We start from the raw sequence: 115343 nt of genomic DNA, 5'->3' as shown, positions 1-115343 counted from the left end.
CTTTATGAATGCCATCGACAAGGCAATCGGAGCAGAGGCCCACTGGTTGATGGGTCGCGTCATGCCCCGCAGGTTTCTGGGCGAAGTCCGCAAACACCTCCACCATGTGGCACCCGATCGCGAGAAGGAGCTGATCGATGCGATCCGCGCGCGGGCGGAGGAGATCGCCGACGCGGACGAGGACATGGCCACCGACGGACCGTCGAAGGGTGCGCTGGCGATCGGTGCGGTGGTACTGGCCGCGTTCGAGAAGCTGGCCCCCCTGTTCGACGGGGACGACAGGCGTACGATCCTCTATCTCCAGCACGCGATGAGCCCGGTGCTGAGGCGCCCGTACGACATGGCCTTCTCGACCCTCAACGAGCGGGACCACGCCCTCGACAAGATCGAGAAGACGTGTCGCGTGATGGTGAAGCTCTACCCCACGCATTTCGAGTTCGACTTTCAACGACCGGAGCCGGGGCTTTTCGAGATGAACGTCAGGCGCTGCTTCTGGCGCGACTTCTTCGCGCGCCACGACGCCACGCCCGTCACGACGGTGATGTGCGCGTTCGACGTGAACTTCATGAAGGCGATCGACCCCGCGGTCAGCGGACTGCGCGCCGAACGTACCTCCCTGCTGTCACTCGGTGACAGCAGGTGCCGCTTCGCCGTCCTTGAGACCGACGACCCTCTCGACGGCTACAGCGACGCTCTCGAGACGCGGTTCGTCGACGACACGGAGGGCAACGGCTGACGAGCTCGTGCATGGTGAACCCGCCCGGTGCCGTCCGCGGCGCCCGACGTCGGGAGCAGGGGCGGGTGCGCGCGGCGCCTCCCGGTCGGAGTCACCCGCCGACGGTACGCCGATGGCGATCCGCCCGCGTGAACGGCTCGAACACATCCGCTGCGAAGTCCTCCAGGCAGCACCGGACCTCGTCCGACTCCACTCCCCAGGAGTCACAAGCTCGTCGGACACAGCCTCGCCTTCGACCGGACCCTCGACGAGAACGAACCCGGCCAAGCTCTGCTGATGTTCAAGTTTGCCGAGTCCGCCCAGGTCCGCTGGCGGGCCGTGAACGGGCCCCACCTCGTTTGGCTCGTCCGCACCGGAGCCCGCTTCGAACGCGGCCGGTTCGTTGAGCGCCCCGAGGGGCCCTCGCCGCTTGACCTACCCCAACTCATCCCATACGGACTTCTCGAGGAGCGTGAACGACTTGGGCGTGCCGCCCGGCTGCGGCTTACCCTCCTTGCATCCCACAATCCGATAGCCGGCGTTGAGGTAGTACGCACTCAGGCGTGCGTTGGTGGCCAGGCAGTCCAGACGAACCAACGGTCGGCCCGCCTCGGCCACGCGTCGCTCCGCGATTCGCAGCAGCTGCCGACCTGTCCCGGGCGGGACGCTTCTGCGGTCCACCATCAGCCGGTGCACGTAGCCTGCGGTCGGCGGCTGCAGGCCCCAGGCGTCCTCGTCCTCCCACCAGAGCTCCCAGGCCCCGACCACACGATCGGCAGCCTCCGCGAGCCATACCTCCCTGCTCTCCATGATCCGACGGAAGTGGTCCCCGTCCAGCTCACCAGGCTGCCACTGGCCAGTGACGCCTTGGGCAAGCATCCAGCGGGCCGCATCGTCGCGCAGACGCACGACGGCGGCAAGATCGGCGTCGTCAGCGAGACGGAAGCGTAGATCGTTCACGCCGCGATCTTCGCACGGGCTTCCGCCCCCGCATCGGCCGGCCGCAAGGGGGCTTCCCTGGAAGAAGGACAGCACTTACGGGCCGCCCCACGATTGATCGCGGGGCGGCCGTGACATGACGAAGACCGCGACTTCCGGTCCATCGCAGTGTGTAGTGCGCATCTCATACGGGGGGTTGAGGTTGCGCCCTGCGTACCCACCTAGGGTTTTGGGCGAGTAACAGCCCTGCCAGGGACGCGACCTCAAGGAGAAAAGCCACCGTGGCTCACGCCTCGAAGAACATCGTCGAGGGCGCAGTCTGCGCTGTCATCGGAGTTGCTCTGGCACTTTTCACCGAGGATGTCGACATTCCCGTTTTTACGCTCACGAAGGTGGGTGTCGTGCTGATCGCGATCGGTGGCACACAGCTGCTTTACGGCGTGTACCAGGCGTGCAGTGCGCGGAGTGTGTCGTAGCGGACAGCCAATCGCGCAGGTCAGGCCTCGAACTGTCCGCAGTGATCGCAATTTCCCAAGCTGATGTTCAGGATCCCGCACCCGTTGGGCGCCCGTCGTTCGTACGCGCCTGTCGTTTCTGGGGCCTGGGGGAGCTGACCGGCTCCCAGAGCGAAGGAGCGAGCACCGGTGCGCAGCGCGGCGGCTGCAACTTGAGGACGGGATGTTCTGGTGCGGGCCGCCGAGGGAGGCGCCGCTTGGGCCCGGGCGCCCTATCAATTGCCAAGAGTGCAGCGGCGCGCTCCACGTGGACGCCATGAACAGTACCCACTCCACGGAATGTGGGACGACGGCGTACGGGATGGGAGCTGGCGCGTGTGCGGCTTGGGGAAGAACCTCAGGTGCAGCGGGCTGGTGCTCCGAAAGACGCACTCGACCAGAGGCGCGGGGGACCTAGCGATTCAAAGGTCGTTGACGTTCCTGGCTGACCCGCCTGAAGATTCCGCAGTGAGTAGAGACTGTGAAGTAATAGTCATCGCTTTCGGCGCCGGGGAGGTGATGGAACCTCTCACCCAGCCTGACGATCACCGCGAGTGGCACCAGCAGTTGAGCCCATCCCGGGGATGGACGCATGGGCCATCGACTTCTGGAGGCCCAACTGGACCGGCCTTCTAGGCTACTTGGAACAGATGAGCTGGCCGTTCCCCGACTCCGTCCAGGTCCTGCTTCGGGATCAGGACGATGTGTGCTTTGGACTCTGGATGCTGCATGGAGGCCGCTTGAAGGAGGTGCCGCTCCCCGGCACAGTCAGGGTGAGGGATGACGTGGCACCGCTGGGCTCAAGACTTACCCGCACCGACGAGGAAGGATGCCCGGTCACCTGAAGGGGTGTCACGGGCTGGCTGGCGTGAAGTCCGCCCGGCGTACGGGCGCTGGGCTTGGCGGTGGTCAGTTCCATTGGTTTCCATTCGACGCGCGGACAGTGGTGGTCCCGGCGAGGGAGTGCGCACACGGCACAGCGCCTGCAGCCACACCCGGCACCCTTGGTCGGGACAACCAGCAGGGCCGACCACGCTGCGCAGAACAACGTAGGGAGCCCTTCAGTTGGTGAGTGAGCGCTTGAAGTTGGTGGGGCCGGCGCTCACCTTCTTGTGCCCGAGCGCCGCGAGGGAACGCATGCAGGTGTGGGCCTCGCCGCCCAGGCCGGTGAGCACTACGGTGCGGGGGTGACTGATCTTGAAGTGGTGGCACGTGGGCTGGTTGGCGGCGAACGCTCTGTTGAACAGTTGAGATGCCATCCGCGGCTTCCGCTGGTGGCCTGCTCGGACTCCGAGCGTCCGGCAGTCCACATCTGGGACTGCGGCGGGGGGCAGCTACGCGAACTCGGCTCCGTGGGCCTCATGTCGAACGCCTATGGAGACGCCTTGGGTTGGGAGCGGGCAGGTCGGACGCCTGCTGTGGCCTGGCATCCGGACCAGGCACTGCTGGTCGTGGCGGGGGAGGACGGCTTGCGGCAATGGACTCCTGCTGAGGTCAGCGAAGTGGACGGTGCCTTGGCCACGGCCTCCTACCGAAGTCTGGCTTTCAGCCCGGACGGGCAGACTCTGTGGGGTTCACCGTCGTTTCGTGACGAAGGCGGTGGGTGGGAGAGCTCGGACGTGATTGACCTCGTCACCGGAACCACCGGTGCCGGACCCTGCTGGGACACAGGAGTCGCGGAGCATCCCGGCGGCGGACTTGTTGCCACGCTCACCAGCGACCAGGGGGCCACACACTGCCTTTTCGCACGCGTCGATCAGGGGACCGCGCCTGCCGTGATGCGGCCGCTCCGCCGGGCACTGATCCTGGACTGTGACGGCTACGAGACTCCGCTCTTCAGCGCAAACGGACGTCACCTTGCGGTCCGTGGCAACGCGTACGACAACTCGGTGGAGGTTTTCGAGTTTCCTTCGTTGCAGCGGGTTTTTGCCACCACCCTCGGCGACCCCAGCCCTGGCTATCCGTACCCGCAGGAGTGGCTTGACCAGATGGAAGCCTGGTCACGTCACAACATCGCCTTCGGATCGCGACCGGGTGTGCTGTGGATCGCAACGCCCCCGGGGGCGCTGGTCGAGGTGGACCTCGAAACCCGGCACGCGGTCGAGCACGATGTGCTGCCCGGGTCCCGCTTGACCGCGCTGGCCGCCACGGCGACCGGCGAACTCCTCGTCGCCGGCAGTGAGGGAGACCTGGTGCTCTTGTCCGCGGCCTCCGACGCCACGCACACCGGCACCACAAGCCGGGACATCTCCAGGGCCGCAGCCAAGGCGTTCTTGGAGGCCACCGAAGATGTTCCGGACGACGGCGACGACCTGGAGACGCACCTTGTCCTGACCGACGGAACCCGCACATGGGAAGCAGGAGATCTGGCAACGATCACCGAGGCCAGCGCAACAGATCCAACGTGGCTCCAACTGCAAGCCGCCATCAACAATGCACAAGTCCACAGCGAGTAAGCGAAACTTCTACGCCGCCATGTCCGTGCACATGAAGGCAAATGTCTGCGGCCTGGCGCTCTGGGATCGGCTCACACCTGAAGTGAGCCAGGACGCGCGGCCTCCACCATCACGTCCCGAGCGCCGCGCTGACCTTCTACGAGGACCAGCCGATTGCGGCTCCGGCCTCGTCGGCGTCGACCTCCAGCAGCTACTCACCACTCCTGGGAGCGCCGCCCGGTGAGTGACCGGCGCGCCGATGCACCCATCCTGTGTCGCCGTCCCATCCAGCCGGTCGACGGTGTCACCGTGACGGAGCCGTCTTGCGTAAGCCCGTTGTGACGAGGGCATATCGGCTGGTGGGAGGGCTTTGGTGGCGACACTGCTGGTACCTGAGATCTAGACGCCTGATCAGAAGAGTGATACCGCGGTACTGGTGCGATGGCGCGATCTGGCGCCGCACACGCGGATGAGGGCCCAGAGGCTCCGGTGGTCAGGGCGTGTCCGACAGGTCGTTGTCGAACACGCCCTTCAGGAGTCAGCTGGTGACGTACTGCTCGGAGTATTCCGCGGTGGGGGCGATGGGCGTGATGACGTCGATCAGGACGCCGTTGGGGTCAGCCACGATGAAGTGCCTTTGCCCGAAGTCCTCGCTGCGCAGTTCAAGGACGGGGTGCAGTCCCTCGTTGGTGACGAGCCGCTCCCATTCCGCGTCCACGTCCTCCACTTCGAAGTTGAGCAGCAGGCCCTGTGCGGGAACCCGGTGGCCCTCTGGAATCGTCGGGTGGGTGTGGTCGAGGAGGGCGAGCTCGTACCCGGGGTCTCCCGGCCGACGAAGGCTGACGTACCAATCGGCCTCGAACGTCGTCTCGAATTCCAGCAGCCGGGTGTAGAAGTCGCGCGACTCTCGCAGCTTCGCTGTGCCGATCACGGGATAGAAGCCGGTCAGTTTCATACCTGATCCCCTTTCGCATACCATCGGTATGCGAGTGAAGCTATTCGCATACCGTCGGTATGTCAATGAGGAGTGGGATGCAACAGCACGGCACCCGGGCGCAGCAGCGGGAACAGACCAGGCAGGCGCTGCTGCGGGAAGGCAGGCGCCTGTTCTCAGGCAGCGGCTACGGCGCTGTGAGTCTGGGGGAGATCGTCCAGGCAGCCGGGGTGACCAAGGGCGCGCTCTACCACCACTTCACAGGCAAGGCGGACCTCTTCCGCGCCGTCCTGGAGGAGTTGCAGCAGGAAGTGGGCCGACGCGTGGCAGCGGCCGCCGATGCCCACGACGATCCCTGGGCCCAACTGATCGCCGGCTGCCAGGAGTTCCTCACCGCGACCACTGATCCGGACATCCAGCGGGTCATGCTGGTCGACGGGCCCGCCGTGTTGGGATGGAGTCAGTGGCGAGCGATGGACGAGGCAGCCTCGGCCCGCCATCTCGCCGACGCGTTGTCCTTCGTCATCGACGCAAGGATCATCGCCCCGCAGCCGGTCGCACCGCTGGTCCACCTGCTGTCGGGGGCCATGAACGAGGCGGCCCTCTGGCTGGCGTCCTCCTCCGACCCCGAAGACCTAAACCACACCAAAGCCGCGCTGGGACAACTGCTTCAGGCCCTGCGCACCGACTGACTCGGTGGCCACATCACTGGTCGTACCCCTGAGCTCCGGCATCAGGCGGCTGCGCCTTCCCATCCTCGGGAGAGACCGAGGGACAGCACGTCGTATGTCGACCTCCACCTCGCCGACAAACCTGAATAGACGTCAGTCACATTCACCGCCACTGACCAGGACCAGCACCAGCTAGTGAGGCCGCGAACTACTCCGCGTGGCCTGTCAGCGTGAATTCGTCGCCCCTGTCACCAACCATGTCACGCCAGTGCTTTTCAGCGGAGCGGATGAGGTCGTCGCCGAGGCGTTCGAAGAATCGGCCTGCCAGGACGAGCCGGGATCCGGCAGCGCTCTCGGCTCCGAAGAGTTCGGCACCGCGCAGCGCGGTGGCGGCGAACCGCTGGTTGGCGGCAACGCTGGCCGCGACGGTCCGCAAGCCCGCCTTGTCGTCGAGGAAATACCGGTGGCGGCGGCCACGGTCATCGCGACCGCGGCGGATCAGATCCTGCCGTTCCAGCAGGCGGACCGCCTGCGAAATGGTCGCCGCGCTGACCTGCAGGTGCTGCGCCATCTCGACGGCGGTGCGACTGCCGGTCTCGGAGGCGAACAGGCAGGCCATCACGCGGGCGGCGGTGCGCGGGAGGCCGGTTTCGACAAGTGCTGAGGTGAGGTCGGTGACGAACGCGGCCGTTGCGTCGGGGTCGGGGCCGGGATGCTCGATGGCCGGCTGCACCGGGGCGGGAGGCTGCGGCCGGCGCTGGGCTCGGTGGGTGGTCGCGAGCTGTGCCCGTTCCGCGCGGTACCGGGCAGGTCCTCCGTTGCGCGCAACCTCGCGGCTCACCGTCGAGGCAGGACGGTTCAGACCTCTGGCGATGTCGGCGTAACTCAGGTGCTGCGCCAACCCCGCGGCGATCTGTAGCCGGTCGGCTCTGGTCAGCCTGCGTCCTGGCATCGGGTCGGTTCCCCTGATTCAGTCGTCTCGGCACACAGTGTGTTCTCCGTTCGCCGATCGTTGCAACACCCCCTCCTACGCCGTGCATTGACCGTCACAGTCATTGCAATCGTCAGTTGCGTAGCTGACCAGCGCAAACAGCTCGGCCTCAAGGAGAACGCCGTTGACTGGGATTTCGACTCGTGCCTAAGGTTCGGCTCCGATCGCCGAACATGGGTGCCGGGTGGTCGCCCAGGGAGAAGCGACATGGCAGCGCGGGCAAGTTGGCCGTCGAGCTGATCTCCTGACGCACTCCGAATCGTCCATGCGATCCGTCCGCCGAGCCGACTCCCAGCGACGCCCGGTGAGACGCAGCAACAGATGTCGATTGATTGTCAGGAGCATTGCATGCGAGCCAAAGGCATCACCTATGACACCGGCTTCACTCCGGGCGGCAAGAGTTCGCGGCCCGTCTTCGACGCCGAAGCGGTGCGACGCGAGATCCGCATCATCGCAGACGACCTGCACTGCGATGCCGTGCGGATCACCGGAGGCGACCCTGAGCGACTGGCCGTTGCGGCCCGGTACGCCGCCGATGCCGGGCTTGAGGTCTGGTTCTCCCCATTCCCCTGCGAACTGTCCGCCGAAGAGCTGCTGCCCTACTTCGTCACCTGTGCCGACCGCGCCCAGGACGTGGGAGCGGACGTCTTCGTCACCGGTTGCGAGCTGAGCCTGTTCGCCGCCGACATTCTCCCCGGAGATGACAGTTTCGCCAGAATCGAAGCCCTGACCAGCGGCGCCCCCGAGGCATTGGCCGGGCTCGCCGAGGTTCCTGCCCGGCTGAACTCCCTGCTCGCCAACATCGCAGCGCTGGTGCGTTCACGGTTCCGCGGCAAGATCACCTACGCTTCCGGAACATGGGAACAGGTCGATTGGGCGCCCTTCGACATCGTAAGTGCGGACGCCTACGGCGATCCGGGGGACGCCTTCCGCCAGGGCCTGCGCGAGTATTTCCGGCACGGTAAGCCGCTTGCGGCGACCGAGTTCGGCTGCTGCACCTACCGGGGTGCAGCAGAGCGCGGCGGCATGGGCTGGGTAGATGTCGTCGACTACGACGCCAATCCGCCCCGCATCAACGGCGAATACGTCCGAGATGAGGAAGAACAGGCCCACTACCTGCGCGCGATGCTCGCCGTCTTCGATGAGGAAGGCGTGGATACCGCCTTCTGGTTCACCTTCGCCGGCTACGAGTACCCGCACCACGCCGACCCGCGCTTCGACCTCGACATGGCCTCCTACGGGGTGTGCAAGCTGATGCCCGACGGCAGCCTCGCCCCCAAGCGCTCCTTCCACGCCATGGCCAAGGCATACCAAAGTGACTAGGCGTGCCCACCTCTCCGGCATCCGGTCGTCTTGGGCAAGAGCCGTGGTGAGGCCGGCGAGTGCTCCGCCCAGAACCAGCGCCGCGTAGGCTGTCAGACTCTGCCGGCCCCGCCCGAACAGGTAGGACAGCCAGTCCGGGCCCAGTAGGTCAGGACGAGTTCCAACCGTGGCGGCGGTTCGCCGCTCCGCCCCTGCCCCAGTTCCAGCATCTCGCGATCCGCCACTACGTGCCTGCCCGGCCCAAGGCGCCGGTGAGCCAGCGCGCCCCACTGCGCAATTGAGTAACTGTGCGCCGCGAACTCGCCCTCGGAACCAATGGCCTCGACCTCGTGGAGGGGCCTGTCCGTGCATCCAGTGTCCAGCTGTCCCGGGCGACGGTGACGCCGAGGTCCATGACCAGTTCCGGCTCAGTCGTGGCTGTGGGTGCCTCCGAGCATCTCGACGATCCGGTCGCGGTCCCTGGACACTAGGGGCGTGGCGTCCCCGTTCCGACTGTCAGATGCTGCCCTGCGCCGAACAGGCGTTGCCCTGGCCGTCGTTGCCTTGGCAGCGGCCGCTTGGACGGTCTACCTGGGGCGCGGTCTGAGTTTCCCCGCTGAAGCGGGGGAGCAGCCGGTGCCGTACGCACAACTGCTCGGTGTCGTCCTGGCGCTTCCGGCCAGTGTCGTACTGATCAATGCACGGCCCCGCAACCCCATCGGCTGGCTTCTCGTTGCCGTCCCTGTGTTCGGTACGGCACAGGACGCGGCGTCTGTCTATGCGGTGCGTGCGCAGGCGAGGCCGTCGGAACGACTGCCTGGTGAAGGGCTGGCTTATTCACTGGGCAACTCGTTGTGGATACCGGCGTTGTGTTCCCTGCTCATTCTGGTCGTCTACTATCCGCGGGGCCGACTGGCCGCGGACCACTGGCAATGGGTGAACTGGATCCTGTGCTCCGGCGCCCTGGCGGCCACAGTGGGCATGGCCACGGCAGCTCGGCCTGCCGCCGAGTACTACCGGGGCGAGGGGCCTCTCGTTGAGCTCGCGCCGATGCGGACGACGGTGCTGACGCTCGGCGGGGCGGCCCTGGCATCCGGTGCGGCTCTGCTGATCCTGCTGGGTGCGTGTCTGCGTGTACGGCGCGCCGCGGTACCGGAGCGTCAACAACTGCTGTGGCTTCTCAGCGCTCTGGGGCTCCTTCTCGCGGTGTCGTTCGTGCCGGTCTTCGGACGTCTCCTGCCTCTGGCTCTGGCCCTGGTCTCTGTCGCTGTGACCGTGGGTGTGCTGTGGTACCGACTGCTCGGCATCGAAGTCATCCTTCGGCGAACGTTGCTGTACGCCGGACTCACCGCCATGGTCCTATGCACATACGGTGGGGTGACTGCAGGGCTCTCCGTAGCCGTGGCGTCCGGTCCCACTTCGGCGATTGTGGCGGCCGCCACAGTTGCCGCGCTGCTCACGCCGGTACGCGACCGCTTGCAGAAGGCGGTGGACCGTCTGGTCTACGGAGCACGCAACGATCCGCTGCGGCCCTTCCAACGCCTCGGTCATCATTTGTCCACTTCGCCGCACGCCCTGCCCGCTGTCGTCCGGGCGGTCGCCTCCGCGGTCCGGGCCCCGTATGCCGCACTCGCGGCAGCGGACGGGACGCTTCTGGCGGAGACCGGGACACGGTCCGCCTGCGTATCGGTGCGTCCGCTCACCGTCGATGGCACCCATGTCGCCGACCTCACGATCTGCTCTGATCACCCGGAGGGGTTCCCGCCTGCCGATGCCGGGATCCTCGATGCCCTGGCGGCTCCCGTGGCGCTGATCGTGCATACCGAACAACTCAACCGGGAGTTACGGGCGGCCCGACTGCGTGCAGCGGAAGCATCGGCAGCGGAGCGGACACGCATCCGCAACGATCTGCATGACGGCCTGGGCCCCTCGCTGTCCGGGGTGGCGCTCGGCCTCGAAGCCATGGAAATCTCCGTAGCGGGCCGGTCGGCGGCCCTGGAGGAGCGCGTCCGCCGTCTGCGGTCCGAGGTGAGGCACGCGGTCGAAGACGTACGACGCATCATTGACGCTCTGCGCCCAGCGGCACTCGATTTGCACAGTCTGGTACCCGCACTGCGTGAACGGGCGTTGAGCGTCACGCTGGCGACCGACCAGCGCCTGCAGATCACCGTGGAGTCACCCGACGATGTTCCCGCCCTGCCGGAACGGGTCGAGACCGCGGCGTTCCGGATCGTGGACGAGGCCCTCACCAATGTGGTCAAGCACGCCAGGGCCTCGCACTGTCGGATCCATGTGTCGGTCGGCCAGGTGCTCGAACTCAAGGTCCTCGACGACGGGACCGCCCTGACCAGGGCGCAGGCGCGTAAGGATGGCGTAGGGCTGGTGTCCATGCGCCGCCGGGCCGAGGAACTCGGCGGCACCTTCCGGGTCATCCGCAGTGGGCAGGGGCACACCGTCGTTGTCGAACTTCCCCTGGACCCATGAGTGGGATGTCGTGCGCTGCGGGTCAGTCGTCCGTTCGTGCGCTGTCGTTCGTGTCGTCGCTCGTGCTCGTGCCCGCCAGGCCGGCGTCGCGGGCGCGGGCGACGGTGGCTGCGCGGCTTGTGGTGCCGAGTTTGTTCATGATCGTCGATACGTGGTTGCGGACGGTTTTCTCAGCGAGGAAGAGACTTCGGGCGATGGCGTGGTTGTTGTGGCCTTCGGCGACGTACCCGAGGATCTCGCGTTCACGATCGGTCAGGTCGGGGAAGACGCGCGCCGCATACCGGCTCTCGGACTGGCCGAAGAAAGCGCTGATGCGGCGGGCCACGGCTTCGCCGTAGACGGCGCTGCCGGAGGCGACGGCCATCACCGCACGCACGATCTCGGTGCGGTCGGCGCCCTTGAGGAGATAGCCCCGGGCGCCGGCTTGCAGCGCTCCGACCAAAGCCACGTCGTCCTCATGCATCGTCAGCACGAGGATTGCCGTCCGGCCATTGCCGGCCTGTAACTGCCGGATGGCCGCAGTGCCGTCGAGGTTCGGCATGGCGAGGTCGGTGAGAACCACGTCGGGCTCGGACCGTTCCACCGCGGCGAGCAGTTCGTTGCCGTCGTTCGCCTCGCCGACGATCTCGATGCCGTCGGCGCTCTCCAGGGCGGCACGCAGGCCGAAGCGGAACATGGGATGGTCGTCGGCGATGACCACGCGCACGGGCTCGTCCATACTCATCGGTGCGGCTCCAGGGGGAGGGTGGCGGAGATTAGGGTGCCGGGTGCCGCGGGGGCGATGACGAGGGTGCCGCCCAGGGCCAGGGCGCGGCGCTGCATGGAGGCCAGCCCCACGCCTGGGGGCGCGTCCGGTGGGATGCCTTGTCCGTCGTCGGAGACGGTGATGTGGAGGGCGTGAGCGTCCGCGGTCAGGGCGATGCGGGCCTTGCATGCGCCGGCATGCCGGGCGACGTTCGTCAGCGCCTCGCCGATGATGCGGTAGGCCGCGGCCTCCACCTCGGGTGGCAGCAGGGGCAGTTCGCCGGCACGTACGTCGACGGCGACCGCCGGCGCCAGGGAACTGGCATGTCGCACAACGGCCTCCGCCAGCCCGAAGCGGTCCAGGGCCGTCGGCCGCAGGCCGTCGATGATGCGCCGGATCTCCGCGACAGCGCCGGCCACCTCTTCACGGGTCCGATCCACCAACTGGGCTGCGGTGCCTGTCTCGCCTTTCGACATGCCGTCGGCCGCGGCCTGCAGACCGAGCCCGATGCCGGCCAGCGACGGGCCCAGTCCGTCGTGCAGATCCCTGCGCAGCCGATCGCGTTCGGCACGGGTGGCGTTGACGACCCGGTCGCGCTCCAGAGCGACATCGTCGGTCAACTGCCGCGCCCTGACGACCACGGCGACCTGATGGGCCAGTGCCGTCAGTAGCTGTCTGTCATCGCTGCTGAAGCTTTCGCCCGGTGTCCGTTCCGCGACCATCATGCTGCCCAACGCCCGCCCGGCGACCCGTAGAAGTACCGCATGGCCGGACGTCGATCCGGCGCCTGCGGACGCGAGGACGCTCCCTTCGGCACCGATCACCGTGACGCCGGGGGAACGGACAGCCTGCCGGACCGCCTCGAGAGCGACGAGGAGGAGATCGTGGTCGTCCGCGTCGGCCACTCGGTCTCCGAGCCCGGCCAGCGCTCGGAGCGGATCGCGCCGCGCACCGTATATCCACCAGTCGACGGCACGCTGCACGCTCTCCCGTGCGGGCGTGAGCCCGATCGCCACCACCCCGGCCGCGAGGACTCCGGGCAGCGGGCCGCGACTCCACACGGTCCCCAGGCCGATGGTGGCAAGCAGGTAGACGGCGATGACGACCACCGTGAGCGCTGCGTAGAGGAGCCCGCGGCGCATGACGGCTTCGATGCCGAGCATCCGGTAGCGCAGGATGCCGACGGCCACCGCGACCGGCACCAAGCCGATCAGGCACGCCCTCGCCAAGGGACCGGCGAAGAACTGGCAGATCAGGAGAAGTCCCAGCACGCACATCATCCACGCGAGCTGCTGCCGTTCGGGCGGCTGAGAACGGACGAGCCGGGCGATCGTGTGTCCGACGAGGATCACGGAACACAACCCGATCACCATCAGACAGGTCCCGTTCACCACGCCGGTCACCAGCGGTGGCAAGGCGACCGGTGGCGTGCCCTCGGGCACGATGTCGTCATACGCCTCGGAGTCGAAGGGAGCGGCCAGGGTCAGTAGGACGATGGCGGTCGCCGCAGCGGTGACGGGGACGCGCAGCCATCTGCGTGCCAGTCGGCCCTGGGGGTAGAGGGCCATGACGATCGTGGGCAGGGAGAACACCACGAGATAGTGCGCGCCGCTGGCCACTGCGACGGCGACCGCGGCGCCGGGCCAGTCCGCGTCGGCGACGAACACTCCGTAGCCGCCGTACGCGGCCAAGCCGGTCTGCCAGCTGCCCGTCGCGCCGAGGGCGAGGAACAACCACCCGAGCGCGTTGCGCGGGCGCAACGACGCCACGACGGCACCCGTGACGGACCAGGACAATATGGCGGCGCCCAGCCCGATTTCGCCGGCACTGCCCCCCTCCGGCTCAGGCAGGCCGTCGGGCAACGACAGCACCCAGATGGCGAACGCGACCGCCACCGTGCCGGACAGCACCACCGACCACACGATCACGCGCACGGCCACGCCCTCATTCTCCTGCTGTCCGCGCCCGACGGCCAGCGTTTCCGGTGGGGTTGTGCCCTTCCTTGCGGTGCTCGCGCCGATACGTGCGCCGCGCACCGCGATACGAGCGCTGGGCGCCCCGCGATACATGCGCCGCGCGCCCTCCGATATGCGCCGCGCGCCCGCCTAACGTGCGCCGCGGTCCCGCCGACACCTGCGCCGCGCGCCCGCCTCGAAAGGTCACTCTCCGAACAGCCACTCCGCGACGCTGTCGAACCATCCGCCGTCACCGTCGTCCGTGTCGGTGCCGGCCGTATCAGCGGCGACCGTGCCCGAGGCCACCTGTTGAGCCATCTCGTGCCGCTCCACCGCCGCGGCGTGACGGTTCGCCAGATCGAACCGTTCGACCACATCGCCGGCCGCCGGTCCCCAGACGCGGCGCGCGACGCCTGCCCCGCCGCGGATGGCCGCCCTGATCAGAAACGACATGTCGTCCCCCTGGTCTCTCGCTGTCGTTGCAGCACAGACACTGCGCCGCCCGGGCACGGCAGCGCATGGGACACGAGTCCCGCACGGGCCGGGCTCCGTGCCCGGACGTGCGCCCAGGTGTCGGGGGCTGGAGCGCCCGTCAGGCCGGGACACGGGCCTCATGCCGCCGGGCCTCCGGGCGGCCGACAGTGGACCCCGCCTCGGCCGTGGGCCGGGGCACGGAACGGACGGAGAACCATCTCATCACCGCCGCACGTTCGCGGCGCAGCACTGACAGCCGGATTTCGGCTGCGACACGAGGAGGACGATGTGTTGAACAACCGAGGTACACGGAGGATCGCGACGGCCGCCGTGGCCACGGCCGCCGCGGCCGCGATCTGGGCGCCGACGCCGGCTTCGGCCGCGGTGGGCGACCCGGTGCTGCACGCGAGCACGGAGAGCGAGTACACCGCTGCCTGCTCCTACAGTGCGAACGTCCGGTGGGACAGGGCGAGTTCACGTCTGGTCGGCAGCGTCACCGTGCAGAACCACCTGTGGTTCGAGGTGTGCCGCAAGAAGCTGGTCGTGACGTTCGTGGACGACGAGGGGCACACGGCAGCCAACACCGACCTCGTGCTGGAAACGGCCTGCGGCACCTGGGACCCCACCTGCCCGAGCAGGATCGACAAGCCGGTCAATCAGGTCGTGCCCGTCAGCCGGTACGCGCGGCCGTACATCGACCACATCGACGCGGCGGTCGTCGACCGTCCGAAGTAACGGGCGGACGCGGCGACACACACCAGCGGCGGCGCGGAGCACACCGGCTTCGCGCCGCCGCTTCCGCCACGAGTGCGGAGGGCGCTGATCGGCGTTCCGCGCCCCACTTTCGTGTCGCGGGTGGGGCCAGGGCCCGCGGGTGATGAACCCTTCCTCGAAACTCAGGTGGGCCCAACACCCGTTCTCGAACGGGCCGCTGCTCATCCGTGAAGCCGCAGTGGCTTTCGTGGAGCCAGGAATTGTGGGGGAGGGGGGTGTCAGTGTGCTGTTCGGCGTGCCGTGTTCGCTCGCCATTCCCGGCCGATGGATCGCATCAGGGCCGGGTACACCCCCAGGTAGCGGAAGGGTTTGATGCCGATCATGTAGAGGGAGCCGAGGCGGCCGTTGGGTTTGACCAGGACGGCCATCTGGCCGCGGTAGCCGCCGTTGCCGTCGGGGACCCAGCCGATGTGCATGACCCCGTGCATGGTCTTGTTGGCGTACTCGGCGGCCCACTCGTCGTGTGTCTGGAAGACGGAGGTGAAGGGCGCCGCGGCGAGGTCGGGCCCGCGCGGGCCTTCGCGCAGGTCGTCCGGCAGCCGGTCGCGGAGTGTCGCCACCCGGCCGCCGACGCCCGAGTCCGGCTTGTCCCAGCCGAGCAGTGCGCCGAGCTTCCAGCGCACCGCGAACAGGAAGCGGCCCACGGGGTTGCCGCCGTCCGGTCCGTCCGTGCCGTCCGCCATCTGCTGGACCAGGTGGTGCAGGTCGTCAGGGCCGCCCGGGGTCGGCAGCGCCCACAGGTCCTCGAGCCGGAAGTCGCCGGCGATCTCGTGGATCCGCCAGGGGCGGGAGGTGTGGTCGGTTGAGGGAAGGCGCAGACCGTTCATGGCAGACCCCTGTCTATACGGTGGCGTATAGATCGAGCATAGACCCATCTATACGGCTCCGTATACTTGGGTCGGTCAGGTGAAAGGGGAGACACGGCATGGGCGCGATCCGTACGCCGCGGGACAAGTGGATCGAGGAGGGGCTGCGGGCGCTCGCCGCCGGCGGCCCCGAAGCTGTCCGGGTCGAGGTCCTCGCCCAGGCGCTCGGTGTCAGCAAGGGCGGTTTCTACGGCTACTTCCGTAACCGCGCCGCCCTGCTGGAGGAGATACTCGACACCTGGGAGCGCGGGGTCACCGAGGACGTCATCGAGCGGATCGAGCACGACGGCGGCGACGCCCGCGAGCGGCTCGGACGTCTCTTCGACTTCGTGGGGTCCGGCGAGACGCCCGTGACCAGCGCCGGGGTCGAGCTCGCGATCCGCGACTGGGCCCGGCGCGACGAAGGCGTCGCGCAGTGCCTGCGCCGGGCCGACAACCGGCGCATGGACTATCTGCGCGAGCTCTACGGGGCTTTCTGTCCCGACGAGGGCGATGTCGAGGCCCGCTGCCTGATCACCTTTTCACTGCGCATCGGCGACCACCTCATTGCAGCCGACAACGGCCCGCGCAGCCGCTCGGAAGTCCTCGCCGCGGTCAGGAACCGGTTGTTGGGCTGAGTGGCTCTGATGAATTGTGCTGCTGGTCTTGATGTGTGGGTGGTGGCGGTCGGTGCCCGGCCGGCGGCGGGGCCGATGGCTTCGCTCGTGGTGCGGGGGTGTTCGGGATGCTCTCGTGCTTCGCCGACCGCGCGGTGCAGGGCCGGCGATGGTGTCTCGCCCGGTACCGGCACCGCGCCGCCCGCTGCGCATCTGGCGCTGCAGTAGCTTTCGTGCAGGCCCGTCTCAAGCCGTTGTCCTGACTCGATGTGCGGCCGTCCTGACTCCTTTGCAGCGCACGTGCAGGCCAGGGTCCTTTGGCTGGCGGGTCCAGCGCTGATGGGCAGGGCCTGTGTCCAGGTGAATGTGACAACTCCCGGGGAAATCAGCACTGTTTTGGTGGCCCTTGTGCGCGAGGGGTGAAGCCGACGGTGGCCGGACGCATCCCCACACTCGAGGCGCCGGCCGAACCTTCCGCCGGACTCGACCACCTGGTCGTCGACGCCTCCAGCCCCCACAGCATGCGCAAGCAACTGCGACGAGGCGATGTCCTGCATCACCACCGTCGGACCCGGCGCAGCCCTGACGCAGGAGGGCCCTGCCGCTCGGTACTGCCGTGCTCAGGTCGACCGTGTGATGGTGACCTTGACGTGCTTCATGAGTGGCTGGTCGCTCTGGGTGCTGTAGTCGCCGATCGCGCACAGGACGTTCATCTCGGGCATGTAGCCCGCCGCGCAACCGCGGGGGATGTCGTACGGAATGGCGAGGTAGCCGTCGAGGTGGCGGTGGCTGCCGTCCTTGGCCGTGCTGGTGATGTCCACCGGTTCGAGTTCGAGGATCCCGCGCTCGCGCATGTCGTCCTCGTTCATGAAGACGAGGGTGCGCAGGTTGCTGATGCCGCGGTAGCGGTCGTTGTCGGAGTAGATGGTGGTGTTCCACTGGTCGTGGGAGCGCATGGTGCCCAGGGCCAGGGTGCCGGGGGCGGGGACGACGTCGGGCAGTGGGGCGGTGGAGAACTCGGCTCGTCCTGACGGGGTCAGGAAGACCAGTTCGCGCGCGGGCTGCTTGATGCGGAAGCCCAGCGGCAGCCGTACGCGGCGGTTGAAGTCCTCGAAGCCGTCGAGGACTTGGGCCATGGTGTCGCGGATGCGGTCGTAGTCCTCGATGTACCACCCCCAGGGAGAGGGGCTGTCCGGGAGTGCGGCGCGGGCCATTCCGGCGATGATGGCCGGCTCGGAGAGCAGGTGCTTGGACGCGGGGCGCTTCATGCCGAGGGACAGATGGACCATGCTCATCGAGTCCTCGACGGAGGTGCTCTGGACGCCGTGGCGCTGGTGGTCCTTCTCGGTGCGTCCGAGGCAGGGGAGGATGAGCGCGCGCCGGCCGTGGACGAGGTGGCTTCGGTTGAGCTTGGTGCTCACCTGGACGGTGAGGTCGCAGTGGCGCAGAGCCTCGTAGGTGTACGGGGTGTCGGGGGCGGCCAGTGCGAAGTTGCCGCCCATGCCGACGAACACCTTCACCTCGCCCCGGTGCATGGCGTGGATCGTGCCGACGGTGTCCAGTCCGTGCTGCCGTGGCGGGTCGATCCGGCAGTACTGCGCGAGCCGGTCCAGGAAGTCCTCGGTGGGCCGGTGGTCGATGCCGCAGGTCCGGTTGCCCTGGACGTTGCTGTGTCCGCGCACGGGCGACGGGCCCGCTCCCTCGCGTCCCAGATTGCCGCGCAGCAGCAGGAGGTTGACGATCTCCCGTACGGTGTCGACGCCGTGCTCGTGCTGGCTGACGCCCAGGCACCAGCTGACGATGCTGCGGTCGGCCTCGCGGTAGACGCGGGCCGCCTTGAGGATGTCGTCGCGGTCCAGGCCGCACTGGCGCTCGATCTCCGCCCAGGGGGTGTCCTCGCACAGGGCGCGGTAGGCGTCGAAGTGGATCGTGTGCCGGTCGATGAACTCCTGGTCCAGCGCCTTGGCGTCGGCCTTGGCCTGTTCCATGACGGCCTTGGCGATGCCGCGCAGCAGCGCCATGTCGCCGCCGATGCGCGGTTGCAGGTTCAGGGTGCTGGTGCGCGTGGACTTGAACAGGGCCATGTCGGTGAAGTCGTGCGGCACGATCGTGCGGGTGGCCGCCGCCTCGACCAGCGGGTTGATGTGCACGACCTGGGCGCCCCGGTGATACGCCTCGGCCAGGGCGGTGAGCATGCGCGGTGCGTTGGAGGCGGCGTTGACGCCCATGATGAACAGGGCGTCGGTGGTCTCCCAGTCCTGGAGGTCGACGGTCCCCTTGCCGGTGCCCAGTGACGCCTGGAGCGCGCGGCCGCTCGCCTCGTGGCACATGTTGGAGCAGTCGGGCAGGTTGTTCGTGCCCAGTTCGCGGGCCATCAGCTGGTAGAGGAACGTGGCCTCGTTGCCGAGGCGGCCGGAGGTGTAGAACGAGGCCTGGTTCGGGTCGTCGAGTGCGCGCAGGGTGTCGCCGACCATCTTGAACGCGTCGTGCCAGCTGATCGGGACGTAGTGGTCGGATTCCGGGTCGTAGGCCATCGGTTCGGTCAGCCGGCCCTGGTCCTCCAGGTCGTAGTCGCTCCACGCGGACAGGTCGGTGACCGAGTGTGCGGCGAAGAAGGCACGGTCGACGCGCTTGGGGGTCATCTCCCAGGTGACGTGCTTGATGCCGTTCTCGCAGATGTCCAGGTGCAGGCCCTTGGTGTCGTCGGGCCACGCACATCCGGGGCAGTCGAAGCCGGTGTTCTCGTGGTTCATCCGCATGATCGCCCGGGGCCCGTCCACGAGCGCGCGCTCACGCATCAGCACCCGGCTCACGCTCTTCGCCGCGCCCCAGCCTGCCGCGGGGTGGTGGTAGGGACGGAAGTGCGGATCGCCCTCGGGCTCGGGCCCGACCCGGGGTTCGGGGGCTTGCTGGTCGTCGTGGGAGGCGTTCAAGAGACTCACCCTTCACCGTCCGGGCGCGCGACGCCGACGACTTTGCAGCGATTGGGCATCGGCAGCACGGTCACCGTGGCCTCGGGGCGGTCACCCGACCGCCCCGAGTTTCCGCCAGTTCTCTAGCCCTTGCGTCCCTCCCAGCCGTAGGGGGTCTCCGCGCCCTGCGCGGGTTCGCCGGTCAGGCCTGCTTCCCTTCGTTCGTGCACGGTGAGCAGCGCGAGTTCGTCCTCGTCGGGGCGGCGGGGCATGCCCCTGTTGTGGCCATGCTCCCAGTCGCCCTCGACGGCCTTGTTGGACTTGTGATGATGGTGCGTCATGCGCGGCCTCCTCGATCGAGGGTCCGGGAGTGCTGGGACGTCAGCTCTCCTCGGCGCCGTCCTTCTCCTCCTCCGCCGCGTCCTGTTTCGGGGCGTCCCTGCGGACGGTGCAGTGGAGGGAATCGTCCGTCACATCGGCGACGATGGTGTCCCCGGGTTCCGCTTCTCCCCCGAGGAGGATGTCGGCGACGCGGTTGTCCAGCTCGGCCTGGATCGTGCGGCGCAACGGGCGGGCGCCGAACTCCGGTTGGTGCCCGTGGGCGGTCAACAGCTTCTTTGCCGCCTCGGTCACCTCGAGGGTCATACCCTGGGCCTCGACCCGCCGTTCGCTGCGGTCCAGCAGATGGTCCACGATCTGCCCCAGGTCCTCCTCGGTGAGGCCGTGGAAGATGATGATGTCGTCGATGCGGTTGAGGAACTCCGGCAGGAAGCGCGCCCGCAGTTCCTCCATCAACTCGTCCTTGAGCTCGGAAACATCGCCCTTGTGGGCGAGGATCCGGTGGGCACCGATGTTGGACGTCATGATCACGACGCAGTGCCGGAAGTCGACGGTGCGTCCCTGCCCGTCGGTGAGGCGCCCGTCGTCGAGGATCTGGAGCAGCGTGTTGAAGACGTCGGGGTGCGCCTTCTCGACCTCGTCGAACAGGACCACGCTGTACGGTCGGCGCCGCACCTTCTCGGTGAGCTGGCCCGCCTCGTCGTAGCCGACGTACCCGGGAGGAGCCCCGACGAGCCGGGCGACGGTGTGCTTCTCCTGGAACTCGCTCATGTCGAAGCGGATCATGCGGTCCTCCTCGCCGAAGAGCTCTTCGGCGAGGGTCTTGGCCAGCTCGGTCTTGCCGACCCCGGTGGGGCCGAGGAAGAGGAAGGAACCCACGGGACGGTTCGGGTCGCCCATGCCGGCCCGGTTGCGGCGCACGGCCCGGGAGACGGCGGTGACCGCCTCGTCCTGGCCGACGATGCGGGAGTGCATCCGCTCCTCCAGACCGAGGAGCTTCTCCTTCTCGGTGGCGGTCAGCTGAGAGACGGGGATGCCCGTACGACGGGAGACGACGTCGGCGATGTCCGTGTCTGTCACGGACACGACGCCCTCCCGTCGTTCCTCGATCCCGGCAAGTTCGCCCTCCGCCTGGGCTATCTCACCCTTCATCCGGGCCGCCTTCTCGAAGTCCTCCGCGGCGACGGCCTGGTCCTGCTCGCGACGCAGCTTGGCGATACGGTCCTCGCGGCTGACGACCTCGGTGGACCGGCCGGCGCTGCGCAGCCGCACCCGGGCGCCCGCCTGGTCCATCACGTCGATGGCCTTGTCGGGCAGGAACCGGTCGCTGATGTAGCGGTCCGACAGCTCGGCCGCGGCGGCGAGGGCGCCGTCGGCGAAACGTACCTGGTGGTGGGCCTCGTACGCGTCGCGCAGTCCCTCGAGGATCTGCACGGTCTCCTCGACGCTCGGTTCGGGAATCATCACCGGCTGGAAGCGTCGTTCCAGTGCGGCGTCCTTCTCGACGTATTTCCGGTACTCGTCGATGGTCGTCGCGCCCACCACGTGGAGTTCGCCGCGGGCCAGCGCGGGCTTGAGCATGTTCCCGGCATCCATCGAGCCCTCACCGGTGGCGCCCGCGCCCACGACCGTGTGCATTTCGTCGATGAACAGGATGATGTCGCCGCTCGCCGCCTGGACGTCCTCGATGACCTTCTTCAGCCGCTCCTCGAACTGCCCCCGGTACTGCGCGCCCGCGACCATGCCCGACAGATCGAGGGCGACCACCCTCTTGTCCTTCAGCGTGTCGGGCACCTCACCTGCGACGATGCGCTGGGCCAGCCCTTCGACGATCGCGGTCTTGCCCACGCCGGGCTCGCCGATCAGCACGGGGTTGTTCTTGGAGCGCCGGGAGAGGATCTCGACGGTCTCCTCGATCTCCTCGGCCCTGCCGACCACCGGGTCGAGCTTGCCGGCTTTCGCCTCCTCCGTGAGGTCCCGGCCGAACTCGTCCAGCGTCGTCGCCGGCTCCTGCTTGCGGTCCGCGGGCTGCCCCTCGGTACGGGCCGCCTGCTCCGCGACGCCCGCCAGCCGCCCGACGTCCTGGCCCTCGGCCTGGAGCAGCCGGGCGGCACCGGAATCCGCGTCCGCGACCAGCGCGCCGAGAATGTGCTCGGGGCCGATGTAGGAGACCCCGGCCGCCTGGGACCGGGCGTAGGCGGCGGCGAGAGTGCGTTTGGTCGCAGGGGTCAGTCCCGGCTCGGAGGACGGTTCGACCGACTCCTTGGGAAGGATCTTGGCGATCTCGGCGCCCAGCACATCGGGGTTCACCTCGGCGCGGGCAAGCAGGGAGCGTGCCGGTTCGACCTGGGTGGCGGCCCACAGGAGGTGCTCGGTGTCGAGGTCGGAGGTGCCGTCCTCCATGGCGCGCCGAGCGGCGAGATTGAGGAGTTCCTGGGAGGACTCGGTCAACAGCCGTCCGATCGGCACCCGTTGGACCGCCGGTGGCGATGATGCCGGTGACATGCCGAAGAAGCGGTTCAACATATCGCTGAACGGGTCCGGCGAGCCGAAACCGAATGACGACATCGACATGGCAGCTCCTGGGACATCGACGGGTCCCTTCCACCAAAACGCGGCAGTCCGAGCCCTGCAAACGGAGCGGAGGAAAGACCGGGGCGGGCAGGTGAGCCCGTGGCAGCCCGTGTTCCCGGGCGCTACGCGCTGTGATGCGGGGAGGCGTGCGGTCTGCTTCGTCCCAGCGCGTGGTCTCCTCCGTCCCTTCACGGCGGACCGGTCGCCGCGTCCTTCCCGCCGGGTGCGGGCGGCAGGTCGTCGAGGAAGGTGACGGTCGGCACGTGGAAGAGGCAGCCGGTGACGGCGGTCGAATAGTCGAGGATCCGGTCGTGGGTGGCCGGGCCGTTGCCGAGGAACATATGCCTGAGCATCTGCTCGGTCACATCGGGGGTCCGGGCGTAGCCGATGAAGTACGTGCCGAACTCCTGCTCCCCGACGGTGCCGAACGGCATGTTCTCGCGGACGATCTTGCGCTCGTCGCCGTTGTCGTCGGTGACGGTGTTGAGGGCGACATGGGAGTCGGCGGGCTTGGTGTCGTCGGGCATCTCGACGTTGGCCAGCTTGGTGCGGCCGATGACCCGGTCCTGCTCCTCGGTGGGCAGGGCTTGCCAGGCCGTAAGGTCGTGCAGGTACTTCTGCACGATCACATAGCTGCCGCCCCTGAAGCCGCGGTCCTCGTCGCCGATGAACACCGCGTCGGCCGCAGCCGCGCCCTCCGGGTTCTCGCTGCCGTCCACATAGCCGAGCAGGTCCCGCTCGTCGAAGTACTTGAAGGCGTACACCTCGTCCACGACCGTGCCGGCGCCGAGCAACCGCTCCGCGATCAGCCGCGCCAGCTCGAAGCAGAGGTCCATGTGGTGTGCCCGCACATGGAACAGCAGGTCGCCAGGCGTGGACGGAGCGTGGTGGCGTGCGCCGGCCAGTTCCACGAAGGGGTGCAGGTCGCGCGGTCGGGGGCCGTCGAAGAGCCGGTCCCAGGCCGCCGAGCCGATACCGACGACACAGGTGAGCTCATCGGCGGGGGCTCGGAAGGCCACCGAGCGGCGCAGACCCGAGACGTCCTCCAGCAGGTCCCTGACCGTGTCCTCGGCGCCCGCATCGATGGCGACCACGAGGAACACCGCGGCTCGGGCCGGCGGCACGACCACGGGCTGCGACTCAAGCACGATCCGGCCTCCTCAGCGGGCGCGGCTGATCCGTCCCGAAGGGCGTGATGCCCCTCCATGGTGGAGGGTCGCCCGGGAAACCGCACGAGCACGCTCCGCAGGCCTGCCGTTCGACCGCGTGGGCTGAGCGGTCGGAAGTCGTCGTCGACCAAGCCCAGGGCAACCCTCTCTGGGTGTGTGGGCGGGGCACCTGCTTCTCACTGGCTGCGACGAGACCCCAAAGTCCCTGATGGTCGGATCGCCAGGAGTGCCGAGGTGTGCGCTCCGCCGGCGTGGGCAGCGGCGATGTCTGGATCGGGTCCGGGGCTGTGGGCGGTCAGGGCACCCGCGGCGGACACGCCAGAGGCGCTGGCGCCCGCGGCGTTTCACGCGCCAGGTGTACGTCTCGTGCGGTGGACTGTTTCTGGCTCATGGCTGGGCCCGGGGTTTCGGCGGCGCGGATAGTCGGGCCTGGGGTGATGGCGCTCCGGTCCGGTGCTGTCCGCGGGTTTTTGACTTGTCGTCGGCTAGCTGGGGTGTCATGGTCCTGGTCTCTGGCAGCTTCCCTTGCGTGGCTGCGGCGATTGCGACTGGACCATGCGCGATCCGACCTTCGTGCGTCGACGTCGGCAAGTCTGTCCATGGCGGCTGTGTGCGCCCGCTACAGTTCCTGCTGTGAGGCGCTGATCAGGGCAGATGCAGGAGTCCGAGGGTGGCGTCGTAGTCGTCGTGCGGAGCGTTGTCAATGCCCGACACGCGCGCAGAAGTGTGACGGGGTGTCAGTGAGTCCCCCGTACGGCCCAGCGCTATGGCCAAGTCGCTTCTGCTGTGACTTTTTGATGGTTCGTCACATGTGTCGATCCGGGTTCTTGAACGCCCGTTCGGCCCCGTTCTGGTGTCTGTCGCGGATTTCTGAAGTGGCGACAGATTTCGGTGTGAGTCAGGTTCTTTCGTAGGCGGCCGGGTCGGCTGGCATCCCTGAGAGATGGAGAAAGCATTATGCCTGCGAGAGGGAGAAGCGGAATGCGTACGCGTACCGTGGTCGGGATCGCATTGTCGGTGGGTATCACCGTAGTCGCTGCAACCACCGTGAACTATGCGTCGGCTTCGAATTCCGTTCCGGAGTCCGCCGCGTCGGTGCAGGAGGCCGCTGCCTCCTTGCCTCAGGGAGGGGACATGGGTGGAGACGGCCAGACGGGCGGGGACGGGCGTACGGGCGGGGACGGGCGTACGGGCGGGGACGGGCGGTCGAATCACGGCGGCTGGAGGGATGACGATGACGACCGCGAACGGGTCTACGTCAACGAGCGGACGTACTCGGTCAAGGGGGGTGAGTGCATCGCTGTAATCAGTAGTCCGGCGACCAGCTTCAACGTCCGGAACGAAACTGACAAGAGGATCGAATTCTTCACGGGAATTACCTGCGACAACGGTGCCGCAATTGCGACCATCGGGCGCGGAGACTCCAGCAGCGCAATCCCCGGAACGGTTGTTTTCGACGGCAGCGTGGTGCCGTTCGCGCTTGTCGGCAGCTTCCGGGCCGTCGACAGGAAGCACTACTGACCCCCACACCGGCCCAGGGGCAGTGGCAGCTCGTCCCGTGTGTCAGGTGGACCCCGGCCCGCTGCCACCGGGCCGGGCCCTGCTGCCCGCCGCGCCGTGGGACGGCAGTAGACGCGATCCCTGCCCCTCACCCGGCCGTCTCCTCACGGGTCGACAAGGGGTTGCCGGCCTCCCGTCCCGGGGCGATACGAACCGGTGACTGAGGCGGCAGTATCGGGAACCAGGCCAGGATCACGGTCGGCCAAGATGCCGGCGGCGACTGCGTAGCCGTGTCCACGCGCAGGGCACCTCCACGCCAGGTTGCACGCGATGCGCTGATCCGTTCCCCGGGATGCGATCGACTCGATCCAGCACAGTAGATGTCACTCACGATGGGGCCCGGACCGCTCGGTCTGGTCCCCATCGTGCATGGTCAGGTCCCGACGTGCCGGGCCCTGTGTCCTTGGCCAAGGCAAACGCAGGTGAGAGTGCGGTTGCCCCCTGTCGGCCCGTGCGAGCATCGCTCAAATGAAGTCTGAGGCGTGATCGTGTGCCCATTGGCGGAAAGTGCGAGCTGGAGTTCCCGTTATCTGGTCGAGTGTCAGGTAGGCATCGTCGTGCCGCGCGCTCGAGTCATGGGGTTCATCTGAGATGCCGTCGACGCCGTCGTAGCTCTCGAAGCCGAACAGGAAGTCTGCGTTCGCGGCCGCGAAGCCGCCTTGGGCTCGGTAGAAGCCGTGGGCCTGTTCGGCGGAGACCTCATCGAGCGTGACGTGTTCTCCGATCGCTTCTGCGATCGCTGCAACTTGTTCACGTTTGGTGAGACTGTCCGGTCCAATGATTGTGTCGATCCGTCCGCGACGGCGTGGATCGAGCAGGTCGGCCAGGACGACGTCGGCAATGTCGGCCTCATGGACGGGATGCCCGAGCTGATCAGGAAAGGGCTCCACAGCGCGGCGGTCTGACTTGATCGCCGGCCCCCATATGAGGAGTGAGTTTGTCGCGAACTCACCGGGCCGCACGATGCTCCAATCCAGCCCCGAGCACATGACGGCCTGCTCGACGACAGCGTTGTACGAGGTGTCGTAGCCAGCCGTCACGGCGGCGGAAGAGACTACGACCACGTGCTCGATGCCCGCCTGCTTTGCGCGAGAGACGACCGCAGCAACGGTCTCAGGGACCGCGATCAGGACGAGTTGCGCGGCACCGTCGAATGCGCGCCCGAGTGTGGACGGGTCGTCCAGGTCGCCGAAGACCACGTCCGCACTATCCGGGAATGAGGCGCGTTGCGGGTGCCGCGATATTGCGCTCACCGTGTGACCCGCGTCAAGGAGTCCTGCGACAACCAGGCGGCCGATCGCCCCAGTAGCCCCTGTGACAACGATGGGAGGGATCTTCTCTAAATGAGACATTGATTCTCACAATAAGACGTCGATGTATCATCACGCAATGGGCCTCTCCCCTCAACGCGCACGGACCCGGCAGGCGATCCTCGACGCCGCAGCGGCGCAGTGGTCTCGTGATCCCACCGTCGGCCTTGGAGACATTGCCGCTGTCGCCGGCGTGGGGCGAGCGACCATTCACCGGTACTTCTCCGACCGTCAGGTCCTTCACACAGCACTCATCACCGACTCGTGGAAAACGCTACGAGCAGCCATCGAGCATGCAGGCCCCGCCAGAGAGCCGGCGTTCGCGGTGATCCAACGGATCATCACTGCGATGGTGCACGCCGGTGATCGGATGAGCTTCTTGTTCACCACCACCGAAGGAACGCCTTCTGACGTTGACGCCGGTATCGCAAGAGAGGTCGACGAGCTGATCCTCGCCGAGATCGAACGAGGCCAGCGTGAAGGGGCACTCGATTCGGCAGTTCCCGCGAAGTGGATACAGTTGATGATCTGGAGCACCGTCTACACGGGCCTGCAAGCCGCCGACGACGGACTTGTGCCGCGGCACGGGGTGGACGAACTGATCCGCCGAACTCTTCGCCGAGCGGTATGCGAGCAGCCCAAGTAGCGGCCCGAACTAACCCGGCGTGACTTGGTCGCATCACCCAACTCGGGGGGTGGCAACTGCGGGTGCCAGCAGGAGCGATCAGATAGCGGCTGTGCGGCCGCAGTGGCCACTGGCCCTGCCCGACCTGATGCCACCCGCGCACCACCGCCCGACTGGGGCACACCCGCGAGACGTTGAAGGCCCGCACCCACCCCACCTCACCAGAGCCCCGAGAGCACGCGCCGTGACCGGCCATCTGCGGCCCACCTCCACCGACCTGCTCAGATCCAGGCCCAGGACACCCTCTGGGTCTCGGCGCGCCTCGTCGACCGGGAGCAGCTGATGGCCCATCACGCCGACCAGCGCCCGACTCCGCCACTGCACCGCTGAAAGTGATCCCGAACCACCGTCCGCTGGCGTTGGGGGTCTTGCTACCACCATCCGTGGAGAGCGTTGATCAGGTTCGACACTGCAGTGAGGAAGGCTACCCAGGCAAGGATGTCGCTGCGGCGGGGAGGTGGAGTGTCTGAGCTGGTCGGATCGAGCATGGTGGGCCTCCAGGGCTGCTGGGTTTGCGTAGTACCGCTCGTGCAGTGCTTTTATAGGTGGCCAGGCCTCCGAGTACAGGTCTCTCAGTGCGTTGGCGCTGCTGAGCCGACGCGGCAGGCAGGACGCGCCAACCACCGCGCAGCTGCGCGCCTGTTGGACGGCGTCGTTTGCCGGGACGATGACGGGATGGACCAGAAGCGACCTGTCAAGGACCAGCTGCCCTACCCCTACAACCAGAACTTGTCTGCGGTGTTGGTTCGGATGAACCGGCGCACGCCCTTCAGCAGGCAGAGACTGGCCAACGATCCTGTGACCGCCTCCTATGTGCTTGCGGGCATGCAGTTGATTCGCCGTCATCTGGGGCCCGGGGCGCAGCGAGTACTCAATGATCCGGAAGACGACAACTCTCTGGGGCGGCCGCTCTTCAGCTTCCTGTCCCAGCGTGCTGTGGTGGCCGAACTGGCCAACAACCCGCCGCCCTTCACCCGCGTGGGCACCCCCGCAACTCTGCGGTGCAGTTGGAGGTCGCACTCGGACTACATCGCCGACCTGCTCAACTTCGGGCTGTGGTCGCTACATGAGCCCGCGCTCTACGACTCGCGGATCGCGCCTGACACCGAACGACTCGTTGAAGGACCGGAGTTCGTGGAAGCGGCGCATCGGCTGTGCTTCTACGACCTGACCACCATCGTGGACGGCCCTACGTTCCGCCTCGAGCTCATCGCCACGGCCGCCGCGGAGGGCGACGAGGTGATCCAGGATGCTCTTGCGGCAAACCACCAGGGCGCCATGGAGCCCTGGAAACAGGTGTATCAGGAGATGTTTCTCGCTCGCGGCCTGCAGTTGCGGCCCGGCGTGAGCCTGGATGACTTTGCCGGAATGCTCGCCGCCTTGGCATCGGGGTTTGCGCTGCGCCGCATCAGCAACCCTGCTTTGGTCAGCATCGATACCGCTCAGCAGCGCTGCATCTTCGGCACCGCGGCACTTGCCCTGCTGCTGGGTTGTGTGGAACGCGTTGCGGAGAGCGATGCAACCGGCGCGAGCGTCGAGGACGCAGTCCATGACCTCCTCTACGGTCGGTCGCAGCAGGGGAGTGAACAGGCTGCTCCGCCTGACCGCGCCCGCAGCACGGCTGGGGCTCAGCAGGCCTCGTCGGGCGAAGGGCTGCCGGCCTCGCCGCACAGCGGGGAGAGTGCGCTGGTCGCTGAGCTTGACCGACTCTGCGACGAGAGGCAACCACCCGAAGTGAGGGAAGCGGCGGTGGCCCTGCGCGAGCGGCTCTGCGCGCACATGCCTGACTAACGGCCAATGGAGTGAAGTAATGCGCAGCAACGGGCGGGGCGCCGCGCACTCCCGGGTGTCCCGCCCCTCGGCTTCGGCCCGCTGATACGGCGTCAGCCCTGACCATCCGGAGCAGGGGTGTGGATGTCTGACGACGTGAAGTCGACCGAACGTACTGATGAGCATACGAAGGCGCTGGCAGAAGCAGCGGTGCTGGTCGTCCGGGCGCAGCACGAGGCTGCGGCGATATTGCGCAGGGCGGGTACCGGCTGCGGCCCCAGGGGCGTGACTGGTTCGTGGGAGACCGTTGCCTGGGGCAGCTCGATCCGCCACCGACCCCGCACCTCTGTCTCTGCCCGCGTGACCGCGGCACTGGCAACGAGTCCTGTGTGAACACCTTCGTCGATGCCGCCGACCCTGATCTCGGTTTGAGGTCCCCCGCGCGCGCTGCCGGCATCCAAAGGACGTGGACGGCCAGACCTGAGCAGACCGCCACTGCTTTGACGCTGGCCCTTGGCTCGCCGACAGCGAAGGCGGCCTCGGCTGCGGCGCCAGAGAGATCAGCGCCGCCTGCGCCGCCATACCCTGAAATTTTTCGTCCAGAAACGTCTGGAACAGCGGTACCAGGTCGATCTCGTCGTCGATGGCGTCGCCATGGCCACCATCATGCGCGGTTAGCTCGATTGACGCACCGCCGAACTCGCCCAGCCCTGCACGGTCGGCCTGCTTGGGTTGGGCGTAGGCCTGGCAGCGGGCCCGGGGCGCACCGGGCCCCGTCCTCATCTGAGGTGAACGGACGCAGGCCTTGGTGCATGAGGTCGTCGACGACTCCGCCGACGAGGGACAGCGACGGCAGCCCGCCTGGTCCCCGAGGCAGCCGCCGTCGTCCTCGAAGCCCCTTCGACTACCCCATGCCCTTCATTGCTGCAGCCAAAGGGCCAAGCGCAGCGGTGACGACGCCTACCGGTCCGGAGTCGGCGACGACTAAATGGTTCTCCTTCTGACACCACCCACCCCCGGACGGGCCGCGTGGCCCGAAGGCACCTCGCGATGTCAACACCCCGCCGTACCCTCCGGCGCACCACTGTCTCCGGCGCCCGCTCCTGGGCACCCATTGCGGCCTTCCTGATCACCCCGACCCGATCCGGAACCGGCTGCGTCGGCGCCCGGCCCATCGCCTCCGGCTCTGCCCGCCTGCGTGCCCTGATCGTCGAAGCCGCCCGCCTGGGCCTGCGCCCGGTATTCACCGTCCGCCTCGCCGAGACCAGCTATGTGCACCATTCCGGCAGTCGCGCCGGCTCACCCGGCATCCGCTGCGAGGCAATCATGCGGCCGACCACACCGAGGAACGCTCCTACGGCTCCGCCCGGACTGGCGGCTTTCGACGCCGCCTATGTCGCCTGCCGCGTGGATGTCGCAGGCGGCGATGCCACCTCTGCCGTGCATCAGTGGCTGGTCGAGACCGGACGCATCCGTCCGGGCGCCCAGATAGTCCACCTTGAGGTCTGCACCTGGCGCCCGCGCTGACCGCTCCTGAGCAATCGACTCTTCACACAGTGCTGTCAGCGGTCAGCCTCTGCGGGCTGTGCCTCGGCCGCAGGTGCTTTCGCCGACTTGGGGGCGGTGTAGAAGACGGACCTTCCTTGCTTGGTGCGCTCCGCCTGGCTCTTGGCCACGAGCCCCTCGAGCGTGACCCGCACGACCTTGTCAGCGAACTGGCGTTCGGGGTGGGCCTGGCCGAGCGCCGCAGAGATTTCCGCAGCCGAGCGCGGTTCCTTCAGCTCGAGGAGGTGGCGGCGAATGAGTTCGACCAGGGTGGGCTGGGCCGCCTTTGCGGCATCCGCCGGTTTGGCTTCGGTCTGCTTATGCGCAGCCTTCTTCGGCGTGGCGGTGGACTTCCGGGCCTTCTTCCCGCCGCGGGCCGTGTTGCCGGACTTCTGCCGGGGGGAGGGCACCGCGGCGCTCGCGGCCTCTGCCGTGGGCTCGGCCGGCGCCTGGGTGACGCCGAGCGCCTGCTGCACGTTCACCAGTACCGTGTGGTCGTGCTGCACGGCGGCAAGCTGCTCTTGCAGGGATGCGATCTCCGCAGTGATACGTTCCTGCTCTTTCACATTGCGTTCGAGGTCGCCGCTCACCTGGGCGACGTATTGGGATGTCAGTTCTGTGGCGGGGGCTGCTGTCTGAGGCATGGGGCTGACCTTCCTCGGCGCATGTATGTCCTGTGGGGCTGTGCCACGTGTGCGTGGCGCGCCTCATTTGGCGAGGTACCGGCGGCCCGGCAGGGTGCCGCAAGTGCCGCAGGATGCCTCGGCGTACAGATGGTACGCACGAACAGCGCCGGTTGTTCGTGCCAGATGGTGTCTTCTTACTCTTGAGACAGTCTCACAATGCCGCTGCCTGGTGTCCGCGAGGCAGTACGACGGAACGCGGCTGGCCCTGAGATGGGGGCAGTTGCAAGAACACCTCGTCGGTCTCTAAATCGTGTGGCCAGTCCCCAGGGTGCGAAAGATCGATATCAAGTGGTGGCCAAATGACGAGCGCGAACTTGGGGGCCGCCTGCGTATGACGGTGGATGCTCAGCGGGCGACGCAGGCCGCGAGCCCGGATCTGTACCGCTAACCGGCTGGGCCGGTCGGCCGACTAGGAGAGGGCCGCGACTGCGCAGGCCGACGGGTCCCCTCCGGTGGCCCTTCAGCACAAGGGGACCGGCCGTCCCTCCCCAGCCGACGGAGCGCGCCGGGCCCGGTGAACCCGGCCAAGGTCCTCCATCGTCATCTGGGATCGCGGCACGGTCACTTATGGCTAGACGCGCCAGGTCGCAGTCCTGCCGAGGTCGGTCTTCGCAACCTACAGGGCGAATCCCTCGACGGCGCCAGGTGGGCCTATCAGGGGAGGGGACAGCGGAGCCACTTGGCTGCGGCGAGGTTCTGGGGGAGCTCAGGAAGGGGGAGCGCCCAGTTGCCGAGCCGGACTTCGCCGCGCCATGTTCCGACAGGGAGTTCGGTGACCGGGACCCGAACGACGCGTCTTCGCCGGTGGAGGCTGACGACGTGAAGGCGGCCCTGTTGTTCTGCGCATCCTCCGGAGTCACGGTGAGGGCACCCTCTGGGGCGCGGCGAGAGTGCACCGGCCGCTGAACTCCAGCCCTCGCCAAGTGCGGCGCGCCCTGGAATCGTGCTCACGTTGGCAGATCGCCGGGACAGGCCTTGGCGCGGCCTCAGGAATTCCCCTTTCGGCCATCCCGGGAATTCCCGGAGATCACTTCGTCCCCACTAACACCGTGCGACCCGCGATGCACGCACGCTGTTGCGCCCGGGCCCGGTGTCCTAGCATGCCTGACATGACGTCATCTTTGGGCGGCCACCCGATCGACGGTATCGTCTTTGACTGGTCCGGCGTGTTGGCCGATGAGATCGAGGCGGTGGCTCAAGCCCACACGAGTGCGATCGCTGCTTTGGGGGGACATCCGCTCACGGCCGAACAATGGAAGTCCGGAATCCTCGACGACTGGCGGCAGTTGTACCTGGACCAGGGAGTTCCGGCGCGTTCCATGCGGCAAGCTCCCGAAGTCTTTGCCGCGTACTTCGAGAAGAATCTTCTCAGTGTCCGCCCCGTCGAAGGAGCGGCCGAGGTTTTGCGGGACGCGAGGAGAGCCGGTCTGAAAGTCGCCATTCTCAGCAATCAGCTCGATTCCTGTCTCCGTTCCTGTATCCGCCACTTCGGATGGGAGCAGTACTTCGACATCGTCGTCGCCGCCCGGGGTACCAAGGTCCCCAAGTCCGATCCGGAGGCTCTGTGGGGGATCCTGCGCGACCTGCGTCTGAAGCCGATGCGCACCATGCTGGTGGAGGACATGACGCAGGGCATCACCCTGGGCAAGGCCGCCGGACTGGTGACGGTGGGCAAGCCGTCCGTCCTGCGTCAAGATCTCTCGGCCGCGGATTACCTGGTCGACGACCTCAGGGACGTGCTCAAGGTCGTCGAAGACGCCGCGGCGGGCCGGCGCCCGAGCGGCGGCACCAGCCGCGAGTACCGGCAGGTCTACGAGCGTCGAGAGCGCGAGAAGACGACGGGCCGGATAACGAGGCTCCCGTACTGGTACCACTCGGAGAACCGCTCCTTCGTCCGGTATCTGCACCGTGCCGTTGCCGCCCCCACGCCGTCGCTCGCCGTCGACGTCGGCTGCGGGAGCTCCTTCCACGCAATGGCCATGACGAGGCTGTTCCACTGCCCGGTGCTGCGCATCGACCTGACCCAGGCGGCGTTGAAGCGGGGGTCCTCGCTGTCCGGTGGACTCCCCGGGCCGGCCTCGGTCCAGGCGGACGCTTCGCGGCTGCCCTTGAGTGACGCCACCAGTGACCTCACCCTCTGCGCGGAACTGCTGGAGCACGTACCCGATCCCGACGCCGTGCTCGCTGAACTGTCACGGGTGACCCGCCCAGGGGGCCTGCTCGTGCTCACGGTCCCCAACAGCGTCGAGGCCACCTGGCCGCTGTTCCGCGGCATCCAGCGCAAGAGCTTCTCGGCCGGGCACATCCGCGAGTACACCGTGGATGTCCTGACGGAGGCGGCCGAGCGGGCCGGCTTCCACCAGGTCTCTGCCGGCAGCCGCTGGTTCCTGTTCTACTGGCTGGCCTTCGGCATCGAACGCAGCCGTCTCGCGGCCCCGGCCGCCCGGGCGCTGCTGCGCCTGCGATGGATCTCCCGTCTGACCGGCCGAATCGTGGAAGAGCTGACGCTTCTGGAGACACGACTGCTGGGGTCCCGCAGTCGTCGGGGGATAGGAATATTCCTGATCGCCAGAAAGAACGCACATTTCATCTGCGAGTGATCACAACGGGGGGATCATGTCGTTAGAAGTCGCCGTTCCGGTGATCGTAGGTGTTCTCGGCTTCGTCTATCTGGTCCTCTTCGGGCAACGATCGGCCGTGGATTGGTACGTGGAGAGGCGTCGGCGCCACAGTGTCCGATCGGAACGGGAGGAAGCGTCCGAGCGGCAGATCGATAATCTGCCTTCACCGGACTACGCGGAACTCTTCGGGCGCGACAGGGAAATGGACCGGATCATCTCCGTCCTCCGTCCCTATCCCCATTCTCAGCACGCTGTCGTGGCCCTGGACGGGATCGGCGGAAGCGGGAAATCTGCCCTCGCTCTGGAGGTCGCGCGATACTACGTGGTGAACCATCTCAAGCTCGACCGGAGTGAGAGGTTCGACGCTGTCATCTGGGTTTCCGCGAAGGAGAACCTGCTCACCGCGCGAGGAACCCAGATTCGCCCGTGGCGGCACCGGACGCTGGACGACATCTTCGAGACGATCGCCATCTGCCTGGGCCGCGAAGACATCACTCGCGCTCCCGAGGACCACCGTGTGGAAATCGTCCGCAACGCGCTCAAGCGTCAGCGAACGCTGCTGATCGTGGACAACATGGAGACGATCAACGACGTGAGCGTGGAATCCTTCCTGAGGGAGCTGCCCGCACCCACAAAGGCGATCGTCACCACGCGCTACCGCATCGACGTGGCGGTCTCCGTGAGCCTCGGCAATCTCCCGGCAGGAGAGTCCCGGAGCCTGTTGCGGCAACTCGTGTCCCAGACCCTCGACTCCGGCATCGACACGGGCACCGCCGTCGACAGCCTGATCAGCCTGACGGGCGGTCTCCCGCTCGCCATTGTCTGGTCCGCGGCACGAATCCGCCTGGGCATGACCCTCGCCGAGGTCGTCGAGGACCTATCGTCCGGCCACGACGACCTGACCCGGTACTCCTTCAACGGCATCCTCGAGCGCGTGGCGGTCCGGCCCGGGCGAGTGGAGGTCATGCACGCCGTCGCCGCTCTGCCCGCCCCGGTCACCCTGGGACTGGCCGCCGGGGCAGCGGGCATCGCCGACCAGGAACCCGTCCGTGCGGCGCTCCACGACCTGGTGCGTCTCTCGCTGCTGCAACGCCGGGACGGAACCTGGGACATGCACCCGCTGGTACGCCGGCATCTGATGCCGTCCGACGAAGGTGACCACAACGCCATACTCGGGCGCGCGACGCGATACCAGGTGCAGTACCTGAGCGGACTGATCGGTGACGAGCGGACCCAGCACGTGCGGGCCACACAGTACGCCTCCATCGACCTGGAGTGGCCCAACATCCGTTACCTGATCGCACGGAGCAGTCAGGAAGGCGCCCACGAAGACGTACGGAACCTGGTGGGTGGGCTTGGCTACTACCTGCACGCGCGAGGCCTCTGGGCTGACGCGGTGTGGGCGTGGGAGACGGGCGCCTCGTCCGCGGAGGAATGCGGCGACGTGGTAGCCCAGGCCCGGTTCCTCACCTACCTCGGCTACATGGCCTTCTTCATGGGACGGCCAACCCGGGCCACCTACTACCGACGCCAGGCGGAACGCCTTGTCGCCGTGGACCGACCCTCGTACCAACTGGGCAGTCTCTTACGGCTGTCCGGCTATCTGGCCCGCGAATCGGGCCACACCGACCAAGCTCTACAACACTTCGGCCGGGGCCTGGAGGTTATGAGGACCTGCGACAACGTCCACGGTATCTGCCGACTGCTGAACGACCTCGCGGAGACCCGGGCCCTGTCGAGCCACGCCCAGGAAGCGGAGAGCCTCGCCCAGGAAGCCCTGTCGCGCGCCGACGCCGAGGGCGAGGTGATCGAGAAGGTCCGGTCCATGGGCATTCTCGCCAACATCGCCCTCGCCGCCGACGACCTGGGCCTGGCCCGCGCCTACGCAACTGAGAGTCGTGACCAGGCGCTGGAGTGCGGATGGTGGGAGGACGCCGGAAAAGCGTTCCACACTCTCGCCCGGACAGAAGCGGCCTCCGGGAACCATGCCCGGGGTCGGAGCCTGGCCGCAGAAGCCGAGACGTACTTCGACCGCATCGGCAGCGAGCGGGGCATTGCCGAATGCCGCGCTTTCCTGGCTGGCCTGCCCAACCGCGGCCGACGCCGCATCCTAGGGCTTCGTGTCTAACCTCACGCTCTCATGAAGCGGGCTGTCCGGCACTGGTCAGGAAAACCACCACTGCAGCAGGAGACACCGAGTTTCCTTGCGTCTGGGCCCAGGTGTCCTCCATCGCGAAGATGTCCAGGCCCCACTGCTGGTCCCTCACGTAGTCAGCGGAGACCGCAGGCGCTGAGGCGAGTAGCAGTGCCCGTCAGGGTTATGACTCCTTGTGGACTGACGGTTTGCGGCCAGGGCGGATGCACGATGCGACGGCGGCTCGCGTGGCGGGTATCACCGACTGCTTCCAACACTTCGACCTGGTCGAAGTGCTCCTCGATGACGGCTACCTGGGCCTGAGCCGTGACCATCCAGGACAAGCCGTTACCCCGCCCAGGCCCACGGCCCGGAGTGCTGCCCGGCAGAGTCGAGCAATGGGAAACCGAACGTCACGGCCACTCTTCCGACCGCATCACGGTCGAACACGCCCTGACCGATCACAAGCGCTGGAAACAACTGATGCGCTGGACCCATCGCCGCGACCGTCTGCCCGACACTTACCGAGCCATCGCCGGCCTCGTCTCCGACCGCACCGTCACCGCCTGAAACAGGCCTCGACCAGGCCGAACACGGCCCAACCGCTACCACGCACCAACTCGTAAGTGAAAGTGCAGTCCGGGCCCGTGTGCTGTTCCGGGCCCAGCAAAGCAGCGGAGTTACGATGGCTGACCTTGAGTGACCGCCTTGAGCGACGAGCCTTCGGGGGAGCTGTGGACCAGCAGGCGCAGTCGAAGGCCAGCAGCTATGGACGATCTCTGCGCATCGCCGTGGTGCTGCTGGTGGCCGCGTCCGGTGGAGTGGAAGCCGTATCTTTCCTCGCACTCGACAGGGTCTTCGCCGGAGTCATGACCAGTAACCTCGCCCTTCTCGGCATGGCTGCAGGCCGGGCCGAGGCCGCGGGCGTGAAGGCGGCAGCGCTGGCACTCGGGGGCTTCGCCGCCGGCGTACTGGTCGTCGCACTGTTTACCCGCCATTGCACCGACCGCACCACCCGCTGGCCTCGGCGGGTCATGCTCGTCCTCGGTGTCGACGTGCTTCTGCTCGCCGTCGGCGCGCTGTTCTGGGGGTTGACCGGTGGCGCGCCCGGCGAGAGGGCACGGGACGTCCTGCAATGCGGGGCTGCACTGGTCATGGGCTCGCAGTCTGCCGCGATGGTCGCCGCCAGCCACGCCGCCGCGTCCACCACATACCTGACGGGCACTCTGGCCACCTTCATCACCAAGGGCGTCAGAACCGGTCGGCCGGGCATCTGGGTCCCGCTGCGCTTCGTCGGGTTCATTGCGGGCGCCGCCCTCTCCGCCGCCCTGCTGAAGCATGCCCCGGCGTGGGGCGCGTTCCCACCGGTCGTCCTCGTCCTGGCCGCGATCGCCACAGCTTGTCTCTCCCTCTTCATGCCTCGGCCTGCCATCAACGACGTGTCCTGAAGCCCCGGCCGGCACCCGCCCCACTCGAATGCCCAAGCCTGGTGCCCCGCACGGCCGCGTCAGATCGTTGCTTGCTGCACATGTACTTGCGCCGAGGCTGAGGGCACCTGGTAATTCGGTCGCAGGAGGTGGCGAGGTTCTGCAGAATCCGGGCTGTGGATCGCTTGGTTGAGATCGCGGATCGGTTGACCGCCGTCAGTGGCGTTGTCGGAGTGTGTTTGGGAGGCAGCCGGGCGAGGGGCACGCATCGTCCTGAATCCGACTACGATCTGGGCCTGTACTACCGGCCACCCCTCGACACTGATGCCCTGCGCCTGCTCGCGGCCGAGCTGACCGGCGAGCCGGTCGACGTGACTGAGCCGGGTGGCTGGGGGCCGTGGGTGGACGGCGGTGCCTGGCTAACCATCAACGGTCACCCCGTGGACTGGATCTACCGAGATCTGGACCGGGTGCATCGAATCTGGCGGCAGTGCCAGGACGGGCAATTCGCGGTAGGCGTCCAGCCCGGCCACCCACTGGGGTTCTATTCCCACGCCTACGTTGGTGAGGTGGCCCTTGGACGCATCCTCGCCGATCCGAGCGGTGAGCTGCAGACCCTGCACCGGCAGACTCGCAGCTATCCGCAACCGCTGCGCGAAGCGCTCATCACCAACGCGCGCTGGGAGACGCCGTTTATCCTGACTGGCGCCCGCAAGGGTGCGGCTCACGGCGACGTCTTCTATGTCGCGGGTTGCCTTTTTCGTGCAGTTGGGGTTCTCTCGCAGGCCCTCCATGCTCAGGCCAGGTGTTGGGTCCTCAACGAGAAGGGGATGGTTCGGGCCGCCGGAGAACTTGCCGTCGGGCCTACCGATTTCGCCGAGCGGGCCCACGGACTGTTCTCCGCGCTCGGCACCACCCCGGATACTCTCACCGCCGCGATCGATGACGCCGATCGACTGGCTGCCGAGGTATGTGAACAGCTCGAGTTCTGACAGCGTCCATGATCGGCGGCAGAACTAAGGCCTTCGTCTGGATCAGCGGGCAGTGTTCTGTTCCACGGTCCCTTCGACGGGACCACTTACTTCCTGCTGACACGAGCCTGCAGGCCCGGCCCCCGGGGACGCCCAGGCCGGCCCATACGATGAGGCCATGAAGCGACATTCAGCAGGACACTGGCTCCAGGTTGTCGGCGTCGGTCACGGTGCCATCGGCGCCGTGATCTACCGCGATGTGTTCGCCGACATGGTTCGCGGAAACCTTCTCAACTCCGTGCCCGACCGGGGCGATCGCGCCGCCGCCTTCTGGTTCATGGCCGCTGCACCCACCCTGTGGATGGGCGGCCGGCTGCTCCGGTCCGCGGAGGAGCACAAGGACATTCCGGCCCAGCGCGCCGCGGGCGTCGTTCTCACCGCCGTCGGCGTGATGGGCACCGCGGCCATGCCAAAGAGCGGATTCCCTACCCTGGTGGGGATCGGCGGCCTCCTGCTGCGCAGGTCGCTGCGCGGCTAAGCCGTTGCGTTCAAGGTCATCGTGCAGACCAGAGGAAGATGCCTGCGATAGGGAGTCCGGCCAGGTAAGTGGTTGCGTTCTTCTCGTAGCGGGTGGCGATGCCTCGCCACTGTTTCAAGCGGTTGATCGTGTGCTCGACGGTGTTGCGCAGTTTGTAGGTCTCACGCTCGAAGGCCGGTGGCTTGCCGCCCCGGCTGCCGCGACGTAGCCGGTGGCTCCTTTTGTGTGGAGGGGGACCGGGCGGGAGCCGGTCGGCCTGGATCCTCGGGCCCTCGGCATGGCCTGGGGGTCCTGACATCTGTCAGGGTCCTTTCCTGCCTGCGTTTTTCTAGTCTTGCGCGCATGACGCCCCTGTCGTCCCGGTCGCGAGGAGTGCGATGGATCCGTGAACCCCTATGGTGCGAGCCGTTTTCCAGCACAGCGGGTTCCTGGCCGCTTCAACGCAGTGGAGGCCTGTCGGACGGGTTGCTGGACTTGTGGCCGGCCCTTCACGGCAATTGGTTCCGCCCGGCTGGGTGTGTTGCCGGCAGCAGGCCGCATCGAGCGTGGGCGGCAACCCGTCACGGGGTTACGGGGGCTCACCGCGGGCCGCGACGGCGGCCCTCCGGCCGGTTACTGCACCGACGCCCCAGCGGGATCGGCAACGTCCGGACTGCTGGCAGGTCGCCGTCAGCTGCTGCCCGCAGCCGCCCGGCCGAACGTACAAAGGGCGCTCGTCAGGAGCGGCAGGGCCGGGATCAGGTTGTCCCTTCGATCAAGGAGTTGTGATGCGTAGAGCTGTTCTCGGCGTGTTGATGGCGTTGGCGGTGGTGTTCGCGATGGCACCGCTTGCCGACGCCGGTCAAATGCAGACCGCGGCCGCAACCGTCCCTGCGGGAGTCCCCGACACCGTGACGTACGGCCTCCGGCCCGCGGTCGCAGGCAAGAGCGAAGGCGATGTCTCCATCAAGCGCGCCTTTTCCACCTGGGCCACGAACGTGAACGTGCGCCACAACAACGCCAGCGTCACCACCTGCGGAATGTCGCCGTCCACGGCCAACTGCCCGAACATCCGGGGGCAGGTGAACCCGGGCGTCTCCTTCGAGGTCTGGTGCCAGAAGGTCGGCAGTCAGACAGTGGGCGGCAACCCGTACTGGGTCTACATCCTCACGCCCAACTTCGAAGGATGGATGGCCAGTTACTACATTGACTACCCCGACAACGTGCTCCCGGACACCCGCTTCTGCTAGCGGCCGCTAGGCCGCGACCAACGAGCAGTTCCCTCACGGCGAACTCTCGGGGGTCGTTGCAACAACGCGGTGAGTTGATCAGGCCGCGAGCAGCTTGGACATACGCTCGGCTGGGGTCTCCCAGCCGAGCGTTCTCGTGTGGGCGGCTGTCGACTTTGGTGGCGACGGCATACAAGGGTCTTCGCGGGTATGCAGGGCAGAGGTCGGTTCCTTGGGGCAGGACTGGCGCAGCAGGCCGTTGACGCTTCACGCCCTGTCCCGAGACCGTAGTGCCGCTCACTAACAGAGCCCAGGACTGTCCCCACGAGGCTGCCGAGGCCGCTCGCAGCCGGATCGCGCTGCCGGGACGGTTTCCTGGCCCGGCAAGCAACTCGGCGCACTGATCGGGGAGTTCAGCGGTGCCCCGGCCGCTCGGCGGGTTTCTTGGCCGGCGCCTGCTCACCAGGCGCCGCAGGCTGGCCGGGCACGCAGCCCAGGATGGGCTCGGGCGCCAACGGGTATAGCCAGAGTAGCCCGTGCCTTTCACCGCGGGGGCCGGTGGGCTGGAGGATTGCATTGATGTTGTCGCGGACGAGTTCGCGCGCGGCAGCGAAGTTCGCGGGGTGCCAACCGGCGTTGATGTCGGCAGCGGTGGGCACGGCTCCCACGCCTGCCGTCCCCCGCAGCGCTCCGCCGGATGCGCGGACAAACCCTCCTACGCCTGGGACGGCAACCTGATGTGGGGCGGCTCCTACGACATCGACCCCCACGAGGAGACCGCGACGGCCACCGTGCAGTGGTCCGGCAGGGTGCCGGACGAGTCCGGGAAGAAGGACTCCGACCTCTCCCAGGCGCTGGCGTTCGCACCGTACGCGACGTTCTCCACCTCGGTGCCGGAGACGTTCCCCACAGACAACAGTCAGGGCTTCCTCGGCAACCCGGTGTTCGTGCGCTGCGACATGGTGTACTCCCCGGCGGGCTGCGTGTTCCGGGACTGCATGCCCGGCTATGTGTTCAACACCGCCAAGACCCCGGCGGCCGCCGCGCACGCCTGGCTGATCCAGGCGAAGATCCGCGAAGGTGCGCCACTGAGCTACCTCCCCGACCGCAGGGGCGATACGGGCGAGCACGGTGAGCGCAACAAGTACGGCCGCGACCCCGACGCCAACCGCAGAGTCATCTGCCCGGACAGCTGGGCCGCCAAATCCGGCCACCCGGGTACCACACCGGTGACCGACATCTCCGCCAGCGACAAGGCGTCCTGTGACGAGTTCACCTTCGCGGCGAGTTGAGCCGCTTCCCCACGTTCGCCAAGGATCTCCGGCTGATCGATCAGGACACGTATTTCGTCAGGACGCCGGGCTTCGACAAGTGCGACGCCTCGAAGCCGACGATCAAGTGCGACATCCGGTAGCACGATTCTGACGCACACATACTGACGCACGCCGCATGTGCGGCCCGGGGCCGGGCACAGGGCCGACCCCGGGCCGCGCCACACCGGAGAACGGAGACACGCAGTGAGTTCCGGCGGGATCACATGGATAGCCGACGACGACATCTCGTGGCTCGGCTACTACATCAAGCTGGCCCGGAGCCTGACCGGCGAACAGCTCGCCGCCCGCCTCGCCGCTCCCGGCGGCCCCGTACCGGTCCAGGCCACCACCGGGCCGCAGGCCGAAGAGCTCATCGACGGGCTCGACGCGGAGCGCGGCGACGCCGACAGCATCGCCGTCCGCTACGGCGACCACGCCGGCCTGGGCTTCGCCCTTGCCTATGGCCACTGGCCGTCCCTCCTCGGGCCCGCGTACCACGACGGGACATCCCGAGACGGGGTGCACGTCTTCGAGCTCTACTACGAGAAGCAGAACTCGAAGGTCCCGCCACCCGCATTCGCCTACTTCCACGACGACCACTACGTGTGCTGTTTCGACATGTACATGCACACTTGGTCGCAGGAGATCACCGGCCCCGGCGCCGACCTCATCCGCGCTGACATCGTCGCGGCCGGAATCCCGGAGGAGAGCGAGAGGGACACGGCGCACCGTGCCTCTCTCACCGTTCTGGAACAGCGCTTCGAACTGGCGCTGCCGCGTGATCTGATCCTCGACGCGTCACTGCCCACTGTGCTCGTCAGAGGGCAGCAGCCGCGATGAGCCGTCGCCGTGATCGCAGGCGGCCCCTCCAGCGCTGCAGTTGGTTCGGGGTGCGCGCCCACGTGTCCTCGGGATCGACGCTCCCCATCGCCTCCTTCTCCACGCCCAACTCGTGCCGCGCGCCGTAGAGGTGCGTGGACAGTCCCGGCCGGACCCGCACCTGTCCGCAGTACTGAACCGTGACGGCCCCGGGAGCGCGCCACGGCGGTCCCGCCGCCTTCGACGTCTTCGCGTTCGCTCAAGTAGACGCGGGGCGGCCTCACCGAGGCCCTGCGGATCCGTGGGCAGGCTGAGGGGCGACCTGGGACTGCGCCGTACATAGCCCTCGGAGTCCCAAGATCCCCCACGAAGGACATTGTTCCCGCGGTCTCCGTTCGGTACCGCGTACATGCTCTTGGTCTGGGCCTGGATCTGGTAGTCCAGCCGGATGGTCGGCGCGTCGTTCGTGCTCGGTCTGACGGGTGTCATGGCGCGGCGATCTGGACGTGATTCACCTGGTTCTGCGCGAGGGCTCTTCGCTCCTGCTCAATGGTTTCCAGGGCGGCGTCGATCTCCCGAACCCGTTCACGTTCTTCTTCGTCCAGCTCGTACATCTCGGCTCGCATGACCAGCGCCTCCCGTTCGTCCTCCAACCTGCCCTGGCGATGGTCCAAGATCCGCTCGGCAACAATCTGGGTCATGTCATTTTGCTCAGGAGGCTCGGAACCACGGGCCAGTGCTACGAGCCATACCGCCATCTCGCCCAGGAAGATCGTCGTCTGGATGCGGTACTCCTCCCACACAACCCGCCCGTCCCAGTGCTGGACGCCGTCCAACAGGTCGAGGACCCGATCCCGTGTGACGCGCTGATCGTCTGGCAGCAGTCCCAGGAGCGCTGTCAGATTCGATTGATGGGCCATCAGCTCCCGCCCCCAACCCTCGCGGTCCTCGAACGTCCCGTGCTCCCGGTACGTCTGGCGCTGGATGGTGATCGCGAGTGTGGTTGCTGCTTCCACTCCTCGTTGGGCTGTGGCCCGTGTCTGGGCCAGGTGAGCGGCAGCGTCACCTTTCCTCGACTGCCACCAGGTCCCGAGGAGCGTGAAGCCGCCACCTACGAGCGCACCGATCAGACCTGTGCCGAAGTCGGACGTGATTGCGTTCCAGAGTTCTCCCACGCAGATCATCATGCATACGGGACCATCCCCGTGGGGCTGATCACGTCAAGTCCGACTGGTGGTTAGGCTTTCCGGAATCGTGGGCACGGGCCTGAGCCCTGACCAGCCCGTCGTAGTCCCTCTGGTCGAGCTTCACGGAGGGGCAATCGTGGCGCTCGGCCGCACAGTCGCCGGGGACGTACCGCACGAGGGTCAGCTCCTCGCACGAGAGGCACATGACGCCCGGAACAGTTCCCGGCGCGGCTCGCTCATCGCATCGAAGCGATCGTGGCCGAGGAACCGCCACGTGTCTGGACGCCCGAATGTCCAAGCCCGACCTCCGTTACGCCGACGAGTGGCGCCGCATCCATCGCCCCTTGTCGGCCGAGGAGTTGGCGTTCCGCCGTCGGTCAGGAACACCTGTCAGGGGGCCAAGCTGTACGTCGACGAGGCCCTGGAGGTCGCGGGGGAGCAGAAGGCGGCCCCGGAGAAGGAAGAGGTTGGTGGCCAAGATGGAAGGGGACGGCCGGCTCTTCGAGGTCATGTACGGACGGACGGAAGCTCTGGGCTCGTAAGGTCGTGCACCCTCGCGAGGCGGCCCGCCGGAAGCGCCACCAGCGGACGTTGGCGTGGCGTAGGGAAAGGCGGCGTGATCCCCGAGACCCGTCAGGAGGCCCTGAAGCGGCGCGGGTTGGTGGAGCCCCCGTCGGGGTTTGAGCTGACCCTGAACGCGTCGAGGCCTCCCGTCGGGCAGTCGACCTCCGGGCCCAGGGGGACCGTGAACCGGCCACAGCACTCGCCCTGGACCCCTCGCATCCCCGGCGCCGGGAGTTCATGAAGTGCGTGGCCCTGGTCGAGTTTTCCCGGGAGCCCTACGCCCCTTCTTTTCGGGATCCGGAGCCGTCCCCACGCCGACGGCCCAGTCGCCCATGAACCCAGCTGAACGCCCCCGCATCCAGCCCATCACCCCACCAACACAGTTGGAAAGCGTGCACCGTGCGCCATAGCTCCGGAGAACCCTTGGCAAAGGGGAGCACCGCAGTAGCATCCCGCATGCCCATTTCATGGAGATCAAGCGTCGAGTCTTCGCGCAGATCTTGCGTCAGCGTGGGATCGAACCCACTGCCGTACGCGATGTCGATGTCGCCTGGGACGCCTTCGGCGAGTTCTGCCAGATAGAGGTGGACGGGATCGAGCGGCCGGAGGAGGACGGCGACGGCGTCATCGCGGAATGGGGTCGGTGGGACTGGAACGACGCCCAGCCGGCGCTGTCCTTCGGGCGACTGCTGGCGGTCACAGGGGGGCCGGCGGACGTGATGATCCCGAGTGGCAGCCCGAGTACTGGAAGGTGGAACTGCAACTCGTCTTCACCGAGGACCCCGCATGGGCCGATCTCGACAGCCTCGGGCATCAGGACACCGGGTATGACTTCGACGAGATCGGTCCCCGCAGGACTGCCGCACTCCGGGAGATGCGCCGGTTCATCGAGTCCTGTCCCTCGCTGGCAGCGATGTGGCGAACCGAGCCCACTCGCAGTGAACTGACCCTTGAACGAGCGGGGTGACTGCCGCGTCGTAGTGCACGTGCGTAGAAGCCCTCGGCCATCAGCCGAGGGCTCCCTGTCTTGCTGCCACCGCAGCAGTCAGCATATCCGCAGGTCAGGCCCCTTACCTGTTCTCCTTGGACACCGCTCCCGACTTATGTCCTGGAGGCCACAGTCCAGGGTGGTCGTCCACCCGCCATCGATCGTGAGTCGTACAAGCGGTGCAACACCGTGGAACGCTGCACCAACCGCCTGAAGGACTGGCGGGGCCTGGCCAGTCGCTAAGAGAAGACCGCCACCGTGTTCCGAGCCGGCCCCCACGTCGCCGGCATCTTGTTGTGGTCCACCGTTGATCCGAGGGCCTGACGGGTGTCAATTCCAGGGTTCCTGGTAGGGGTTCTCGCCCAGCACCCGTGCGGCGGCCGCGCAGAGGTCTTCGCCGTAGAGCTGGTTGCCGCCGTATTCGGAGCCCCAGAGTTCGGACGCGGCCTGAGCTACGGCGCGCCAGCTGAAGTCCTCATCGACTCGCCACGTGCGAATCTGCACGGCCTTCTCCGTCGTGATCGTCGCAGGATCCACAAGTTCGTGTGTCATTCCACTGACCTTGGAAACGTTGTTGGCGGGGCGGCACTGGATTGCGACCGTGCCTACTTGCGCACGTGGAAGCGCAGCATGGTGACCCCGCCCGACTGGACATTGCTGAACGGTTCCAGGTCGATCCGGTCGAGGCCCGGCGGTGCGAAGCGGACGCCGTCGCCGAGCAGCACCGGCAGCACGTACACCAGGATCTCGTCGACGAGGCCGCGTTGCAGGCACTGGGCGGCCACGTCGGCGCCGAGGATCTCCAGGTTCTTGTCGCCGGCGGCGCGGCGTGCCGTGGCCACGGCTTCCTCGATGTCGCAGGTGAGGAAGGTGACGTTGGGATCCGGCTCGGAGGGCGGGCGGTGGGTGAGGACGAACTGCGCCCCGCCGTCGTAGTCGGTGTTCTCGTCGGACATGCGCTTGCCGACCTCGTACGTGCCCCGGCCGATGAGCATGGCGCCCGTGGCCGCCATGACCTCCGGGAACGTCGCCGACGTCATGTGCTCGAAGATCCAGTCCATCGTGTGGCCGGGACCGGCGATGAACCCATCGAGGGACATCACCCTGTTCACGACCACTTTGCCGGTGCTCGCATCCGTCATGCGTCTTCTCCAAGCATGTGGAGGGCCGGGATCGCATCATAGGTCGGTGAGCAACATCTTCTCCTGCGGTAGCCACGACCTGGACCTGTCCAATGGCGCCGCCGCGGTGTTCATCGACGTGCTGATGCTGGCCGTGTCCGATCTCGCCTCCGAGGACTGGGACTTCCGCTTCGCGGCGCTGCTGACCCTGCAGGACCAGAACGTCATGGGGCGCGGTGCCGTCGGGTTCGACCTGGCGGAGTTCGACTGGGGTGCGACGGAGCGGGAACGCGCCCGCGCGAAGGACTTCGTGCTGCGTGCCACAGCACTCGCGGCGAGCGGACATCGCTGGAGCGAGCTGGGCTACCACCCGCCCCGCGGGCATGACTACCTGCACCGCTTCACAACCATGGTGGAGTCCTGCACCCCGCCCGCCGACAGCAGCGCCGCGCTCGGCTTCCCCGGCCCGGACGAGGCCGCGATGGCCTCGTGCGTGCGCCACCGCGTCCTCAGCGCGCTCCCGCTCTGGGACGGCTGCTTCCTCTGCAATCGGCCGCACTACTAGCCCCGCTCGATTCCACATCAGGAGGTCGGTGCCTAACGACTTCGGGGTGCACTGGCGCACTGACTGTGACTACTTCCGCCACTGGGTAGGGACCGGAGTAGTCGCTCACGTGCGCGACCAGCTCCGCCAGCAGGTCCGGGAGCGGGGAGGGAAGGATCCCCGGACGTGACGGCGATCCTGGACGCGCAGAGCGTCAAGGCAGCCGAGGCGGTCGGCAGCGACTCGCGTGGCTACGACGAGGGCAAGAAAATGAACTGGCCCACCCGGAGGTGATTCTGGCCTGGGCGGACTTCGCCTACGGTGGCCTGGTCGACTGGGCCAGCGACTTCGTTGGTCTCACCCCTCCACACCTCCGCTCGGCCCAAGGGTCAGAAGAGCTTCGTGGTGTTACCGAAGCGGTGGGTGGTCGATCGGCAGACAATTTGGATCATGAAAGCCCGCAGAAACGTGCGGGACTACGAGTGCCTTCTTGCCGTACTTCGCGCCGGCTGAGGTCTTGGAGACGTGTCCGCGTATCGGCGACTGGGAAATGCCCTCAGGGATACTGGTCGCCCATGGATGAGGTCAAAGTCGTCGTCGCCCATTCCGAGCGCGCGACTCTGCGCGTCGGTGACGTGTTCTTGAAGGTGGACGCCGATCAGGCGCGCATCGACGTCGAGGTCGAGGCGATGTCCCTCGCGCCGGTCCCGACCCCGGAGGTCCTGTGGCGCAAGCCGCCCGTGCTCGCGATCGCCGCACTCCCGGGGACGACGCTTGGGCGCCTCGGCGGGCCGTCGACCGGGTCGACGGCGGCATGGGCAGCGGCGGGCGCGGCCATTCGGAAGCTGCACGAAGCGCCTCTACCGCCCCTGCCGGGCCGGGCCGGCAGGGGCATCGCCGCGCTGGCGGCGGAACTCGACGACGAGTGTGAGTTGCTGGTGACGAACGGTGTCCTGCCCGCGGACCTGGTCACCCGCAACCGCCAGGTCGCCGAGGCCGCGCTTCGGCCGTGGACTCCGGCATTCACACACGGCGACCTGCAGATCGCGCACGTCTTCGTCGACGGCGACGAGGTGACCGGCATCATCGACTGGTCCGAGGCGGGCCAGGGTGATGCCCTGTATGACCTCGCCACCTTTACGCTCGGACACGAGGAGCACCTCGACGATGTCATCGCCGGCTATGGCAACGACATCGGCCTCGACGTGATCCACGCGTGGTGGTCGTTGCGAAGCCTGCTGGCAGTTCGCTGGCTGCTCGACCACGGCTTCAACCCCTTCGCGCCGGGCTGTGAGGTCGACGTGCTGCGATCCCGGATGTGAGGCTGCGCGGGCCCGACTGCTACGTATGCGTGCTGACGCAGCGAGCAGGCCATCCCCTGGGGCGATCGCCCGCCCTTACTCTCAACAAAGTGCGGTGCACAGTGGCTCACCACCGGGGACGCGCCCGGCCTCTACGCTCGCCTCGCCACCCGCACCACCGCAGCCACCATCACACGCCGGGCGTTCAAGCCTTTCGCAGCAGCCCGCAACCTCACCGCGGTCGCCCGCGCATGCGCCCGCCAACTCGCGGCAGGGGGAGCGCGTTCGAGCTACTGCTCCCAATTCGACGTGTTGCGGCCAGCCGTACAGAGGCAGGTGGCTCCTCACACGTGGCTCGCGGATACCGAGATAGCCTCCTACGGCCGCTTCACCGTCATCCCGCCCAGCTCCGTACGGGCCGACCGTACGACCGCGACGACGGCTTGACCACCTACATGTGGCTGAACTGGGACGTCTCCCGTGACGCCGTCGCCGGACTGGCGACGGAACGGACCGTCAATCATCCTTGTCCATTTGACAAGGACTCTTTACATGGAGACAAGTTCCCTTTACGTTTGCCGCATGGAGAAATCATCAGACAACCGCCAGAGTCGAAGCGACAGGGTCCGAGCCCGCGCGTGGTTCCTCGACTGGTTGCCGGCGGTCATCGCGCTCGGGTTGCTCAGCTTGATCTCAGAATTCGGCCTCTTCGGTTCGGCGGACTCATGGGAACTGTTCTGGTCGCTGCTGAACCTCGCCCCTGGGCTCTGGATCGTCCGGGCCGTGATCAGAAGCTTGCGCCGCGCCGACGAGTACCAGCGTCGTTGCCAGCTCGAGGCCCTGGCGATCGGGTTCGGCGTGCTGATCATGGCGATCTACACCGTCGGGCTTCTCCAGGCGGCCGGGGTGGGCGACCTGCGCCAGCTGGTCCAGATCAGCTTCGTGGCAAGCATCCTGACCTGGATCGCGGCCCTGCTGTTCAAGACGCCGCGAACCCGATGAAGAACCGGCTCAGGGAACTGCGGGCGGTGCGCCGTTGGAGTCAGGCCGACCTCGCTGACCGCCTCGACGTGTCCCGGCAAACGGTCTACGCCATCGAAACGGGCCGCTACGACCCGAGCCTGCCGCTCGCATTCAAGATCGCCGCCGTGTTCGGCGAACCGATCGAGGGTCTCTTCTTCCCTGCCGACGATGCGGACTCCGAACCGTGACCGTCGGTCGCGGCAGTGGTGGCTGCGCCACGCACAGTCCGCACTCTGCGAGCGGGTGTCGTGGTCTGCCGCTGTCCGCCGGCTCCTCGTCGCCGCCGTGCACCGGTTCATCAGCATCGTGCCCACCGGGTCTTGGGCAGGATGTCAGCGCTTTGGGAGGCTCTTGAGCTCCGGCTCCTCATGGTATTTCGAGCAGTCGGGGTTGCGGCAGGGCCCAGGGGCCCACACGGGCACATAGATCCCGAGGGTCTTGTGCCGCTTTTTGATGATCATGCTTCGAGAGTGCTTGCAGACCGGGCACGCAAGCGTCCCTTGCTGGCCGGCCTCCTGCTCGGCTTTGCTCATTCTTTAACAATAGGCTGTTTGTGCAAAAATAGGGAAAATCTACCCAGATTGGTTGAGTGTCTGGTGAGGTCATCGCGGCCCGTTGGGCGGGTCGCCTCCCTGGCCCCTCCCTGAGTGCGGATCGTTGACGTGCCCCGGAGGGTTGGCGGCCGGGTCCGGCCCTGGGCCTGTGCTCTCCCCCTGAGCGGCATCCGCGGGACTGATAGGAACAGGGCGCAGCAGGCTGAGCACAACGGACGCGGCCAGTACGACGACGATGACCGCGAGGCTGACCGGCGATGGGACTTCTGGGATGTCAGGGCTGATCATCTTGTGCGACGCCTGCAAGATGAGCTTGACGCCGATGAAGGCCAGGATGATCGCGAGGCCGCGGTTCAGGTAGTGGAAGCGGTCCAGCAGTCCCGCCAGCATGAAGTACAGGGCACGCAGGCCCAGAATCGCGAATGCGTTGCTGGTGTAGACGATGAAGGCGTCGTCGCTCACGGCCAGGACGGCCGGGACGCTGTCGACGGCAAAGATCAGGTCGGCTGCCTCGATCGCGGCCACCACCGCGAGGAGCGGGGTGGCCACGCGTTTGCCGGCCTCCTTGACGAAGAACTTCATGCCCGCGTACTCGTCCCGGACGGGGACGAACTTGCGGAGCAGGCGTATGGCGAAGCTCTTGCCGGGGTCGAAGGTCTCCTCGTCGCCCTTGAGGAGTTTGTAGGTGCTGTAGAAGAGGATCGCGGCGAAGGCGAACAGGACCGCGGTGAAGCGGCTGACGACGGCGACGCCGAGGGAGAGGAAGATCCCGCGGAAGATCAGGGCGCCCATCACGCCGAAGAACAGCACCCGGTGCTGGTAGGCGCGGGGCACCTTGAAGTAGGCGAAGATCACCGCGAAGACGAAGAGGTTGTCCACCGACAGGCTCTTCTCCAGCAGCCACGCGGTGGTGTACTCGGTGCCGGCCGTCGTGCCGAGGACGAGGAAGACGACGCCGGCGAAAATCAGGGCGAGACCCACCCACAGGCCGCTCCAGGCAGCAGCCTCCTTGAAGCCGATGACGTGCGCGGTGCGGTGGGCCAGCAAGTCCACCGCCAGCGACACCACCACCGTCGCGGCGAACGCTCCCCATAGCCAGAGCGGGACCTCAGGCACACCGGTCACCCTCTCCGCGGTCCACGCCGATGCGCAGACCCTTACACAGGAGTCTGCGGCATCTCACCACACCGGGCGACCCAGGATGTCCATGGCGCCGGGCCGCCGTCCCCGCGGAGAACCCCGCAGACGAGAACCGGATGTGAGCATGCCGGACAACGCTGATCCGATGCCCGCTCCGGACTGCATGGGCATGCTGCAGGGTTCAACAATCCGGCCGCCTGTGGCCGGGGCGCCGCAGTTCGAGACATCCAGTCGTGCTTGGGTCGGCGGCCACCCGTGTTACATGCTGTGGCGGCAGAAGCTCTGGCCGTGGGAGCGTCAGGTGACGAGCAGCCTCCGGGCTTGGAGGAGGAGCTCAGTGGCAGATCTACCGTTCGGGGTAGGCGCCATGCCCAGTCCTGGAACATCACGACGGGTGAACGGCCACGTGGCACCGGCCGGCCCACAGGATCGGCAAGCTGCTGGCTGGACCAGGCCAACGCTTCGCGCACCGTGATCGAGGAGGCCATCGGTGCGATCGCCGCGGTCGGCCGGATCATGCCCGCCGACGCCTGGAGGTACTGCAACAGACATCGCTCAGTACCAACGTCAAGCTTCGCCACGTCGCCGAATTGATCATCGACTGGATGACCAGCGGCTACCTACCAGCAGATATTCGACACGAGCTCGAACGCCGACTGGCCAGGGGCCCATCCGATTGACCAGCCTCGGCCTGCACTGGTCTTGCCTCGTAGCGCAGGGATCGTCGCGCCGTGGAGACGACCGACGCTCTCCTCCAGCAGGCCCACGCACTGTGGGGCTGACGGCACCAGCCGGAAGCCACGCACATTCACCCGCGCGGGGGCGCTGCAGAGGCTTCTGGGGCATATGGGGGAGCCGGCTCCGCGGACCGACGACGGTCTGGCCGCCCTGATCCGGGCCGCAGTGCACTGGCCGGACCTAGAGCCTGTCTCCTTGACGAAGATCCCTCCCCGCCGAACGGAAAATCTGGCGACCCGAGGGGACTGCTCGACTACGGTCGCGGGGGAGGTAGACGCGTGTCCTGGCCATCAGTGATCGTTCTTGTTCCCGCGGAGCAACGCCCGTCGCTTGAAGGGCGAATCCGTTCCCTTGAGCTCGTGCCGGATCCCGTGACTGGCGACCAAAGGCTGCACCAGCACGGGTACTCGTACTACATCGACCTCTCCGGCGGGATCCTGGCGGACTACGAGCCGGAGGAGCTCGAGCAGGTGAGGACCCGGATCGGCGAACCGTACGCGGTCTATGTGTCGTGCCAGTCCATGGACGCGGCCCGGGCCTTCCTCTGCGACGTCCTGCCTGGCGTGGACGGTCTTGTCGACACCAACCACGACGAGATCCTGCAGGCGAGCGAGTTCCTCACGCTGGTGGACCGTTACCCCGGATGGGACTGGCGTCGCCAACCGAGCACAGACCTCCAATAGACCGGCTACGTCGGTGTCCTGTCACCTGCGGGTCCAGATGAGGATGGCGGCCAGGTGCAGTGCGGCCTGGTAGGCGACAGCAAGCTTGTCCGTCCGCATTGCAAGGCCCCGCCACTGCTTGATCCGAGCGATGCACCGCTCGACGGCATTGCGCTCTTTGTATGTCTCAGTGTAGAAGCCGGGCGGGCGGCCTCCGGCGCGGCCTCGCCGCAGACGGTGGCCGATCTGGTCGGCGGGCTGCGGGATAACGGCACGGATGCCGCGTCGACGGAGGTGCCGACGGATTGAGCGGGAAGAGTAAGCGCGATCCGCAAGGACGACCGTAGGGCGGGTTCTTGGTCTGCCGAGTCCGCTTCGCGGGATGCGGATTCCGGCCATGACTGCCTCGAAGGCCGGCGCGTCACCGGCCTGGCCCGCAGTGAGGTGAATGGACAGAGGCCGTGCCCGGCTGTCACTGGCCAAGTGGACCTTCGTGCTCAACCCGCCGCGGGAGCGTCCGAGCGCGTGATCCTCGCTCGGTCCGGCCAGGCACCTCCTTTTCCTGGCTCCGGCCGAATGCTGGTGAGCCCGGCAGACGGTGGAGTCCACCGAGACTGTCCAGCCCACGTCGTCGCCAGCGTCCGGCACGGCAAGGACGGCCGCGAGGATCCGTTCCCATGTGCCGTCCATGGCCCACCTGATCAGGCGTTTGTGCGCGGTCTGAAATGGCCCGAGTTCCTCTGGCAGGTCGCGCCAGGGCGAGCAGGTGCGGTACTTCCACGCGATGGCTTCCAGGGTCCGGCGATGATCCGCCCACCGTCGTCCACGGACCGGATCGGCCGGCATCAACGGCTCGATCCGGACCCACATCGCATCAGTGATCATTAACCGAACAGACACATCCGATCAACTGACCCACTCATCAAGGAGACACGCTCTAGCCGATCTGGACCAGATGCCGCCCGGCATGGACGGCCTGGAGGTGTGCCGGAGGATGCGTGACCACGGGCCGTGCCGGGTCATCATGCTCACCGCGCGCGACGAGGAGGACCGCACCCTCGGCCTGGAGGTCGGAGCCGACGAACTATGTCACCAAGCCCTTCAGCCCGCGCGAACTGATCCCCAGGGTCGAGTCGGTGCTGCGCCGCGCGCCCCGGCCTGGGTACGGGGGGGCGGTGAGCACGGCCGACCTGACCGTCGACACCGGCCGCACGCCGGGCCACCAAGGACGGCCCCGAACTCGCCCTCGCTGGCCGGGATTTCGACCTCCTCGCCTTCTTCCTACGCAATCAAGGACGGGTGTACGGCCGCGAGGACCTGATGCGCGAGGTGTGGGGCTGGGGGGTCGGCGACCTGTCCACAGTCACCGTTCACGTCCGCCGCCTGCGTGGCAAGGTCGAGGACGACACGGCCCGGCCGCAGCTGATCCAGAAGGTGGAGGGCGTGGGCTACCGATGCGAATCCGGCTGTGGGGAGGAGGAGTGACCGTGCGCGACACCTTCCTGATCGCCGTGCATGCCTTCGCTGGCGCCGCCGTCACCGGCCTGGCTGGAGCCGGTGCGTTGCGCCTGCTGCGCCACCGCTCGGTCACCGAGGTCGCGGCAGTCGGAGTTGTCGCCCTGTTCGCGGGCACGCTCGCCGTAGCCTGGGCGATGTTCCTGTCGCCGCACGACGTCACCGTGGTGACGACCGTAGTGGCGATGGCAGCCGTGGTCCCTCTCGCGACCGCGCTGCTGTTGGGCCGCTGGGTCGTCGCCCGCAGCCGCGAACTCGCTGTCGATACCCGTTCGTTCGGCTGACGGTAGTCACTTCGCCGCACCCGACGGGCGGCCACCGCCGAACTGGATTCAGTCATCCGGGAGTTGGGGTTCATGAGTGGCAAGCTCGCCGAATCCCGCGACCGTGCACGCACATCGGAGGCATCCGGACGCGGATTGGTCGCCGGGATCTCCCATGACCTGCGCAGCCCGCTGGCTGGCCTGCGTGCCATGTCCGAGGCGCTGGAGGACGGGGTCGCCGCCGACCCCGAACCGCCACCTGAGCCAGATACGCACCGGAGCCGAACGCCTCAGCAACATGGTCGGCGACCTCTTCGAACTCCCCCGCATCCACACCCTTCCCCTGAACCCCGCCCAGGATCTCGCCGTACGACCTGATCGGCGACACCTCGCGGGTCTGAACTCGCTATCCGGCGAGCAGCGCATACGGCTGGTCGGCGACGACGTGGACCCTTTCCCGGTCGAGGTTGATCGCCACGGAGATGAGTCGCTTGCTCGGTAACTGCCTTGTCAACGCCATGCGCCGCACCGCCGCCGACGCTACGATCGCGGTCGCTGGCGAACTCGCCCGACGGCGATGTCGCGTCCGTGACGGACGGCTGCGGCGCCATCCCCGAAAAGGCTCTCCCGCGGGTCTTCGACACCGGCTGGCACAGCACGCACGCCCCTTGCGGGCGGGGGCGCGGCCTTGCCAGCGCGAGGGGCATCGTGGAGGCCCACGAAGAGCGGACCATCGTACGCAGCATCCCAGGCGGCTGCCGTTTCGAGGTGACCCGTTTTACGGCCCACGGGTGAGGTCACTCGTCGGCGAACTCCCGCATACCCTTCTCCAACCCGACCTGCGGTTGCCAGCCGAACCTGGCCCGCAGCCGTGCGAATCCGCGGTGATGTGCCGGGCGTCTCCCAGCCGGTACTCGCCGGTGATGACCGGCTCGGGTCCCCCGCACGTGGAGGCCGGCGCGCGTGCCATCTCTCCTACGGTGTGCGGCTGACCACTGCCGGTGTTGTACGAGCGGCTCGCGCCTGTGGGCCGCGAGCGCCTCAACGACATGAGACCGGATGAACCCTGCACCGCCGGTGACCAGTACACGCATACGGCCACGCTGGATCCGCGACGGCACCGGGCCGCGTGACCGGACCGGCATGTCATCACTCCGTAAGACGCCGAAGGCGCGTCGGAAGGGGACAAAACGGCACCTCCGCGAGACGCTGCCGTACGCGCCCCTCATCGCCGCCCAGGGAGACCGTCATGGCAACGCCGCATTCCCCGTCCGCAAACGACTCCTACCGCTTCGACGACCTGACCGCCCTGTTCATCAACTGCACACTCAAACCATCCCCGCAGCTCAGCCACACCCAGGGACTGATCGACAAGAGCGCGGAGATCATGATGGAGCGCGGGGTCACCACATCCGAGATCCGGGCTGTTGATCACGACATTGCACCCGGCGTATATCCGGACATGACCGAGCACGGCTTCCCGGCCGACGAGTGGCCCGCGCTGTACCAGCAGGTGATGGCCACCGACATCCTGGTCCTGGCCGGACCGATCTGGCTCGGCGACAACAGCTCCGTCACCAAGAAGATCATCGAGCGGCTCTACGCCTGCTCCTCACTGCTCAACTCCCAGGGCCAGTACTCCTACTACGGCCGTGTCGGAGGCTGTCTGATCACCGGCAACGAGGACGGCGTGAAGCACTGCGCGATGAACGTCCTCTACAGCCTCCAGCACCTCGGCTACACGATTCCGCCCCAGGCGGACGCCGGCTGGATCGGCGCGGCAGGCCCTGGACCGTCGTACCTCGACCCGGACTCGGGCGGCCCGCAGAACGACTTCACCAACCGCAACACCGCCTTCATGACCTGGAACCTGATGCACCTGGCAGCCCTGCTCAAGCGCTCGGGTGGCGTCCCCGCACATGGCAACCAACGCTCCGAATGGGACGCCGGCTGCCGTGCCGACGCGGTCAACCCCGAACACCGCTGAGACGCGCAAGGAGGCCGGCCTGCTCACCTCCGAGCTGCGCGGCACATGCGTGTACTACCGGGTCGAGCCATCGGTCCCCGCGGCGATAGGCCTAGTGTTGACCAAGACCGCACCTACCGTGGGCTGACCGCCATGAAGCTCGCGCCAATTGGCCGGGGCCTATTGGTCAGTGAGAGCCTGCTCTGTGCATAGCGCCACCCCGCGAGCCCCGATTCGTCGGTTCCCCGAGTGCGCGCCAGGGGGTGTCCGCTGGTGTCGGGGGCCGGTGGCGTGCAGTTGCCGTCTAGGGCATCGGTGGCGCGGTCCGTTACGGCGGACGATGCCGCCGGTTCGGTCATGTCAGGGGTATTGCAAGGCCCCGGAAGTGTTTCGGCGCGCACCTCGGGGGCGGCCGCACTCGCTCGTGACGGACTGGCTACGAGAGCGAGGGCGGCACCCACAGCATGACCGTTCCTGCCGGTCTTTCCACGGCAGTTGCCTCCGTCTTCACCCCACTGGCGTCCAATGCTTCCCCTTCGTGACCGTCTCTCCTGTGTCGACGTGTGGGTGCTGACCGGGGGAGGAGCGGGTCGCACGGCCGACAGGATCTCCAGCGACTGGGCCGTCATGGAAGATCGCGTCCCTGGCGGGCCTGGCATACGTCAGCTCTCGGCATCAGAGCGCGGGCCGAGCTGCGGCGTCCGTCCAAACGCTGATGTGCCGCGGCCTTCGGCGACCGCGACATCCTGATCGTCTTCGACGTAGGCTACGTCGCCCCGCGCATGGCTTACCTCCTGGCCGCCCTGCCGGTGGACGTTCTCGGACGGATGCGCACGGTCGGAGCCGTCGGGCGACTGCGGGCCGATAGTGGCGTGCGCGGGGACCTCCCATCGCGTCCACCATCGACCCAGGCAGAGCCGAGCAGACGCGGCGCATGGCGTCCAGGTCGCTCGTCCAGTGGTGCGCTCCACCTGGACGCCATGGACCAACCACGCTCGCTCCACGGTGTGTGGGTCGACGGCGGACGGGATGGAAGCTCGGGGTGGGTGGCGGGTTAGTGAACTGGGAAGCCGCATCGTCGCATCAGAATGAATCCGGTTGGCCGCGAGCGTGGACTAGCGTGCCCGCTTGCGTACTTCGATGGCGAGTGGCGCCCCGTTGCCAACAGGCGCAGGCTGGATTGGGGGAGGGAAGAGCGGTAGGTAGGGCATGGGGGGACATGCCGAGGATCACCTCGCCTGCTGAAGTTTGAACGAAATGGAAGGCTGCTATGACTACTGTCTTTCTCAGATGTCGAGGGGAGCTTCCGGGCAACCGTTTCCTCGACGGACATACGCATGATGGAACCGTGGGCCTTGCGCCCAACACCGCGGCCCCCTTCAGCGGCACCCGGTGGGACATGCGGAAGATCCAGGGAACACAAGACGAGTTCGTCTTCCGATGCCTGGGAGATATAGAGGGCAACAGGTTCCTCGACGGTCGCACCCACGATGGAACCGTGGGTCTCGCGCCGGACACCAGCGAGCCGTTCACGGGCACCAGGTGGAAGGCCACCAAGAGCAGCGACAACATCACCACCATCAAGTGCCTGGGCAATCTAGAGGGCAACAGGTTCCTTGACGGTCGCACCCACGATGGAACCGTGGGTCTCGCGCCCAACAACCAGCCCCCGTTCAGCGGGACCAGGTGGGCCGTCGAGGTGCCGATCGACTAAAGGGTGCTGCAGAACGCTGTGAACTGGGCATCTCCGTTGCATGGTCGGGGTGTTGAGGGCCGAGCGGGTGTGGGTGGAGACGTTCACGGGCCTGCGTGTGGATCAGTTCGGACGGCTGCTACGGGTGGTCCGGGAGCGTGGTGGTGAGGGGTGCGGGTGGGGCCGTCCGTGGCGGCTTCCGCTGGCTGAGCCGGTGCTGCTGGTGGTGGTGTACTACCGCACGAACCTCACTATGCGGCAGCTCGCCCCGCTGTTCGGTGTCTCGCCTGCGACCGTGTGCCGGGTGATCCGGCGCCTGGACCCGATGCTGGCACTGGAGCCAGCCCGGGTTTCGGTCGATGCTGCCGAGCGTTTGTGGATCGTGGACGGGATTCTCGTTCCGGTCCGCGACCGCCCGGTGGGTGCTTCCGCCAGGACGCTGCCCGCCGGTCCGGCCGGCAACCGCTGGGATAGGGCGAGCGTCGCCGCCCAGCGGACATGCATTGCTTGCACCACTAGGTCGCGACTGCTGAGACACCTTGGTTCCCCGCTGGCGAACAGCGCAGACTGCTGGTCGTACGGCCCGCGCTGGGCTACGTCTGGCTCTGCCCGGCCAGAGGGAGCCGCAGCCGTTGATCACAACCTGCCGCGCCAGTGCGCCGCCAAGCCAAAGTCCAGTTACTCGGTGACCAGCAGATCACCCAGTGAGGCCGGTCGTCTGGGCAGATGACTTCAGCAGGGGATGGGGCGATGGCTCTCTGCGCAGCCATCCTCAGCTGGCTCTTCCCTCGTCAGGACGCGAGCTGGGGTGCTGGGTGCGAGTGTCCCCTGAGGACGCGGCGGGCGCGGCCCGTGGCCACGGTGCCTCCCTGGTGCAGACAATCGGTGTCGAAGAGGACCAACGTGCCAGGCGGCCCCTGCAGGCTGACAGGGATGTACCCCTGATGCCCATGTGTGATCGGGAGTCGCTCCTGAGGCATTCCCGCTGCCAGATGAGCTTCCCGGATCGATCTGCTGCGGTGGTGGGTGGCTGGTACGAAGGCCGGTGCCCCCCAGTCCATCTGGGCCGGAGTCAGGCACACGTAAGCCTTCAGAGCATGCTTGCGGTCGTAGTGCAACTCGGTCACGGGAGTTGTATGGGCCACATCGAGCGTCAGGTAGGCGAATTGGTTGATGGAGGCGGCTTCGCCGAGGTACGAGGCTGCCACCGTTGCCAGTGTGGTGTCCTTGAGGAAAGCCTGTGTCTCGGGGAAGGCATGGGCGGCGGCCGCGGTGAGCCGCAACGCGCGGGACGGGATGCCTGGGCGGTAGGCGACTTCGGCAACTGCCTTCCCGCCGGGGCGCGGTGGCACACTGCGCTCGTCTGCCGGCAGGAAAGCATGGCGATGTTCTGCGAGCAGCCGGTCGAGTCTCTCGTTGCATATCCAGGCCGACGCGGCGACCACGCCGAACTGGCGCAGGAGCGACAGCCAGCGGTCCGGTTTGCGGTACTCATGTGGCGCCAGTTGCGGAAGTGTCTTCACTCATACCCCCAATCGGCGGCGAGTGCCGGAAGCCCACCACCGTGACGTTGTACCACTGGGTGCTCCAGATCCGGTGTGCACCGAATGTCGGCAGGAAGTTCTTTCAGCACCTGCGATGGCCACTCGATGAGCGGAAGCCGCGCGGTTTGTTCCACCTGGGCAAGAACGTGCGCAGGGGACGAAACGAGTTCTTCCAGGCGGACGATGAGGGCGGGCGCGTTCAGGGAGGCGAGCACACGGCGCGCGTGGCGAAGGGTGATGTCGACGAAGTGCACCGCTTCTTCAGGCCGCATCCCGTCGACCTGAGATGCGGTGAGCTGGAGGACCGTTTCCACCGGATGCCGCACGGCGTACAGAAGACAGTCCTGCGGGCCGATCATGCTGGTGATGAGAGGGGAACAGTGGGGACCGATTTTGACGGCCAGGTGGGAGCCTCCGGAGGCTGTCAGCAGCATCGTCTTCCTGATGAGGGACTGCCACCGAGCGTGGGGCAGCGGGGTTGGCATCCACAGCCGCCCGTACACGGGAATCATGATGGGCCGAGCCTGCGTCCAAGTGAGAAGCGCGTCGGCGGCCTTACCATCGTTCGCTGATCCGGCGCGGAGTCTGCTGACCACCTCTGTCAGGGCCTGCGCAGCGCGCCGCGGGAGCCACATCTGCTCGTCGTTCGGGGCATGTGCCAGCAGTCGATTCACTGCGGCCACCGTCGGGACGTTCCAGACGGGTGCCGTGGTGACGGACGGGTGAGCGGTCAGGGTCTTAAGGGTGGAGTCGGCTCCTGACCGGCCTGGTCCGGCGGCCACGAAGACAACTTTGTCCGGTTCAGTCACTGTCAGTGCTCTTCTCCCACGCGGTCACGCGTGCGTTGACCGTGTCGCGGATGGTGGAAAGCAACGGGCGGGGTGTCACACCGGTCCGGGCGCGGAGTTCCGTCCACCGCGCCGGGTCCGCGGCAGGAGGGTGTCGACTGGAGGGGAGGTCGGCTCGCGCGAGGCGAATGCGGCGGCCGGTCGCCTCCTGCACTGCTTCGGCTGTGGCGTGGGCGAGGGCAGCCAGGTTCAGTGGGCCGGATGTGGCGTCGACAGGTCCCTGGCCCGGCCAAGCCAGGGATACGTCGGTGACCGCCGCCATGACCGCCGAGGCTTCGCGAACGTCGAGGAAGTCGACGGTGCGTTCACGTGACGGGATGGCAATGGCTCCGGTACGCAAGGCGGTATCTGTCATCCGGGTCACGAACGAGTCGCCCAGGCCAGCTGGAGACGGACCTGCCAGGACCGTCAGGCGGACGATACGGACCGGTCCCCGATGCATCGCCGCTGCCTGCTCGGCGGCGCGCTTGCTGCGACCGTAGTCGTCCAGCTCGCCTCGTCGGGCGGTGACGGCGCGTGAGGAGGCGAGCACCAGGACCGTGTCGTGGCCGATGGCGCGGAGGAGCGGTGCCAGGGCTGTGAAATTGGCGTTCCATATGTCCTGCGAGGGGCGCGAGCGCAGGGCCCCTGCACAGTGGATGACAGCCCGGCAGTCGATGGATTCCGGCGCTAGCCTTTCCAGCCTTCCCAGACTGGCTTGGTACTGCCTCCCGGATACGTGTAGTTGGCGTACCACGGCACTGCCGAGGTACCCGCGGCACCCGGTCACCGCCACGCTCATGAGGTTGCCTGCTCATCCTCTAGGGGCACGGCCCGGGTCCGGTATTCCGGGACGTGCATGTCGATGACGAGCCCTGGCTCGGGAGGTTGCGCCGGTTGGGGTGGTCGGCGTAACACACAGGCCTCGTAGAGCTGGTCGAGCTCGTTGAATCCCAACCGCGCGCGCAGGCCCGTCAGCCCGGTCGGTCTTGCGTTGACCTCGAAGAAGCGGACGCCTCCGTTCGGCGTACGGCGGCCCTGCAGGTTCCAGGCCCCCCAGGCGCCGTGTCGGGTCAGGGCCTTGTATGCCTGATCGGCGACGCCGAGTGCTCCCGCATCGACGACCTCCACGAGACGGGGTACGCCCTGCTGCAGGTTGTTACGGGTGGTGAAGCACCCCAGGTAGTGGCCCAGGGGACCGATCAGGAGTTGAACGGAGTATTCGCCGTCCTGGGCATGCCGGTCCTTGGCCCTGTCCCAGGAGCGGCGATCTTCGGGTTCGAGCGGAACGAACTCCTGGGCGATGTCCTGGCCGGACGTGAAGTGTGCGCGCAACTCGTCCTCGGTGTGTGCGAACCGCACACCGTGTGAGGCGTTGCCGTGGCGGGGCTTGATCAGCAGCGGGTATCCCACCTGCCCGGCCAGTTCCAACGCGTCTTGAGCGGTGGCTGCCGTCCGCGCCATCGACAGCGCAGAGCCGGCGAGGAGCAAAGGTGTCGAGGCCTTGTCGTAGGCCTGCAGCACGGCCGGGGCCGGGCCCGAGGCGAGGGAGCAGCCCAGCAGGGTGAGCCGTTCGTACAGCTCGCACAATGCCGCCGCGTCCTCATCGCGGCCGGGAACCACCAGACAGGGCCCGGCCTCCTCCGCCAGTGCGAGGACTGTGTCCTGGAACAGAGGCCGGCTGCGCGTCGGCGGGCACGTGAGGGTGGGCGTGCCGTTGAGCATGCGGGAGGGCAGTGAGCTCAGCCCGGTCACGCGGTAGGCATGTGAGCTTGCCATCGCCGCCTGCTGAACCGCCTTTCCCACCCCGCTGGCGGCGCTCGTCAGAACGATCCTGCGCGGCGGGGTCACGACCGCGCCCTCAGGGCAAGGTATCGGGCGCGCCCGTAGTACGCCTGTGCCGCTCGTCGATAAACCGCCGCCACGGGTGCCTTGAGGGGCCAGGGGGTGTCGGGGTACCAGGCTTCCAGGCATCGCCCCATGTCCAGATAGGAGTCACCGGGCCGTGCCCGGAACAGCCGCGCGATGAGCCACTGGGCGCAGGTGCCCAGTTCGAACAGATACAACCGAGGCCGAGTCGTGGTGATCGACTTCAACTGTTCGAGCAGTCGGTGGCGAGTGACATGAGTGCGCAGAGCCGGCAGGACGGGATCGCTGAACAGCGAACCATTGGGACGCCGGTCGGGCCAGGGCGGTGAGGGCTGGAACGTGAAGTGTTCCGGATCAAGGTGCCAGCGGTCGGCAAGATCCCGCATCTTCTCGGGCGCCACCACGACGACGTGATACCGGCGAGCGATCTGCGGAAGTTCCAGCAGGCTGAGGGAGACAAGACCATGCGTCAGCGTCTGAGCGAACTGGAAGGGACGGTCGCCGAGCTCGAACCGGCGGATCAGGTCGCCGTAGGAGTAGTCCCACTGCCAATAGCTGAGCAGACGAGGGTCGACACCGGCGCGCAGGCTGAACGCCGGCTTGCGGAGTTTGCCGGTCAGGTAGTCCAGGTCCAGGCTGATCGTCTGTATCCACCGTGGATCGTCCGGAGGGCGCACCACGTCGTCCAGGATCTCCTCCAGATACTCCAGATACGCCTGGCGTTGAGCCACGACCTCAAGCGTCGGCTCGGCAGTCCGCTTGAAGATCATCTGGTCGCATCGGCGATATCCGTCCGCGCTCCACCCACCCGTGGTCAGCAGAGCCAGGTGGTCCCAGATGCCGTGTGTTCTCTTGGCGAAGGCGACCCCGCCTCCGGAGTCGAGACCCGCGAGGAGTTGGTCGCAGGGTGGGTTGCGCACCCACAGCCTCGCCGGGCCGCTCATGAGGCCGCCTCGGCCACATGCCCGGCGACACGCATCAGAGTAGGGCGGGGAATGTCTCCCCACAGGGGCAGACACAGTACGTCCTCGGCGGCGGCGTCCGCGACAGGAGTTGGGTGGGGGCACCGGGCTCCTCGGCCGCGGTAGCGATGGCTGAAGTACCGCCTGCTGTCGATGCCATGCCGGTTCAGGAAGGCGTGCACCTTGTCGGCCAGCGGAGCTGCCCCGGTACGCAGCCGTGCGACGGCGTACGCGTAATTGCTGCTCACCGTGTCCGACGGCCACAGGAACCGGATCGAGGGCAGGTCGCTCAGCAGGTCCCGGTACACCGCGGACGCTTGCGCACGGCCGGTGACTTCCGCGTCGAGCGTTCTGAGCAATGACAGCCCTACGGCGGCTTGAAGCTCGTTCATCTTGGCGTTCGTGCCGTACTCTTCCGCGCCGCCCCACTCCCCGAGACCGAAATTGCGCAGGCGTCGCACAGCCTCGGCGGCATCGTCGTGGGGCGTGCACACCGCACCCCCCTCGACCGTGTGCATCACCTTGGTGGCGTGGAAGCTGACGGCGCTCGCGTCACCGAACGCCGTGATGGGCACCCCGTCAACACGTACCCCCACCGCCGGCGCGGCGTCATAGACGAGCGCAAGACCGTGGCGGCTGGCGAGCGTTTGCAGCCCGGTGACATCAGCCGGGTGACCGAAAGCATGAACAGCCACAATCGCGCAGGTGCGCGGCGTGACCAGTGCAGCCACCGAGGCGGGATCCAGCGTCAGCCAGTCAGGCTCTACATCGGCCAGGACCGGAACCAGCCCATTCCAACGCAGCGCCTGAATCGTCGCGGGAAACGTGAACGCCGACGTGATCACTTCCCCGTCGAGCCGCAGCGCCCGACACGCCAACTGCAGGGCCATGGTTCCGTTGGCGGTCGCGACCACGTTGTCCCATCCCAGTTCCTTGTGGAGCGCGGCCTCGAACCGGCGCAGCACGGGACCGTCGTTGGTCAGACGCCCGCTCCTCCATATGCTGTCCAGGGCCGAGGCCAACTCGCCCGAGGCGGGGACACGAGGACGGACCAGCGGTACACGCTCACTCCCGCGGAGCTCATCATCTTTCACCAGACCTCCGTTGGAGCGCGGTAGCCGTAGTACTCGATCTCCTCGGCGAGTTCGGCGTGCATCCCTGCCAGCCCCTTGTCGGACAGCGAAGCCGTGCGGTCATGAGACGGCTGAATCTCGGCACTGGCCCGGTCCAGCCAGTCGCTGTCGGGGGGCAGGTGAAGGAAGGCACGCACCTCGTCCAGTACCTGCCGCGGCTCGGCGACCAGACGCTCGTGCCGGATCATCGCAACACGTTCGTCATCCAGGGCGACGTCCCGCCAGGAGCGAAAATAGGCTGCCGTGTAGGCGGCGGCCTCGACCGGATCCGGTGGCCCCCAGTCTCTGCGTGTGTGCGACAGAGCGACATGCACCGGGTGACGTGCCATGACCACCACCCGGCACTCGGGCATCAGTAGACGCAGCCGACGAATGTACTGCGCGTTGCTCGGGGTCTTCTCGCACAGGAACGGACGTGAGGGATCCAGCGCGGCGGCTCGGAAAACGGCGGTCAGGAACGCGGCGAACGGCGGGGCGAGTTCCCTCGAGGACATCGGAGGCGGCAACGGCAGCCGCGGTCGGCCCACGAGCCGCACCGTACGGGCACCGAGACCGGCGAAGAGGCACTCAAGCGCTGCCTGCACCTCAGGGGTGTCACCAAGCGTCTCCCGCACATGACTCGAAAAGCCCGCCAAAGCTGCACTGGCTGCGCCAGGTGTATAGCCGACGTCCGCATCGAGTATCGGCCAGACCTCGCTGATCGCCTCCAGCATCCGCGTCTCGCCTCCGCTGACGGCGCTCACCTGAGGATGGCTGCACAGCAGACGCTTGACCACACTGGTCCCGGTCCGCCCGTGCACGCCCCCTACGAAGAACAGCTGCGGTGCCGGACAAACCCGCCCGCCGGACGTTCCCTGCACGTTCGTTACCTCCAGACCAGCCAGTTCCATGCCATGCCACACTTCACTTGCTGGGTCGAGACACACGACCGTGTCCGAAGGACCACATTGAGTGAGGAGTGTCCCACTGACGGGGCATCGACTCCAGACCGCGTACATAGGACAAAACCGGACCTACTTTCCTGTCAGCTTCGGCGGCACTTGCAGATGGGCATCTGAACGGCTTGCGGTGTACCGGCGGGGCGTCTCGGACTGCGGGCACATGCCGCTGTTCCACATCCACTGCTGTAGCCGTCCGGGGAAGTCGCGGGCGGCCAACCAGACGATGAGGTCGTGGGCGATCCGACCGAAGCTGGTATCGGCATCGGTATCGGCCTCGTGGCACGTCGGGTGGTGTCGCGGCCAGCGACCTCGTAGCCGCCTTCGTCCAGGACGTGCACGGACGCGAACCAGGGGGGCGTCCTCGTCGGGCTGGATGGCGTGAAAGTGTTGTCCGCATCGTTGAGTTCGCTGATCAGGTCGAGCAGGGCGTCCTCGGACGGGTCGTCGATACGGTGGCCGTTCTCGCTCTCGACGCAGTAGTGGTTGCCGCCACGGTCCGCTCTTCCCTCGTCCGGACGCGCTGCCGATCGCCGCCGTCGGGAGGGCATGCGACCGCGGACAGCACCGCCAGGTCACAGCCACTCGTTGATTGCAGGTATGTGGACGGTCGCCTCGAACCGGACGGCGGACTTGTCGAACCTGCTGGCCACCGCCCGATTTCGGGCGGTCCCAGGGACCGTCGGCGGACCAACGGCGGGAGCGTTCGTAGCCGCCGTCACCGGCCTGGAGCTGATGACCGCCCTGCGCCCACCAACCCGCGCGGTGAAGGACCCAGCCACCGGCACCTGGGTGTCCGGCCCGATGGTCGGCGCGCATTCCGGAGATGGCTTCCTTCGGAGGGGGAGGACGGACAGACGGGGCGGGAGTGCGCGATGCGCCTACGTCATTGGTAGCGCCGGTGCGTGCGCGTAACGGTGCGTTGGCTGCATGCGCTGTGCGGCCCTGGAGAGTGCTGGTGTACTACGGCCCGGTACGCGTGCGGTTGCGCGGCTCGTGTCAGCAGTTGTGAGGGCTGGGCAGTGGCCGGCCGTGCGGCGGCGGGGCAGGGCCCGTTCAGCTGATGATCGAGTTGAAGAAGAGAACGGCTCCGGCGAAAGCGGCTCCTCCTGTCATGACGGCTCCAGCTGGTGAGCCGCTGGCCAGCATGGCCAGGACGCCGGCTGCGACTGCGGTCAGGACGCCTAGGGTCAGGATGATTGCGGCGCGTTGGCCAAGGAGCGGCCCGTTGGGCTGAGACAAGGTCAACTCCGAGGAGGCGGGGGCGGGTTGCCCGTGGCGGATGCCTGTTATCTGGAGGTGTAGGCGCCGCCGCCCTACCACCCCACGTGTGATGTGAATCACAGATCGTTACGGGAAGTGGGGACACCGCCCGCGTGGGCCGGCTTCCCGGACCGCGACTAGAACCCCTGTTACCGAGGCGCGCCCCCAGCCCGCCGGTCCCGCCACGGAGCAAGGGAGCCACTGTGTCCGACACGACAGCGCGCAGCGCCTCGCCCAGTGATCAGGATTCCCAGCCTGCGGTGACCGACCTGACCGATCCGGACGAGGCCGACCTACCGGCTCTGGAGCATTCCCTGGGCAGGCCAGGGTCAGCGGAGGATGCCGCGGAGGATGCCGGCGCCCGCGCGCAACGCCGCCTGGCTGACGCTCTGTTGCTGGAAGCGATCCGCCGTGACGGACTGCGGGGGCCGAAACGAAAGGTTCGTCACGCAGCTGACCCAGTACGCCCTGGCCATCTTCAAGGGGTGGACCGCCAGCGGAGAGGTCTTCGACAAAGCCGCCCGGGCAGCACGCCCCATTCCCACGCACAAGATCGACAAAAGCTGGGGTCGCGCGGATAGGCTCGACGTCGCCGCTGAGGCGATCGCCGGTGGCCTGAAGATTTTCCGCACCTATGCCCTCGAACGGAAACGATGGCATCCCCGCGGCGGCGCAAGCCTCACCACCTACTTCGTGGGAGCGTGCGTCCTGGCATTTCCCGCCGCGTATCTGAACTGGTTCCACCAACGAGAACACTGGCGCAGGGTGGTCATAGCGGTCGGCCACGATGAGGACCCCCAGACCCTCCTGGACCAGATTCCCGCTCAGCAGGACAGCGACCCTGCCCTCCAGGCCGCCCTGTGGGACGAGATCGAGCGCCTGCCGATCCACGATCCTCGAACCCGCCGCTGCTTGTACCTGTGCGCTCTGGGCTTCACCCAGGCAGAGGCCGGGGAGCGCGTCGGCCTCTCGCCACGCGCCGTCGAAGGCCGACTACGCCGTCTGCGGCACAAGCTCCAAAACGGTCCCATGGAAGGAGGAACATCATGACCATCCTCCAGTCAGCCCCCACTTCGTACCCCGAGGACGCTGCCATGGACGAAATCGACTTCGATGCTCTGCTCGCGGCCTCCAGCCTTGGCGCACCGCAGGTGACCGCCCTGCGCGATACGCTCTCCGCCCTGGAACGCCAGCGCTTGCACACTGCTGTCGAACGTGCGCAGCAAACGGCTGCAACTACGCGCTCCCGAAGGGAACATGAGCCGGAGAGCGCGCTCGCCAGTGCGATCGACTTCGGCACCACCGCCAGCACCATCACCGTGCACAGCCCCCACGACAGCACCCGGGACACTGCGTCAGAATCGGGAGCGGACTCAGTTGCCGACTCCGTGCTCGAGCTGGCTGAAGCAGCACGCCTCGCCAGCGCGTCGATCACCATCTGTGTCGTCGGAGAATTCAGGGCTGGGAAATCCCTCCTGCTCAACACGCTGCTCGGTCGGGGATCCGGAAAGTCGGACTCCGGTGTTCAGCAAGTCGTGTTCGTGGACACGCCTGGAGCGACGGCTGAACCGGCCATCTCGCACCCTCCTGTGCAGGCCGCCTCAGCCCGGCAACGCGATACCGATCCCGCCCACATGCGCAGCATGCTGAGGGGGAAATTGCGCCAGGCGCGGGGTGCATCCGCGCTGACGCAGACTCAGGTAGCCGAAACCCTCGAGTGGTCGCTTTCCAAACTGATTCGGATCGAGACCGGATTGGTCAGCGTGTCCCGGAAAGACCTCCGGCGGCTGCTCGCGCTCTACGAAGTGACCGACCCGCGAGAGGTGGAGGACCTCTTCCAGCTCGCGCGTGGCGCCGCACCTCGTCCTTGGTGGACTGCCCGCTGGCGCAACAACGAGATGGGTCAACTCCGGCGCTACTGCCAGTACGTCACTGTCGAGGACGTGCCTGAACCTCATGCGAGGCTGGCCCCGTATCAGGACTGGGACTGGCATCTGCATGTCGCCCGAACCCGGACCAGGGAGCTGTTTGCGCAGCCCTATGCCTGGCGGTACACACCCGTCCTGGGCGGACCTGCCGCCCGTGCATGCCTGGATCCGTCCAGCTCCGTGCCACAGCATCCTGCAGCGGCCGACGGCTATCGAGGCCGGCACGCAGGGCAACTGGTCATCATGCTCGGGCCGCCGCTGACAGGACGGAACGGGACCGGTGGGCCATACCTGCGGGACGAGGCGATCCCAGGCCTTGTGACGCCACAGGTCGTCGAGGACGCCCTCGGCCTTGCCCGCACCATGCACTGCGCACACGGTGAACCGGCCGCAATCCACGTGGTGCTGTTCCATCCGATGGCCGACTGCGCATGGCATCCGACAGCAGGGGCCGCCTGGACACGCGCGGCCTGCCACCTCCAGATACGCAGGAGTTCGGCAAGGGCGGGCTCGGATCTCGCTGTCCCCAAGAGCCTGAGGGTGTTCGCACAGATGAGGGAAGACCCCACACTTGCCTTCCGACTGCGCCCACTGCCCGTGCCGCCAGCGAGTGAGGTGTGGGTTCTGCCATGGCAGCCCGCTTCGTCCTGCGCTGTCGGCGCGCTGCACACACGCTGCATCTTCCGCGGCTACGCCACCCCACGGCCCGGGGAACCACCCTTCCTGTCGACAGGAAGCGAGCACTTTCCTGAGTTCACCGTACCGTGGCTGTGGGACGCGCCGCCGTCCACCATGCATCGGGCGAATCGGCCTATGCCCGTGGACGCAGCACGAGCCGGACTGGCCTGGTACTGGTTGTATCCCCCCGAGGTCATTCCGCCGGGGGTGCTCGGCTGGGCGCCTGGCAGCATCGGGCTTCCCGTGGGAGCGCTGCGGCAACTGCCATCCCCGGCAATGCAGCCCAGCCCGCAGGACTGGGACGTCCCGACAGCCCGCCAGGATCTGCAGGCGGTGGTGCTGATGGGCCTGTACGCCGGCGAAGAACACATGGACCACAGCCTGCATGTACAGCTGATTTACCGCGCCGATGACCCCTACGCTGTCCACGCACTGTTCTACGACCGCTCCAGCACTGTCGTCTGGCGCCTGGCCCGTGAGCTCCTTGCCGACGGCCTGGACCAGCGCGTCGGCGCAGGCGATGTGGCTGTCTGGAGCCCGCAACCGCACACCCACGCGCCCTATCAGGTCACGTTCCTGCGGCTGCGCTCCCCACGGGGCAGCGCGTTGCTCACCGTGCCGCGGCAGGAGTTGCAGGCTTTCCTCCTGCAGACCCGTCTGCTCGTCCCGATCGGCGGTGAATATCGGCACTGCGAGTCCGCCCTGCGCGACCTCGAAGAGGAGATGAACCGGGCGAGCCAACCGCCGGAGAGCGCCTGACGCCAGGGGGACGACGGCTACAGGGCGCCGGACAAGAGCTTTCGGGGCGTTCAGTCGGACTGCTGCGGGGTTTCCTCTCCCGGTGCAGTTGGCGCGGCGGTGTAGAAGACGGACTTGCCCTGCTTGCTGCGCCGGGCCTGACTCTTGGCCACAAGCCCTTCCAGCGTCGTACGGACGACAGTTGTCTTGATGGTGCGGCCTGGGTGCTGCTGTCCCAGCGACGCGGCGATTTCGGCAGCGGAGCGGGGTTCGCTCTGCCCCGCGAGGTGTTCGCGCAGGAGCTCGACGAGGGTCGGCGCGGCGGACGATGTGGCCGGTTCTGCCTTGGCGGCGCCCTTCCGGCTGGCCCGCTTGGGGGTGGCAGTGCCGGTCTGTTTGGCCTGCTTGGCCGAGCCCGGTCCCTTCTTGCGAGGGGCAGGCACCGTCGCTGGCGCCGGGGGCGTCGCCGGAAGGCCGATGGCTTGCTGGATGCTTACCAGAACAGTGTGATCGTGCTGCAGGGCGGTCAACTGGGCCTGGAGTGCCTCGATTTCTCCGCTGATTAGATCCTGCTCCTTGAGATTCCGCTCAAGGTCGCCAGCCACTTGCGTAGCGTACTGAGTGCTCAACTCGGTTGTTCCGGAAGTGGTTTCGGCCACGGTTATCACACCTTTCCTAGGCCCCCAGGGCCTGCGAACCGTGTGGTCCGCGGCGCGGGCGATACTTAACGTGTGTGGTTTTGGGACGGTGCCTTAATGTGCAGCGACCGCATAGTTGTCGTCTAGTGATAGCACGGAAGACGATTGAGTAGCGCCTCGCTGCACGTGTGAGAGAACCCCAGGCAGTACCCGTTTGTGGGCCTGTGCGCAGGCTGCACCTAGCGGTTCATTCATGTGTGGCTTGGCCGTACTCCTGTGGCGGGGTGCCGTAGTCGGCTGTGGGCGTGTCTGTTGTCCGGAGACGGTGGCGGGCAGGCTGCGAAGGTGACTTCCTTCCTGAGCCAACTGCCTGCACTCATAGGTGTCATCGTCGGCGTCTTTGGGACGCTCCTCACCACACGCCTCAACGACAGGGCGCAGTGGTCACGCGCTCTGTCCGTGCGGTGGGACGAGCGAAGGCTTGATGCCTATTCCGAGTATGGTCGCGCACTCAAAGAGGTTCACTTGCTCGCGCATCGCATCACAGCGCCGTCCAGGCCCTCATCACGAGCGCATCCGATCGACCGGACCACGGGGCTTGAGTTGATGGCCGAGGCCGATGCCCAGCGAACGAAGGCTTGGGAAGGGGTCCTTCTACTAGGCGATGCCGACACCGTGGCGGCCGCGCGCGAGTGGCGCTGGGCCGTCCTGCAGTTGGAGCGAGCAGCTCGTGAGGCCGCCGACGGCGACTTCGACTGGGGGGCTGCCGTACGACGCGCAGACGAAGGCCGGGACCGCTTCTACACAGCCGCCCGGGCAAGTCTGACCGTGGGCAGCGGCAACGTGGCCCAAGCGCGATGGCTCATCGATCGACAGATGAACGCGTGAACGCGTTGCCACAACTGAAGGACGTTGTCGGAGCACCTCTTCACCCTTCCCGGCCTCTAACCCCTTCCGCGGTAAGGAGGACCTTCTCGTCGCCGTGTGCGAGGCGGGGGAGAGCGGGTCCTTCATCTCCGGCCGGAGACGAAGGACGGCCATCCAGAGGTTGCGGAAGGCCGGTCGCCGCCGCATGCTCACCTACCGCTGAACCAGGCAGTCATCTACTCGGCCGGTGCTGCCGCTTGGGACAGAGCGGGGGCCGCGCTGAAGAGCGCGTACACGGAGGCGCGGACCTGGTCTGCGACCACCTCGGGTGTGGAGCTGTCCAGTTTGCCGTCGAGGTGCAGGAACGCCAGGCCGTGGACGAGGGCCCACACTGTGGTCGACAGCGCTTCCGAGTTGTCGACACCCGGGAAGGCGTCGCGGACGATGCCCTGCACGTACGCGGTGATCACGGCAGTCGCGGCGACGCGTTCCGCGCTGGTCGGGTCGCAGGGCTCGGCGAACATCGCCCGGAACAGAGCCGGGTGCTCGAGCGCGAAGTGCACGTAGACGACCGCGACCGCGGCCAGATCATCAGGGGTCGACGGCGCGGGGTGGACCGCTGCCAGGTGCTCGGCGAGCTCGCGGTATCCCTCGGCGGCGACCGCGGAGACGAGTGAGTCGCGGTCCGCGTAGTGACGGTAGGGGGCGGTCGGTGACACGCCGGCCCGGCGGGCGACCGCGCGTAGCGAGAGCCCCGCGCTGCCGTCCTCCTCCAGCAGCTCCCGCGCGGCCCGCAGGCAGGCCGCGCGCAGGTCGCCGTGGTGATACGTGCCGCTCTGCGACATAAGTCACACTTCCTCATGTGTGCAGTGCTCACATTGGTGCCCTAATGTGAGTGGTGCATACATCGTAGGTGATCGACATGGAAGAGGAAACCGGGATGACCACCGAGCTGTTCTCGCCACTGCTCCTGAGCTCCGGGCAGGTGCTCAGCAACCGGATCGCAAAGGCCGCCATGGAGGAGAACATGGCCGGCAACGGCCAGCTCCCCGACGAGCGGCTCTTCACGCTCTACCGGCGCTGGGCCCGCGGCGGCACCGGCCTGCTCATCACCGGGAACGTGATGGTGCATGCCGAGGCACTGACCGGCCCTGCCGGAGTCGTACTCGACGAGCACGCACCCCTGAAACCGTTCACCGAGTGGGCGAAGGCCGGCAAGTCCGGCGGCGGGGCGATCTGGATGCAGATCAACCACCCCGGACGCCAGGTTGCGTCCGACATGCCCGGCGTCGTGTGGGGCCCCACCGACATCGGCGTTTCCCTCGGCAGGCACAGCAGCCGCTTCGGCCGCCCGACGGCCATGACCGCGCAGCAGATCGAGGACACCGTGGCCCGGTTCGCCATCACGGCACACCGCGCAGAAGAGGCCGGCTTCGACGGCGTGGAGATCCACGCCGCGCACGGCTACCTTCTGTCGCAATTCCTCTCCCCGTTGGTCAACAAGCGCACCGATCAGTGGGGCGGATCACTGCAGAACCGGGCCCGGATGCTCCTGGACGTCGTCCGCGCGGTCCGCACAGCCGTCTCGCCGTCCTTCGCGGTCGCGGTGAAGCTCAACTCAGCCGACTTCCAGCGCGGCGGCTTCGACGCCGACGACGCGCGCCAAGTGATCGGGATGCTCGAACCGCTCGGCGTCGACCTGGTCGAACTGTCCGGCGGCAGCTACGAGAGCCCTGCGATGACCGGCCGCTCCGCCGATGACCGCACCCGGGCCCGCGAAGCCTACTTCCTGGACCTCGCGAAGGACCTGGTGAAGACCAGCCCCCTCCCGCTGATGCTCACCGGCGGCATCACCCAGCGCGTGACTGCAGAGAGGGTCCTCGACAGTGGGGTGGCGGTCGTCGGCATGGGCACCGCCCTTGCGGTCACCCCCGACCTCCCCGACCGCTGGAAGCAGTATCGGGAGGCCGACCGCCAGATGGAGCCGGTGACCTGGTCGGACAAGGCCCTTGCCTCCGCTGCCGGCATGGCAAAGGTCCGCCATCAGATGCGCCGCCTCGCCCGTGGCCGCACGTCCAAGCCCGGCACCCACCCGGCGATCGCCCTGATCTGCGAGCAGCGCAAGCAGCGAAAGGCCCTGCGCGGTTACCGCATCTGGCTGTCCAAGGCGTTCAGCACCGCGGGCCGTTGAACCCGCCCTGGTGGCGATGTCCTCGGATGTGCCCGGTGTACGCAGCTCAGCTGGTACACCGGGCACATCCGCACGCGGCCCCCGCACACTGCCGGCCGACCACGTGATCACTGACGGGTGGCGCGGGGCGGATCAACCGTGAGAGTGGACGTACGGCTTCTGCCTCAGAGCGGCACGCTCTTGCACGCTGAGATGGGGGCAGCCGTGGTGCGCATGGCTGTCGGCAACGACGTCGAGCCGGACGGTGATTCGCCCGGCTCATTCGACACGTGTTTCGTCCCCGGCTGCTGCGGCGGGCTCGAGGACTGGCGTAACGACCACGAACTCATCGGCGACGTCAGCATGCTCGGCTTCGGGCGCGCCCCCAGCGTCGCCGGTCGCAGTGCAACTCGGCGGCACCGTCTGGTTCAACGTCAATGCCGAGCAGAGCGACAGGCCGGTGATCGAGCTGTCCGAACCGAGCTCCGTCGCCGGCTCGCCGGAGCCGAAAGCGACCTCGCCGACTACGCCACCTCGCTGACGCCGCAAGAGCCTCCAGGCGCCTGCCCGACACTGTCCTTCCGTCACGGCGGTTTTGGCCCGCGCCCGCGGCCTTCCCGCCACGCTGCCGGAGCGGTACGACGGTGTGCAAGGCGAAGAGGGCGAGCTCGTCGTGCGGACGGGCCGCCCTCTTTCGCGGGGGGCGTCGGCGGGCGCGGCTCGATCGGGGCCACGGTCCTACGGCAGTCGCTGTTCAGCGCATGCCGGCTGCTTTCATGACCTTCAGGGCGCCGGTCAGGAGACCCGCCCAGGTCTCGGGGGAGATGCGCTTCGGAGGGGTGAACCCTTGGATGCGCTGGTGGGCGACGGTCTGGGGCTCGGTGTACTTGAGGATGCCGTCGGCGCCGTGACGGCGGCCGAGTCCGGAGTCACCCATGCCGCCCATCGGTGCGTCGATGCTTCCCCACGCGGCGGCGAAGGCCTCGTTGACGTTGACGGTGCCGGCGTGCACGCGGGCAGCGACGGCGCGGCCCCGGGCCCCGTTCTCGGTCCAGACACTGGCGTTGAGGCCGTAGGGCGTGGAATTGGCCAGCGCGACCGCCTCGTTGACGTCACGGTAGGGGTAGATGGACACGACGGGGCCGAAGGTCTCGTGGTCGTGCAGCGTCATCTCCGGGGTGACGTCGGTGAGGATGGTCGGTTCGTAGAACAGCGGCCCCAGGTCTGGACGTGCCTTGCCGCCGGCGAGGACGGTGGCGCCCTTGGTGACGGCGTCGCCGACGTGTTCGGTGACCGTTTTCAGCTGGGACGGGGTGGTGAGGCTGCCGACGTCGATGCTGTAGTCGTATGCGGCACCGATCTTGAGCTTCTTGGTGCGCTCGACGAACGTGGCGACGAACTTGTCGCGGATGGACTCGGCCACGTACAGGCGCTCTATGGAGACGCACAGCTGTCCGGCGGAGGGGAAGCAGGCGGCTACGGCGCCGTCGGCGGCCTTCTCGATGTCGGCGTCGTCGAGGACGATCATGGCGTTCTTGCCGCCGAGTTCGAGGGAGGCGCCGATAAGGCGGCGGCCGGCGTCACTCGCGATGTGCCGTCCGGTGGCGGTGGAGCCGGTGAACATCATGTAGTTGGCGTTGTCCATCAGCGCGCCGCCGATGGAGCTGCCCCTGCCGATCACCATCTGCCACACGTCGGTCGGCAGCCCGGCCTCGTACATCAGGTTGAGCGACCACAGTGCGGTCAGAGCGGTCTGGGTGTCGGGCTTTTGCACCACGGCGTTTCCGGCCATCAACGCCGCTATGGCATCGCTGGCGGCCATACTCAACGGGTAGTTCCATGGGGAGATGACGGCGACGACACCCTTGGGGTGGCGCAGTTCGGTGGTGTGGGTGAGGACGAGGATGGCGCCGCGGCGCCGCTTGGGGTTGAGGTACTTGGCGGCGTTGCGTGCGTAGTAGCGGGAGGTGATCGCGATGTCGACCACTTCGAGGTGCGCGTCGCGGCGGGTTTTGCCGTTCTCGGCCTGCATGAGGTCGAGGGCTTCGTCCTGGCGGGCCAGGACGAGGTCGTGGTAGCGCAGCAGGATCCTCTTGCGCTCGTCGAGCGGCGTGGCCGCCCAGACCTTCTGTGCGGTGCGGGCGCGGGCGAACGCCTCCTCGACGTCCGCGGGCGTCGAGACAGGCAGGTCGGCGAGCGGGACACCGGTGTAGGGGGCGTTGGTGGTGACCCGCGCGGCGTTCGGCGCGGCCGAGACCTGAGCGGCCAGACGCTGGAGCATGGTGGGGGTGATGGACGCGGGCAGGCTCGCGCTGCGGGCCGAGGTGGGGCGGGTGGCGTGGTCGGTGGCCATGACGGGGGCTCCTCGCTACTTGTTCCGGCTCTGGACCGAGGTGGGGACCGGCATGTGCAGGGCGAGCTGGCCTTCGGTCATGACGTCGAACTGAATGGTCCTGATCGGCTTGAGGGAGCGCAGGTCGTCGGCCATACGGCCTTCCCCGACATCGAGGGCGATGCCGCGGGTCGCGCGGGTCGTACCGGAGCTGAGCGCATTGGTCTGGCTCAGGGTGGAGTGCCACGCGCCGTTGATCGTCGTGTACGAGGTGAGCGAGCTGACGCGCTCGCCGCTGGGGTGGGCGGTCTGCTTCGGTGTGGTCGCCAGGAGCGAAAGGTCGACTCCGCCGGTGTCGTTGGCCACGCAGGCGGTTGTCCGGCTGTGGTTGATGTCCACGTCGAGCTCGGTGACCCACTTGGGGAAGCCGTACCCGTCGTGGCCGCGTACCTGGGCGATTTCCGTGCTCACCGGCAGGGACAGGACGTAGGAGTCGAGGTGCTCGTTCTTGAGGCCTGTGACGAGGTCGAAGAATCCGAGCTTCCCGTGCCGTGCGGGCTTCACGGCTATGCCGACGGCGGCCTCGGTGTAGAAGTCGATGTCGCACACGTCGTAGCGGAAGAACATGACGGAGATCAGCCCGAGACCCGGAGCGATCTCCAGCGGCGCGAGCTCTCCGGGCAGCCTGGTGCGGATCGCGCGCGAGGGCGCGAGCATCGTGAGCCGGGCGGTCGAAATCGTGTAGTAGAAGTTCGGGGTGAGCGTGGGGCCGATCGGAGAGTCGACCTTGATCTTGGGCAGCTGCCGGAAGAAGTCCACGCCGCTGACGCGGGGGTCACGGGAGATTGCGTCAAGGTCGGGGTTCATCCGGTACCGGTCGTACAGGCCGCCCTTGGGGACCGTGACTGCGTGGCCGCCCAGGTCGACCTTGAGGGTGTCCTGCGGTGTTGAAGCCATGGCGTGGATTCCTCACTCTCATGTAAGCGGTGCACACATGACAATAGAAGGGCAATGTGAGCACCGTCAACACTGGGGTGGCGGGATTCTGCGGACGCGTGCCTGCGGGTGCGGGTGCGGCAAAGGTCCGGGTCGGCCCGCGCCGCGAGGGCGTCTGGGGGCTCCGACGTCACGCCAGGCGTCGTCGGTCCCACCGCAGCCTTCGGGCTGGACGCACTGCGTCAGGGCTGCGCCGAGCTCGGACTCGTCACGGCCTGATCGGCAGAGCACGCCCGCGCGGCGGACGCCGCCGGTCAGACGGGGTACTGCTGGTAGTTCGGTCGCCCTTGAGGGAGTAACCGACGGCCTCGCGGAAGGGGCCGTAAGAACCCATCTTTGAACCGGCCCTCCGGGCCCTCCGAAGCAGTGCCGCTCCGCCGACCTGATCGGCAGTAGCGTCATGGGTTTTCTCGTTACTCCACGGCGCGGCCGATGAGTTTGTGGCTCCCGGCCGGTCCAAGCTCATGACACCTAGGAAAGGACACCGCCATGTCGGAGCTTCTCGTCGACTTCATCACCTCCCTCGATGGCTACGCGTCGGGAGAGGGATGGCCCGGGTTCTGGGGCCTCGAGGGCCCGGAGTACCTCGCATGGCTCGGCGAGCAGCCCGAGGTCACCTATCTGATGGGAGCGAACACCTACCGTCTGATGTCGGGCTTCGCCGCAGGCGAGGTCCCGGATGGCCAAGACGAGTTCAGGCCCGAAGAAGAGGCGTCCGTCGACGAGCTCACGCAAGCGTCCAAGGTGGTGTTCTCCTCCTCACTCGAGGAGCCACTGACGTGGGCCAACTCCACGCTCGTCCGTGACGACGCCGTCGAGGCGGTCCGCGCCATGAAGTCGAGTGGCTCGGGGCTCCTCAGTACGATCGGCAGCCTCAGCCTGTGCCGGTCGCTGCTACGAGCCGGACTCGTCGACCGCTTCCGGGTCGTGATGTTCCCGGTGATCACCGGGGCCACGGGCGAAGAACGCATCTACGACGGCTATCCGGACGTTGCCCTCGAGATGATCGAGCACCGCACTTTCGACGGCCGTATCCAGCTGGTCGAGTACAAGCCCCGCGTGCTCGAGCACCCGCCGCTCGGCGTCCCTGCGTGACGTCGCCCCGTACGCCGGTCTGGGTCGGCCGTCAGGCCGGCGCCGGCGGGCGCGGAGGACGGTGGCGGCGGCCTTGACGGACTGCGAGTCGATTACCACGGCGACGGCGTGCGGGGACCTGCCCATGAACGTACGGACCCGGCGCCGCAGTTGGTCGCGGATGAGGTTGAACCCCGGCCTCGGACCAGCGGGTGAGGAAGCCGAACACCGTTATTTGCAGCCGGTGTCAACGACGTAGCGCAGGGCATCGAGGATCTCGCGACGGGGATGAGCCTCGGGGCGGCTGCTGCGGGGAGTGCGGCACCGGCAGCAGCGGCTCACGGGGGAGACAGGCCCATGAGCCTCCCTCCCCGCCGGGGTACGGCCCGATGGCCCATGCAGGAGGAAGGTTCGTTGTGACCAGGGTGCTGTTTTGCCTGACGAACGGCATGCGGACGGACTGGAGCGGCCCGCCGCCAAGTTCGAGAGCGAGCAGTGCCGAGGCCTTTCCGCGGCGCTGCGAATCTCTTCGGAGAGTGTCCGTCTGACCCGTTCTCTGCAGACTGCCCCCGGGATTTCGAACGGCCAGGAGCGCCGCACCTATGTCCGCAGTCGCCCGCGGATCGGTGAGGAGCCGACCCGTCAGCTTGTCAACGTGGCGCAGACAGTAGCGGACAGTGTTGGGGTGGACAAAGAGGTCACGAACACCAGTCACCTCGATCGCGGGACAGCCGCCCGATGACACGAAGGTTCGAACCCCGCTGCCTGGCGAGCCACCGGTGTCGCGCCCGGTCGGCGCCGCCAGGCAGCCGGCGCTGAGCCTTCTAAGTCGTCCATGCGCAGCCGGACATCGGGCGCGCAGCGGCTGCATCCGGGCAGCCCTGCGGCGAAGGAGTCGGCGAGCTTCGTCGTGGCTGACCGCGCGTCAATTTACCTGCCAAGTGGCAGTCGCCGGCGTGGACCTGGACGGGGTGCGGTCGGCTCCGATGCCGGGTTCGACGATCCAGTCCGGAGGCTGGGGGCGGGCGCGTCGGCGCGTTCTGCTTCGGTCTGCCGCCGCTTGATGGCTGCAGTCTTGTGGTCGATGCGTTCCACCCACAGGGCATGCCAGACCCGCATTCTGTGGAATCAAATCTGCCAAGGGTCTTCGGCTGTGGGGGAGGTGTCTTCCGGCAGTCGTGGGCAGGGTTGGCGGCTGAGGGTGTAGTGGTCGGGCGGCCCGACCACGGGGTGGAAGCATCAGGCCCGCAGCCGCCGGGGTGGTAGCCGTGCCTGCGCAGATCTGCACCAAGTCGTCCTCCGTCAGCCTGCGCGGATGCGGGTGGAAACCCGTCGGGTGCTCGTACCCCCGCACGATCTACACACTAGGTGTATACACGTCACGTATACACACCGTGTAGAGTGCGGGTCATGTCCATAGGTCACACCCTTTTGGGGCTCCTGGAGGCTGGCCCGCGCCACGGCTACGACCTCAAGCGGGCCTTCGACGAGAAGTTCGGTCACGACCGGCCGCTGCACTACGGCCAGGTCTATTCGACGATGTCCCGGCTGTTGAAGAACGGTCTCGTCGAGGTCGACGGTATTGAGGCGGGCGGCGGTCCCGAGCGTAAGCGGTACGCGATCACCGACGCAGGCATCACTGACGTGCAGCGGTGGCTGGCGACCCCGGCGAAGCCGGAGCCGTACCTCCAGTCGACCCTCTACACCAAGGTCGTTCTCGCCATGCTCACCCGGCGCGACGCCGCCGGGATCCTCGACACCCAGCGCTCCGAGCATCTGCGCAGCATGCGGATCCTGACCGACCGCAAGCGCAAGGGTGACCTGGCCGATCAACTGATCTGCGACCACGCGCTGTTCCACCTGGAAGCCGACCTGCGCTGGCTGGAGCTGACCGCTACCCGACTCGACAAACTCCGTGAGGCTGTGACCCGATGACGACTTCTCCCCCCGGTTCCCTGCTCACCGCGCACGACCTGCGCAAGGCGTACGGCCCGACCCACGCGCTGGACGGTGCCGAGTTCTCCATACACCCCGGCGAGATTGTCGCGATCATGGGCCCCTCCGGGTCCGGCAAGTCCACGCTGCTGCACTGCCTCGCGGGGATCGTGCCGCCCGACTCCGGATCAATCACCTACAACGGGCGTGAAGTGACGAAGATGAGCGATGCCCAACGCAGCGCGCTGCGCCGCTCCGAGTTCGGGTTCGTGTTCCAGTTCGGTCAGCTGGTGCCCGAGCTGACCTGTGTGGAGAACGTCGCCCTGCCGCTGCGGCTGAACGGTTCCTCTCGTAAGGACGCCGAGCGGACCGCGCTCGGCTGGATGGAGCGCCTGGAGGTCGACGACCTCAAGGCCAAGCGTCCCGGCGAGGTCTCCGGCGGCCAGGGCCAGCGCGTTGCCGTGGCCCGCGCGCTGGTCACCGGACCGCGCCTGCTGTTCGCCGACGAACCCACCGGCGCGCTCGACTCCTTCAACGGCGAACGCGTGATGGAACTGCTGACCGAAGCGGCCCGCTCGACCAACGCCGCCGTCGTCCTGGTCACCCACGAGACACGCGTGGCCGCTTACTCCGACCGCGAGATCGTCGTCCGTGACGGCAAGTCCCGCGACATGGAGCGCGCCGTATGAGTCCTCGCCAGTGGGCCAGAGACCTGGCCATGGGGGCCCGCTTCGCCGTCACCGGCGGACGCGAGGGCTGGGTCCGGATGACACTCACCGCCGTCGGCGTCGGCCTCGGCGTGGCACTGCTCCTGCTGTGCACCGCCCTGCCCAACGTGTTCGCCGCCCGCACCAAGGTGGAGGACGCCCGCTACGACAACACCTACTCCGAGAAGACCCCGCCGAAGGCGGACAACACCTTCCTGATCGCCGCCACCGACACCGCCTGGCACGACGACGACATCCGCGGTCGGCTTCTCGAGCCCGAGGGCAAGCAGGCACCGCTGCCCCCCGGGGTCGACAGCTTCCCGGGCAAAGGCGAGATGGTCGTCTCACCCGCACTGGAGGACCTGCTCGCCTCGGACGACGCCGAACTGCTGCGGGAGCGGCTGCCCTACAAGATCACCGGCACGATCGGCGAGAGCGGACTCATCGGCTCCCACGAACTGGCCTACTACGCCGGCGCCTCAGGACTGAAACTCACCGACTCCTCCCCGGTGCAGCGGCTGACCGAATACGGCAAGCCGGACGAGACACCCGAGAAAACCGACCCGGTCCTCCTGCTCATGATCCTGGTCGTGTTCGTGGCCCTGCTGACACCGGTCGCCGTGTTCATCGCTGCCGCCGTCCGCTTCGGCGGCGAACGCCGCGATCGCCGGCTGGCCGCGCTGCGCCTGGTCGGCTCCGACCGCCACATGACCCGGCGGCTCGCAGCAGGCGAAGCACTCGCCGGATCCCTCCTCGGCCTGGTCATGGGCACCGCCTTCTTCCTCTTGGGCCGTCAGACACTGGGCTCCACCGAACTGCTGGGCGTGAGCGTCTGGCCCAGCTACCTCGACCCCACCCCCGCACTCGCCGCACTGGTCGCGCTCGCGATCCCGGTCGCCGCCGTACTCGTCACCCTGCTCGCCATGCGCGGCGTGGTAGTGGAACCACTCGGCGTCGTACGCGCGGCCAAGCAGCGCCGCCGCCGGCTGTGGTGGCGGCTCATACCGCCACTGGCCGGCCTCGCGATGCTCTACCCGCTGATCGGCAAGGGCCGCAAGAACGGCGACTTCAACCAATACCTCGTCATCGGCGGCGTACTGCTGCTGCTGATCGGCATCACCGCGCTGCTCCCCTGGGTCGTGGAGGCGGCCGTCGCCCGCCTCGGCAACGGCACGCTCTCCTGGCAGCTCGCGGTACGACGGCTGCAGCTGAGCAGCGGAACCGCCGCACGCATGGTCAACGGCATCGCCGTCGCCGTAGCCGGAGCCATCGCCCTGCAGATGCTGTTCACAGGAACCCAGAGCCAATACACCAAGGCCACCGGCAAGGACCCCAGCCGGGTCCAGATGGAGGTCGAATTCAGCAACCGCAAACCGCTGTCCGGCATCGAACGCGAATTCACCGGCACCAAAGGGGTACGGGCCGCAGTGGCCCTGGCCACTTCGGAGTACGGAGACGCGCGCCGCGACCCGGAGAACAGCAACGGCCTGACCGTGGGCAACTGCACCGCCCTGCGCGAACTCGCCACCCTTCCCTCCTGCAAGGACGGCGACGTATTCGTCACACGCACCAGGAGCAACTTCACCTCTTCCAGCAACGCCGCCGAAATCGCCACGGTCAAGCCCGGCCGGCAGCTCTACATCAACCCCTCCTACGGCGACTCCGCCGAACGCGGCATCGAGGCGCCCTGGACCGTCCCGGCGAACGTGCGGGTGGTGGAGGCACGCAAGGACGCGGTGCAGGACACCAACAGCCTGCTGGTCACCCCTGCCGCCCTGCCCGCCAAAGCCGAGCCCGCGCTGTTCTCCGACGGGCTCTACCTGCGCTTGGACCCCTCGGTACCGGACTCACGCGAGTACATACGCAACGCCGTCGCCCGGATCGACCCGCTGGCAAGCACCTACGGCTGGTCGGCCACCCAGGAGGACGCCAAATACACCTCCATCCGCACCGGCCTGTTCGTCGGCTCCTTCTTCGTGCTGGCACTGATCGGCGCCAGTCTCCTGGTCTCCCAGCTGGAACAGCTGCGCGAACGCAGGAAGCTGCTCTCCGCACTGGTCGCCTTCGGCACCCGGCGCCGCACACTGAGCCTGTCGGTACTGTGGCAGACGGCCTTCCCCGTCGGACTCGGCCTCGCACTGGCCACAACAGTGGGCATCACCCTCGGCTCGGTATTGCTGAAGATGACCCGTACCCCGGTGGCCATGGACTGGGCGAGCGTCCTGACCATGACCGGCGTGGGCGCGGCCGTGGTCGGCGTGGTCACGCTGCTCAGCCTGCCGCCGCTGCTGCGGATGATGCGCCCGGAAGGCCTGCGCACGGAGTAACCGTTCACACATTCCCCGAAGTGGGCTCCTCCTGCCAGGAGGAGCCCACCCCTGTGTGCAGACAAGCTCGGTCCGCATCAGCACAACCACCGACTGTGCGCGGCTTCCGCGACACCGACCTCGACGAACTTGTGAACTCCGCCCGCGAGTGCCGCCCCAACGGCGTCCTGGAGCTGTTGAAAGCATATCTCAAGGCCCGCTTCGCCGAAGCCAGGGCCAAGTCAGCGGCAGGCGCCCGTTCCTGGAGAGATCCAGGCCCGCGGCTACCGAGGCAGCCGCGAAGTTATCCGTGAACACCTCGCCGCCCTCCGCGCGGGCACCGCCGAACCGGTCTGGGTCGACATTCCGAGTCCCCGCAAGATCACCTCGGGGATCGTGCGGCTCCGGGAGACGCTCACCGAAAGCCAGGGCGAGCGACTTCATCAAGTCCGGCTCGCCTGCCCGGACATCACCCGGGCCTGCGGACTCGCTTGGGCGTTCGCCGACATGGTCCGTCACCGCGCGGATACCTGTTGCTGGAGTGGATCCCGGCAGGCTGAGCAGGACGCGCCGAAGGGCCCATGAAGGCTTTTTTAGGAGTTCCAGACGGAGAACGGTCCGGATGAGGCGTATCCGCACGAGGACGGCACGTGCTTGTGCATGGATGTCTGGCACGAGGAGGCGATCCGGTTGGCGAGCGTCCTTCTGACGCCTGCCGGCCTTAGCCTGCCCGGGATCGCCCGCGTACTCGTCTGCATCGGCCCGGACAACGACGTGGGCACGCTCGACACCGCAGCCGGCCAGACCCTCCCCTACGGCCCGAAGGGACGTGCCGTCGTCCTGGCGGCGGTCGACACTTACCTCGCGGACTCGTCGCTGAACTGGACCTTTGGCCGGGCGACCACCTGCTGCCCCCGCTCTTCCCGGGAAGGTCTCGAAAAGGCGCTCAAGAAGCTTGAGGGCAAGACCGGAGACAAGCTCATGAAGGCCGTCAAGAACGAGTTCGGTATCCAAACGCTGGGCATCTACGACTCAGCAGGAGGACGCCATCGGCGCCGAATTCGGCCGGCCAGCACATCAGCGCCTTCCGAGGAACGTGGTGCAGGCTGCGTGACGACTGTCGCAGCTGAACACTCGCATGGGGTGACGGTCCGCCAACGCCCTTACCAGCTGTCTACGCACCACAACTAGGCTGTACCTCATGCCGGATACCATCGACGCGCTTGTACGGGACCTCGCGGACGATGATCGGAGCGTGTGGCGGGCCGCGGAGGACGGTCTGGTCGCCTTCGGCATGCGGGCGGTCGACAGTCTGCTGCCCTATGTGGGAGTGGGCGGTTCATCCCGGCTGAAATGGAGTGCCGAGTCCATCCTGAAGAGGCTGGGCGATGAGGCATCGCCACGTTTGCGGGAGATCCGGCGCCACGGTCCCGGGCGTCTGCGCAGCAATGCTCTGAAGGTACTGGTCGACCTAGGTGGCGCCGAGTACCTGGACGAGGGTGACCGGAAGGCCATTGAGCGGCTCGTGCGAGTCAAACTCAAGAACGAACTACCGGTAAGGGTCCCGTCGGAGGCGGGTCGCTGGCTCGCCTTCCCGGCGGAGCGAGTCGACGACGCCGTAGCCGCCCTCGGCCTGCACGATCTTCGGCCGGCCACCACGATCATGGGCGTGGCTGCCGCCACCCAAGCCACTGACTCCCTCGAGTTCCAGGGTTCCCAGGGAAAGGCACGGACCGCCTACCGGGTGTTCATCACGCCGGCGTTCGAGACCTGGCTCTCTGAAGTGCCGATCCAGAACTGGCGCATGCTGTGGGGCAATTCGTTCATCGATCAGCTCGACGGCTTCACACTGGCCGACAAACTCAGCGAGCGATGCGGTGAGGCTCACTTCTACGTCATCGACCCCTACAACTCCGCCGAGAACTGGTACGTCGCCCGCGATGGTCACCGGGTGCGAAGCTTCGGCAGCTACGACCTCCCGCGGTTTAGGGGAGAACCAATGCCCTTCGAGGTGGAGTACAGGGAAGACGTGGACGAGGACGAGGCGGAGGAGTACGCCGAAGGTGTTCCTTACGCCCTGACGGCAGCCGACATCCTCTCGGTCGAGCCCGGCCACATGCCGGCATCCGGTACGCACGGCCACGGCTGGCTCGCAACCACCCACCCCGACGTACCGAACTCCCGCTATAAGGGGGCCTTGCCCATCTGACGCCGCGCCCATGCGCCGGGCCCACGCGGCGCGTGCTGTGCGCCGACTGGACGCACGAACAGCTTCAGCACGTGATCAGCGACCGCCTTTTGCCGAGCCCGGTCCGCACCACCGTCGGCTCGATTGTCGCCGCCCAGCTCCGCGCCGCTCAGGCTTGCCCACTGCCCGCCCCCGTGTCGGGCCACCACGACAGACCCGCGTGGGATGACCTGCCGCCGCACTCAACCGCCACCTCCTACGTCGCTGTGCGCGGTGAGCGAGGCCCTGACCTACCGGGCCCTCACCGCATGCGTCGGCTGAGGCGCCCCCGGACCCGCCCCGGGCGAGAAAGCTGAGTTGAGCTGCCCCGAGGCCATCGGTGTCTTCGCCAACTCCGTCCGCCAGGACCTCCCGGCCGTCACCGCTGGTCTCACCCGGTCCTTCAGCTCCGGCACCGTTGCGGGCCACGTGAACAGAGTCAAGACGATCAAGCGTCAGGTGTAGGGCCGAGCCTCCTTCACCCTGTTCAGAGCCCGCGTACGGCTCCGTAGCCATCACGGAAGCGCGGTCACAGCCCCGTAGTAACCCGTTTTGCCAGGCAGGTGCTCTGCCTTGCCCTGCCAATCAAGAGCTGCGTGGCCGGTGGGCCCGCTAGTGGCCTGGCTGATACTTAGGACGTAACGGGTGCGTTTACTGCCATAGCGCTCTTGAAGTTGGTGAGCGTGAGCGTCGCCTCAATGTCGGGGTCGGACGCGAAGTGGATCTTCTGGCGTACGCGCACGACTCGGCCGTCGTCGTTGATCCATGCCTCGGCGTCGATTGCTGTCGCGGGGCGCAGGTTGCGTCCGACGGTCTTGTCCACCTTTTCGATGTCCTTCGGGGTGAGGCGGGCCGATACGCGCAGGGCCTCGCTCTCCTGGCGCACGGAGGCGCTGTGACCGAGCATGAGCCGCACGTACTGCGGGAGCCGGTCCGCGGGTATACCACCCTTGGCTGCCGACGCAGGAAACTCCTGCCATACCCCGGTAGTTCCGCTGGCGCGCCGGTACACCTTCTGCCGGGTGATCACGACGTCTTCGGTATACGTCTCGGTTGTGTCTGTTGTGCGCCCTGTGAATGGCCCGTTGAGGTTGACTCGCCCCTCCATGAGCTGGAGTTGTCTGGGCCCCGACTGCGTGATGGCTCTGAGTGCAGCCGAATACGGGGCGTCGCCGGCTGCGGCCAGCCGATCGCGCACTGCCTGCGGGCCGCTCTTCGGTGATGCGGGCTGACTTGAGGAGCACGCGGAGAGCAACACTCCCAAGAGCACCGAAATCAGGAGCGCGGTCCGGCGATCAAACACAGGTGAATCCTCTGAGTACCGAGCCCGAGGAAGAAACACCCCCGGGCTGCAAGTGGATGGTGGACTCATCCTGTCTGGCCTCAAAGATCAGGCGGGTCGCAGGGGAGGTGGCGTGATCAAGAGTGCGTCAGACGGTTACGGAATTGCCTCCTCTGCCCGCACAACCCTTCGGGCCGACACCAGCCGCCGTCGAAGGGGCGTCCGGCGGTTCCGGCTACCTCTACGACGCATCGGGCGAACTGCTGATCCGCTGGGCCAAGGTCGACGGTGACACCATCCTCTACCTGGGCGGCGGCACCGAGGTCCGCCTGTCTCGCTTGCCTGCGGCCTCATCTGCTGGAGACGCCTCAAGAACAGGTAGCGTGGTGATTCTTCGGCTCAGACGGGAGGGCGGAGCTGTTGCCGGAACATATGGTGCGAGCGAGCGAACTCTTGACCGACTACGAGGTCGAACTGCTTCGGCGTTCCCTTCTTGAATGGGGCGGGCCAGCTCGGTGCAGTGATCCCCTCGCCATCGGCATGGGGTTCGTAGACGCTCCAGATCTGCTCGACCAGTGCCGTGTGCTGAATCTTGCACTCGGTGCTCCACTCAGGGCAGTTGACTGGGCACGAACTCTCCTGGCAACAGAGATCGTCTTTGTCAGCGATCTTGCTGGCTCGGGCGTCGAATGGTCAACGACCACCGGGTTCACCGACGAAGCCACGATCAGGACGCTGCGGTCAATCCAGCGCAAGCTTGCCGGCACCGTCAGGCCCTACTACGGGCGACGTCCGAGCCCTCCGCGTTGACTCCCCACCAACGGATGGATTGCCTAGACCGCCGTGCAAACAAGGTCGTGTTACGAGCTCTCAGCGAACAACCAGAGGAAATGACGCGAGCCTGAGACTGATGGGCCACCGTACTTGCCGAGACACGTGCAAACCCGCTGCTCAGCCGGCCGTAGCCATGCATGTCCCGTCGCGCTGAACTGTCGGATTCCCAGAAGTTCGCGTTCGTGCTGTTGGATTGCCTTTCGTGGCGTTTGAGTGGCTGTCCGCGCTCACTCCAGTGGCTGGTCAGGGCTGTGGCGGATCAAAGTACACCCGTGTGGCACGCTCGCCGATGCTCTCGCACTCCGGGATGTCCTGCGGTTGCGTCACTCTGTGGTCACCGCAGCGGCGGACGCGGCGGCGGGTAAGGGCGAGCGGGGATACGGCCGGCAACTCCGTTCCGAGCTGATGATGCTTTCCGCGCTTCCGGTCGCGGAACTGCGCGGTCAGGCGGATGCCCTCGCCCGGGAGATCCGTGAGGTCGATGTGCGGATCCAGCGTACGAACTGGGAGGTCGATTTGCTGGACTGAGTCGTCCAGCAAGCTGGGATCATGTGGAGCAGGTAGCCGCTTCGGAGGCGTGCACACACCGAGGGCTGGCGGTTTTCCAGCCCACTCCTGGCGCGTGAAGAGCAAACGCGGGGGTTCGACTCCCCAATTAACAGTGCAGCTCAGTACCGCGTACAGGTAACGGTGCACATCGCACAGCACATCACCACGTGCAGATCCGAGGCGGCGAGGGCGGGTTCGGGGCTTCTCCATCTATCACGAACGAGACTTCCACGAGGTCCAGGTCGTGTGGGAGCGCTGGCCACTGGCGCTCTCAAACAACCTGCCAACTGCGCAGGTCAGCAACCCACCACACGCCAGACGCGGTGCGACAGGACAAGGCAGGTCGCGCCTGTACCTCGTTTGCGTTGAAACACCCACGCCTGGAAGGCCAATCGGCCGCGCCGGGAACAGCCGGTCCGGCCGGCACGGTTGCATCGACCGAGGGACCGGCGCCGCACGGGCGGGGAACACGGAGACCAGAAGGTCGTCCGCCCCACCAGGATCCGGGCCCCAGGAGCGGTACGCCCGCCGCGCAGGCGGACCAAGACGAATCTCTGCAGGAGGACTGTTTCATGACTGACCGACCCTTGACGCTCATGGCGGTACATGCCCACCCCGACGACGAGGCCACCGGAACCGGAGGGGTCCTCGCGCGGTACGCGGCGGAAGGCATACGGACGGTTCTCGTGACATGTACCGACGGCGGTTGCGGTGACGGACCGGGCGGCGTCAAGCCGGGCGATCTCGGGCATGATCCGGCGGCCGTCGCTCTGATGCGCCGTCAAGAACTCGAAGCGAGCCGTGACGTCCTGAAGGTCAGCGATCTGGAGATGCTGGACTATGCCGACTCCGGGATGATGGGCTGGCCGAGCAACGACGCCCCCGGATCCTTCTGGCAGACCCCCGTGGAGGAAGGCGCGGCCCGACTCGCGGAACTCATGCGGCACTACCGACCAGATGTGGTTGTCACCTACGACGAGAACGGCTTCTACGGTCACCCCGATCACATCCAGGCCCACCGCATCACGATGGCGGCGCTGGAGATGACCGCTCTGACACCGAAGGTGTACTGGACCACGATGCCCCGCTCGGGGATGCAGCGGTTCGGGGAGATCATGCGCGAGTTTCATCCGGACATGCCGGAGCCAGATCCTGCCGAGGCCGCGGCGATGGCCGAGATCGGCCTCCCCGACGATGAGATCACCACGTGGGTGGACACCACCGCGTTCAGCGGGCAGAAGTTCGACGCGCTGGCCGCGCACGCCAGCCAGGGCGAGAACATCGTCTTCCTCAAGATGGGCAAGGAGAGGTTCGGCGAGCTGATGGGGATGGAGACCTTCGTACGTGTCCAGGACGCCACCGGCGCTGCCGTACCCGAGAACGATCTCTTCGCCGGACTGCGCTGATCCACCCATCCGGAGGGAGCTCAGGAAGGCTCATCGGCCGCACGGCGCGATCGAGCGCGGCAGGCCCTGTCCGACGGCGTCGGCGCGTGCCCGCACTGACCACTCGGAAGGCGCGCGACAGCTCAGGTCACAAGCCCGACGGTCTGCTCCGATCAAGACAGAACGCCGAGGAAATGACACAAAGCTGAGACTCCGCTGTCCGACACGCCGTGAGATTGCGGAAGAAACTGCAGGTCACGAGGGAGGTCTCCGACACCAGCCGCGAGACCCTACATCCAGCTTGTGAATGCGACGGGCGCCGTGCATGCGAGTGTGGGCTGGTCAGGCGTCGAAGAGGGCTACTTCGTCGGGGGAGCGGTCTGGGCGGGTGCGGTGCCAGCGTGCGGGGTGGCGCCACCGACCGGAGCTATCCCGGGCGACGTCGACTTCCACGACCAGCCGTGCTGTACCAGGGTGACGTTCAAGGTGTCCTTCGATCCCCACACGGCGGAGAACGTCCAGCCGGTCCAGGGGCGCCCGCCGGCGGCCGGGGAGAGCAGACCGGCGAGGGCGGCGCCGGCCGCCTGGGTGAGGGTGGTGCTGCGGCTGGTGTACTGCGGGCGCCCGTCGGAATCGAAGCGTTTCTAGCAGCAGACGGCGGGGAGCCGGTTGTGGCGCCTACGATCAGTCGGGTGCGCGTACGCACCCGACTAGCGGCCCGACCACGGCAGGTCAGCGCACTACAACACCTCGCCGGAGGCCGTGCGCTGAGCGCCTGGCGCACGTCCAGGCAGCGCAGCCGGACACCGACCAGCCCGGATCCCGTGTCGTACGGTCTGATGTCGCGGACGCCCACCGTCCGTAACGGATGTCACCGAACCAGGCGGTGCCGCCGGTACCGCCGAAAGATCTGAACCAGTACCGGGAGTCAGGCCGCGACGAGCTCCTGCTCGCGGTCCGGTGTCTTGACCTTGGGCTTCTTGTTCGGCAGCGAGAGCCGGAAGACCTTGCGCCACGCGGAGAACACCTGCTTGGGCAGCGGCCCGGTGACGTACTCCAGCTCGTACTTTTCGAACAGCGCGCGCACCTTCACCGCGACCTCGGCATACCGGTTGCTCGGCAGGTCCGGGAACAGGTGGTGCTCGATCTGGTGCGACAGGTTGCCGGTCATGAAGTGCATGGCCTTGCTGCCGCTGATGTTCGCCGAGCCCATCATCTGGCGCAGGTACCACTGGCCGCGCGTCTCGCCCTTGATCGATCGGCGCTCGAAGACCTGCACGCCCTCGGGGAAGTGCCCGCACATGATCACCGAGTGGGTCCAGAGGTTGCGGACCAGGTTGGCGGTGAATGTGGCGGCGAGCGTGGTGAGGAACGACGGGCCCGACAGCAGCGGGTGGATCACGTAGTCCTTGAGGACCTGCTTGCGGATCTTGCGGCCCACGTCCTTGGCCCGCGCGCGGAACTCGGGGTTGTTGCGACGGCGCTTGTGCAGGTTCTTGCCGAGTTCCAGGTCGTACGCTGCGATGCCGTACTCGAAGAAGCAGGCGTTGATGAAGTTCCACAGCGGCTGGCCGAGGTGGAACGGGTGCCACTTCTGGTCCTCGTCGACGCGCATGATGCCGTAACCGAGGTCGTTGTCCTTGCCGATCACGTTGGTGTACGTGTGGTGCAGCTCGTTGTGCGAGTGCTTCCACTGGTCGGTCGGCGAGACGTGATCCCAGTCCCAGGTGGTGGAGTGGATCTTCGGGTCTCGCATCCAGTCCCACTGGCCGTGCAGGATGTTGTGGCCGATCTCCATGTTGTCCATGATCTTCGCCACGGACAGCCCGGCGGTGCCGATCAGCCACGCGGGCGGGAAGAACGAGAACAGCAGCACACCCCTGCTGACCAGCTCGAGCTTGCGCTGCGCCGAAATGACCTTGCGGATGTAGGCGGCGTCCTTCTCGCCGCGGTCGGCGATCACCTCGTCGCGGATCGCGTCCAGCTCGCGGCCGAGCTCCTCGATCTGCTCCGCGGTCAGGTGGGCGGTGGGGTCGATGGCGGTCAAGGCGCTCCTACCGTTCGATGTCGCAGGGGCCCGCCGCGGCGGACACGCAGGTCTGGATGAGGACGCCCGGCTCGGCCTCGGTGATCTCGCCGGTGCGCAGGTCGCGGACGGCGCCCGCCTTGAGCGGCGTGACGCAGCCGAAGCAGATGCCCATGCGGCACCCGGAGGGCATGAGCACGCCGGCCTCCTCGCCGACGTCCAGCAACGGCGTGGCGCCGTCCGCGTCGGCGGTCTTGCCGGTGGCGCTGAACGTGACCTGGCCGCCGTCGCCGGCGACGACGATGCTGGGGCGGAAGCGTTCGGTGTGCAGGCGCTCTTGTAGGCCGTGCTCGGTCCAGTGCTCTTCGGCGGCGTCGAGCAGGCCCGCGGGCCCGCAAGCCCAGGTCTCGCGCTCGGCCCAGTCGGGCACGAGTTCGTCGAGACGGGCGATGTCGAGCATGCCGTCCGTATCGGTGTGCACCTCGGTGAGCTGCAGCTTCTTGTCCGCGACCAGGTCGTGCAGTTCGTTGCGGAAGATCACGTCTTGCGGCTGTGGCGCGCAGTGGACCATGACGACGTCGTCGAACTCGGTGTCGCGCAGCATGCCCATCACGGGCGTGATGCCGCTGCCGGCCGTCAGGTAGAGCACCTTGGCGGGCTTGGCCTGCGGCAGCACGAAGTCACCGGTCGCCTGGTCGAGCTGGATCAGCGTGCCCGGCTTGGCCCTGCGGACCAGGTGGTTGCTGACCTTGCCGTCAGGGATCGCCTTCACGGTGATCGTGACGCGGCCGTCCTGGCGGTTTGTCGGCGAGGTGAGGGAGTAGGCACGCCACAGGCGCACCCCGTCGACGTCGACCCCGATCCGCATGTACTGACCGGCTGTGTGGCCGCGCCAGCCCCGTCCCGGCCTGATCACGATGGTCGCGGCGTCACCCGTCTCTCGGTGCACGGCCTCGATGCGCCCCCGCAGGTCAGCGCCCGCACGCAGCGGGCTGACCAGGTCGAGGTAGTCCGAGGGCAGCAGCGGCGTCGTGACCATCTCCAGCAGTTTCCACGCCCTGCTGCGGAGGGCTGTACTCGTCATGCCTTCAGCTTGATGCGCCGCAGGGTGTAAAGTCCTGTCCTTTAGACGTGAATCTGGTCGGCTGAATTGTTCGCAGGGAACAAAACGTGAGCCATGTAACCCGGAGGGCCAGCGAACTGGCCCTGGATGAGACGACGGTCACCGTACTTCGGGCCGCGCTGAAGAGCACCGCCGACGAGATCGTCCAGGCGATCATCGACGAGGTCCCTTCCTACGCCAACGCTCTTTCGGGCCGCATGGGGGCCACCATCCGCCGAGCCGTCCGCACCGCCCTGGGGCACTACCTGGACCTCGCGAGCGGGAACGCCGCAGGCGGCGACGGCGGCGACGCAGCCTACGAGCTGGGCCGCGGTGAGGTGCGCGACGGCCGTTCGATGGACGCCCTGCTCAGCGCCTACCGTGTCGGCGCCCGTGTGGCCTGGCGATGCCTGGCGGCGGGTGCCGTACCCGCAGGTCTGCCCGCCGCCGAGGTCGCCAAGTTCGCCGAGCTGACCTTCGCCTACATCGACGAGCTCTCCGCCGCGAGCGCCGCGGGCCACGCCGACGAACTGGCCGCCCGGGGCAGGGCCCACGAGCTCCACCTGGAACACCTGGCCCGCGACCTCCTCGCCGGCGCGAGCCCGGACGTGCTGCTGGCCTCTGTTCAACGGGCCGGGTGGCAGCCTCCGGTCTCGCTGACCGCGGTCCTGTTGCCCGCCGCCCAGGCCCGGCCTGCCTACCGCGCGCTCGACCCGAGCACCCTCGTCCTCGACGATCTGCCGGACGCCACCGGTGTGCTGCTCGTCCCCGATGCCGACCGATCACATCTATTGAGGCAGCTGACCGACCGCACCGCCGTGGTCGGCCCGGCCCGGCCATGGACTCGTGCGTCCGCCTCGTACGCACGAGCCGTACGCGCGCGCTCCCTCTCCTCTGATATTTGCGACACCGAGGACCACCTGCCCGAGCTGGTGCTGAGCGCCGACGCGGACGCGTTCGCAGACCTGCGTGCCCGGGCTCTGGCACCGTTGCGGACCTTGCCTGTCGCGACTGCACGGAGGCTGGAGGAGACGTTGCGGGCGTGGCTGCTGCACCAGGGCAGGCGGGACGAGGTGGCGGCGGCGTTGTTCGTCCATCCCCAGACAGTCCGGTACCGGATGTCGCAGCTGCGTGAGCTGTTTCCGGATCTCGCCTCGCCTCACCGGGTCCTTGAACTGACGCTGGCGGTCGGTCTTCGGGCCGGCTGACGCGTACTTCGACCGTCCAGGACCGCGTCCGCGAGCGGTCGAGGAATCGTGCCTCGTTCTCGGTGCCATCAGCTGGCTCGTGCGGCGCGGGGGAGAGCGGTATTAGCCGGCTGAGACCGGGGGTTGATGTGAAGACCAGACAAGGCTTCGGGAAGCCCGTCGGGGGCGCTGCCTCTGAGAAGAGCGGTGGAGGATACGGCTCGTCTGGATTCGGTGGACGATGCACCGGCCGGCTCGTCGCCGCGCTCATCGAGCATCTGGTCGGTGATCTGGGCAGCTATCCATGGAGACAGCTTTTATGTCTTCGTGGAGGGCTCTGGCCTGGCACGAGCTGACCCACGGGTGCGCGGCGGGCTGCAGCTGGGTGACCGGCGGGGCGCGGCTAGGCCGGGTCACCAGGGGGCCGGGCCGCTTGCGCCGGGGACCACCGTGGTTCTGCGACGGCCCCGTGCCTCCCTTCCGAGAGGTCAACCGGACGACCGACCGGGCCGGCCTGGCACACCATGCGGGGGATGATGGGGATGGAATGACGGAACGTGAGGTCAGGAGTTTCCATGGCGAAGCGGGTTCACCGACCCCGTGAGGACGCGGAGTTCAATTTCATCGTCGGGATGAGCGGAGTTCCGGTCCTCGCATACTTCACCGGGACATGGCCCAAGGCCATCGAGCCCTGCCGAGTGATGGACCTTGTCGTGGGTGGCATCGCCGACGACTACACGGGCCGCGTCACGGCCGTCCGCGTCGACATCACGCGTTGTCCGGCCGCAACCGAGCGATACGGGATCACCGGAGCGCCGTCCTACGTCCTGCTGAAGGAGGGAGAGGCGGTGGCCCACGGCACGGGGCCCATGACCATCGCCGAGGTACGGGAGTTCCTGGACGGCCACCTCTGAGCGGCCGCTGCGGCACGTTGCCGCGACGCCCGTCACGTATCGTCTGCGGGAGCTGCGCCGCCTGAGACACCCTGGGGCTGAGACGCCCCCACACGTCACCTGACCCCGTCCAATGCCGTCGCATCCGGCAGCTGCCCGCTCCCCGCCACGATCTCCGGGAACGCCCGCACCATGTCCGTGCCGCGCCTGGAGCGCAGCACCAGACGTCCAGCGTCCATGGAGAACAGGGCCCGGAATCCGTCCTTCTCCAGACTGCGAGGTGTCTCATGAGACACCGGCGGCTGATCTGCCTCTCTTACCGCCAAGTCATTGGCTCGGCCTGCACTGGCGATCGTGCCCCGCTGGTCAGCAGACTGTCAGCACGAACCATCGGCGCCCGGAAGGCGAGAACCTTTGCTCCTTGCGACTGGCAGTGTCGTCATCTTCCTGTGGTTGTTCCTCTTTACGTGGGTCGGCTGGCGGCGGCGCAGGCATGGCGGCGGCGGAGCATCCACTGCTGAGGCGTGGGCCGAGCTCTTCCATCCTTCACAGCGACACGTGCAACAGGAGCGGGAACGCCAACTTGCCCTCCGGGACGACGCCGACTCCGGTGCACCCCCCAGCTCTGTTGACCTCGATTCCGGTAAGGCGGTTATCCGCCCCGTGCAGAGCGCCACGAGCAGGTACGACGCCCCGTAACGGTTTGTTACATCACCGTCCACCCACGCACGACTGCCAGGAGTTCTCGGTTTCCTCCAGCCCCGTGCATCCGCTGAGCCAGCAGAAGCTGGTCGTCCTGCCGGACCGCTTCCCCGGCACCAGCACGCCGGATCCACGCCTTGGCGGCCGACAGCCGATCAGCAGGTCGAGGTGGTCTGCTTGCCGACTACCTCCGTAGGCGCATGAGCTCGGAGCGTATTTCTACTCCAGCAGCTTTTTCCTGGTGCAGTAACTTGCCAACGCCCCCTGGGAATGACCAGCTGCCGCAGAGCAGGACAACCGGAGGATCATCCATGCCCCGAGAGGCGCCGTACCTCGCAGTAGCCGATGTGCTGCGCGCGCGGATTCTCGCCGGAGAGTGGGAGATCGGGGAGCGCCTGCCGTCCCGGGCACGGCTTGCCGTGGAGTACGGGGTCGGACGCAACGTCATACAGAGGGCCATGGACCGCTTGATCATTGAGGGTCTCCTTGAAGGCCGCGCCGGCTCGGGCACCTACGTCCGCACACCGCGAGAGCGCCTCCGGCTGGTCCGCTCGCGGCACCGCGAACGCCGGGAGGGCTCTCCCCACTGGCAGGACAGGAGGGAGCGGGGCAGGGCCGACGCCTGGGATTCACACAGCCAGGTCCGCGTCCCCGCCTCCGAGCCAATCGCCGAGCGGCTCGCCATCAGCCCCGGGGCCCTCTGCGTCTGTACACATTACGAGTTCCTCGCCGACGGGCAACCTGTCCAGCTTTCCGAATCCTGGGAGCCGATGGCTATCACGGATGGAACGCCGATTGTGCTGCCCGAGATGGGGCCCCTGGCAGGTAAGGGGGTGGTCGAGCGCATGCGTTCCATTGGCATGGTCATCTCGACTGTGGTCGAGGTGCCGCGCCCGGCCCGTGCCACCCAGGTGCAGGCGAACCTCCTGGGGATCAGCGTGGGAGACCTCGTGCTGCAGATCGAGCGGACCATCTTCGACACGGACGGACGTCCGGTGGAAACGGCCGACATGGTCATTCCGGACATGCGCCGGGAAGTGGTCTACGAGTTCGGAGTCGATTGTCCGTAGTCGTTGAAGCCATTAGAGAGACATCGAAAATTCGACAGTAGGGTATTCCATGGCAAAATCCTCCCGGCTCGGCCTCTTACGTAATCGGGACTTCGGGCGATTTCTTGCTGCCACTGCGCTCGGTCAGTTAGGCGACCGCATCATCTTTCTGACCTTGCCTCTGGTTGCCATCGCGGCATTGCATGCCGACGAGTTCCATGTGGGCTTACTGACCGCGATGACTTCGGCAGGATCGCTCCTGGTCGGGTTGCCGGCAGGCGCGTGGGTGGACCGCATGCGGAAGCGATCGGTGATGATCAGCACTGATCTCTCGCGCGCGCTGTTCCTCTTGACGGTTCCGGTGGCATGGTGGGCGGGCTTTCTCACCATCTGGTGGCTCTATGCAGTCGCCTTGGTTCATGGAGTGTTGACTGTTTTCTTCGATGTTGCATACGTCAGCTATCTCCCGCACTTGGTGGGACGCGGCAATCTCGTGGAAAGAAACTCAAAACTGTCGGCCATACGCTCGGTGACCAGTATCAGCGGGCCGACGGTGGCGGGGCCGCTGGTCGGCCTGGTTGGAGCTCCTGCAACGCTTTTGGTGAGTTCGGCCGGGATGGCTATGTCGGGGCTGCTCGCGATTACCATCCGGAAACGCGAAGAGAAGCCTGAGTCGAGTGAACATCCTCAATTGGCTCAAGAGATCAGGGATGGGCTGAAGTTCGTCGTCAAGTACCCTACCCTCCGTGCGATCATGCTGGGGGATTCGGTATTCAACCTCTTCCTGGTCATGTACCAGACGATGTTGCTGGTCTTTTTGGAGCGGGAGATTGGTCTCCAGTCCTTTGGTATCGGCCTCATTTTCTCAGGGATGGGTTGTGGTGCCTTGCTGGGCGCACTGTTGGCAACCAGGGTCTCCAAGCGGGTCGGGCAAGGTCCGGTCATCTGGCTGGCGTCGCTGGTTACCTGTCCGTTGACCGCGCTCATGCCGTTGGCGCGAGCGGGTTGGAGCGTGTATGTGGCTGCGATCGGACTCGCGGCTCTGTCACTGGGTGGAGTCGTCCGCGTGGTGGCTCAGTCAAGCTTCCAGCAGGCCCTGACGCCGGATCGGCTTCTGGGCCGGATGAGCGCAACAGCTCGGTTTGTTTCCTGGGGCGGCATTCCTCTCGGTGGGCTTTTGGGTGGAGCCTCGGGCTCTGTGTTCGGAGCGGCAGGCACTTTGTGGATTGGTGCAGCGGGTATGACGCTGAGTTTCCTTCCCAACTTCCTGTCACCGCTTCGGAGAATGCGCACGTTGCCGACGGAGAAGACCCCCGAGTTCGCGCGTTGAGGTGTCGCTGATGGCTGACAAACAAGCGCGTACGACCTGTAGGGCCAAGGCGTCTTCACTCAGAAATGAAGTGAGTGCGGTCGAGGGGGATGATGACGGCCGATTGTTTGGTGGCCTGCTCGCGCAGGGCTGTGTTCTCCGCGAGCAAGACGGCGATGACGGTAGCGGCTGCGTCGACCTGGTCCTGAAGTTGCTGACGCTCTTGCCGGTTGTTCTTGAGTTGGCGGCGAAGGTCAGCGATCTCCTGCGTTTGCCGTTGGTCGTGAAGACTTGCCGGGCTCTGGCCGATGTGGTCGTCCCAATCAGCAAGCACGTCGATGGCGCGGTTCATAGTGGCTCGGCTGACGCCGGCCTCCCGCCAGAGGTTGTTCTTTGTCAGCTTGCCGTCGGTACGGGCCGGCCGGCCGGTGAAAAGTCGCTCCATAGCTTCCCGCAGTGCCTTCTCGGCCCGCGCAGAGACCTTGAGCTGAGGGGCCTCGATCATGCGCCGTCTGCCTTCCTGAGCGCGAGTTCGACGTCACGGATCTGTTCGTCGATGGCAGCTCGGCGGTTCGGGGGCAGCCGTGGCTGGTCACGGAGCCGGCTCAGCGAATCGTGCTCGGCCTTCCAGATCGGTAGGTGTTCGGGGGCGATGATGCTGTTGCTGCAGCGTGCGGGCTGGCAGCGGTCGATGAGTGGCCCTCGGTGTCCCGGGGGCACGATGGCATCTTCCAGGCACTTCGCGCCGACGGGGTTGTTCTCGTCCATGGTGCAGTGGTTGAGCTTTCCGAACCGGATCGATAGGTGCGTGCGCTTGAGCAGGCCGTGTTCGACGCGAATATCCCCTCGCTGGGCCTTCCCACTCGCTCGGAGGGCTTCGGCCTTCTCCCGGACGGCAGCGAAGGCCGAACGCATCTGGTCAGCACCGGGCCCGAAGCCGATAGCCTCGCCGCGGCTGTCGGCGTCGAAACGGTCCCTCAGCCGTTGGGCCCGACGTTCGGCGATGGCGGTGGTGAGGAGACGGGCCCAGGAGGGGTCGTGATCCATGTAGCCCTGGGTCCAGCGGTTGGCCAGGGCTCGGGTGGCCGCGTGCTTGAGCTGCATCCCGACGGCGATTTCCGAGCCGGGATAGTCGCGGGTGAGCATGGCCATGGTCCGGCGGAACATGTGCGGAGTGACCTTGCTGGGAGGGATCTCGGCGAGGCCGGTGCTTCGCCGGTGATGGTTGACGTGCTTGATGAAGCACGTGATGGCGGTCTGGCTGGTGAAGCCGCTGCCGTGGAAGCGCGGGGTGACCGCCGCGAAGGCGAGGGTGTCGCTCGTCGACAGGTGCATGGCGGTTTCGATGGCCTGGGCGACCGGTGTGATGATCCACCAGTGGGCCGTGGGCAGGTCGGGATCGAGCTTGCGTTTGACCGACTTCACTGCCGGGGCGCCGAAGTACTCGGTGAGAGCATCCTTGGTGATCTCGCGGATCTCGCAGTCACGCATCATGGACAGCGCGGCGACGAAGACATAGCAGGCATTGCGCAGGGCCAGGCACTCGACCGCGAGTTCGCGGGGCTGGAGACTGTCGTGCCAGGGGCCGCGGCTGTCGTCCAGCCTGGTCACCTCGCGCAGTCCGTCGATCAGGCTGGGGCGGATGCGGCCCTCGGCAACGAGCCGTTCGGCGGTGGCCCGGTGGGCCAGGCCGACGCGGTTCTGCTTGGTGAAGAAGGCCATCTTGCGGGACTCGAACCCGATCAGAAAGGTCAGCAGCTGCCAGTTCACGGTTGTTCTCCCCGTGAGCTGGTGCACTGGGACCTTGTTGTCGGGATCGGCGACCCACGCGGTGAAGCGGGTGTCGGCCTCGGCCGTGGACAGCGGGCGGGCTTCGGCCTGAAGACGGTGCCAGTAATCGAGTGCGCGCAGGATGTCGGGGCCGAAGTCGTTGATGTACGCCCATGCAGCGCGGACGAGCGGGAACCATGTCTCCGGCCGGATCACAGGGGTCTTCAGTTCGGGGACGGTGGGGTGGTCGACGACGGCGTTCGTGCTTGTGCCGGGCCAGGGATCACGTGCTAGCCCGCTGCTGGCCAGTGTTCCCCGGAAACGGTGCAGGGTCCTGATCACGTGGACGTGTCCGGTGGCGCTGGCCGCTTCGCCCTGCTTGCAACGGTGCTCGATGTAGGTCTTGAAGTCGTCGTCGCTCCAGTCGCCGACCCATGGGGGAAGCTGCCAGGAGACGCCGTAGGCGTGCAGGGCTCGCAGGTGTCCGATGCGCTGGGAGACCGTGTGCGGTGCCACCGGGTCGGGCGGAAGATGCAGCCCGCAGGCGAGTACGGCTGGGTGGCGCGGATTGAACCAGATCATGGCCATCTCCCGGGCCAGGAGATTCCACTGCGGGTCCAGCTCGCGGAAGAGCACGCGGAAGCCGGCGGCAGCCAGGTTCGGGGCCCTGCGGACGATGCCGTTCAGGTCCCAGCAGCCGGTGTTGCCGAACAGCGGCGGACAGGCGCCTTCCAGGACCGGGTGGGACTGGATGACAGGCTCGTCGTCCCGGAAGACCGAGACGGGCAGGGCGAGCGGCAGGCGGCTGGTCACGCGTCCAACTCCACGTATGCCGAGAGCGGGAGAGGCAAGGCCGCCGTGCCGTCGGCGATCTGGCGGCGGGCCTGAGCGATCTCTGCGTCGGTGCGGGCCTTGATCGCTTCGGTGACGTTGACGCGGCTCTGTCCCCAGAGCGTGTGGAAGAGCTGAGGCGGCAGCCGCAGCCGCAGGCGTTCGAGATGGTCGGAGAAGAGTAGAAGCTGGGGGAGCTTCGAGGGCAGCACGAACGCGTTGCGGCATTCGAGGCAGCGGGTGGGGCGACCGGGCAGAGCTGGCCGGCGCGTCCGTAGGGAGAGGCGAAGGGGTCCCTGCAGCTGGAGACGCCCATGTCGAGCTGCCCGGTGCGAAGCTGTTCGACCTCTTCCTCCGACAGCCCCAGGGCGGCGGTAGAACCCGGCTGTCCCAGCGACTGCTCGGCTTCCTCGCCCAGCACGACGGGACCGGCCACTGCTTGGTCGAGCCAGCGCGTCTGCGCTGCGGTGATCACGCTGCCGGCGATGTCACTGACGCGGCCCTTGAAGGTGATGGCCTTCTCGACCTTGCTGGACTTGCGCAGGCGCCGGATGTCCGGCTGGCCGTCGACCGACAACCCTCTCTCTCGCAGCCAGCCGGCGAAGGCCGACGTCCGGTCGAGCCTGGCGGGTGTGACTTGCGGCCAGAACATCGCGGCCCGCAGGAACAGCGGGACAGGGGAGATGCCGAACCGCTCGGCCAGCGGCCTGTTCAGTTCCAGCAGCCGACGGCAGATCTCCCCGGCATCGAGTCGAGGCCGAGGGGTGCAGCAGAGCCGGGCTCTCTGGCTCCGGTGTGCTGAATGCCTGGCGCATTCGGGCGCGGGCCCGGCCCTTGCTGAAGTCGATGGTCACGCTGGAGGAGCCGAACTCGATGTCGTGCTCGGTGAGCGCGGCCACTTCCTCCGGGGCCCGGCCAGTGGCTGCCATCAGCAAGATCCGGTAAGCCTGCAGATCGGAGTTGTGCAGGAACAACTGCCTCACCAGGCCCCTGACGACGGCGGCCTTCGCGGCGACCGGGCGGGTGCCGGCCGGTGCCAGCTGCCGCAGGCTCACCGGCATGTCCCGCCAGGACGGAAGAGCCTTGCTGATCTCCGTGCAGTTCAGGGCATTATGGGCGATCACCCAAAGGAGGTTGGTCTCCTCGGTCCAGCCATCCTTTCGTGGATCGCGGCCGCGGGCCACAAGGTCCCAGCCGCGGGCGAGGCGCCTCTCGACGTCCAAGCGCGCGGCCCATGCGGCCTGGACGATCTCAATCCGAGGGCGCCTTCGAGCCAGCCGTGCAAGTGCCCAGCGACCACACGCTCGGCGTGGAGCGATCGCCGCCCGATCAGCGTTCTCAGCCGACCTGCATGCCAGGCCGGACTTCGCGAGCCGGGCCTGTGCCGGGAGGGCAGCAGACGGACCCATTCCGTCACCGCGTGATGCAGGTCCGGGTCGGTGCCCGCTAGACTCGCCAGGTGCGGCCGGGGGACGGTGGCATCGACGTGCGCGCAGAACGCCTCGATCGTCTGCCGGTAGTGCGTCGCCGAGGTCGGCCCGTAACGGGCGTCTTCCACCAACTCCACCCACTCGTCGGCGAGTTCCCTGGCCAGCTTCGCGCAGGTGAAGCGTGCCGGATCGAACGTCACCGTCCGAGGGCGGCCCTGACCGTCGATCGTCGACACCTCGCGAACGCCGACTCGGGCCGGGGCCGCAGGGCGAGGAACAGGAGCGGGGAAATCACGGGTGTAGTGGCCGCGTCGGGGCATGGCCGACGTCCTCCAAGTCCATCAGGCTGCGGGCGATCGTGATGTAGGAGGCGCCGCCGGCGGCCGTCCACTCGCGGAAGGCGTCATCGACCTCCCGCATCGGGTCCTTCAGGTAGCGGATGTAGCGGTAGGTGGTCGACGGGTGTGCGTGGCCAAGGCGGCGCTGGACCACGAGCAGCGGATTGCCGGTCATGTGGTCCAGCAGCGTAGACATCGGCAGCCCCTGGTCCTCGGCGTCGTTCAGGGCTTCGCGCGTCAGGAAGATCAAGAGCCGCAAGGCGAAGGTGTGCCGAAGGTCGTGATAGACCCAGCACCGCCTGGGCAGCGCCGGCGCGTGCTGGTTGCCGGCCCACGCCTTTATCCGGTCCCAGGCCCTCCAGCGGGTCTTGTCCCAAGCCGAGAAGGTGACCATTTTGCCGCCCTGACCGATGAACAGCGCCAGCGGGTCCAGGCCGTCACCGGTCTCCAGCACCGCCAGACGTCGCAGATCCGGCTTCATGTTCTTGATCGTCCGCGTGATCGTCAGGCCGTCGAGCACCCCGCGGACCCTCGTGCCGTCGGCCTCCAGCCGCTGGATCACGAACAGCTCTCGGGGCCGCCGCCGAAGTGAGCGCTGGGCCTTCGCCACGATCTCCGGACGTTCGAGCAACAGGTAGGCATCGAGCAGTTCCATCGGGTCCGGCGCGACATAGACCGAACGCGGCCGTCCGAACTTGGCGCAAGCCTTCAGCTCGACATCCGCGAACTCCGGCCGCTGGCCATCCACCAGACCGAGCTCGGGCAGGAGCAAGGTGGACCACTCCTGGATCCGCATCCCCGTCATCAGCGCCAGTTCGCAGGCGGCCCGATTCCGGTGGGGCCGCCAGCCTCGGAACGAGACATCCAGTCCGGCGTCCGGAGCCAGTCCCCCGAATCCGACGTCCCTCAGGTAGAGGTACTGGTCAAGCTCCATGTGCCGAACGCGCAGGTCAGGGCGGATTCTGCTGGCGAGGTTGGAACCTTGCGATGTCGCCCGCCAGGGCTGCCGGGCGATTACACCGAATCGGATCAGATACCGGTAAAGAGACTCGATGGCGGCCCAGTCCCGGTCCCATGCGGCGTCACCGACGACCTCCTCCGCCTCGTCCTGCCGCCACAGACGAAACTCCCGAAGGTCTGTTTCCGTGGCCGACTGCAGATCCGTCTCACGGGCCAGCAGGAAGTGCAGCAGCATCAGCACGGAGTACGCGTACGACCGCATCGTCTTCGCGTCCTTGCGTTCCAGCGCCAGCGACCGGAACCACGACGACACCGGCTCGACCGGGCGCATCGCGTCATCCAGCAGGATCGGCGTACCCGAAGGCACTAGTAGTGCTTCGTTACTTCGGGTGATCTCGGCTGGTGGTGGGCATCTTCGGGGTGTGAAGCTGGGGGAAGTGGAACGGCTCCGGGGTGAGTTATCGGAGTTCGTTGCCGATGTCTTCGGGTCGGTGCCGCGGCGGGATCAGCGGCGGTGGGGCGAGTGTTATCTGCGAGGGCTGATGCTGGACGGCCGGCGCAAGTCGGTCCAACCGATGGCCGAGCGGCTGCCGGACGGGAACATGCGGGCTCTGCAGCAGTTCGTGAACCAGTCGCCGTGGGATCCGCTGCCGGTGCGGAGGCGGATCGCCGAGCGGTTGTGCGAGGCGGTGCGCCCTGAGGTGTGGGTGATCGACGACGTGTCGTTTCCCAAGTGCGGCACTGCCTCCGTCGGGGTTGCCCGCCAGTACTGCGGGGCCTTGGGCAAGCGGGCGAACTGCCAGGTCGCAGTCAGCGTCCATGCCGCCACCGACACGGCATCGTGTCCGCTCAATTGGCAGTTGTATCTGCCCCGGGAGTGGACTGACGAGGCGAACCGCTGCCGCAGGGCCGGAGTCCCGCAGGGCACGGGCCATCAGGCGAAATGGCGTCTGGCGCTTGGTCTGCTCGACGCGCTCGCCGAGTGGGGGCTGCAGGCCCCCGTTGTGGTCGCTGATGCCGGCTACGGCGTCAGTACCCCGTTCCGCCTCGCGCTGGAGGAACTGGGTCTTGCCTATGTGGTGGCGCTGACCGGGAAGGAAATCGCCCACCCGGAGGAGGCTGAGCCGCACCGGCCTGACTACGGCGGCCTGGGGCCACCGACGCTGCCGCGTTATCGAACCCCGCCACGAGCCTTGTCCCAGCATGCAGCCCAGATCACTACGGACCGGCTCGCCGAGGTGACCTGGCGGCCGGGCAGCAAAGGGCGGATGACCTCACGGTTCGCCGTGCTCACCGTGCGTCCGGCGGGCAAGCAGGCCCTGGCCGCGGCCCAGGAGGCAGGCGGCGGCCACTACCAGTGGGACGGTGTTCTGCCCACATACACCGTGCTGGTGGAATGGCCTGCCGGCCAGGACGCTCCGACCAACTACTGGATATCGAACCTTCCCGCCACCACACCGGTCGAGGACCTCGTCCGGTGGGCGAAGATGCGCTGGCGGATCGAGCACGACCACCGCGAGCTCAAACACGGCCTCGGCCTGGACCACTTCGAGGGGCGCACCTGGCGCGGCTGGCACCACCACGTCACCCTCGTCACCGCCGCACAGGCCTTCCTCACCCTCCGGCGGCTCGACCCAAAAGCCCACACGCCGGCCTGACCCTCTACCAGGTCCTCGACGCCCTCCAGGACCTGCTGAGGTGCTGGACCGGCACCTGCACCACCTGCGGCCGCCGACTCACCACAAACAGGACCAGAGCCAGAACCTAACGAAGCACTACTAGGTTCTGTCCGGCGGATCATGTGACTGTCCGATTGCTGACTCGTTGTGTCTGGCATGGGGCGGGGTGATCTGACGAATGCCGAATGGGTCCGGCTGGTGCCGCACTTGCCGGCGTCGGGGCTGCGTGGGGGACGGTGGAACGGTCACCGCAGAGTCATCAACGGGATCTTGTTCCGGGTCCGGACAGGCATACCGTGGCGGAACCTTCCCGAGCGTTTCGGCAGCTGGAAGACCGTCTATGAACGGCACCGGCGCTGGTCGGCGGACGGCACGTGGGACCGGATCCTGTGTGCCGTCCAGGCCGACGCCGACCTCGCGGGCCGGGTCGACTGGAGCATGGTCAGCGTCGACTCGACGTCATGCCGAGCCCATCAGCACGCGGCCGGCGCTCGCAAGAAGAAGCCATGTGTCCCGAAAAAAGGACGACGCCTCGGCTCCACCGCCCCGACGAAGGACTCGGACGGTCTCGGGGCGGCCTGACCTGCAAGATTCACCTCGCAGGTGAAGGTGGCTGCCGGCCGATGGCCTTCCTGGTCACGCCCGGTCCGTGGGGCGACGCGCCGCAGATGATCGAGGTCCTCGAACGGATCCGCGTTCCCCGACCTCAGGGCGGTCGCCCCCGCACCCGGCCGGACCACTTGGGCGGTGACAAGGCATACAGCTCACGCCGCAACCGCCACTACCTGCGAAGACGCCAGATCAAACACACCATCCCCGAACCGAAGGGCCAACGCGCCAACCGCAAACGCCGCGGCAGTGGAGGCGGCCGGCCCACCGGCTTCGACAGCGAGATCTACAAACGCCGCAACGAGGTCGAGCGGACGATCAACCGGCTCAAGAGCTCCCGGGCCGTCGCCACCCGCTACGACAAGAGGGCCTACGTCTTCCACGGCACCGTCACCACCGCGGCTGTCCGGCTCTGGCTCCGGGGCTGAGCCAGCCTGCAGTCTCAGTCCCCGAGGAACCACAGGTACAGGCCCTGTCCGTCGAGAACTACCTGACCCAGCTCGATCAACTCGCGCGCGAACTCATCAGTCAGCACGCCTACAGGCAGCCGCGGTACCTCCTCCAACAGGGCCGACACCTGCCGGTGGTTGAAAACGGTGTCCGCGTACGGCAACAGGTGTCCCAGCATTGGAAACACTGACTGATCAAGACCAGCCAGCTCAGGACCCCAGAACACACCATGCTTCGCTCGGGCCTCGATCGTGCCGTTCTCGCCTCGGACCTGGAGGTTAATCACGGTCAGACCCTATGGCCTCATGATCCGCCGGACAGAACCTAGACGTCGGGCGAACAGAGCTGACAGCTCTGCCTGACTCAATCCAGCGACCTGGCCGACCTTCCAGACCTTCCGCTGGTCGGTGAAGAACAGCTGCACGTAACCCCACAGGCAAGCGTCACCACTCTGGCAACGTGCAGTCTTTCGGTGCCGGTCGGAGGTGTGCTGGGAGATGCCGCGATGTCACTCGGATGAGACAACTTCAAGTGTCTGGAGAACCGTCCCACTTGGGTTATCGGCTGTTGAACTGTCCGCGGGATAGGGTCCGGTGCGATGTCGATCACGGGGTGGCGGGTGCACTTCACGCGCCGGGAATTGGCAGGGCCACGCGAAGTGACGCCGTTCATGCGGGAGTTCAGTGATTTGTTCGCCGGTCTCGCTCAGGGGTTGGATGATCTGGGGTGCCTGAGCGGCAGCCATTCCTGATCAGCCCGGTGGGCGTGTACGACGTGGCGTCGAACCGGTACTTCTCGGTGTGGCTGGCTTCGTCAACGTGGAACACCCAGGCCGCCCATGCCCGGGATCTGCGCACGTACTTCGACTTCCTGTGGTTCGCGCGAGGCAGGCGTGACTGGCGAGACGCGTCTATGGAGCAGTTGCACGCCGCCCGGCTGCGGTGAAATGCCGAGCCTGGCCGCTACGACTTCGGCGGACTTCTCGGAGCTCCAGCGAGTGATCGAGGGCGACGGCATCTGCAACGCACAGCGCATCGCCCGACGCCGGGCACACGCGGATGGTGCTTGGGTGCGCGAAGCGGCCGTGGCACATGCCCCGCAAGCGGTCCGCCCGGTCCCCGGAAGGAGCGGCAGCGTGAAGGACAGCAATGGGCCTCCATCATGTCCACCCGGCGATCTGTAAGGGAGTCCAAGGGCATGGGTGACGTCACGGACGAACGCATGTACATGTCCCTGGCCGCGAACCGGGTGGTGACGCCCGATGGGCTTTCGGTACCGGAGTCGAGGACGCGGCTGCACGGTGTCGACGCGTCCGTCACCCGCCTGCGTCGACTCCAAGGATGTGGCTGCAGGCCGTACCCCGCTGTACGAGTAATTGGCGTGGACCACATGTCGGCTGCCGACAGCGGTTAGGTGGTTCAGTTCGTCCCACGATGGATCCGCCCTGCCAGTCGCCGCCACAGGACCCGGCGTCGCACGCTGTGGCAGCTGTGCGGGATTGGCCGGTCACGTCAGATTGGAGGGGACGATCCCGTAGCGGCGCATCTTGCGGTACATCGTGGCGCGGCTGATCCCGAGGTCCTTCGCGGTTCGCTGGACATTGGAGTTGCGGTCCATCAGCCCACGCAGAATGGCGTCGCGTTCCAGCGCCTCGATGGTGGTCAGGACCTTGTTGGACGACACCCGGCATTCCGGCGGCAGGTCCTCCGCTTGGAGGATCCGGCCGGAAGCCCGCCGTGCCAGTCCTCGGATCACCGAGTCCAGCTGCCGGACGTTCTCGGGCCAGGGGCAGCGCTGCAGCATGGTCAGCGCATCCGGGGCGAATGTGCTCTCCCCGCTCGGCCGGTACTTGCGAAGGAAGAAGCGTGCCAGGTGCTCGGTGTCTCCATAGCGATGGCGCAGCGCCGGCACCTCCACCGAGGTGCCGCAGACCCTGTCGAGTTCGTCGGCGGTGCTGACCATCGACGGCTGGCTGGTTGTGACCAGCTGCGCTGTCGCGCTGCCGTCCTTCCGCACCAGCAAATGCGCCAGCTGCTGCCGCAGCTGATCGCCCAGCAGGTGCACATCACAGAGAAGCAGAACGGTGGACGACACGACGAGCAGCTCTCCGATGTCGTGAAGCCAGCGCTCGGTGACGGCAAGTGAGTCCGACAGCGGCGTTTCCCGCACTTCCAGCCGGCGTCCGGCGCCGTGGGCTCGGTGCAAGGCCTCGACCAGTGTCTTCTTGCCGACGCCGGCTTCGCCCAGGAGATGAAGCCGTGTCCCGGCGACGAACGCCGCTTCGCTTGCGGCCACCGTGCGCAGCCAGTGCGGGGACGAGCCCACGAGTCCCAGGTTGGAGCGGACGGGCGCGGCGGAAACCGCAGGTGTGGTCTGGGCCCGGCCGATCAGCCGGACTCGGAAGACGGCGCCCGCATTGCTGTCCTCGCGTCGGCAGCGACTGACCCTGAGTTCGGCGACCCGTCCCGAGGGCAGGGCGATGCTGCGGGTCCCCTCAAGCCGCGCATGGTCGGCGATCTCACGGGCGTGGTCGAGCAGCGCATGCTGATCGGGCCCGGTCACTGCGGCACTGAGCTGCTCGTTCATCATGACGACATCACGGTTGAGTGCCAGCACGGGCCCCGGGCGGGCCGAGGAGCACGCCTCCATGTAGTCCTGGAAGAGAGCCCGTTCGCGCCGCGAGGTGATCGCCGCGATCTCGGCCTCGATCTGCGCCGCGACCGAGCGGGCGAAGGCCATCAGCATGCCGTCGGAGCCCTGCCGGATGGTGGTGAGATTGAACGCTCCCAGCAGCGTGCCCCGGGTGGGATGCAGGATCGGTACGGCCGCGCAGTGGAACTCCCGCAGCTCTTCGACGTAGTGCTGCCTTCCGGCGATCACGACCGGGCGGCCGCTGGCCAGCGCGGTCCCGATGCCGTTCGTGCCCACGTATCGCTCGGCGAACACATGACCCGGGGCCAGGCGCACGCGGTTGAGGTGCGTGGTCAGACCGTCGTGAGACACCTTCCGGGACAGCACTACGCCGTTCCGGTCTGTGATCATCGTGGAGACAGGGTCGTCGGCGAGCTGCTCGTGCAGCGTGTCCAGGATGGGCAGCGCCGCCCTGGCCAGGGGGCTGTCCAGGTTGGGGTTGTCCAGGTAGGGAGCGTCAAGGCTGCCGGACTTCACCTTGTACTCGATCGAGCGTTGCCATGAGGCGACCACCAGCGGCCGGGCATGCGAATCGTTGGTGGCCTCCAGATACAGCTCTCTGGCTACTCTCAGCGAGTTTCCGGGTTGATGTCGGGGCATTTAACACTCCCGTGCGGCGCGCGTCACATTCCTCGGTGCAGTGATTGGAACAGCCCGGCGGCGTCGCGCCTACGGCGTGTATCACATTGAGACATCCGCGGACGAATTCTGAGACATCGACCTGCGAACGGCGGCCTGTGTAATCGGCGCACCACCCACCCGCCGACTCGCAGGGAGCCGCCGTGAAAGCCGTGCAGGTCATCGAATACGACGAGCCGCCCATGCTCGTGGATGTGCCGGACCCGCAGGTCACCGGCCCGCTGGATGTGATCGTGAAGATCGGGGGCGCCGGAGTCTGCCGGACCGATCTGCACATCCTCGAAGGACAGTGGAAGGAGAAGAGCGGGGTCGCCCTTCCGTACACGATCGGTCACGAGAACGCCGGCTGGGTCGCGGAGGTCGGAGAGGCCGTCAGCAACGTCGAGGTGGGTGACCCGGTCATCCTGCACCCGCTGGTGACCTGCGGTCTGTGCCGTGCCTGCCGGGCCGGCGACGACGTGCACTGCCTGAACTCGGCCTTCCCCGGGATCGATGCCGACGGGGGCTACGCCGAGTATCTGAAGACCAGCGCCCGCTCGGTCGTGCCCCTCGCCCCGTCTCTGGAGCCGGCCTCGGTGGCAGCACTGGCCGACGCCGGGCTCACGGCGTACCACGCCGCCGCGAAGGCGGCCCGGGCACTGTGGCCCGGTGACAAGGCCGTGGTCATCGGCGCCGGCGGACTCGGACACATCGGCATCCAGGTGCTGCGGGCCCTGTCGCCGGTCGAGATGATCGTCATCGACCGCAGTCCCGACGCTCTCGCGCTGGCCAAGGAACTCGGCGCCGACCACACGGTCCTCGCGGACGGCAGCGAAGCCGACCGGGTACGGGACCTCACCTCGGGGCACGGGGCGGAGGCCGTCCTGGACTTCGTCGGTGAGGGTGGCGCCGTCGAGACGGGCGTGGCCTGTCTTCGCCGTAACGGCAACTACTACGTCATCGGCTACGGCGGCCAGCTCCACGTGCCGACGATCGACGTCATCTCCACGGAGATCAACTTCATCGGCAATCTCGTGGGGTCCTACAACGACCTCTCCGAGCTGATGGTCCTGGCGGCCCGCGGCAAGGTCACCCTGCACACCCAGCGCTACCCCCTCGCCTCATTCCGGCAGGCCCTCGACGACCTGCACGCCGGCGCCGTACGCGGCCGAGCGATCTTGATCCCCTGACACTGCAGGAGAAGCCCCATGCGCAGCAGACCGTACACAAGCCTGGTCGCAGTGACGGCCGTAGCGGCCCTGACCGCCACCGCGTGCACTGCCCAGAACGAGGCGCAGCACCAGCCCAAGGAGAAGACCGCGCTCTTCAAGCCCGGCTCGGAGATCAGCTACAAGAAGTACGGCAAGGACTACCCGGCGACGAAGGTCAAGGACGTCCCCGGCTCCTGCAGCTACGAGTCGATCAGCCGCAAGGACTACTCGGGACAGACGCTGAAGATCATCAGTCACGCCGTCCCCGTCATCGGTGAGCCGACCCAGCTGCACGCCAAGCAGTTCGAGGAGATCACCGGCGGGAAGGTCGAGGTGGTCAACGTCCCCTTCGGCGAACTGCACCAGAAGATCCTCACGCCCCTCCAGGCGGGCCAGCCGGCGTACGACGTCATGTTCTACCCGTCCCTGTGGATCGGCGACATGGCCCCGTACCTGGAACCGGTGCCGGAGAAGTACCTCAACACCACCGGCATGCAGGACGTCACCGCGGCCTACATGGACGTGGCGACGTGGGACGGAAAGGTCGTCCAGTACCCGGTGGACGGTGACCGGCACTACCTCAAGGTCCGCAGCGATGTGCTGAAGGACCCCGAGCGGCAGGCCGAGTACAAGCAGGCCACGGGCAAGGACCTGAAGGTCCCCACGACATGGGCCGAATACCAGGAAATAGCCGAGGTGTTCAGCGGCAAGGACTTCGACGGCGACGGCAAGAAGAACTACGGCAGCGCCGAGGTCACCAAGCGCGATGACCTGACGTTCTCCGCGTTCATCAGCCGGGCGGCACCGTACGTGAAGAACCCGGACGTCGAGGGGGGTGTCTTCTTCGACCTGGAGACCATGAAGCCGTTGATCAACACGCCCGGCTTCGTCCGCGCCCTGGAGGACATGGCCAAGGCCAAGTCCACCTGGGCACCCGGCGGCGCCAACTTCGGCCTGGGAGACGAGATCTTCTCCTTCGGAGGCGGCCAGACGCTGATGTCCTACTCCTGGGACGACGCCTTCATCCAGGCCCAGCAGCCGGACAGCAAGATCCGCAACACGGTTGAGGCGGCGCCGCTGCCGGGCTCGACGGAGGTCTACAACCGCACCACGAAGTCGTGGGACAAGAAGGCGAACCAGGCGGCCTACTTCACCTGGGGATGGACCTCCGCGGTGGCCAAGGCATCCAGCCACCAGGAGATGGCCTTCGACTACCTGTGCTTTTTCAGCAACGAGGCCAACACCGCGCTCGACCTGACCATCGGACGTTTCGGCGTCAACCCCTACCGCATCTCCCACCTCGACCCGGAGTTCTGGGAGGAGCAGGGCTGGGACAAGGACGTCGCCAAGGCGTACGTGAAGACGCTCGCCGGCATGGAGGAGAACCCCAACCGCGTCTTCGACCTGCGTGTCCCCGGCGTCAACCAGTACATGTCCGCGCTGGCCAACGGCGTCGCGGCGGCGCTCGCGGGTCAGGCGTCCCCGCAGCGCGCGCTGGACGGCGTGGCCAGGGAGTGGGCCAAGATCACCGACCAGATCGGCAAGGAGAAGGTCCAGAGCGCCTATCGCAACGTAGTCGTGCTCGAAGACGAGTCCTGATCCGAACGCAGGGCGCCCCGGGTGGCCGGACCGCACCGGCCGGCCACCCGGGGACTCCCGCCCCCTTCCGCAAGGAGAACCATGGACGGCCTGCGCCGGCACAAGAGCATGTTCCTGTTGCCGGGACTGCTCACGCTCTTTCTGATCATCATTTTCCCGCTGCTGTTCACCATCCGCGTCAGCTTCTCCGGTTGGAACGTCAGCCACCCTCAGATGGACTTCATCGGAGGGGCCAACTACACCGCGATGCTGGACGACAGCCGCTTCTGGGCCTCCATCACCCGGCTGTTCCTGCTGGCGGGCGGCACGGTTTTGATTCAGTACCTCATCGGGTTCGGCATGGCGCTGCTGGTCTGGCGCGAGGTACGCGGCCGCAGATTCTGGCGGGTGCTCTTCCTCGTCCCCATGATGACCACGCCCGTGGTGATGGCCGCCATCTGGCAGACGATCTTCCATGAGTCGCTGGGGCCGGTGAACGACCTGCTGGGGATGCTGGGCCTGACGGGAATTCCCTGGCTCACCGAGTCCGGACCGGCCCTGTTCGCGCTGATGACCGTCGAGGTCTGGCAGTGGACCCCCTTCATGTTCCTGTTGCTGCTGGCCGGCCTGCTCAGCCTTCCCAAGGAACCGTTCATGGCGGCCGCGATCGACGGCGCCGGCACCTGGCGCACCTTCTGGAAGGTGACCTTCCCTCTGATGGCACCGGTCTCGGTGGCGGCGGTCATCATCCGGCTGGTCGAGGCGTCCAAGCTCTCCGACAGCGTCTACGTCCTGACGTCCGGCGGGCCGGGGTCCTCCACGGAGACGCCGGGCTACTACCTCTACATCCAGGGACTCCGCGATCAGCAGACCGGCTACAGCGGGGCGATGTCCCTGACCTACCTCGTCCTGATGATCGTCACGCTCACGGTTGTCGCCGCCCTGCTCACCAGGGCCCTCAAGCTGAAGGGGGACTCATGAGGTCGCGCCTTTATCCCGTATTCAAGTACACCGTGATCGCCCTGTGGGCCTGCTTCGTCGCGGGACCGTTCTTCTGGGCGATGACGACCAGCTTCAAGGACGCCAACGCCGTCCAGGGCGGTCCGACTTACATCCCCTGGGGGCAGTACGAACCCACCCTCACCGGCTGGCGCAACATCTTCGGCGGAGCCGGCGGCGTCGATGTGATCGATCCCTTCATCAACAGTGCCATCGTCACCGTCGCCGCGTCGGCCATCAGCCTGGCGCTGGGGTCGCTGGCCGCCTACGCGCTGTCCCGGTACCGGTTCAGGCTGGGCTTCATCAAGAACAGCGACATCGTCTTCTTCTTCGTCTCCCAGCGGATCATGCCGCCCGTCGTCCTGGTGATCCCGTTCTTCTACCTCCTGCAGTGGGGCGGCCTCCTGGACACCATCGCGGGCCTGGTCATCGTGACGGTCGCGCTCCTGCTGCCCATCGCGGTCTGGGTGATGGTGGACTTCTTCAACGGCATCCCCCGGGAGATCGACGAGATGGCGATGCTGGACGGCTGCCCCCCGTTCCAGACCTTCGTACGGGCGATCCTGCCGAACTCCCTGCCCGGGCTGACCGTCGCGGCGATGTTCTGCGCCGTGTTCGGCTGGAACGACTTCTTCTTCGCCTTCCGGCTCACCTTCACCGAGGTCCAGACCCTGCCCCAGGCGGTCGTCGCCCTCAACTCCTCGATTCCACCGTGGTGGACGCTGTCCGCAGCCGCGCTCTTCGGCGTCGCACCACTGATCCTGCTCGCCCTCTGGGTGGAGCGCCTACTGTCCAAGGGGAACCTGTCGGGAGCCGTCCGTTGAACCTCAACGCCACTGATCTGTGCCTGACCGTCGACGGCGTCGACCACCTCAAGAACGTGACCGCCACCTTCCAGCCGGGACGGCTGCACACCGTCATCGGCCGGACGATGGCCGGGAAGACGACGCTGCTGCGGGCCCTGGCCGGCCTGCAGAAGGTGGAATCCGGCTCGCTGACCCTGGCGGGAGCCGACTTCCTGAAGACACCGGTATGGCGGCGCGACACCGCCATGGTCTACCAGCAGTTCATCAACTACCCGCATCTGAATGTGTTCGACAACGTGGCCTTCCCGCTGAAGCGGGCCGGGCTGTCACGGGACGAGATCGGGCGCCGGGTCCGGCAGAGCCTGGCGAGCGTGGGCCTCGCGGACTTCGAGAAGCGCAAGCCCTCCCAGCTCTCCGGCGGCCAGCAGCAGCGCGTCGCGATGGCGCGCGCCCTGGCCCGAGCTACCGGCATCCTCCTGCTCGACGAGCCACTGGCGAACCTGGACTACAAGTTGCGCGAACAGCTGCGCGACGAGTTCAAGGCCCTCTTCTCCGACCAGGGCGACACGATCGTCATCTACACGACCACCGAACCCGCCGAGGCGATGATGCTCGGAGACGTGGTCCTGGTCATGCACGAGGGGCGGATCCTGCAGACCGGCACCCCGCAGGAGGTCTTCGAACGCCCTGCGACCACCACGGTGGCGTCCATCATCAACGACCCGCCCATGAACATCTTCGCGGGCCGGCTCGAGGGCGGACAGGTCACGGTGGCCGGTTTCCAGGCCACGCACGTCTCCGCGCACCTGGCCGACCTACCCGACGGCGCCTACCAGTTCGGCCTGCGCGCCACCGACGTCAGCCTGGCTGACGGCGGGGTCGAGGGCGAGGTCACCTTCGTCGAGATCTCCGGCTCCGAAACCTTTGTCCATGTGGCCGTCGGCGAGACCCCCTTCGTCGTACAGATCGAGGGCATCCACGACGTCGCCCTCGGCGACCTGGTCAAACTCCGGCTCCGTCCCGACCGGCTGTTCGCTTTCGACGAGCAGGGGGCGCTCGTGCGGACACCTTCATACGATCTCGCTTCAGTGGAAGGCCGTTGATATGGCGCAGTTGGACATCGTCGACGTGGGGCACGCGTACACGCCGGGCGCCGAGGAGGAGCGGTGGGCCCTCAAGCCGCTGAAGTTGACCTTCGAGTCCGGCAAGACCTATGCGCTGGTCGGGCCTTCGGGATGCGGTAAGACGACGCTGCTGAACATCCTGTCCGGCCTGGTCAGACCATCGCAGGGGCGGGTGCTGTTCGACGGCGTCGACGTCACCGCCCTGCCCACCAAGGCGCGCAACATTGCCCAGGTCTTCCAGTTTCCCGTGATCTACAAGTCGATGACGGTCTACGACAACCTCGCCTTCCCGCTGCAGTGCAGGCGCTGGGAGAAGACAAGGATCGACGCCAAGGTCCGGCAGGTCGCCGAGGCCCTGGACCTGAGCGACCGGCTCGGGCAGCCCGCTCGCGGGCTCACCGCCGACGACAAGCAGCTGATCTCACTCGGCCGCGGCCTGGTCCGTGACGACGTGGCGGCCGTCCTGATGGACGAACCGCTCACCGTGATCGACCCGCAGCTGAAGCACTCACTGCGGCGCAGGATCCGGGAGATCACCGAGCAGTTCCGGCCCACGGTGATCTATGTGACACATGACCAGTACGAGGCAATGAGCTTCGCCCAGGAACTGCTCGTCATGAAGGACGGCCGAGCCGTGCAGCAAGGTACCCCTGAGCAGCTGTTCGAAGCGCCCTCCTCCACCTACGTCGGCTACTTCATCGGCTCACCCGCGATGAACTTCCTGACCGTGGATCGCAGCGACGGCCCCCTCGCGCTGGCCGGCCGACCGCTGTCCGTCGCCTGGGACATCCCCCACAGCACGACCGAGGTCCAGGTCGGTGTGCGGCCCGAATACGTCAAGTTCGTCACGGACCCCGGCCCCAACACCTTCCCGGGCCGGCTGCGGGGCGTCAGCGACCACGGTGCACAGCGCGTGCTCGAGGTCGAGGTCGCCGGGCAGTCTGTCAGGGCCAAGACGCCACGAGAGGACGGAGTCCCGGCCGGCGAGAATGTTCTGGTGCACCTGCCGCGCGCGAAGGCCCTTCCGTATGCCGGCGGCCAACTGGTACTCCGCTCGTGACGGTCCGTCCGCCTTACGAGTTGGTGCGTGATAGCGGGTGAGCCGTTTTTGGCCTGGTCATGGCCTGTTCTCAGGTGGCGGTGCGGTCGGATACGACGCTGGCGATGGCGCGGTAGGTGTCGGGCAGGCGCCAGTTCGCGGCTCAGGCCGAGGTCGCCGTCCTCCAGGAGGACCTCGACGTCCGGGAAGTACTGGAAGCAGACGGCCCCGTCCGCGGTCTCCTCGACCGCCGCGCGTTCAGCCCACCGCGGCAGGATGGCCGCCGTGTATGGCCAGCGCACTCCGCTGCTGGCAGTTCGCCTCAAGGCCGTACGAGCGGTCTGGCGCGTAACTCCCCTCCACCGCACGCCGGTTCTGGCTCATGAGCAGGCCGCAGCATACGGACAGGTCCTGGAGGAGCAGCAGCCCGGAGCTGGAGCGGTCCGACGACGTGGCTCAGCTGCTGGCGTCTACCCGGCACGCTGGCAGCCGGGCGGCACACTGAAAAAGATATGCGCGGTGGCGCCTGGGGCATGCCCCAGGCG

Annotated in this window: 97 protein-coding genes and 10 pseudogenes; 61 read left to right on the top strand and 46 right to left on the bottom strand. The window is 67.2% G+C overall.

Translation table 11 applies throughout. The annotated features are described in order from the left end of the window. Positions 1-61 precede the first annotated feature (61 nt). Complete coding sequence (locus ACWGDB_RS06985) at positions 62-736, top strand: L-2-amino-thiazoline-4-carboxylic acid hydrolase (RefSeq protein WP_453821456.1); 675 nt, start codon at positions 62-64, stop codon at positions 734-736. 414 nt (positions 737-1150) lie between these two features. Here the strand turns inward: ACWGDB_RS06985 and ACWGDB_RS06980 are convergent, their stop codons facing one another. Beyond that, the gene (locus ACWGDB_RS06980; protein WP_453821455.1) at positions 1151-1675 is read right to left on the bottom strand and encodes a GNAT family N-acetyltransferase; all 525 of its coding nucleotides are present in this window, start codon (positions 1673-1675) and stop codon (positions 1151-1153) included. Positions 1676-1935: 260 nt separating this feature from the next. On the opposite strand from ACWGDB_RS06980, the gene ACWGDB_RS06975 reads away from it, so the two are divergent. Continuing rightward, entirely contained in the window at positions 1936-2130 is a 195-nt protein-coding gene (locus ACWGDB_RS06975) for a DUF5708 family protein (RefSeq protein ID WP_453821454.1), read from the top strand. Between the two features lie 1079 nt (positions 2131-3209). Here ACWGDB_RS06975 and ACWGDB_RS06970 read toward each other — a convergent pair. Beyond that, on the bottom strand, positions 3210-3407 hold the full coding sequence (locus ACWGDB_RS06970) for a hypothetical protein (RefSeq protein ID WP_453821453.1): 198 nt from the start codon (positions 3405-3407) through the stop codon (positions 3210-3212). Between the two features lie 102 nt (positions 3408-3509). Between ACWGDB_RS06970 and ACWGDB_RS06965 the strand changes: the two genes are divergently transcribed. Next, positions 3510-4604, top strand: a complete 1095-nt coding sequence (locus tag ACWGDB_RS06965) for a hypothetical protein (RefSeq protein ID WP_453821452.1) — start codon at positions 3510-3512, stop codon at positions 4602-4604. Between the two features lie 517 nt (positions 4605-5121). On the opposite strand, the gene ACWGDB_RS06960 is transcribed toward ACWGDB_RS06965, so the two are convergent. Continuing rightward, positions 5122-5538: a VOC family protein gene (locus tag ACWGDB_RS06960; RefSeq protein WP_453821451.1), complete on the bottom strand. Its 417-nt coding sequence runs from the start codon at positions 5536-5538 to the stop codon at positions 5122-5124. Between the two features lie 77 nt (positions 5539-5615). Here ACWGDB_RS06960 and ACWGDB_RS06955 point away from each other — a divergent pair, with 77 nt between their 5' ends. Next, on the top strand, positions 5616-6209 hold the full coding sequence (locus ACWGDB_RS06955) for a TetR/AcrR family transcriptional regulator (protein ID WP_453821450.1): 594 nt from the start codon (positions 5616-5618) through the stop codon (positions 6207-6209). Positions 6210-6396: 187 nt separating this feature from the next. Here ACWGDB_RS06955 and ACWGDB_RS06950 read toward each other — a convergent pair whose 3' ends face one another. Further along, the gene (locus tag ACWGDB_RS06950; protein WP_453821449.1) at positions 6397-7140 is read right to left on the bottom strand and encodes a helix-turn-helix domain-containing protein; all 744 of its coding nucleotides are present in this window, start codon (positions 7138-7140) and stop codon (positions 6397-6399) included. A gap of 387 nt (positions 7141-7527) precedes the next feature. Between ACWGDB_RS06950 and ACWGDB_RS06945 the strand changes: the two genes are divergently transcribed. Continuing rightward, entirely contained in the window at positions 7528-8502 is a 975-nt protein-coding gene (locus tag ACWGDB_RS06945; protein ID WP_453821448.1) for a hypothetical protein, read from the top strand. Positions 8503-8976: 474 nt separating this feature from the next. Continuing rightward, on the top strand, positions 8977-10965 hold the full coding sequence (locus tag ACWGDB_RS06940) for a sensor histidine kinase (RefSeq protein ID WP_453821447.1): 1989 nt from the start codon (positions 8977-8979) through the stop codon (positions 10963-10965). A gap of 22 nt (positions 10966-10987) precedes the next feature. On the opposite strand, the gene ACWGDB_RS06935 is transcribed toward ACWGDB_RS06940, so the two are convergent. The 3 genes from ACWGDB_RS06935 to ACWGDB_RS06925 form a co-directional block, all read right to left on the bottom strand. Next, positions 10988-11683, bottom strand: coding sequence for a response regulator (locus ACWGDB_RS06935; protein WP_453821446.1), 696 nt, complete (start codon positions 11681-11683; stop codon positions 10988-10990). A 2-nt stretch (positions 11684-11685) separates the two neighbouring features. Continuing rightward, positions 11686-13650, bottom strand: a complete 1965-nt coding sequence (locus ACWGDB_RS06930; RefSeq protein ID WP_453821445.1) for a sensor histidine kinase — start codon at positions 13648-13650, stop codon at positions 11686-11688. 219 nt (positions 13651-13869) lie between these two features. Beyond that, positions 13870-14118 (bottom strand): hypothetical protein, encoded by a 249-nt coding sequence (locus ACWGDB_RS06925; RefSeq protein ID WP_453821444.1) that lies wholly within the window; start codon positions 14116-14118, stop codon positions 13870-13872. A 309-nt stretch (positions 14119-14427) separates the two neighbouring features. Between ACWGDB_RS06925 and ACWGDB_RS06920 the strand changes: the two genes are divergently transcribed. Further along, positions 14428-14874, top strand: coding sequence for a hypothetical protein (locus tag ACWGDB_RS06920; protein ID WP_453821443.1), 447 nt, complete (start codon positions 14428-14430; stop codon positions 14872-14874). A gap of 257 nt (positions 14875-15131) precedes the next feature. Here the strand turns inward: ACWGDB_RS06920 and ACWGDB_RS06915 are convergent, their stop codons facing one another. Further along, on the bottom strand, positions 15132-15740 hold the full coding sequence (locus ACWGDB_RS06915; RefSeq protein WP_453821442.1) for a DUF2867 domain-containing protein: 609 nt from the start codon (positions 15738-15740) through the stop codon (positions 15132-15134). Between the two features lie 98 nt (positions 15741-15838). On the opposite strand from ACWGDB_RS06915, the gene ACWGDB_RS06910 reads away from it, so the two are divergent. Then, complete coding sequence (locus ACWGDB_RS06910) at positions 15839-16396, top strand: TetR/AcrR family transcriptional regulator (RefSeq protein ID WP_453821441.1); 558 nt, start codon at positions 15839-15841, stop codon at positions 16394-16396. 599 nt (positions 16397-16995) lie between these two features. On the opposite strand, the gene ACWGDB_RS06905 is transcribed toward ACWGDB_RS06910, so the two are convergent. The 4 genes from ACWGDB_RS06905 to ACWGDB_RS06890 all read right to left on the bottom strand — a co-directional run bounded on the left by ACWGDB_RS06905 (position 16996) and on the right by ACWGDB_RS06890 (position 23348). Continuing rightward, positions 16996-19308 (bottom strand): FdhF/YdeP family oxidoreductase, encoded by a 2313-nt coding sequence (locus tag ACWGDB_RS06905; protein ID WP_453821440.1) that lies wholly within the window; start codon positions 19306-19308, stop codon positions 16996-16998. Between the two features lie 122 nt (positions 19309-19430). Then, entirely contained in the window at positions 19431-19628 is a 198-nt protein-coding gene (locus ACWGDB_RS06900; protein WP_427844595.1) for a hypothetical protein, read from the bottom strand. A gap of 40 nt (positions 19629-19668) precedes the next feature. After that, positions 19669-22200 carry an ATP-dependent Clp protease ATP-binding subunit gene (locus ACWGDB_RS06895; protein ID WP_453821439.1) on the bottom strand — a complete coding sequence of 844 codons (2532 nt, stop codon included), beginning with the start codon at positions 22198-22200 and terminating at the stop codon, positions 19669-19671. A gap of 188 nt (positions 22201-22388) precedes the next feature. Beyond that, a complete protein-coding gene (locus ACWGDB_RS06890; protein WP_453821438.1) occupies positions 22389-23348 on the bottom strand; it encodes a Dyp-type peroxidase in 960 nt (319 codons plus the stop codon). Between the two features lie 1002 nt (positions 23349-24350). On the opposite strand from ACWGDB_RS06890, the gene ACWGDB_RS06885 reads away from it, so the two are divergent. Next, positions 24351-24890 carry a hypothetical protein gene (locus tag ACWGDB_RS06885; RefSeq protein WP_453821437.1) on the top strand — a complete coding sequence of 180 codons (540 nt, stop codon included), beginning with the start codon at positions 24351-24353 and terminating at the stop codon, positions 24888-24890. Positions 24891-25393: 503 nt separating this feature from the next. Here the strand turns inward: ACWGDB_RS06885 and ACWGDB_RS06880 are convergent. Continuing rightward, positions 25394-26281, bottom strand: a complete 888-nt coding sequence (locus ACWGDB_RS06880) for an SDR family oxidoreductase (protein ID WP_453821436.1) — start codon at positions 26279-26281, stop codon at positions 25394-25396. A gap of 37 nt (positions 26282-26318) precedes the next feature. On the opposite strand from ACWGDB_RS06880, the gene ACWGDB_RS06875 reads away from it, so the two are divergent. The 3 genes from ACWGDB_RS06875 (at position 26319) to ACWGDB_RS06865 (ending at position 30221) form a co-directional block, all read left to right on the top strand. After that, entirely contained in the window at positions 26319-26885 is a 567-nt protein-coding gene (locus ACWGDB_RS06875; protein ID WP_453821435.1) for a TetR/AcrR family transcriptional regulator, read from the top strand. Between the two features lie 714 nt (positions 26886-27599). Continuing rightward, positions 27600-28715, top strand: coding sequence for a hypothetical protein (locus tag ACWGDB_RS06870; protein ID WP_453821434.1), 1116 nt, complete (start codon positions 27600-27602; stop codon positions 28713-28715). 1029 nt (positions 28716-29744) lie between these two features. Then, complete coding sequence (locus ACWGDB_RS06865; RefSeq protein ID WP_453821433.1) at positions 29745-30221, top strand: helix-turn-helix domain containing protein; 477 nt, start codon at positions 29745-29747, stop codon at positions 30219-30221. Positions 30222-30256: 35 nt separating this feature from the next. Here ACWGDB_RS06865 and ACWGDB_RS06860 read toward each other — a convergent pair whose 3' ends face one another. Further along, positions 30257-30883, bottom strand: coding sequence for a hypothetical protein (locus tag ACWGDB_RS06860; RefSeq protein ID WP_453821432.1), 627 nt, complete (start codon positions 30881-30883; stop codon positions 30257-30259). 1142 nt (positions 30884-32025) lie between these two features. Here ACWGDB_RS06860 and ACWGDB_RS06855 point away from each other — a divergent pair. From ACWGDB_RS06855 to ACWGDB_RS06830, 6 genes are all read left to right on the top strand, one after another. Beyond that, positions 32026-33525, top strand: a complete 1500-nt coding sequence (locus ACWGDB_RS06855) for an HAD-IA family hydrolase (RefSeq protein ID WP_453821431.1) — start codon at positions 32026-32028, stop codon at positions 33523-33525. A 16-nt stretch (positions 33526-33541) separates the two neighbouring features. Further along, the gene (locus tag ACWGDB_RS06850) at positions 33542-35674 is read left to right on the top strand and encodes an NB-ARC domain-containing protein (protein ID WP_453821430.1); all 2133 of its coding nucleotides are present in this window, start codon (positions 33542-33544) and stop codon (positions 35672-35674) included. Between the two features lie 333 nt (positions 35675-36007). Then, complete coding sequence (locus ACWGDB_RS06845; protein WP_453821429.1) at positions 36008-36250, top strand: transposase; 243 nt, start codon at positions 36008-36010, stop codon at positions 36248-36250. 164 nt (positions 36251-36414) lie between these two features. Beyond that, entirely contained in the window at positions 36415-37128 is a 714-nt protein-coding gene (locus ACWGDB_RS06840; RefSeq protein ID WP_453821428.1) for a DUF1275 family protein, read from the top strand. A 155-nt stretch (positions 37129-37283) separates the two neighbouring features. Next, the gene (locus tag ACWGDB_RS06835; protein ID WP_453821427.1) at positions 37284-38099 is read left to right on the top strand and encodes a nucleotidyltransferase domain-containing protein; all 816 of its coding nucleotides are present in this window, start codon (positions 37284-37286) and stop codon (positions 38097-38099) included. Positions 38100-38256: 157 nt separating this feature from the next. Further along, positions 38257-38616, top strand: a complete 360-nt coding sequence (locus tag ACWGDB_RS06830) for a DUF6463 family protein (protein ID WP_453821426.1) — start codon at positions 38257-38259, stop codon at positions 38614-38616. A 16-nt stretch (positions 38617-38632) separates the two neighbouring features. On the opposite strand, the pseudogene ACWGDB_RS06825 reads toward ACWGDB_RS06830, so the two are convergent. Further along, positions 38633-38827: pseudogene (locus tag ACWGDB_RS06825) on the bottom strand (IS5/IS1182 family transposase); the annotation flags it as partial. Positions 38828-39383: 556 nt separating this feature from the next. On the opposite strand from ACWGDB_RS06825, the gene ACWGDB_RS06820 reads away from it, so the two are divergent. Continuing rightward, positions 39384-39845 (top strand): hypothetical protein, encoded by a 462-nt coding sequence (locus ACWGDB_RS06820; RefSeq protein WP_453821425.1) that lies wholly within the window; start codon positions 39384-39386, stop codon positions 39843-39845. 78 nt (positions 39846-39923) lie between these two features. Here the strand turns inward: ACWGDB_RS06820 and ACWGDB_RS06815 are convergent. Continuing rightward, positions 39924-40091, bottom strand: a pseudogene (locus ACWGDB_RS06815) (IS30 family transposase); the annotation flags it as partial. Positions 40092-40447: 356 nt separating this feature from the next. Between ACWGDB_RS06815 and ACWGDB_RS06810 the strand changes: the two are divergent. The 3 genes from ACWGDB_RS06810 to ACWGDB_RS06800 all read left to right on the top strand — a co-directional run bounded on the left by ACWGDB_RS06810 (position 40448) and on the right by ACWGDB_RS06800 (position 41977). Next, complete coding sequence (locus ACWGDB_RS06810) at positions 40448-41116, top strand: hypothetical protein (protein ID WP_453821424.1); 669 nt, start codon at positions 40448-40450, stop codon at positions 41114-41116. Further along, positions 41113-41238, top strand: a complete 126-nt coding sequence (locus tag ACWGDB_RS06805) for a hypothetical protein (RefSeq protein ID WP_453821423.1) — start codon at positions 41113-41115, stop codon at positions 41236-41238. Before ACWGDB_RS06810 ends, ACWGDB_RS06805 begins: the two co-directional genes overlap by 4 nt. A gap of 103 nt (positions 41239-41341) precedes the next feature. Continuing rightward, positions 41342-41977: a hypothetical protein gene (locus tag ACWGDB_RS06800; RefSeq protein WP_453821422.1), complete on the top strand. Its 636-nt coding sequence runs from the start codon at positions 41342-41344 to the stop codon at positions 41975-41977. Positions 41978-42441: 464 nt separating this feature from the next. On the opposite strand, the gene ACWGDB_RS06795 is transcribed toward ACWGDB_RS06800, so the two are convergent. Then, positions 42442-43131: a hypothetical protein gene (locus ACWGDB_RS06795; RefSeq protein WP_453821421.1), complete on the bottom strand. Its 690-nt coding sequence runs from the start codon at positions 43129-43131 to the stop codon at positions 42442-42444. A gap of 1327 nt (positions 43132-44458) precedes the next feature. Here ACWGDB_RS06795 and ACWGDB_RS06790 point away from each other — a divergent pair. Continuing rightward, complete coding sequence (locus ACWGDB_RS06790) at positions 44459-44674, top strand: hypothetical protein (RefSeq protein ID WP_453821420.1); 216 nt, start codon at positions 44459-44461, stop codon at positions 44672-44674. A gap of 351 nt (positions 44675-45025) precedes the next feature. On the opposite strand, the gene ACWGDB_RS06785 is transcribed toward ACWGDB_RS06790, so the two are convergent. Continuing rightward, positions 45026-45247, bottom strand: a complete 222-nt coding sequence (locus tag ACWGDB_RS06785; protein ID WP_453821419.1) for a hypothetical protein — start codon at positions 45245-45247, stop codon at positions 45026-45028. Between the two features lie 53 nt (positions 45248-45300). Further along, a complete protein-coding gene (locus ACWGDB_RS06780) occupies positions 45301-45837 on the bottom strand; it encodes a dihydrofolate reductase family protein (RefSeq protein ID WP_453821418.1) in 537 nt (178 codons plus the stop codon). 46 nt (positions 45838-45883) lie between these two features. On the opposite strand from ACWGDB_RS06780, the gene ACWGDB_RS06775 reads away from it, so the two are divergent. The 4 genes from ACWGDB_RS06775 to ACWGDB_RS06760 all read left to right on the top strand — a co-directional run bounded on the left by ACWGDB_RS06775 (position 45884) and on the right by ACWGDB_RS06760 (position 48872). Beyond that, positions 45884-46381, top strand: coding sequence for a hypothetical protein (locus ACWGDB_RS06775; RefSeq protein ID WP_453821417.1), 498 nt, complete (start codon positions 45884-45886; stop codon positions 46379-46381). A gap of 554 nt (positions 46382-46935) precedes the next feature. Next, entirely contained in the window at positions 46936-47682 is a 747-nt protein-coding gene (locus tag ACWGDB_RS06770) for a phosphotransferase family protein (protein WP_453821416.1), read from the top strand. Between the two features lie 531 nt (positions 47683-48213). Beyond that, the gene (locus tag ACWGDB_RS06765) at positions 48214-48663 is read left to right on the top strand and encodes a hypothetical protein (protein WP_453821415.1); all 450 of its coding nucleotides are present in this window, start codon (positions 48214-48216) and stop codon (positions 48661-48663) included. Further along, positions 48660-48872 carry a helix-turn-helix transcriptional regulator gene (locus ACWGDB_RS06760; protein ID WP_453821414.1) on the top strand — a complete coding sequence of 71 codons (213 nt, stop codon included), beginning with the start codon at positions 48660-48662 and terminating at the stop codon, positions 48870-48872. The genes ACWGDB_RS06765 and ACWGDB_RS06760 overlap by 4 nt, the downstream gene beginning before the upstream one ends. A 414-nt stretch (positions 48873-49286) precedes the next feature. Here the strand turns inward: ACWGDB_RS06760 and ACWGDB_RS06755 are convergent, their stop codons facing one another. After that, positions 49287-50354, bottom strand: a complete 1068-nt coding sequence (locus tag ACWGDB_RS06755) for a TerC family protein (RefSeq protein WP_453821413.1) — start codon at positions 50352-50354, stop codon at positions 49287-49289. Between the two features lie 1121 nt (positions 50355-51475). Between ACWGDB_RS06755 and ACWGDB_RS06750 the strand changes: the two genes are divergently transcribed. Continuing rightward, entirely contained in the window at positions 51476-51799 is a 324-nt protein-coding gene (locus ACWGDB_RS06750; RefSeq protein ID WP_453821412.1) for a hypothetical protein, read from the top strand. Positions 51800-51820: 21 nt separating this feature from the next. Here ACWGDB_RS06750 and ACWGDB_RS06745 read toward each other — a convergent pair whose 3' ends face one another. After that, positions 51821-52663, bottom strand: a complete 843-nt coding sequence (locus tag ACWGDB_RS06745) for an IS5 family transposase (protein WP_453821411.1) — start codon at positions 52661-52663, stop codon at positions 51821-51823. Here ACWGDB_RS06745 and ACWGDB_RS06740 point away from each other — a divergent pair. Both ACWGDB_RS06740 and ACWGDB_RS06735 read left to right on the top strand, forming a co-directional pair. Further along, positions 52647-53263: pseudogene (locus tag ACWGDB_RS06740) on the top strand (response regulator transcription factor). The gene ACWGDB_RS06745 and the pseudogene ACWGDB_RS06740 overlap by 17 nt on opposite strands. A gap of 2 nt (positions 53264-53265) precedes the next feature. After that, positions 53266-54351 (top strand): annotated as a pseudogene (locus ACWGDB_RS06735) (sensor histidine kinase). Positions 54352-54353: 2 nt separating this feature from the next. On the opposite strand, the pseudogene ACWGDB_RS06730 reads toward ACWGDB_RS06735, so the two are convergent. Further along, positions 54354-54580 (bottom strand): annotated as a pseudogene (locus ACWGDB_RS06730) (NAD-dependent dehydratase); the annotation flags it as partial. Between the two features lie 276 nt (positions 54581-54856). Between ACWGDB_RS06730 and ACWGDB_RS06725 the strand changes: the two are divergent. The 4 genes and pseudogenes from ACWGDB_RS06725 to ACWGDB_RS06710 form a co-directional block, all read left to right on the top strand. Continuing rightward, positions 54857-55543 carry a flavodoxin family protein gene (locus ACWGDB_RS06725; RefSeq protein ID WP_453821638.1) on the top strand — a complete coding sequence of 229 codons (687 nt, stop codon included), beginning with the start codon at positions 54857-54859 and terminating at the stop codon, positions 55541-55543. A 7-nt stretch (positions 55544-55550) separates the two neighbouring features. Beyond that, positions 55551-55670 (top strand): annotated as a pseudogene (locus ACWGDB_RS06720) (transcriptional regulator); the annotation flags it as partial. A gap of 1350 nt (positions 55671-57020) precedes the next feature. Continuing rightward, positions 57021-57236, top strand: coding sequence for a hypothetical protein (locus ACWGDB_RS06715; protein WP_453821410.1), 216 nt, complete (start codon positions 57021-57023; stop codon positions 57234-57236). 40 nt (positions 57237-57276) lie between these two features. Next, a pseudogene (locus ACWGDB_RS06710) lies at positions 57277-57651 on the top strand (helix-turn-helix domain-containing protein); the annotation flags it as partial. Positions 57652-58006: 355 nt separating this feature from the next. Here ACWGDB_RS06710 and ACWGDB_RS06705 read toward each other — a convergent pair. The 8 genes and pseudogenes from ACWGDB_RS06705 to ACWGDB_RS06670 all read right to left on the bottom strand — a co-directional run. After that, positions 58007-58738 (bottom strand): phytanoyl-CoA dioxygenase family protein, encoded by a 732-nt coding sequence (locus ACWGDB_RS06705; protein WP_453821409.1) that lies wholly within the window; start codon positions 58736-58738, stop codon positions 58007-58009. Beyond that, positions 58735-59568 carry a hypothetical protein gene (locus tag ACWGDB_RS06700; protein WP_453821408.1) on the bottom strand — a complete coding sequence of 278 codons (834 nt, stop codon included), beginning with the start codon at positions 59566-59568 and terminating at the stop codon, positions 58735-58737. Before ACWGDB_RS06700 ends, ACWGDB_RS06705 begins: the two co-directional genes overlap by 4 nt. Beyond that, positions 59561-60388 carry an NAD-dependent epimerase/dehydratase family protein gene (locus tag ACWGDB_RS06695; RefSeq protein WP_453821407.1) on the bottom strand — a complete coding sequence of 276 codons (828 nt, stop codon included), beginning with the start codon at positions 60386-60388 and terminating at the stop codon, positions 59561-59563. Before ACWGDB_RS06695 ends, ACWGDB_RS06700 begins: the two co-directional genes overlap by 8 nt. Continuing rightward, positions 60385-61365: an ATP-binding protein gene (locus ACWGDB_RS06690; protein ID WP_453821406.1), complete on the bottom strand. Its 981-nt coding sequence runs from the start codon at positions 61363-61365 to the stop codon at positions 60385-60387. The genes ACWGDB_RS06695 and ACWGDB_RS06690 overlap by 4 nt, the downstream gene beginning before the upstream one ends. Before the next feature lie 68 nt (positions 61366-61433). Continuing rightward, a complete protein-coding gene (locus tag ACWGDB_RS06685; RefSeq protein ID WP_453821405.1) occupies positions 61434-62399 on the bottom strand; it encodes a hypothetical protein in 966 nt (321 codons plus the stop codon). After that, the gene (locus tag ACWGDB_RS06680) at positions 62396-63511 is read right to left on the bottom strand and encodes a DegT/DnrJ/EryC1/StrS family aminotransferase (RefSeq protein ID WP_453821404.1); all 1116 of its coding nucleotides are present in this window, start codon (positions 63509-63511) and stop codon (positions 62396-62398) included. Before ACWGDB_RS06680 ends, ACWGDB_RS06685 begins: the two co-directional genes overlap by 4 nt. Continuing rightward, on the bottom strand, positions 63508-64440 hold the full coding sequence (locus ACWGDB_RS06675) for a sulfotransferase family protein (protein WP_453821403.1): 933 nt from the start codon (positions 64438-64440) through the stop codon (positions 63508-63510). The genes ACWGDB_RS06680 and ACWGDB_RS06675 overlap by 4 nt, the downstream gene beginning before the upstream one ends. A 240-nt stretch (positions 64441-64680) precedes the next feature. Then, a pseudogene (locus tag ACWGDB_RS06670) lies at positions 64681-65039 on the bottom strand (hypothetical protein); the annotation flags it as partial. Positions 65040-66102: 1063 nt separating this feature from the next. On the opposite strand from ACWGDB_RS06670, the gene ACWGDB_RS06665 reads away from it, so the two are divergent. After that, on the top strand, positions 66103-66801 hold the full coding sequence (locus ACWGDB_RS06665; protein WP_453821402.1) for an RNA polymerase sigma factor: 699 nt from the start codon (positions 66103-66105) through the stop codon (positions 66799-66801). After that, positions 66798-69116, top strand: a complete 2319-nt coding sequence (locus ACWGDB_RS06660; RefSeq protein WP_453821401.1) for an SsgA family sporulation/cell division regulator — start codon at positions 66798-66800, stop codon at positions 69114-69116. The genes ACWGDB_RS06665 and ACWGDB_RS06660 overlap by 4 nt, the downstream gene beginning before the upstream one ends. Positions 69117-69166: 50 nt before the next feature. Here the strand turns inward: ACWGDB_RS06660 and ACWGDB_RS06655 are convergent, their stop codons facing one another. Continuing rightward, positions 69167-69754 carry a hypothetical protein gene (locus ACWGDB_RS06655; protein WP_453821400.1) on the bottom strand — a complete coding sequence of 196 codons (588 nt, stop codon included), beginning with the start codon at positions 69752-69754 and terminating at the stop codon, positions 69167-69169. A 324-nt stretch (positions 69755-70078) separates the two neighbouring features. Between ACWGDB_RS06655 and ACWGDB_RS06650 the strand changes: the two genes are divergently transcribed. Continuing rightward, positions 70079-70621, top strand: a complete 543-nt coding sequence (locus ACWGDB_RS06650) for a hypothetical protein (RefSeq protein ID WP_453821399.1) — start codon at positions 70079-70081, stop codon at positions 70619-70621. A 215-nt stretch (positions 70622-70836) separates the two neighbouring features. On the opposite strand, the gene ACWGDB_RS06645 is transcribed toward ACWGDB_RS06650, so the two are convergent. After that, the gene (locus ACWGDB_RS06645; protein ID WP_453821398.1) at positions 70837-71445 is read right to left on the bottom strand and encodes a TetR/AcrR family transcriptional regulator; all 609 of its coding nucleotides are present in this window, start codon (positions 71443-71445) and stop codon (positions 70837-70839) included. Positions 71446-71540: 95 nt separating this feature from the next. Between ACWGDB_RS06645 and ACWGDB_RS06640 the strand changes: the two genes are divergently transcribed. Further along, positions 71541-72791: an NADH:flavin oxidoreductase/NADH oxidase family protein gene (locus ACWGDB_RS06640; RefSeq protein WP_453821637.1), complete on the top strand. Its 1251-nt coding sequence runs from the start codon at positions 71541-71543 to the stop codon at positions 72789-72791. Positions 72792-73524: 733 nt separating this feature from the next. On the opposite strand, the gene ACWGDB_RS06635 is transcribed toward ACWGDB_RS06640, so the two are convergent. Beyond that, positions 73525-75123, bottom strand: a complete 1599-nt coding sequence (locus ACWGDB_RS06635; RefSeq protein WP_453821397.1) for a succinic semialdehyde dehydrogenase — start codon at positions 75121-75123, stop codon at positions 73525-73527. A 15-nt stretch (positions 75124-75138) separates the two neighbouring features. Beyond that, positions 75139-76059: an acetoacetate decarboxylase family protein gene (locus tag ACWGDB_RS06630; protein ID WP_453821396.1), complete on the bottom strand. Its 921-nt coding sequence runs from the start codon at positions 76057-76059 to the stop codon at positions 75139-75141. Positions 76060-76587: 528 nt separating this feature from the next. Between ACWGDB_RS06630 and ACWGDB_RS06625 the strand changes: the two genes are divergently transcribed. After that, complete coding sequence (locus ACWGDB_RS06625; protein WP_453821395.1) at positions 76588-77193, top strand: dihydrofolate reductase family protein; 606 nt, start codon at positions 76588-76590, stop codon at positions 77191-77193. A 226-nt stretch (positions 77194-77419) separates the two neighbouring features. Here ACWGDB_RS06625 and ACWGDB_RS06620 read toward each other — a convergent pair whose 3' ends face one another. Then, on the bottom strand, positions 77420-78043 hold the full coding sequence (locus tag ACWGDB_RS06620; protein WP_453821394.1) for a helix-turn-helix domain-containing protein: 624 nt from the start codon (positions 78041-78043) through the stop codon (positions 77420-77422). A 539-nt stretch (positions 78044-78582) separates the two neighbouring features. Between ACWGDB_RS06620 and ACWGDB_RS06615 the strand changes: the two genes are divergently transcribed. The 5 genes from ACWGDB_RS06615 (at position 78583) to ACWGDB_RS06595 (ending at position 84329) form a co-directional block, all read left to right on the top strand. Beyond that, entirely contained in the window at positions 78583-79107 is a 525-nt protein-coding gene (locus ACWGDB_RS06615) for a PadR family transcriptional regulator (protein WP_453821393.1), read from the top strand. Beyond that, a complete protein-coding gene (locus tag ACWGDB_RS06610; RefSeq protein WP_453821392.1) occupies positions 79104-79796 on the top strand; it encodes an ABC transporter ATP-binding protein in 693 nt (230 codons plus the stop codon). Before ACWGDB_RS06615 ends, ACWGDB_RS06610 begins: the two co-directional genes overlap by 4 nt. Then, positions 79793-82141, top strand: a complete 2349-nt coding sequence (locus ACWGDB_RS06605; RefSeq protein WP_453821391.1) for an ABC transporter permease — start codon at positions 79793-79795, stop codon at positions 82139-82141. The genes ACWGDB_RS06610 and ACWGDB_RS06605 overlap by 4 nt, the downstream gene beginning before the upstream one ends. A gap of 639 nt (positions 82142-82780) precedes the next feature. Then, on the top strand, positions 82781-83311 hold the full coding sequence (locus ACWGDB_RS06600) for a hypothetical protein (protein ID WP_453821390.1): 531 nt from the start codon (positions 82781-82783) through the stop codon (positions 83309-83311). Positions 83312-83321: 10 nt separating this feature from the next. Continuing rightward, entirely contained in the window at positions 83322-84329 is a 1008-nt protein-coding gene (locus ACWGDB_RS06595) for a HEAT repeat domain-containing protein (RefSeq protein ID WP_453821389.1), read from the top strand. A 649-nt stretch (positions 84330-84978) separates the two neighbouring features. Here the strand turns inward: ACWGDB_RS06595 and ACWGDB_RS06590 are convergent. Next, positions 84979-85377 (bottom strand): hypothetical protein, encoded by a 399-nt coding sequence (locus tag ACWGDB_RS06590; RefSeq protein WP_453821388.1) that lies wholly within the window; start codon positions 85375-85377, stop codon positions 84979-84981. Positions 85378-86733: 1356 nt separating this feature from the next. On the opposite strand from ACWGDB_RS06590, the pseudogene ACWGDB_RS06585 reads away from it, so the two are divergent. Together ACWGDB_RS06585 and ACWGDB_RS06580 are read left to right on the top strand one after the other, a co-directional pair. Continuing rightward, positions 86734-86991 (top strand): annotated as a pseudogene (locus tag ACWGDB_RS06585) (DIP1984 family protein); the annotation flags it as partial. A gap of 593 nt (positions 86992-87584) precedes the next feature. After that, positions 87585-88418 (top strand): PIG-L family deacetylase, encoded by an 834-nt coding sequence (locus ACWGDB_RS06580; RefSeq protein WP_453821387.1) that lies wholly within the window; start codon positions 87585-87587, stop codon positions 88416-88418. 907 nt (positions 88419-89325) lie between these two features. Here the strand turns inward: ACWGDB_RS06580 and ACWGDB_RS06575 are convergent. Together ACWGDB_RS06575 and ACWGDB_RS06570 are read right to left on the bottom strand one after the other, a co-directional pair. Then, positions 89326-90444 (bottom strand): fatty acid desaturase family protein, encoded by a 1119-nt coding sequence (locus ACWGDB_RS06575; RefSeq protein WP_453821386.1) that lies wholly within the window; start codon positions 90442-90444, stop codon positions 89326-89328. Positions 90445-90451: 7 nt separating this feature from the next. Next, complete coding sequence (locus ACWGDB_RS06570) at positions 90452-91507, bottom strand: ferredoxin reductase (RefSeq protein WP_453821385.1); 1056 nt, start codon at positions 91505-91507, stop codon at positions 90452-90454. Between the two features lie 86 nt (positions 91508-91593). On the opposite strand from ACWGDB_RS06570, the gene ACWGDB_RS06565 reads away from it, so the two are divergent. Then, the gene (locus ACWGDB_RS06565) at positions 91594-92733 is read left to right on the top strand and encodes a PucR family transcriptional regulator (protein ID WP_453821384.1); all 1140 of its coding nucleotides are present in this window, start codon (positions 91594-91596) and stop codon (positions 92731-92733) included. A gap of 554 nt (positions 92734-93287) precedes the next feature. Next, a complete protein-coding gene (locus tag ACWGDB_RS06560) occupies positions 93288-93626 on the top strand; it encodes a thioredoxin family protein (RefSeq protein WP_453821383.1) in 339 nt (112 codons plus the stop codon). 95 nt (positions 93627-93721) lie between these two features. Here ACWGDB_RS06560 and ACWGDB_RS06555 read toward each other — a convergent pair whose 3' ends face one another. Next, positions 93722-93844 carry a hypothetical protein gene (locus ACWGDB_RS06555; RefSeq protein ID WP_453821382.1) on the bottom strand — a complete coding sequence of 41 codons (123 nt, stop codon included), beginning with the start codon at positions 93842-93844 and terminating at the stop codon, positions 93722-93724. Between the two features lie 115 nt (positions 93845-93959). Here ACWGDB_RS06555 and ACWGDB_RS06550 point away from each other — a divergent pair, with 115 nt between their 5' ends. The 3 genes from ACWGDB_RS06550 to ACWGDB_RS06540 all read left to right on the top strand — a co-directional run bounded on the left by ACWGDB_RS06550 (position 93960) and on the right by ACWGDB_RS06540 (position 96686). After that, positions 93960-94304: a DUF6191 domain-containing protein gene (locus ACWGDB_RS06550; RefSeq protein WP_453821381.1), complete on the top strand. Its 345-nt coding sequence runs from the start codon at positions 93960-93962 to the stop codon at positions 94302-94304. Positions 94305-94618: 314 nt separating this feature from the next. After that, the gene (locus tag ACWGDB_RS06545; RefSeq protein WP_453821380.1) at positions 94619-95377 is read left to right on the top strand and encodes a GntR family transcriptional regulator; all 759 of its coding nucleotides are present in this window, start codon (positions 94619-94621) and stop codon (positions 95375-95377) included. A gap of 49 nt (positions 95378-95426) precedes the next feature. Continuing rightward, positions 95427-96686 (top strand): MFS transporter, encoded by a 1260-nt coding sequence (locus ACWGDB_RS06540; RefSeq protein WP_453821379.1) that lies wholly within the window; start codon positions 95427-95429, stop codon positions 96684-96686. 55 nt (positions 96687-96741) lie between these two features. Here ACWGDB_RS06540 and ACWGDB_RS06535 read toward each other — a convergent pair whose 3' ends face one another. The 5 genes from ACWGDB_RS06535 to ACWGDB_RS06515 all read right to left on the bottom strand — a co-directional run bounded on the left by ACWGDB_RS06535 (position 96742) and on the right by ACWGDB_RS06515 (position 102325). Then, positions 96742-97170, bottom strand: a complete 429-nt coding sequence (locus ACWGDB_RS06535) for a hypothetical protein (RefSeq protein ID WP_453821378.1) — start codon at positions 97168-97170, stop codon at positions 96742-96744. Then, positions 97167-99248 carry a hypothetical protein gene (locus ACWGDB_RS06530; RefSeq protein ID WP_453821377.1) on the bottom strand — a complete coding sequence of 694 codons (2082 nt, stop codon included), beginning with the start codon at positions 99246-99248 and terminating at the stop codon, positions 97167-97169. The genes ACWGDB_RS06535 and ACWGDB_RS06530 overlap by 4 nt, the downstream gene beginning before the upstream one ends. Beyond that, entirely contained in the window at positions 99245-99478 is a 234-nt protein-coding gene (locus ACWGDB_RS06525) for a hypothetical protein (protein WP_453821376.1), read from the bottom strand. Before ACWGDB_RS06525 ends, ACWGDB_RS06530 begins: the two co-directional genes overlap by 4 nt. 276 nt (positions 99479-99754) lie before the next feature. Continuing rightward, complete coding sequence (locus ACWGDB_RS06520; RefSeq protein ID WP_453821375.1) at positions 99755-100489, bottom strand: hypothetical protein; 735 nt, start codon at positions 100487-100489, stop codon at positions 99755-99757. Between the two features lie 498 nt (positions 100490-100987). Continuing rightward, positions 100988-102325, bottom strand: a complete 1338-nt coding sequence (locus ACWGDB_RS06515) for a tyrosine-type recombinase/integrase (protein ID WP_453821374.1) — start codon at positions 102323-102325, stop codon at positions 100988-100990. A 91-nt stretch (positions 102326-102416) separates the two neighbouring features. Between ACWGDB_RS06515 and ACWGDB_RS06510 the strand changes: the two genes are divergently transcribed. Both ACWGDB_RS06510 and ACWGDB_RS06505 read left to right on the top strand, forming a co-directional pair. Then, a complete protein-coding gene (locus ACWGDB_RS06510) occupies positions 102417-103652 on the top strand; it encodes an IS701 family transposase (RefSeq protein ID WP_453821373.1) in 1236 nt (411 codons plus the stop codon). 177 nt (positions 103653-103829) lie between these two features. After that, a protein-coding gene (locus ACWGDB_RS06505) for an IS5 family transposase (RefSeq protein ID WP_453821372.1) occupies positions 103830-104710 on the top strand; the annotation gives its coding sequence in 2 pieces (ribosomal slippage) (positions 103830-104190 and positions 104190-104710; 882 coding nt in all). A gap of 14 nt (positions 104711-104724) precedes the next feature. Here the strand turns inward: ACWGDB_RS06505 and ACWGDB_RS06500 are convergent. Beyond that, positions 104725-105018 (bottom strand): hypothetical protein, encoded by a 294-nt coding sequence (locus ACWGDB_RS06500; RefSeq protein WP_453821371.1) that lies wholly within the window; start codon positions 105016-105018, stop codon positions 104725-104727. Between the two features lie 440 nt (positions 105019-105458). Between ACWGDB_RS06500 and ACWGDB_RS06495 the strand changes: the two genes are divergently transcribed. Together ACWGDB_RS06495 and ACWGDB_RS06490 are read left to right on the top strand one after the other, a co-directional pair. Further along, a complete protein-coding gene (locus ACWGDB_RS06495) occupies positions 105459-105677 on the top strand; it encodes a hypothetical protein (RefSeq protein ID WP_453821370.1) in 219 nt (72 codons plus the stop codon). Continuing rightward, positions 105678-105915: pseudogene (locus ACWGDB_RS06490) on the top strand (hypothetical protein); the annotation flags it as partial. It abuts the gene before it with no gap. A 323-nt stretch (positions 105916-106238) separates the two neighbouring features. Here ACWGDB_RS06490 and ACWGDB_RS06485 read toward each other — a convergent pair. Beyond that, positions 106239-108023 (bottom strand): sigma-54-dependent Fis family transcriptional regulator, encoded by a 1785-nt coding sequence (locus tag ACWGDB_RS06485; RefSeq protein WP_453821369.1) that lies wholly within the window; start codon positions 108021-108023, stop codon positions 106239-106241. Between the two features lie 182 nt (positions 108024-108205). Here ACWGDB_RS06485 and ACWGDB_RS06480 point away from each other — a divergent pair, with 182 nt between their 5' ends. The 6 genes from ACWGDB_RS06480 (at position 108206) to ACWGDB_RS06455 (ending at position 114819) form a co-directional block, all read left to right on the top strand. Further along, a complete protein-coding gene (locus ACWGDB_RS06480) occupies positions 108206-109231 on the top strand; it encodes an NAD(P)-dependent alcohol dehydrogenase (RefSeq protein WP_453821368.1) in 1026 nt (341 codons plus the stop codon). Positions 109232-109249: 18 nt separating this feature from the next. After that, positions 109250-110851 carry an extracellular solute-binding protein gene (locus ACWGDB_RS06475; protein WP_453821367.1) on the top strand — a complete coding sequence of 534 codons (1602 nt, stop codon included), beginning with the start codon at positions 109250-109252 and terminating at the stop codon, positions 110849-110851. Positions 110852-110932: 81 nt separating this feature from the next. Beyond that, on the top strand, positions 110933-111811 hold the full coding sequence (locus ACWGDB_RS06470) for a carbohydrate ABC transporter permease (RefSeq protein WP_453821366.1): 879 nt from the start codon (positions 110933-110935) through the stop codon (positions 111809-111811). After that, positions 111808-112653 carry a carbohydrate ABC transporter permease gene (locus ACWGDB_RS06465; RefSeq protein ID WP_453821365.1) on the top strand — a complete coding sequence of 282 codons (846 nt, stop codon included), beginning with the start codon at positions 111808-111810 and terminating at the stop codon, positions 112651-112653. Before ACWGDB_RS06470 ends, ACWGDB_RS06465 begins: the two co-directional genes overlap by 4 nt. Continuing rightward, positions 112650-113738 carry an ABC transporter ATP-binding protein gene (locus ACWGDB_RS06460; RefSeq protein ID WP_453821364.1) on the top strand — a complete coding sequence of 363 codons (1089 nt, stop codon included), beginning with the start codon at positions 112650-112652 and terminating at the stop codon, positions 113736-113738. Before ACWGDB_RS06465 ends, ACWGDB_RS06460 begins: the two co-directional genes overlap by 4 nt. Before the next feature lies 1 nt (position 113739). After that, positions 113740-114819 carry an ABC transporter ATP-binding protein gene (locus ACWGDB_RS06455; protein WP_453821363.1) on the top strand — a complete coding sequence of 360 codons (1080 nt, stop codon included), beginning with the start codon at positions 113740-113742 and terminating at the stop codon, positions 114817-114819. Positions 114820-115343: the final 524 nt, after the last annotated feature.

The sequence above is a fragment of the Streptomyces sp. NPDC055013 genome (assembly GCF_053608645.1).
The sequence above is the reverse complement of the archived record's forward strand: the minus strand, read 5'-3'. Positions and strand labels throughout refer to the sequence as shown.

Coding starts and splice junctions, on each gene's coding strand:
- ACWGDB_RS06985 (WP_453821456.1), top strand. CDS start 62: ATGCCCCGCAGGTTTCTGGGCGAAGTCCGCAAACACCTCCACCATGTG.
- ACWGDB_RS06970 (WP_453821453.1), bottom strand. CDS start 3,407: ATGGCATCTCAACTGTTCAACAGAGCGTTCGCCGCCAACCAGCCCACG.
- ACWGDB_RS06965 (WP_453821452.1), top strand. CDS start 3,510: ATGTCGAACGCCTATGGAGACGCCTTGGGTTGGGAGCGGGCAGGTCGG.
- ACWGDB_RS06960 (WP_453821451.1), bottom strand. CDS start 5,538: ATGAAACTGACCGGCTTCTATCCCGTGATCGGCACAGCGAAGCTGCGA.
- ACWGDB_RS06955 (WP_453821450.1), top strand. CDS start 5,616: ATGCAACAGCACGGCACCCGGGCGCAGCAGCGGGAACAGACCAGGCAG.
- ACWGDB_RS06950 (WP_453821449.1), bottom strand. CDS start 7,140: ATGCCAGGACGCAGGCTGACCAGAGCCGACCGGCTACAGATCGCCGCG.
- ACWGDB_RS06945 (WP_453821448.1), top strand. CDS start 7,528: ATGCGAGCCAAAGGCATCACCTATGACACCGGCTTCACTCCGGGCGGC.
- ACWGDB_RS06935 (WP_453821446.1), bottom strand. CDS start 11,683: ATGGACGAGCCCGTGCGCGTGGTCATCGCCGACGACCATCCCATGTTC.
- ACWGDB_RS06925 (WP_453821444.1), bottom strand. CDS start 14,118: ATGTCGTTTCTGATCAGGGCGGCCATCCGCGGCGGGGCAGGCGTCGCG.
- ACWGDB_RS06915 (WP_453821442.1), bottom strand. CDS start 15,740: ATGAACGGTCTGCGCCTTCCCTCAACCGACCACACCTCCCGCCCCTGG.
- ACWGDB_RS06910 (WP_453821441.1), top strand. CDS start 15,839: ATGGGCGCGATCCGTACGCCGCGGGACAAGTGGATCGAGGAGGGGCTG.
- ACWGDB_RS06900 (WP_427844595.1), bottom strand. CDS start 19,628: ATGACGCACCATCATCACAAGTCCAACAAGGCCGTCGAGGGCGACTGG.
- ACWGDB_RS06895 (WP_453821439.1), bottom strand. CDS start 22,200: ATGTCGATGTCGTCATTCGGTTTCGGCTCGCCGGACCCGTTCAGCGAT.
- ACWGDB_RS06885 (WP_453821437.1), top strand. CDS start 24,351: ATGCGTACGCGTACCGTGGTCGGGATCGCATTGTCGGTGGGTATCACC.
- ACWGDB_RS06880 (WP_453821436.1), bottom strand. CDS start 26,281: ATGTCTCATTTAGAGAAGATCCCTCCCATCGTTGTCACAGGGGCTACT.
- ACWGDB_RS06875 (WP_453821435.1), top strand. CDS start 26,319: ATGGGCCTCTCCCCTCAACGCGCACGGACCCGGCAGGCGATCCTCGAC.
- ACWGDB_RS06870 (WP_453821434.1), top strand. CDS start 27,600: ATGGACCAGAAGCGACCTGTCAAGGACCAGCTGCCCTACCCCTACAAC.
- ACWGDB_RS06865 (WP_453821433.1), top strand. CDS start 29,745: ATGTCAACACCCCGCCGTACCCTCCGGCGCACCACTGTCTCCGGCGCC.
- ACWGDB_RS06860 (WP_453821432.1), bottom strand. CDS start 30,883: ATGCCTCAGACAGCAGCCCCCGCCACAGAACTGACATCCCAATACGTC.
- ACWGDB_RS06855 (WP_453821431.1), top strand. CDS start 32,026: ATGCCTGACATGACGTCATCTTTGGGCGGCCACCCGATCGACGGTATC.
- ACWGDB_RS06850 (WP_453821430.1), top strand. CDS start 33,542: ATGTCGTTAGAAGTCGCCGTTCCGGTGATCGTAGGTGTTCTCGGCTTC.
- ACWGDB_RS06830 (WP_453821426.1), top strand. CDS start 38,257: ATGAAGCGACATTCAGCAGGACACTGGCTCCAGGTTGTCGGCGTCGGT.
- ACWGDB_RS06820 (WP_453821425.1), top strand. CDS start 39,384: ATGCGTAGAGCTGTTCTCGGCGTGTTGATGGCGTTGGCGGTGGTGTTC.
- ACWGDB_RS06785 (WP_453821419.1), bottom strand. CDS start 45,247: ATGACACACGAACTTGTGGATCCTGCGACGATCACGACGGAGAAGGCC.
- ACWGDB_RS06780 (WP_453821418.1), bottom strand. CDS start 45,837: ATGACGGATGCGAGCACCGGCAAAGTGGTCGTGAACAGGGTGATGTCC.
- ACWGDB_RS06770 (WP_453821416.1), top strand. CDS start 46,936: ATGGATGAGGTCAAAGTCGTCGTCGCCCATTCCGAGCGCGCGACTCTG.
- ACWGDB_RS06765 (WP_453821415.1), top strand. CDS start 48,214: ATGGAGACAAGTTCCCTTTACGTTTGCCGCATGGAGAAATCATCAGAC.
- ACWGDB_RS06760 (WP_453821414.1), top strand. CDS start 48,660: ATGAAGAACCGGCTCAGGGAACTGCGGGCGGTGCGCCGTTGGAGTCAG.
- ACWGDB_RS06745 (WP_453821411.1), bottom strand. CDS start 52,663: ATGATCACTGATGCGATGTGGGTCCGGATCGAGCCGTTGATGCCGGCC.
- ACWGDB_RS06695 (WP_453821407.1), bottom strand. CDS start 60,388: ATGAGCGTGGCGGTGACCGGGTGCCGCGGGTACCTCGGCAGTGCCGTG.
- ACWGDB_RS06690 (WP_453821406.1), bottom strand. CDS start 61,365: ATGGCAAGCTCACATGCCTACCGCGTGACCGGGCTGAGCTCACTGCCC.
- ACWGDB_RS06685 (WP_453821405.1), bottom strand. CDS start 62,399: ATGAGCGGCCCGGCGAGGCTGTGGGTGCGCAACCCACCCTGCGACCAA.
- ACWGDB_RS06675 (WP_453821403.1), bottom strand. CDS start 64,440: ATGGAACTGGCTGGTCTGGAGGTAACGAACGTGCAGGGAACGTCCGGC.
- ACWGDB_RS06665 (WP_453821402.1), top strand. CDS start 66,103: ATGCCGGCGCCCGCGCGCAACGCCGCCTGGCTGACGCTCTGTTGCTGG.
- ACWGDB_RS06660 (WP_453821401.1), top strand. CDS start 66,798: ATGACCATCCTCCAGTCAGCCCCCACTTCGTACCCCGAGGACGCTGCC.
- ACWGDB_RS06645 (WP_453821398.1), bottom strand. CDS start 71,445: ATGTCGCAGAGCGGCACGTATCACCACGGCGACCTGCGCGCGGCCTGC.
- ACWGDB_RS06640 (WP_453821637.1), top strand. CDS start 71,541: ATGACCACCGAGCTGTTCTCGCCACTGCTCCTGAGCTCCGGGCAGGTG.
- ACWGDB_RS06635 (WP_453821397.1), bottom strand. CDS start 75,123: ATGGCCACCGACCACGCCACCCGCCCCACCTCGGCCCGCAGCGCGAGC.
- ACWGDB_RS06630 (WP_453821396.1), bottom strand. CDS start 76,059: ATGGCTTCAACACCGCAGGACACCCTCAAGGTCGACCTGGGCGGCCAC.
- ACWGDB_RS06625 (WP_453821395.1), top strand. CDS start 76,588: ATGTCGGAGCTTCTCGTCGACTTCATCACCTCCCTCGATGGCTACGCG.
- ACWGDB_RS06620 (WP_453821394.1), bottom strand. CDS start 78,043: ATGCAGCCGCTGCGCGCCCGATGTCCGGCTGCGCATGGACGACTTAGA.
- ACWGDB_RS06615 (WP_453821393.1), top strand. CDS start 78,583: ATGTCCATAGGTCACACCCTTTTGGGGCTCCTGGAGGCTGGCCCGCGC.
- ACWGDB_RS06610 (WP_453821392.1), top strand. CDS start 79,104: ATGACGACTTCTCCCCCCGGTTCCCTGCTCACCGCGCACGACCTGCGC.
- ACWGDB_RS06605 (WP_453821391.1), top strand. CDS start 79,793: ATGAGTCCTCGCCAGTGGGCCAGAGACCTGGCCATGGGGGCCCGCTTC.
- ACWGDB_RS06600 (WP_453821390.1), top strand. CDS start 82,781: ATGGATGTCTGGCACGAGGAGGCGATCCGGTTGGCGAGCGTCCTTCTG.
- ACWGDB_RS06595 (WP_453821389.1), top strand. CDS start 83,322: ATGCCGGATACCATCGACGCGCTTGTACGGGACCTCGCGGACGATGAT.
- ACWGDB_RS06580 (WP_453821387.1), top strand. CDS start 87,585: ATGACTGACCGACCCTTGACGCTCATGGCGGTACATGCCCACCCCGAC.
- ACWGDB_RS06570 (WP_453821385.1), bottom strand. CDS start 91,507: ATGACGAGTACAGCCCTCCGCAGCAGGGCGTGGAAACTGCTGGAGATG.
- ACWGDB_RS06560 (WP_453821383.1), top strand. CDS start 93,288: ATGGCGAAGCGGGTTCACCGACCCCGTGAGGACGCGGAGTTCAATTTC.
- ACWGDB_RS06555 (WP_453821382.1), bottom strand. CDS start 93,844: ATGGACGCTGGACGTCTGGTGCTGCGCTCCAGGCGCGGCACGGACATG.
- ACWGDB_RS06545 (WP_453821380.1), top strand. CDS start 94,619: ATGCCCCGAGAGGCGCCGTACCTCGCAGTAGCCGATGTGCTGCGCGCG.
- ACWGDB_RS06540 (WP_453821379.1), top strand. CDS start 95,427: ATGGCAAAATCCTCCCGGCTCGGCCTCTTACGTAATCGGGACTTCGGG.
- ACWGDB_RS06535 (WP_453821378.1), bottom strand. CDS start 97,170: ATGATCGAGGCCCCTCAGCTCAAGGTCTCTGCGCGGGCCGAGAAGGCA.
- ACWGDB_RS06515 (WP_453821374.1), bottom strand. CDS start 102,325: ATGCGCCCGGTCGAGCCGGTGTCGTCGTGGTTCCGGTCGCTGGCGCTG.
- ACWGDB_RS06485 (WP_453821369.1), bottom strand. CDS start 108,023: ATGCCCCGACATCAACCCGGAAACTCGCTGAGAGTAGCCAGAGAGCTG.
- ACWGDB_RS06475 (WP_453821367.1), top strand. CDS start 109,250: ATGCGCAGCAGACCGTACACAAGCCTGGTCGCAGTGACGGCCGTAGCG.
- ACWGDB_RS06470 (WP_453821366.1), top strand. CDS start 110,933: ATGGACGGCCTGCGCCGGCACAAGAGCATGTTCCTGTTGCCGGGACTG.
- ACWGDB_RS06465 (WP_453821365.1), top strand. CDS start 111,808: ATGAGGTCGCGCCTTTATCCCGTATTCAAGTACACCGTGATCGCCCTG.
- ACWGDB_RS06455 (WP_453821363.1), top strand. CDS start 113,740: ATGGCGCAGTTGGACATCGTCGACGTGGGGCACGCGTACACGCCGGGC.